104 protein-coding genes (1 of these 104 only partly in view) are annotated in these 114,486 nt (G+C 65.4%); 59 read left to right on the top strand and 45 right to left on the bottom strand.

Translation table 11 applies throughout. The features are described from left to right. The 5 genes from VM621_RS14510 to VM621_RS14490 all read left to right on the top strand — a co-directional run. Nucleotides 1-1,912: the 3' portion of a TonB-dependent receptor gene (locus tag VM621_RS14510; RefSeq protein WP_325469671.1), read on the top strand. Its footprint begins 992 nt before the window's first position; only the last 1,912 of its 2,904 coding nucleotides appear in the window; its start codon lies off the left edge, out of view; it ends in the stop codon at nucleotides 1,910-1,912. Between the two features lie 56 nt (nucleotides 1,913-1,968). Then, a complete protein-coding gene (locus tag VM621_RS14505; RefSeq protein ID WP_325469670.1) occupies nucleotides 1,969-3,783 on the top strand; it encodes a glycoside hydrolase family 35 protein in 1,815 nt (604 codons plus the stop codon). 35 nt (nucleotides 3,784-3,818) lie between these two features. Beyond that, nucleotides 3,819-5,021, top strand: a complete 1,203-nt coding sequence (locus VM621_RS14500) for an alpha-galactosidase (protein ID WP_325469669.1) — start codon at nucleotides 3,819-3,821, stop codon at nucleotides 5,019-5,021. Nucleotides 5,022-5,160: 139 nt separating this feature from the next. Next, on the top strand, nucleotides 5,161-5,997 hold the full coding sequence (gene yidA, locus VM621_RS14495) for a sugar-phosphatase (protein ID WP_325469668.1): 837 nt from the start codon (nucleotides 5,161-5,163) through the stop codon (nucleotides 5,995-5,997). A gap of 100 nt (nucleotides 5,998-6,097) precedes the next feature. Further along, nucleotides 6,098-6,847 carry a DUF72 domain-containing protein gene (locus VM621_RS14490; protein ID WP_325469667.1) on the top strand — a complete coding sequence of 250 codons (750 nt, stop codon included), beginning with the start codon at nucleotides 6,098-6,100 and terminating at the stop codon, nucleotides 6,845-6,847. Here VM621_RS14490 and VM621_RS14485 read toward each other — a convergent pair. Genes VM621_RS14485 through VM621_RS14470 form a run of 4 tightly spaced genes read right to left on the bottom strand, consistent with a single transcriptional unit; the run spans nucleotide 6,844 to nucleotide 10,623 of the window. After that, a complete protein-coding gene (locus tag VM621_RS14485) occupies nucleotides 6,844-7,956 on the bottom strand; it encodes a sulfate/molybdate ABC transporter ATP-binding protein (protein ID WP_325469666.1) in 1,113 nt (370 codons plus the stop codon). The two genes, VM621_RS14490 and VM621_RS14485, sit on opposite strands and share 4 nt — an antisense overlap. Further along, entirely contained in the window at nucleotides 7,953-8,801 is an 849-nt protein-coding gene (cysW, locus tag VM621_RS14480; protein ID WP_325469665.1) for a sulfate ABC transporter permease subunit CysW, read from the bottom strand. Before cysW ends, VM621_RS14485 begins: the two co-directional genes overlap by 4 nt. Continuing rightward, nucleotides 8,798-9,622 carry a sulfate ABC transporter permease subunit CysT gene (gene cysT / locus VM621_RS14475; protein WP_414674541.1) on the bottom strand — a complete coding sequence of 275 codons (825 nt, stop codon included), beginning with the start codon at nucleotides 9,620-9,622 and terminating at the stop codon, nucleotides 8,798-8,800. The genes cysW and cysT overlap by 4 nt, the downstream gene beginning before the upstream one ends. Before the next feature lie 2 nt (nucleotides 9,623-9,624). After that, nucleotides 9,625-10,623, bottom strand: coding sequence for a sulfate ABC transporter substrate-binding protein (locus VM621_RS14470; RefSeq protein WP_325469664.1), 999 nt, complete (start codon nucleotides 10,621-10,623; stop codon nucleotides 9,625-9,627). Nucleotides 10,624-10,728: 105 nt separating this feature from the next. On the opposite strand from VM621_RS14470, the gene VM621_RS14465 reads away from it, so the two are divergent. Beyond that, nucleotides 10,729-11,109 carry a zinc ribbon domain-containing protein YjdM gene (locus VM621_RS14465; RefSeq protein ID WP_325469663.1) on the top strand — a complete coding sequence of 127 codons (381 nt, stop codon included), beginning with the start codon at nucleotides 10,729-10,731 and terminating at the stop codon, nucleotides 11,107-11,109. A gap of 95 nt (nucleotides 11,110-11,204) precedes the next feature. Here the strand turns inward: VM621_RS14465 and VM621_RS14460 are convergent, their stop codons facing one another. Beyond that, complete coding sequence (locus VM621_RS14460) at nucleotides 11,205-14,474, bottom strand: protease pro-enzyme activation domain-containing protein (RefSeq protein WP_325469662.1); 3,270 nt, start codon at nucleotides 14,472-14,474, stop codon at nucleotides 11,205-11,207. 204 nt (nucleotides 14,475-14,678) lie between these two features. On the opposite strand from VM621_RS14460, the gene VM621_RS14455 reads away from it, so the two are divergent. Next, complete coding sequence (locus VM621_RS14455) at nucleotides 14,679-16,136, top strand: sensor histidine kinase (protein ID WP_325469661.1); 1,458 nt, start codon at nucleotides 14,679-14,681, stop codon at nucleotides 16,134-16,136. Here the strand turns inward: VM621_RS14455 and VM621_RS14450 are convergent. Beyond that, nucleotides 16,089-16,811: a response regulator transcription factor gene (locus VM621_RS14450; RefSeq protein ID WP_325469660.1), complete on the bottom strand. Its 723-nt coding sequence runs from the start codon at nucleotides 16,809-16,811 to the stop codon at nucleotides 16,089-16,091. The genes VM621_RS14455 and VM621_RS14450 overlap by 48 nt on opposite strands. A 207-nt stretch (nucleotides 16,812-17,018) precedes the next feature. Here VM621_RS14450 and VM621_RS14445 point away from each other — a divergent pair, with 207 nt between their 5' ends. From VM621_RS14445 to VM621_RS14435, 3 genes are read left to right on the top strand one after another with little or no spacing between them, the layout of a single operon-like run. Next, complete coding sequence (locus VM621_RS14445) at nucleotides 17,019-17,591, top strand: cytochrome b (RefSeq protein ID WP_325469659.1); 573 nt, start codon at nucleotides 17,019-17,021, stop codon at nucleotides 17,589-17,591. Beyond that, a complete protein-coding gene (locus tag VM621_RS14440) occupies nucleotides 17,560-18,165 on the top strand; it encodes a sigma-70 family RNA polymerase sigma factor (RefSeq protein WP_325469658.1) in 606 nt (201 codons plus the stop codon). The genes VM621_RS14445 and VM621_RS14440 overlap by 32 nt, the downstream gene beginning before the upstream one ends. Further along, nucleotides 18,155-18,925, top strand: coding sequence for an anti-sigma factor family protein (locus VM621_RS14435; protein WP_325469657.1), 771 nt, complete (start codon nucleotides 18,155-18,157; stop codon nucleotides 18,923-18,925). The genes VM621_RS14440 and VM621_RS14435 overlap by 11 nt, the downstream gene beginning before the upstream one ends. Before the next feature lie 48 nt (nucleotides 18,926-18,973). Here the strand turns inward: VM621_RS14435 and VM621_RS14430 are convergent, their stop codons facing one another. Together VM621_RS14430 and VM621_RS14425 are read right to left on the bottom strand one after the other, a co-directional pair. Further along, nucleotides 18,974-19,471 carry a cupin domain-containing protein gene (locus tag VM621_RS14430; RefSeq protein WP_325469656.1) on the bottom strand — a complete coding sequence of 166 codons (498 nt, stop codon included), beginning with the start codon at nucleotides 19,469-19,471 and terminating at the stop codon, nucleotides 18,974-18,976. Next, on the bottom strand, nucleotides 19,464-20,480 hold the full coding sequence (locus VM621_RS14425) for an NAD(P)-dependent oxidoreductase (RefSeq protein ID WP_325469655.1): 1,017 nt from the start codon (nucleotides 20,478-20,480) through the stop codon (nucleotides 19,464-19,466). Before VM621_RS14425 ends, VM621_RS14430 begins: the two co-directional genes overlap by 8 nt. A 672-nt stretch (nucleotides 20,481-21,152) precedes the next feature. Between VM621_RS14425 and VM621_RS14420 the strand changes: the two genes are divergently transcribed. The 11 genes from VM621_RS14420 to VM621_RS14370 all read left to right on the top strand — a co-directional run bounded on the left by VM621_RS14420 (nucleotide 21,153) and on the right by VM621_RS14370 (nucleotide 40,810). Further along, complete coding sequence (locus tag VM621_RS14420; protein ID WP_325469654.1) at nucleotides 21,153-23,966, top strand: TonB-dependent receptor; 2,814 nt, start codon at nucleotides 21,153-21,155, stop codon at nucleotides 23,964-23,966. A 2-nt stretch (nucleotides 23,967-23,968) separates the two neighbouring features. Next, on the top strand, nucleotides 23,969-26,125 hold the full coding sequence (locus VM621_RS14415) for a beta-galactosidase (protein ID WP_325469653.1): 2,157 nt from the start codon (nucleotides 23,969-23,971) through the stop codon (nucleotides 26,123-26,125). After that, entirely contained in the window at nucleotides 26,125-27,486 is a 1,362-nt protein-coding gene (locus tag VM621_RS14410; RefSeq protein WP_325469652.1) for an APC family permease, read from the top strand. Before VM621_RS14415 ends, VM621_RS14410 begins: the two co-directional genes overlap by 1 nt. Next, nucleotides 27,465-28,412: a carbohydrate kinase family protein gene (locus VM621_RS14405; protein ID WP_325469651.1), complete on the top strand. Its 948-nt coding sequence runs from the start codon at nucleotides 27,465-27,467 to the stop codon at nucleotides 28,410-28,412. The genes VM621_RS14410 and VM621_RS14405 overlap by 22 nt, the downstream gene beginning before the upstream one ends. Beyond that, nucleotides 28,390-29,805 (top strand): 6-phospho-beta-glucosidase, encoded by a 1,416-nt coding sequence (locus VM621_RS14400; RefSeq protein WP_325469650.1) that lies wholly within the window; start codon nucleotides 28,390-28,392, stop codon nucleotides 29,803-29,805. The genes VM621_RS14405 and VM621_RS14400 overlap by 23 nt, the downstream gene beginning before the upstream one ends. A 118-nt stretch (nucleotides 29,806-29,923) precedes the next feature. Continuing rightward, on the top strand, nucleotides 29,924-30,694 hold the full coding sequence (locus VM621_RS14395) for an EAL domain-containing protein (protein ID WP_325469649.1): 771 nt from the start codon (nucleotides 29,924-29,926) through the stop codon (nucleotides 30,692-30,694). A 218-nt stretch (nucleotides 30,695-30,912) separates the two neighbouring features. Further along, nucleotides 30,913-32,052, top strand: a complete 1,140-nt coding sequence (locus VM621_RS14390; protein WP_325469648.1) for a hypothetical protein — start codon at nucleotides 30,913-30,915, stop codon at nucleotides 32,050-32,052. Further along, a complete protein-coding gene (locus VM621_RS14385; RefSeq protein ID WP_325469647.1) occupies nucleotides 32,052-33,209 on the top strand; it encodes an efflux RND transporter periplasmic adaptor subunit in 1,158 nt (385 codons plus the stop codon). The genes VM621_RS14390 and VM621_RS14385 overlap by 1 nt, the downstream gene beginning before the upstream one ends. Then, on the top strand, nucleotides 33,206-36,319 hold the full coding sequence (locus VM621_RS14380) for an efflux RND transporter permease subunit (protein WP_325469646.1): 3,114 nt from the start codon (nucleotides 33,206-33,208) through the stop codon (nucleotides 36,317-36,319). Before VM621_RS14385 ends, VM621_RS14380 begins: the two co-directional genes overlap by 4 nt. A 10-nt stretch (nucleotides 36,320-36,329) precedes the next feature. After that, nucleotides 36,330-39,443: an efflux RND transporter permease subunit gene (locus tag VM621_RS14375; RefSeq protein ID WP_325469645.1), complete on the top strand. Its 3,114-nt coding sequence runs from the start codon at nucleotides 36,330-36,332 to the stop codon at nucleotides 39,441-39,443. After that, entirely contained in the window at nucleotides 39,440-40,810 is a 1,371-nt protein-coding gene (locus VM621_RS14370; protein WP_325469644.1) for an efflux transporter outer membrane subunit, read from the top strand. Before VM621_RS14375 ends, VM621_RS14370 begins: the two co-directional genes overlap by 4 nt. Here the strand turns inward: VM621_RS14370 and VM621_RS14365 are convergent, their stop codons facing one another. From VM621_RS14365 to VM621_RS14325, 9 genes are all read right to left on the bottom strand, one after another. Next, nucleotides 40,811-41,650, bottom strand: coding sequence for a hypothetical protein (locus tag VM621_RS14365; RefSeq protein ID WP_325469643.1), 840 nt, complete (start codon nucleotides 41,648-41,650; stop codon nucleotides 40,811-40,813). It lies immediately after the preceding gene. After that, the gene (locus VM621_RS14360) at nucleotides 41,647-42,984 is read right to left on the bottom strand and encodes a lipopolysaccharide biosynthesis protein (protein ID WP_325469642.1); all 1,338 of its coding nucleotides are present in this window, start codon (nucleotides 42,982-42,984) and stop codon (nucleotides 41,647-41,649) included. Before VM621_RS14360 ends, VM621_RS14365 begins: the two co-directional genes overlap by 4 nt. After that, nucleotides 42,981-44,165, bottom strand: a complete 1,185-nt coding sequence (gene spt / locus VM621_RS14355) for a serine palmitoyltransferase (RefSeq protein WP_325469641.1) — start codon at nucleotides 44,163-44,165, stop codon at nucleotides 42,981-42,983. The genes VM621_RS14360 and spt overlap by 4 nt, the downstream gene beginning before the upstream one ends. After that, complete coding sequence (locus tag VM621_RS14350; RefSeq protein WP_325469640.1) at nucleotides 44,162-44,413, bottom strand: acyl carrier protein; 252 nt, start codon at nucleotides 44,411-44,413, stop codon at nucleotides 44,162-44,164. Before VM621_RS14350 ends, spt begins: the two co-directional genes overlap by 4 nt. A 13-nt stretch (nucleotides 44,414-44,426) precedes the next feature. Beyond that, on the bottom strand, nucleotides 44,427-45,392 hold the full coding sequence (locus VM621_RS14345; protein ID WP_325469639.1) for an NAD-dependent epimerase/dehydratase family protein: 966 nt from the start codon (nucleotides 45,390-45,392) through the stop codon (nucleotides 44,427-44,429). Next, entirely contained in the window at nucleotides 45,389-47,155 is a 1,767-nt protein-coding gene (locus tag VM621_RS14340; RefSeq protein ID WP_325469638.1) for a fatty acyl-AMP ligase, read from the bottom strand. The genes VM621_RS14345 and VM621_RS14340 overlap by 4 nt, the downstream gene beginning before the upstream one ends. Nucleotides 47,156-47,401: 246 nt before the next feature. Further along, on the bottom strand, nucleotides 47,402-48,178 hold the full coding sequence (locus tag VM621_RS14335) for an aspartyl/asparaginyl beta-hydroxylase domain-containing protein (protein ID WP_325469637.1): 777 nt from the start codon (nucleotides 48,176-48,178) through the stop codon (nucleotides 47,402-47,404). A 54-nt stretch (nucleotides 48,179-48,232) separates the two neighbouring features. After that, nucleotides 48,233-48,979 carry a dTMP kinase gene (locus VM621_RS14330; protein WP_325469636.1) on the bottom strand — a complete coding sequence of 249 codons (747 nt, stop codon included), beginning with the start codon at nucleotides 48,977-48,979 and terminating at the stop codon, nucleotides 48,233-48,235. Then, nucleotides 48,976-49,716 (bottom strand): hypothetical protein, encoded by a 741-nt coding sequence (locus VM621_RS14325; RefSeq protein WP_325469635.1) that lies wholly within the window; start codon nucleotides 49,714-49,716, stop codon nucleotides 48,976-48,978. The genes VM621_RS14330 and VM621_RS14325 overlap by 4 nt, the downstream gene beginning before the upstream one ends. A 195-nt stretch (nucleotides 49,717-49,911) precedes the next feature. Between VM621_RS14325 and VM621_RS14320 the strand changes: the two genes are divergently transcribed. Next, nucleotides 49,912-50,613: a hypothetical protein gene (locus VM621_RS14320; protein WP_325469634.1), complete on the top strand. Its 702-nt coding sequence runs from the start codon at nucleotides 49,912-49,914 to the stop codon at nucleotides 50,611-50,613. A 5-nt stretch (nucleotides 50,614-50,618) separates the two neighbouring features. Here the strand turns inward: VM621_RS14320 and VM621_RS14315 are convergent, their stop codons facing one another. After that, nucleotides 50,619-50,951, bottom strand: coding sequence for a hypothetical protein (locus VM621_RS14315; protein WP_325469633.1), 333 nt, complete (start codon nucleotides 50,949-50,951; stop codon nucleotides 50,619-50,621). 202 nt (nucleotides 50,952-51,153) lie between these two features. Here VM621_RS14315 and VM621_RS14310 point away from each other — a divergent pair, with 202 nt between their 5' ends. Continuing rightward, nucleotides 51,154-52,050 carry an SDR family oxidoreductase gene (locus VM621_RS14310; RefSeq protein WP_325469632.1) on the top strand — a complete coding sequence of 299 codons (897 nt, stop codon included), beginning with the start codon at nucleotides 51,154-51,156 and terminating at the stop codon, nucleotides 52,048-52,050. A gap of 85 nt (nucleotides 52,051-52,135) precedes the next feature. Beyond that, nucleotides 52,136-52,903 (top strand): TIGR00266 family protein, encoded by a 768-nt coding sequence (locus VM621_RS14305; protein ID WP_325469631.1) that lies wholly within the window; start codon nucleotides 52,136-52,138, stop codon nucleotides 52,901-52,903. A gap of 3 nt (nucleotides 52,904-52,906) precedes the next feature. Here VM621_RS14305 and VM621_RS14300 read toward each other — a convergent pair whose 3' ends face one another. Further along, entirely contained in the window at nucleotides 52,907-53,212 is a 306-nt protein-coding gene (locus VM621_RS14300) for a hypothetical protein (protein ID WP_325469630.1), read from the bottom strand. Between the two features lie 480 nt (nucleotides 53,213-53,692). Between VM621_RS14300 and VM621_RS14295 the strand changes: the two genes are divergently transcribed. The 8 genes from VM621_RS14295 to VM621_RS14260 all read left to right on the top strand — a co-directional run bounded on the left by VM621_RS14295 (nucleotide 53,693) and on the right by VM621_RS14260 (nucleotide 65,185). Continuing rightward, nucleotides 53,693-57,082, top strand: coding sequence for a response regulator (locus VM621_RS14295; protein WP_325469629.1), 3,390 nt, complete (start codon nucleotides 53,693-53,695; stop codon nucleotides 57,080-57,082). Further along, nucleotides 57,079-57,924 (top strand): CheR family methyltransferase, encoded by an 846-nt coding sequence (locus tag VM621_RS14290; protein WP_325469628.1) that lies wholly within the window; start codon nucleotides 57,079-57,081, stop codon nucleotides 57,922-57,924. The genes VM621_RS14295 and VM621_RS14290 overlap by 4 nt, the downstream gene beginning before the upstream one ends. A gap of 1 nt (nucleotide 57,925) precedes the next feature. Continuing rightward, entirely contained in the window at nucleotides 57,926-59,527 is a 1,602-nt protein-coding gene (locus VM621_RS14285) for a response regulator (protein ID WP_325469627.1), read from the top strand. Nucleotides 59,528-59,730: 203 nt separating this feature from the next. Then, the gene (locus tag VM621_RS14280) at nucleotides 59,731-60,456 is read left to right on the top strand and encodes a hypothetical protein (RefSeq protein ID WP_325469626.1); all 726 of its coding nucleotides are present in this window, start codon (nucleotides 59,731-59,733) and stop codon (nucleotides 60,454-60,456) included. 184 nt (nucleotides 60,457-60,640) lie between these two features. Continuing rightward, nucleotides 60,641-61,732 carry a sensor histidine kinase gene (locus VM621_RS14275; RefSeq protein WP_325469625.1) on the top strand — a complete coding sequence of 364 codons (1,092 nt, stop codon included), beginning with the start codon at nucleotides 60,641-60,643 and terminating at the stop codon, nucleotides 61,730-61,732. Beyond that, nucleotides 61,729-62,469 carry a LytR/AlgR family response regulator transcription factor gene (locus VM621_RS14270; protein ID WP_325469624.1) on the top strand — a complete coding sequence of 247 codons (741 nt, stop codon included), beginning with the start codon at nucleotides 61,729-61,731 and terminating at the stop codon, nucleotides 62,467-62,469. Before VM621_RS14275 ends, VM621_RS14270 begins: the two co-directional genes overlap by 4 nt. Nucleotides 62,470-62,595: 126 nt before the next feature. Beyond that, on the top strand, nucleotides 62,596-63,573 hold the full coding sequence (locus VM621_RS14265; protein ID WP_325469623.1) for a hypothetical protein: 978 nt from the start codon (nucleotides 62,596-62,598) through the stop codon (nucleotides 63,571-63,573). Between the two features lie 103 nt (nucleotides 63,574-63,676). Beyond that, nucleotides 63,677-65,185, top strand: coding sequence for a mechanosensitive ion channel family protein (locus VM621_RS14260; RefSeq protein ID WP_325469622.1), 1,509 nt, complete (start codon nucleotides 63,677-63,679; stop codon nucleotides 65,183-65,185). Nucleotides 65,186-65,236: 51 nt separating this feature from the next. Here the strand turns inward: VM621_RS14260 and VM621_RS14255 are convergent, their stop codons facing one another. Continuing rightward, nucleotides 65,237-66,358, bottom strand: a complete 1,122-nt coding sequence (locus tag VM621_RS14255) for an acyl-CoA desaturase (protein WP_325469621.1) — start codon at nucleotides 66,356-66,358, stop codon at nucleotides 65,237-65,239. An 8-nt stretch (nucleotides 66,359-66,366) separates the two neighbouring features. Beyond that, a complete protein-coding gene (locus VM621_RS14250; protein WP_325469620.1) occupies nucleotides 66,367-67,437 on the bottom strand; it encodes a ferredoxin reductase in 1,071 nt (356 codons plus the stop codon). A 94-nt stretch (nucleotides 67,438-67,531) separates the two neighbouring features. On the opposite strand from VM621_RS14250, the gene fabR reads away from it, so the two are divergent. Together fabR and VM621_RS14240 are read left to right on the top strand one after the other, a co-directional pair. Then, a complete protein-coding gene (fabR, locus tag VM621_RS14245) occupies nucleotides 67,532-68,182 on the top strand; it encodes an HTH-type transcriptional repressor FabR (protein ID WP_325469619.1) in 651 nt (216 codons plus the stop codon). 103 nt (nucleotides 68,183-68,285) lie between these two features. Further along, nucleotides 68,286-68,498: a hypothetical protein gene (locus VM621_RS14240; protein ID WP_325469618.1), complete on the top strand. Its 213-nt coding sequence runs from the start codon at nucleotides 68,286-68,288 to the stop codon at nucleotides 68,496-68,498. Here the strand turns inward: VM621_RS14240 and VM621_RS14235 are convergent. Further along, nucleotides 68,495-69,181 (bottom strand): YoaK family protein, encoded by a 687-nt coding sequence (locus tag VM621_RS14235; protein WP_325469617.1) that lies wholly within the window; start codon nucleotides 69,179-69,181, stop codon nucleotides 68,495-68,497. The two genes, VM621_RS14240 and VM621_RS14235, sit on opposite strands and share 4 nt — an antisense overlap. Nucleotides 69,182-69,186: 5 nt before the next feature. After that, nucleotides 69,187-69,891 carry a pirin family protein gene (locus tag VM621_RS14230; protein WP_325469616.1) on the bottom strand — a complete coding sequence of 235 codons (705 nt, stop codon included), beginning with the start codon at nucleotides 69,889-69,891 and terminating at the stop codon, nucleotides 69,187-69,189. Between the two features lie 150 nt (nucleotides 69,892-70,041). On the opposite strand from VM621_RS14230, the gene VM621_RS14225 reads away from it, so the two are divergent. After that, complete coding sequence (locus VM621_RS14225; protein ID WP_325469615.1) at nucleotides 70,042-71,169, top strand: hypothetical protein; 1,128 nt, start codon at nucleotides 70,042-70,044, stop codon at nucleotides 71,167-71,169. A gap of 30 nt (nucleotides 71,170-71,199) precedes the next feature. Here VM621_RS14225 and VM621_RS14220 read toward each other — a convergent pair whose 3' ends face one another. Beyond that, on the bottom strand, nucleotides 71,200-71,562 hold the full coding sequence (locus tag VM621_RS14220; protein ID WP_325469614.1) for a hypothetical protein: 363 nt from the start codon (nucleotides 71,560-71,562) through the stop codon (nucleotides 71,200-71,202). Nucleotides 71,563-71,736: 174 nt separating this feature from the next. On the opposite strand from VM621_RS14220, the gene VM621_RS14215 reads away from it, so the two are divergent. The 3 genes from VM621_RS14215 to VM621_RS14205 all read left to right on the top strand — a co-directional run bounded on the left by VM621_RS14215 (nucleotide 71,737) and on the right by VM621_RS14205 (nucleotide 74,907). Beyond that, the gene (locus VM621_RS14215) at nucleotides 71,737-72,858 is read left to right on the top strand and encodes a sensor histidine kinase (protein ID WP_325469613.1); all 1,122 of its coding nucleotides are present in this window, start codon (nucleotides 71,737-71,739) and stop codon (nucleotides 72,856-72,858) included. Next, nucleotides 72,855-73,640 carry a LytR/AlgR family response regulator transcription factor gene (locus tag VM621_RS14210; protein WP_325469612.1) on the top strand — a complete coding sequence of 262 codons (786 nt, stop codon included), beginning with the start codon at nucleotides 72,855-72,857 and terminating at the stop codon, nucleotides 73,638-73,640. Before VM621_RS14215 ends, VM621_RS14210 begins: the two co-directional genes overlap by 4 nt. A 73-nt stretch (nucleotides 73,641-73,713) precedes the next feature. Continuing rightward, nucleotides 73,714-74,907, top strand: a complete 1,194-nt coding sequence (locus VM621_RS14205) for a DUF2252 family protein (RefSeq protein WP_325469611.1) — start codon at nucleotides 73,714-73,716, stop codon at nucleotides 74,905-74,907. On the opposite strand, the gene VM621_RS14200 is transcribed toward VM621_RS14205, so the two are convergent. Continuing rightward, complete coding sequence (locus tag VM621_RS14200; RefSeq protein ID WP_325469610.1) at nucleotides 74,904-75,320, bottom strand: DUF3224 domain-containing protein; 417 nt, start codon at nucleotides 75,318-75,320, stop codon at nucleotides 74,904-74,906. The two genes, VM621_RS14205 and VM621_RS14200, sit on opposite strands and share 4 nt — an antisense overlap. A gap of 117 nt (nucleotides 75,321-75,437) precedes the next feature. On the opposite strand from VM621_RS14200, the gene VM621_RS14195 reads away from it, so the two are divergent. From VM621_RS14195 to VM621_RS14185, 3 genes are all read left to right on the top strand, one after another. After that, nucleotides 75,438-76,391: a quinone oxidoreductase gene (locus tag VM621_RS14195; protein ID WP_325469609.1), complete on the top strand. Its 954-nt coding sequence runs from the start codon at nucleotides 75,438-75,440 to the stop codon at nucleotides 76,389-76,391. A 23-nt stretch (nucleotides 76,392-76,414) separates the two neighbouring features. Then, on the top strand, nucleotides 76,415-77,845 hold the full coding sequence (locus tag VM621_RS14190; protein WP_325469608.1) for a GGDEF domain-containing protein: 1,431 nt from the start codon (nucleotides 76,415-76,417) through the stop codon (nucleotides 77,843-77,845). Nucleotides 77,846-77,924: 79 nt separating this feature from the next. Further along, complete coding sequence (locus tag VM621_RS14185; RefSeq protein WP_325469607.1) at nucleotides 77,925-80,006, top strand: catalase; 2,082 nt, start codon at nucleotides 77,925-77,927, stop codon at nucleotides 80,004-80,006. A 38-nt stretch (nucleotides 80,007-80,044) separates the two neighbouring features. Here the strand turns inward: VM621_RS14185 and VM621_RS14180 are convergent, their stop codons facing one another. From VM621_RS14180 to VM621_RS14170, 3 genes are all read right to left on the bottom strand, one after another. Next, nucleotides 80,045-80,293, bottom strand: coding sequence for a hypothetical protein (locus VM621_RS14180; protein WP_325469606.1), 249 nt, complete (start codon nucleotides 80,291-80,293; stop codon nucleotides 80,045-80,047). 240 nt (nucleotides 80,294-80,533) lie between these two features. Next, nucleotides 80,534-81,541, bottom strand: coding sequence for a cytochrome d ubiquinol oxidase subunit II (cydB, locus tag VM621_RS14175; RefSeq protein WP_325469605.1), 1,008 nt, complete (start codon nucleotides 81,539-81,541; stop codon nucleotides 80,534-80,536). A 7-nt stretch (nucleotides 81,542-81,548) separates the two neighbouring features. Next, nucleotides 81,549-82,973 (bottom strand): cytochrome ubiquinol oxidase subunit I, encoded by a 1,425-nt coding sequence (locus VM621_RS14170; RefSeq protein ID WP_325469604.1) that lies wholly within the window; start codon nucleotides 82,971-82,973, stop codon nucleotides 81,549-81,551. Between the two features lie 167 nt (nucleotides 82,974-83,140). On the opposite strand from VM621_RS14170, the gene VM621_RS14165 reads away from it, so the two are divergent. The 3 genes from VM621_RS14165 to VM621_RS14155 all read left to right on the top strand — a co-directional run bounded on the left by VM621_RS14165 (nucleotide 83,141) and on the right by VM621_RS14155 (nucleotide 85,688). Next, nucleotides 83,141-83,488, top strand: coding sequence for a hypothetical protein (locus VM621_RS14165; RefSeq protein WP_325469603.1), 348 nt, complete (start codon nucleotides 83,141-83,143; stop codon nucleotides 83,486-83,488). A 76-nt stretch (nucleotides 83,489-83,564) separates the two neighbouring features. After that, the gene (locus VM621_RS14160) at nucleotides 83,565-84,761 is read left to right on the top strand and encodes an MFS transporter (protein WP_325469602.1); all 1,197 of its coding nucleotides are present in this window, start codon (nucleotides 83,565-83,567) and stop codon (nucleotides 84,759-84,761) included. A 45-nt stretch (nucleotides 84,762-84,806) separates the two neighbouring features. Then, nucleotides 84,807-85,688, top strand: a complete 882-nt coding sequence (locus VM621_RS14155; protein WP_325469601.1) for a glyoxalase — start codon at nucleotides 84,807-84,809, stop codon at nucleotides 85,686-85,688. Nucleotides 85,689-85,712: 24 nt separating this feature from the next. Here the strand turns inward: VM621_RS14155 and VM621_RS14150 are convergent, their stop codons facing one another. Next, nucleotides 85,713-87,923, bottom strand: a complete 2,211-nt coding sequence (locus tag VM621_RS14150; RefSeq protein ID WP_325469600.1) for a TonB-dependent siderophore receptor — start codon at nucleotides 87,921-87,923, stop codon at nucleotides 85,713-85,715. Nucleotides 87,924-88,089: 166 nt separating this feature from the next. Beyond that, on the bottom strand, nucleotides 88,090-89,394 hold the full coding sequence (locus VM621_RS14145) for a carbohydrate-binding protein (RefSeq protein WP_325469599.1): 1,305 nt from the start codon (nucleotides 89,392-89,394) through the stop codon (nucleotides 88,090-88,092). A gap of 366 nt (nucleotides 89,395-89,760) precedes the next feature. Between VM621_RS14145 and VM621_RS14140 the strand changes: the two genes are divergently transcribed. Further along, complete coding sequence (locus VM621_RS14140; RefSeq protein WP_325469598.1) at nucleotides 89,761-90,276, top strand: hypothetical protein; 516 nt, start codon at nucleotides 89,761-89,763, stop codon at nucleotides 90,274-90,276. Between the two features lie 4 nt (nucleotides 90,277-90,280). On the opposite strand, the gene VM621_RS14135 is transcribed toward VM621_RS14140, so the two are convergent. Then, nucleotides 90,281-90,607, bottom strand: a complete 327-nt coding sequence (locus VM621_RS14135; protein WP_325469597.1) for a hypothetical protein — start codon at nucleotides 90,605-90,607, stop codon at nucleotides 90,281-90,283. Nucleotides 90,608-90,635: 28 nt separating this feature from the next. Next, nucleotides 90,636-91,448, bottom strand: coding sequence for a CHAD domain-containing protein (locus VM621_RS14130; protein ID WP_325469596.1), 813 nt, complete (start codon nucleotides 91,446-91,448; stop codon nucleotides 90,636-90,638). A gap of 109 nt (nucleotides 91,449-91,557) precedes the next feature. On the opposite strand from VM621_RS14130, the gene VM621_RS14125 reads away from it, so the two are divergent. Next, complete coding sequence (locus tag VM621_RS14125; RefSeq protein ID WP_325469595.1) at nucleotides 91,558-93,144, top strand: inorganic phosphate transporter; 1,587 nt, start codon at nucleotides 91,558-91,560, stop codon at nucleotides 93,142-93,144. On the opposite strand, the gene VM621_RS14120 is transcribed toward VM621_RS14125, so the two are convergent. After that, nucleotides 93,141-94,025, bottom strand: coding sequence for a bestrophin family protein (locus VM621_RS14120; protein WP_325469594.1), 885 nt, complete (start codon nucleotides 94,023-94,025; stop codon nucleotides 93,141-93,143). The two genes, VM621_RS14125 and VM621_RS14120, sit on opposite strands and share 4 nt — an antisense overlap. Nucleotides 94,026-94,036: 11 nt before the next feature. Beyond that, entirely contained in the window at nucleotides 94,037-94,393 is a 357-nt protein-coding gene (locus tag VM621_RS14115; RefSeq protein WP_325469593.1) for a 2-hydroxyacyl-CoA dehydratase, read from the bottom strand. A 353-nt stretch (nucleotides 94,394-94,746) separates the two neighbouring features. Between VM621_RS14115 and VM621_RS14105 the strand changes: the two genes are divergently transcribed. Further along, on the top strand, nucleotides 94,747-95,841 hold the full coding sequence (locus VM621_RS14105; RefSeq protein ID WP_325469592.1) for an alpha/beta hydrolase family protein: 1,095 nt from the start codon (nucleotides 94,747-94,749) through the stop codon (nucleotides 95,839-95,841). Between the two features lie 327 nt (nucleotides 95,842-96,168). Here the strand turns inward: VM621_RS14105 and VM621_RS14100 are convergent, their stop codons facing one another. The 4 genes from VM621_RS14100 to VM621_RS14085 all read right to left on the bottom strand — a co-directional run bounded on the left by VM621_RS14100 (nucleotide 96,169) and on the right by VM621_RS14085 (nucleotide 99,677). Then, entirely contained in the window at nucleotides 96,169-96,690 is a 522-nt protein-coding gene (locus tag VM621_RS14100; RefSeq protein ID WP_325469591.1) for a hypothetical protein, read from the bottom strand. A 15-nt stretch (nucleotides 96,691-96,705) separates the two neighbouring features. Further along, nucleotides 96,706-97,074, bottom strand: coding sequence for a BON domain-containing protein (locus tag VM621_RS14095; RefSeq protein ID WP_325469590.1), 369 nt, complete (start codon nucleotides 97,072-97,074; stop codon nucleotides 96,706-96,708). Between the two features lie 73 nt (nucleotides 97,075-97,147). Beyond that, complete coding sequence (locus VM621_RS14090; RefSeq protein ID WP_325469589.1) at nucleotides 97,148-97,879, bottom strand: 2OG-Fe dioxygenase family protein; 732 nt, start codon at nucleotides 97,877-97,879, stop codon at nucleotides 97,148-97,150. A 52-nt stretch (nucleotides 97,880-97,931) separates the two neighbouring features. After that, entirely contained in the window at nucleotides 97,932-99,677 is a 1,746-nt protein-coding gene (locus VM621_RS14085; RefSeq protein ID WP_325469588.1) for a L,D-transpeptidase family protein, read from the bottom strand. A gap of 133 nt (nucleotides 99,678-99,810) precedes the next feature. Between VM621_RS14085 and VM621_RS14080 the strand changes: the two genes are divergently transcribed. Together VM621_RS14080 and VM621_RS14075 are read left to right on the top strand one after the other, a co-directional pair. Continuing rightward, nucleotides 99,811-100,533: a murein L,D-transpeptidase catalytic domain family protein gene (locus tag VM621_RS14080; protein ID WP_325469587.1), complete on the top strand. Its 723-nt coding sequence runs from the start codon at nucleotides 99,811-99,813 to the stop codon at nucleotides 100,531-100,533. A gap of 52 nt (nucleotides 100,534-100,585) precedes the next feature. Continuing rightward, nucleotides 100,586-101,002 (top strand): hypothetical protein, encoded by a 417-nt coding sequence (locus VM621_RS14075; RefSeq protein ID WP_325469586.1) that lies wholly within the window; start codon nucleotides 100,586-100,588, stop codon nucleotides 101,000-101,002. Nucleotides 101,003-101,074: 72 nt separating this feature from the next. On the opposite strand, the gene VM621_RS14070 is transcribed toward VM621_RS14075, so the two are convergent. Next, nucleotides 101,075-101,464: a hypothetical protein gene (locus VM621_RS14070; RefSeq protein WP_325469585.1), complete on the bottom strand. Its 390-nt coding sequence runs from the start codon at nucleotides 101,462-101,464 to the stop codon at nucleotides 101,075-101,077. A gap of 37 nt (nucleotides 101,465-101,501) precedes the next feature. Next, entirely contained in the window at nucleotides 101,502-101,906 is a 405-nt protein-coding gene (locus tag VM621_RS14065; protein ID WP_325469584.1) for a hypothetical protein, read from the bottom strand. A 155-nt stretch (nucleotides 101,907-102,061) separates the two neighbouring features. On the opposite strand from VM621_RS14065, the gene VM621_RS14060 reads away from it, so the two are divergent. The 6 genes from VM621_RS14060 (at nucleotide 102,062) to VM621_RS14035 (ending at nucleotide 106,949) form a co-directional block, all read left to right on the top strand. After that, entirely contained in the window at nucleotides 102,062-102,466 is a 405-nt protein-coding gene (locus VM621_RS14060; protein WP_325469583.1) for a hypothetical protein, read from the top strand. Nucleotides 102,467-102,538: 72 nt separating this feature from the next. Further along, entirely contained in the window at nucleotides 102,539-102,778 is a 240-nt protein-coding gene (locus tag VM621_RS14055; protein ID WP_325469582.1) for a hypothetical protein, read from the top strand. A 101-nt stretch (nucleotides 102,779-102,879) separates the two neighbouring features. Next, entirely contained in the window at nucleotides 102,880-103,104 is a 225-nt protein-coding gene (locus VM621_RS14050) for a hypothetical protein (protein WP_325469581.1), read from the top strand. Between the two features lie 95 nt (nucleotides 103,105-103,199). Next, nucleotides 103,200-105,617 (top strand): DEAD/DEAH box helicase, encoded by a 2,418-nt coding sequence (locus VM621_RS14045; protein ID WP_325469580.1) that lies wholly within the window; start codon nucleotides 103,200-103,202, stop codon nucleotides 105,615-105,617. Further along, nucleotides 105,614-106,567: a ribonuclease H-like domain-containing protein gene (locus VM621_RS14040; RefSeq protein WP_325469579.1), complete on the top strand. Its 954-nt coding sequence runs from the start codon at nucleotides 105,614-105,616 to the stop codon at nucleotides 106,565-106,567. Before VM621_RS14045 ends, VM621_RS14040 begins: the two co-directional genes overlap by 4 nt. 235 nt (nucleotides 106,568-106,802) lie before the next feature. After that, entirely contained in the window at nucleotides 106,803-106,949 is a 147-nt protein-coding gene (locus VM621_RS14035) for a hypothetical protein (protein ID WP_325469578.1), read from the top strand. Between the two features lie 89 nt (nucleotides 106,950-107,038). Here VM621_RS14035 and VM621_RS14030 read toward each other — a convergent pair whose 3' ends face one another. Continuing rightward, nucleotides 107,039-107,623, bottom strand: a complete 585-nt coding sequence (locus VM621_RS14030; protein WP_325469577.1) for an FMN-dependent NADH-azoreductase — start codon at nucleotides 107,621-107,623, stop codon at nucleotides 107,039-107,041. Nucleotides 107,624-107,746: 123 nt separating this feature from the next. On the opposite strand from VM621_RS14030, the gene VM621_RS14025 reads away from it, so the two are divergent. Genes VM621_RS14025 through VM621_RS14015 form a run of 3 tightly spaced genes read left to right on the top strand, consistent with a single transcriptional unit; the run spans nucleotide 107,747 to nucleotide 110,721 of the window. After that, nucleotides 107,747-108,775: a LysR substrate-binding domain-containing protein gene (locus tag VM621_RS14025; protein ID WP_325469576.1), complete on the top strand. Its 1,029-nt coding sequence runs from the start codon at nucleotides 107,747-107,749 to the stop codon at nucleotides 108,773-108,775. Nucleotides 108,776-108,784: 9 nt separating this feature from the next. After that, on the top strand, nucleotides 108,785-109,930 hold the full coding sequence (locus tag VM621_RS14020; RefSeq protein WP_325469575.1) for a pyridoxal phosphate-dependent aminotransferase: 1,146 nt from the start codon (nucleotides 108,785-108,787) through the stop codon (nucleotides 109,928-109,930). After that, the gene (locus tag VM621_RS14015) at nucleotides 109,918-110,721 is read left to right on the top strand and encodes an amidohydrolase (RefSeq protein ID WP_325469574.1); all 804 of its coding nucleotides are present in this window, start codon (nucleotides 109,918-109,920) and stop codon (nucleotides 110,719-110,721) included. Before VM621_RS14020 ends, VM621_RS14015 begins: the two co-directional genes overlap by 13 nt. A 13-nt stretch (nucleotides 110,722-110,734) precedes the next feature. Here the strand turns inward: VM621_RS14015 and VM621_RS14010 are convergent, their stop codons facing one another. The 4 genes from VM621_RS14010 to VM621_RS13995 form a co-directional block, all read right to left on the bottom strand. Then, nucleotides 110,735-111,781, bottom strand: coding sequence for a C13 family peptidase (locus tag VM621_RS14010; RefSeq protein WP_325469573.1), 1,047 nt, complete (start codon nucleotides 111,779-111,781; stop codon nucleotides 110,735-110,737). Further along, nucleotides 111,765-112,448: an acireductone synthase gene (mtnC, locus tag VM621_RS14005; protein WP_325469572.1), complete on the bottom strand. Its 684-nt coding sequence runs from the start codon at nucleotides 112,446-112,448 to the stop codon at nucleotides 111,765-111,767. Before mtnC ends, VM621_RS14010 begins: the two co-directional genes overlap by 17 nt. A gap of 103 nt (nucleotides 112,449-112,551) precedes the next feature. Continuing rightward, nucleotides 112,552-113,127, bottom strand: coding sequence for an acireductone dioxygenase (locus tag VM621_RS14000; RefSeq protein WP_325469571.1), 576 nt, complete (start codon nucleotides 113,125-113,127; stop codon nucleotides 112,552-112,554). Beyond that, a complete protein-coding gene (locus VM621_RS13995; protein WP_325469570.1) occupies nucleotides 113,124-113,768 on the bottom strand; it encodes a methylthioribulose 1-phosphate dehydratase in 645 nt (214 codons plus the stop codon). The genes VM621_RS14000 and VM621_RS13995 overlap by 4 nt, the downstream gene beginning before the upstream one ends. A gap of 156 nt (nucleotides 113,769-113,924) precedes the next feature. On the opposite strand from VM621_RS13995, the gene VM621_RS13990 reads away from it, so the two are divergent. Continuing rightward, complete coding sequence (locus VM621_RS13990) at nucleotides 113,925-114,257, top strand: high-potential iron-sulfur protein (RefSeq protein ID WP_325469569.1); 333 nt, start codon at nucleotides 113,925-113,927, stop codon at nucleotides 114,255-114,257. The last annotated feature ends 229 nt before the right edge of the window (nucleotides 114,258-114,486 follow it).

Below are 114,486 nucleotides of genomic sequence, written 5' to 3'. Positions count from 1 at the left end.
GAGCTACAAGGTCGATCCGATCGAACACGAGTTCGGCCAGTACGGCAACACGGCCGATATCCAGTCGCTGACGACCGACGCCAACAACACCGCGCTGGGTTTCGTGCGCAACAGCCAGGGTCCGAACGTCATGGCGAACGATTACGTCACGTCGTATACGCCCAGCTACGAGAAGAGCTACCAGAACGGGCTGAATCTCGGCTTCGACCTCGACGAAACGACCAAGCTCAGCCTGGATGTGTCCAGCTCCAAGGCCTGGAACAAGCAGAGCCCCAACGGTTACTTCCTCGTGGTCGGCGCGAAGAACTTCGGCACCCATCCGACCTGGACCAACAACGGCAACAGCGAGCCGCCGAGCTATTCGAACATCCTCTCGCCCACCAACATGGACAACCTCGCGGCGCACTGCTGTAACGCGGGCTCCGGCAACAACGTGACCAACAAGGTCGACAACTACCAGTTCAAGCTGGACAAGGCCTTCAACGACGGCGTGCTGACGCGGCTCGAGGCGGGCGTCCAGTACACCAACGAATGGGTGAAGTCGGTGAGCTGGGGCACGCCGAATGGCATCCTCTGCAACGCCTATTGCGGCTATTCCATTCCCGTGCCGCCGGACGCCATCGGCGCGTACGTTTTCAACGCGCCACCGAAGATCCACGGCGTGTCGTCGCCGGGCCTGCCGTCGCAGTGGATTCAGTACGATCCGCGGGCCTATCTGGACTGGCTGGCCTCGCCGGCAGCGTACAACCAGCTTCCCGACGACAAGCGTGCTGCGCTGCTCGCCGGCCTGGCGGCCAACGGTGGCACTCTCGCCGCCGCGCCCAATCCGGGCAGCTACAACGACGTGAGCGAGAAGGAGAAGTCGTTCTTCACCAAGGCGGTCTTCGAAGGCACGATGTGGAACATGCCCTGGGCGGTCGACCTCGGCGTGCGCTATCTGAACATCGTTTCGACCTCCACAGCGGTCAACCAGCCTCCGATCGCGTACTACGTCGATCCCAACGACACCAGCAACGGCCAGGTGACCTATGGCCCGCTGGCCGCGCAGTCGGCCAAGGGCGGTTATCACAAGTGGCTGCCGTCGATGAACTTCAAGTGGAACCTGCTCGACAACCTGGTCTATCGCTTCTCGCTGTCGAAGACGTTGACGCCGCCCGAGCTGAGCAACCTGTACTACAACAAGAGCTTCGGTACGCGCCCGAACTCGCTGACCATCTCGCAGGGCAACCCCCAGCTCCAGCCGTACAGCTCGCGCAACTACGACATGGGCCTGGAGTGGTACATCGACGATGCCAGCTACATCGCCCTCGAAGGCTTCTACAAGAAGGTCAGCAACTTCAGCACGCTGGTGAGCACGCCGGTCCCGTTCCTGACCAACGCGAACACCGGACAGCCGTTCATCTGGTCGCTCACCCAGCCGATCAACCTGAATTCGTCGAACATCTACGGCGAGGAAGTGACCTTCAACTACCAGTTCACGCATCTGTTGCCCGATCCATTCAATGGCCTGGGCGTGGCCCTCAACTACACGCACGTGAAGAGCAGCACCGCCCTGAGTCCGGGCGTCATCGCGGCATCGGGCAAGTTCGCCGTGCCCGGTATCGGTGACTCCGCCAACGCGAGCGCTTACTACGAGAAGGGCCCGGTGCAGGTGCGCCTTGCCTACAACTGGCGCGGTAAGTACCTGGAGAGCCTTGCCTATGGCTCGGGGGCCCAGCCGGCCACGCGCAGCGCCTATGGCCAGGTCGACCTGAGCGCGAGCTATGCGGTGAGCAAGCACCTGTCGGTGTTCGCATCGGGTACCAACCTGACGCACGAGCACCTGTACGACTACTCGGTGTATCGCAACCGCTTCCTGTACGCCGAAGCCGACGGCACCGTTTATACGGTGGGCGTGCGCGGAACGTTCTGATGTCCCCCTTGAAGCGAGGTGTCATGGTGAGTCGATCCAGGAATGTCGCAGCGTCCGTGTTACTGGCCGCCCTTTCTTGCGGCGTGGCGCCCGCCGCACCCGCCGCGGCCGGTGCGCCGATGACGATCGAGAAGGGCCACTTCGTTCTCGACGGCAAACCGTTCCGCATCGTTTCCGGCGAGATGCACTACGCGCGGGTGCCTCGCGAGTACTGGCGGGACCGTCTGAAGATGGCCAAGGCGATGGGCCTGAACACCATCACGACGTACGTGTTCTGGAACGCCCACGAATCCACCCCGGGGCATTACGACTTCAGCGGGCAGAACGATGTCGCCGAGTTCATCCGGGAAGCGAAGGAGGAGGGCCTGTACGTGATCCTGCGTCCAGGCCCCTACGTGTGTTCCGAGTGGGAGTTCGGTGGCTTGCCTGCGTGGCTGCTCAAGGATCCCGGGGTCAAGGTACGCAGTGTCGACCCGACGTTCATGCAGCCGGCCCAGCGCTGGTTGCATCGACTGGGCGAGGAGCTGGCGTCGCTGCAGCTCGGTCGTGGCGGCAACATCATCGCCGTACAGGTCGAGAACGAGTACGGCAGCTTCGGCACGGATACCGCGTACATGGAACAGATCCGTCGCGGCATCGTCGACGGCGGCTTCAATGCCTCGCTGCTGACGACCTCCGATAGCGCGGAACAGCCCGGCTCGCTGCCTGGCGTCCTGCAGGTGATCAACTTCGGCGTGGGCCATGCACCGCGGAAGTTCGAGAAACTGCGCAGCTGGCAGCCTGGCGGCCCGTACATGGTCGGCGAGTACTGGATCGGATGGTTCGACCATTGGGGGGCACCGCACCACGTCGCCCCGGCGAAGAAGGTCGCCGACGAACTGTCGTGGATGCTGAAGCAAGGCTATTCCGTGAACTTCTACATGTTCCACGGTGGTACCTCGTTCGGCTGGATGAATGGCGCCAACTGGGACGACGACAACTACCAGCCCGACGTGACCAGCTACGACTACGACAGTCCCCTCGATGAGAGCGGGCGTCCCACCCCGAAATACCTGGCCGCGCGCGAGGTGATCGCCAGGGAAACCGGTGTCTCCCCGCCACCCGTGCCCGCCACGCCGCCGACGCAGGCGATCGCCGGTATTCGGCTGGCCGAATCGGTGTCGCTGTGGGACAGCTTGCCAGCACCGGTGGAATCGGCCGAGCCGAGGTCCATGGAGTCGTTGGATCAGGCGTATGGCGATATCCTCTATCGCAAGCGCATCGACGCCGACGCGTCCGGCGAGTTACGCATCGAGACCCTGCACGACTACGCGCAGATCTACGTCAACGGCAAGCGGATCGGCACGCTCGATCGCCGGCTGAAGCAGGATCGCCTGACCGTCGCCGTACACAAAGGCGACACCTTGGACCTGCTGGTGCAGAACGACGGGCGCATCAACTTCGGCGAGAAAATGCTGAACGAGCGCAAGGGTATTCTTGGTGCCGTCACCCTCAACGGCCAGCCGCTTCGCGACTGGCAGAACTACTCGCTGCCGTTCACCGACAGCGCTTCGCTGCACTACGCGGCAGGGGGATGCAAGCATGCGCCCTGCTTCTATCGCACCACGTTCGACGCGCCCGTCGCCGGCAGCGCCGCTGCGGATACCTTCCTGGATACGGCCGGGCTAGGCAAGGGTTTTGTCTGGCTCAATGGCCATCCGCTGGGACGTACCTGGAGCATCGGCCCGCAACGGACGCTCTACGTACCCGGCGTCTGGCTCAAGCCGCGCGGTAACCAGATCGTGGTCCTTGACCTGCTGGTGGAAGGCACTCCCGTGCTCGGTACGCGCAAGCAACCCATCCTCGGCACGTCCACGGTGGGCATGCCATGACACAACACCCATTCCTACCGACACGAGGGGTATCCATGAGCGATTCCATGACAAGCATCCTGCGAGGCGCCGCATTTTCGGCGCTCATGTGCGCGACGGCCATCGCCAGCACACCGGTGAAGGCGGATGACGCCGCTGCCGGTTTGCCGCAGATGGGCTTCAACAACTGGAACTCCACCCACTGCCGGGCCGAGTTCGACGAAGCGATGATCCGCGGCATCGCCGACAAGTTCATCAGCCTCGGGCTGCGCGACGCCGGCTACCGTTATGTCAACGTGGACGACTGCTGGGCCAACTGGCAGCGCGACAAGGATGGCCACCTGCAGCCCAATCCGAAGCGTTTCCCGAGCGGTATCGCGGCGCTTGCCGACTACATCCACCAGCGCGACCTGAAGTTCGGCCTGTATTCCAGCGCGGGTACCTCCACCTGCGAGCCGCTGGAAGAGAACCGCGGTTTCCCGGGAGGTCTGGGCCATGAGAAGGACGACGCAAAGACCTTCGCCTCCTGGCACGTGGATTACCTCAAGTACGACAACTGCAACAACCAGAAGGTGGATGCGAGGAAGCGCTATACGGACATGGCCGAAGCGCTGCGTGGCAGCGGCCGGCAGATCTTCTTCAGCATGTGCGAATGGGGCGAGAACAAGCCCTGGCTCTGGGCGGGAAAGGCCCCGGTCGGTGCCGGTTCCTGGCGCACGACGGGCGACATCAGCGACAACTACGCCTCGATGCTGAAGATCTTCAAGGAGAACGTGGTTCTCGACCGCTACGCTCACCTGGGCCACTGGAACGACCCGGACATGCTCGAAGTGGGTAACGGCGGCATGACCGATGTCGAGTACCGTAGTCATTTCAGTCTGTGGTCGATCATGGCCTCGCCGTTGCTGATCGGTACCGATCTGCGCACCGTGAAGCCCGAGGCGCTGCAGATCCTGCTCAACAAGGACGTGATCGCGATCGACCAGGATCCGCTGGGCGTGCAGGGTAAGCAGGTGCGCGACGCCGGCGGTATCCACGTTATCGTCAAGCCGCTGAAGGACGGCGGTCGCGCGGTCGCGGTGTTCAACGAGGCCGATACCGCGAAGGACGTCACTGTGGCTGCTACCGAGATCGGCCTGAAGAGCGGCGGGAGCTACACCATGCGCGACCTTTGGGCGCATAAGGACGCGAAGGGCGACGGCTCGATCAAGACGACGCTGGAGCCGCATGCCACGGTGATGTACCGGATCAGTCAGTAACACGGCGCCCGGCGTTCGACCAGCCCGGCGCCCGCATGTCGACCCTGTGCGGGCGCCGGATGATCCGGTTCGTCGGGATGTGAGGTGGGGCGTTGCTGCGATGCAGTAATATGGCGCGTCCCCCTAGCGAACACAGCCCATGATCGACCTGATCGCCATCGACATGGACGGCACGCTGCTCGACGCCGCCCACACCATTTCGCCCCGGGTGAAGCAGGCCGTTACCGCCGCTCGCGCCCGCGGCATCCGCATTGTCCTGGCCACGGGACGGCCGTTCTCGGGCGTCGAGGAATACCTCGAAGAACTCGGCATCGCCGGCGACGACGACTACTGCATCACCTTCAACGGCGCCGTGATCCAGAATGCGTCGGGCACCAGGACGGTGGCGGAAGCCAGCCTCGGTTACGACGATTTTCTCTATTGCGAGAAGGTCGCCCGGGATCTCGGCGTGCATTTCCACATGCTTTACGAGCGGAGCATGATGACGCCGAACGCGGATATCAGCTCACACACGGTGCGCGATGCGTATATCTCACGCACACCGCTGCTTTACCGTTCGGTCGAACAGGTGAACCCAGCGTGGCGCTTTCGCAAGTTCATGATGGTGGATGACGAAGCCGTCCTCGACAGGGCGATCGCCAACCTTCCATCCGAACTCATGCAGCGCTATACCGTAGTCAAGAGCGCTGCCGACTTCCTCGAAATCCTCCATCCAGACGCCGGCAAGGGCAGGGCGCTGAAAACCCTGGCCGCGCATCTCGGCGTTCCTTCAGAGCGGATCATGGCGATCGGCGATCAGGAGAACGACCTGGTGATGCTGCAGTTCGCCGGCGTCTCGGTGGCGATGGGTAACGCGATCGACGCCGTCAAGGCCATTGCCGATCATGTGACCACAAGCAACAACGAAGATGGCGTCGCCGTTGCGATCGAACGTTACGTATTGAAGCGACCCGCGGGCTTCACTCCAGCACTCTAATACCCTGCCGTAGGTCGCACTGCGGACGTAAGCATGACGGCGGCTCGACAATCTCCCGGTGACACTACCCTGCAAGGTCGTCGGGACGTGGAGCATCGATGTGAACGAGCGGAATCGTCGTCCGGCGTCGCGCCTGTGGGTGGGATGCGCGGGGTGGTCGCTCGCCTCGAAGGACGCTCCATCCTTTCCCGGCGAGGGCAGCCACCTGGAACGCTACGCGCGGATGTTCCCGTGCGTCGAGATCAATTCCTCGTTCTATCGTCCCCACCAGGAGAAAACCTATCTCCGTTGGGCAGCGAGCGTTCCTGAATCGTTTCGCTTCAGCGTGAAGATGCCGCGCACGATCACGCACGATTTGCGTCTGCAAAGGAGTGAGGTTCCTCTGCTGGCGTTTCTGCATGAAGTGGCCGCACTGGGAGAAAAACTGGGCTGCATCCTGATCCAGTTGCCGCCCAGCCTGGCACTCGATGTGAGGACCGCCAGGAGCTTCTTCTCCCTCCTTCGAAAGCACACACAGGTGCCGGTCGCCTGCGAGCCGCGTCATGCCACGTGGTTCACACCGAAAGGAGCGGCCGTCCTGAGCCAAGCGCATGTTTCGTGCGTCTGGGCGCACCCCTTGCCGGTGACCGGAGTGGAACCTCACGTCGATTCGGCGATGCTGTATATCCGCCTTCACGGTGCTCCACGGGTCTACTACTCGGCCTATGACGACGACTTCATCCGCGCCGTTGCCTTGCAGATGTGCCGGGCGCACGAAGAGGGCAAGGCCGCCTGGTGCATCTTCGACAATACGGCACGGGGCGAGGCGATTCCCAACGCGCTGGCGTTGATGCGCCAGCTGGGTGCCTAACCTCGATCCTGCATCACCCAGCGTTCGCCGACGACAGGTAAGCCGGCCGGGCTATCGTCGAGCGGAAACGCCACCAGTCGGGTCGGCGCAACACGTAGGGCGGTACCGGGGGTAAGCGCCAGGCGTCCCAGATCCTCGCTCGCCACGTCCACTTCAAGGGTCTGGTCGATCTCGGCGATGTGGATATCCAGATGCGCGATGCTGCCCGCGAGGTAGACATGGCGCAGGCGTGCACCCCACGCCGGCTTGCCCTCGGGCACCGACAGCGACAGATGCTCGGGGCGAATGTAGGCCACCGCCGATCGAAAGCGACCACCCGAGCTGCCTGCGGTAACCGACCATCCGCCCGCGGCCCAGGTATCTCCACGACGCTCCATCACGATCCGGTTCGTACGTCCGATGAACTCGCAGACGAAAGGCGTGGCGGGATCCTGGTAGATCACGTGCGGCGGGCCGACCTGCTCGATGCGCCCCTTGTTCATGACCACGAGGCGATCGGCGAGCTCGAGCGCTTCTTCCTGGTCGTGCGTGACGAATACCGTGGTCAGGCCGAGTTCCTCGTGGAGTTCACGCAGCCAGCGGCGCAAGGCCGTGCGGACCTGTGCGTCGAGTGCACCGAAGGGCTCGTCGAGTAACAGCACGTCCGGCTCCACAGCCAGCGCACGCGCGAGGGCGACACGCTGACGCTGACCACCGGAGAGCTGGCTCGGATAGCGGCTGCCCAGGTCCGCGAGCTGCACGCGCTTCAGCAGGCCATCCACTCGCGCACGGATCTGGTCGCGCGATGGCCGGCGACGGCGCGGCCGCACGCGCAGGCCGAAGGCCACGTTCTCACGCACGGTGAGGTGGCGGAACAAGGCGTAATGCTGGAACACGAGACCCACGTTGCGCTCGCGGGCACTGGCGGCGAGGAAGTCCTGGCCATTCCGGGTAACGCTGCCTTCGTCGGGATAGTCGAGGCCGGCGAGAATACGCAGCAGGGTGGTCTTGCCCGAGCCGGAGGGCCCGACCAGGGCCAGGAATTCGCCATCGGCGATGTCGAGGCTTACGTCGTCGAGCGCGGCGAGGGCCGAAAAGTGGCGGGTGAGCCTTTTCAGGGCGAGCGTCATCGTGAATTCTCGGCGGCCTGATAGCGCCATTCCAGTGCGGACTTCACCACCAGCGTCAACAGCGCCAGCAGGGCGAGCAACGACGCGATGGCGAAGGCGCCGACGTAGTTGTACTCGTTGTAGCGCATCTCCACTTCCAGCGGCATCGTCGTGGTGAGTCCGCGGATGTGTCCGGAGACCACGGATACCGCGCCGAACTCGCCCATGGCGCGGGCGTTGCAAAGCAGGACACCATAGAGCAGCGCCCAACGGATATTGGGCAGCGTGACGCGGAAGAATGTCTGCAGGCCGCTCGCGCCGAGCACGCGCGCGACTTCTTCCTCTTCGCTGCCCTGGGCCTGCATCAGCGGTATCAGCTCGCGCGCGACGAACGGCAGCGTGATGAAGATGGTCGCCAGGACGAGGCCCGGGACGGCGAAGATGATCTTGATGCCGTGCGCGGCCAGCCACGGACCGAACCAGCCCTGCGCGCCGAACATCAACACGTACAGGAGGCCGGAGACCACCGGCGAAACGGACAACGGCAGGTCGATCAGCGCACCGAGCAGGGCCTTGCCGCGGAAGGCGAAGCGGGTCATGGCCCAGGCCGCGGCCAGGCCGAAGACGACGTTGAGCGGCACCGTGACGGCCGCGACCAGCAAGGTCAGCCGGATGGCGGCCAGCGCCTCGGGCTGGTCGATGCTCTCGACAAAGGCCTGGTAGCCCATGCGGAACGCCTCGACGAACACGGAAGCCAGCGGCACCAGCAAGAACAGACCCAGCGCGAGGACGGAGGCGACGACGATGGACGCGCGGCCGAGACGCCGCGCGACGCTCACGCCACGCCCTGGGCGAGGCGCCGTCATGCAGGCTGCTCCGCCCATCGCCGGGTCCCGCGTTGGAGCGCGGAAACCAGCATCAGCAGGACCAGCGAAAACACCAGCATGACGACGCCCAGTGCCGCCGCGCCGCCGTAATCGAATTCATCGAGCCGCTGGACGATGAGCAGCGGCGCGATTTCCGAGCGCAGCGGGATATTGCCGGCAATGAAGATGACCGAGCCGTACTCGCCCACGGCCCGGGCCAGCGCCAGGGCGAAACCGGTCAGCAGGGTCGGCACGAGCGTGGGCAGCACCACCCGCAGAAAGGTCTGCGGGCCCGTCGCCCCCAGGCTCTCGGCGGCGTCTTCCACGTCCTGCTCCAGCGATTGCAGCACGGGCTGGAGCGTGCGCACGACGAAGGGAAACCCCACGAAGACCATGGCCAGCAGCACGCCTAGCGGCGTGTAGGCCACCTGGATACCCAAGGGCACCAGCAAGCGGCCGAACCAGCCGTTGGGCGCATAGATGGCCGTCAGCGCGATACCGGCCACGGCGGTCGGCAGGGCGAAGGGCAGGTCGATCAGGGCATCCAGTATCCGCCGGCCAGGGAAACGGTAGCGGACGAGCGCCCACGTCACCATCAAGCCGGCTACCACGTTGATGCCGGCGGCCAGCAGTGCGCCACCGAAACTCAGCTTGAGTGCCGCCAAGGTGCGGGGCGACGCGAACAGTTTCAGGATACCGGCGAAGCCGATGTCCGTCGCTTTCCAGGCCAGGGCCGCGAGCGGCAACAACACGATGAGGCCAAGATAGGCGACCGTAAAGCCGAGGCTCAATCCGAAGCCGGGCAGGACCCGTCGACGCATGCTCAGTTACCCGGTCCGATCTGGTCGAAGAGGGCGCCGTCGGCAAAGAACTTTGCCTGGGCCTTGCGCCAGTCGCCGAACACCTCCGCCAGCGTGAACGTCTTCACCGGCGGGAACTGTGTGGCGTACCTGGCGGCGACCTGGGGCGAGCGGGGACGATAGAAGTTGCGCGCTTCGATGTCCTGGGCCTGGGCCGAATAGAGGAACGTCAGGTAGGCGTCCGCAACCTCGCGCGTGCCGTGGTCCGCGGCGTTCTTGTCGACCACCGCCACTGGCGGCTCGGCAAGAATGGTGATCGACGGGATGACGATGTCGAAACGGTCGCCGCCAGCCTCTTTCTTCGCCAGAAGCGCTTCGTTCTCCCAGGCCACGAGAACGTCGCCGATGCCGCGCTGGGTGAACGTGGTCGTCGCACCGCGCGCACCCGTGTCGAGCACCGGAACGTGCTGGAAAACCGTCTTGACGAAGGCCTTGGCCTTGTCGTCGTTGCCACCGGGCAGCTTGAGCGCGTAGCCCCAGGCGGCGAGGAAATTCCAGCGCGCACCGCCGGAGGTCTTGGGATTGGGCGTTACCACCTGAACCCCGTCCTTGACCAGGTCGCCCCAGTCGCGAATGTTCTTCGGGTTGCCCTTGCGGACCAGGAAGACGATCGTCGAGGTATAGGGCGATGCGTTGTCCGGCAGTCGCGTCTGCCAGTTCTTGGCCAGCAGGCCACGGTCGGCCACCGCGTCGATATCGTAGGCCAGCGCAAGCGTTACGACATCGGCGGGCAATCCGTCCACGACCGCACGCGCCTGCTTGCCCGAGCCACCGTGCGACATCTGGATAGTCACGGTGTCGCCGTGGCTGGCCTTCCAGTCGGCGGCGAAGGCGGTGTTCAGCGCCTTGTAGAGTTCGCGCGTGGGGTCGTAGGACACGTTGAGCAAGGTGACGTCCCTGGCGAACACAGGCAGCACCATGGCGGTGGCCGCCAGGGCCAGGAGGGTGGGACGAAGCTTCATCGTCATGCTCCTTTGGGTAGCCGGATCACGCGCGCGAGAGGAAGCGTCGATGTAGCGGGTCCGGGTGTCAGTGCGGCGTGAAAAGGGTTCCCTCGGTCGATTATCATGGGCCGCCTGGATAAACGAGCGAGATTCCCTTTGGAAACGTCTGAGACCCCGCCTTGCCCGATCTGCGGCATGGAAAACACCTATCCGGACGGCGATGCGTTCATCTGTCCGGATTGTGCGCACGAATGGCCGCAGCAGGCGGCCCATGCGGAGGAAGGCGCCGCCACGGTGCGCGATGTGCACGGCAACGTGCTCAACCACGGCGATTCGGTGGTGGTGATCAAGGACCTGAAGGTCAAGGGTTCGTCCATCCCGCTGAAACAGGGGACGATCATCCGCAATATCCACCTGGTGGACGGCGACGTCGAGCACATCGAAGGCAGCTCGGACAAGATCAAGGGTCTGGTGTTGAAGGTCTGCTTCCTGAAGAAGGCTTGACGTCTTCATCGCCACGCGTGAATGCGGCGAATCGCCGATGAAAAAAAGCGGCCGGTTCATGGCCGGCCGCTTCTTCCACGTGCTTGTAACCGCGGTCAGTGCGTTGCAGCGACCGCCACCTGTGCGCCGGCCGTCGACGATGCGGCATTCACCACACCCTGCACGCGATTCATCTGCACGGCATAGCCAGCCGGCACCACGTACGGCGTGCCTTCGCCGTCGGCGACCTGCTGGGACACGAAGGCGTCACCGACACCCTGCCACAGGATCGCCTTGCCCTTGGCGTTCGTCCACAGCAGGTCGGCCAGGCCGTCGCCGTCGAAGTCTTCGATCGTCGCGACGGTGTAACCCGACGGGGCGGCCTCGGTCTTCTGGCTCGACACGGTCGTGCCGTCCATTTCCCACCAGCGCAGCTTGCCTGTGCCGGCGTTGAACCAGATCAGGTCGGTCTTGCCGCTACCGGCGATTTCACCGGCACCGATCAAGGCGAAGCCAGCCGGCGCGGCGGTGCTACCGTCGGTCTTGGTGAAGCTGCCCTGGCCGTCGTTGATCCAGTACTTGATGGCGTTCTTCGGACCGGTCCAGACGATGTCCAGGATGCCGTCGCCATTGAGGTCGGCCAGGTAAGGCGTGAAGCCTGCCGGTGCGGCCACCGTGTTGGCCACACTCTGGTCGCAGCTCATGGTGTCGAAGCGGCCGAACTTGAGCGTGCCGCTGCAAGCGATCGTCCAGAACGACACCTTACCGGTCGCGGCGTTGAACCAGACCTGCTTCGACTTGGCCGTCGCGTCGACCAGGCCGGCACCGACGAGACTCCAGCCCGCCGGATACGGGAAGCGGAAGTTCTCCCAGCCGTAGCTGTAGACCGCCAGGTTCATCGTGTTGGTGGTCGGGTTATCGCTTTCCATCACGGTCTGGTTGATGAGCTGACCGTCGAAGATATCGAACGGAATCGCCTTCACCTGGTCACCCGGCTGGAAGCCGTCGGCCACCTGGCTCCCCTGGGTGACGGGAACCCACGTGTCCGTGCCGAGCACGGTGCTTCCGTTCATGCGCACGAGCGTGGCGTTACCGGACTTGGGGCCGACCAGAAGCAAGGTGCTCTTGCCGTCGAGGACGGAGTTCAGGCCCACGCCCGGATTACCGCTGTCGGTGGCACCGGCGAGGTCCCAGGTGCGCGAAATGATTTCTCCGCGGGTCTGCCTGGCGGCGATGGCATGGGTCAGGTTGGTCACGTCGACCGAGCCCAGACCGGTGGCATAGTCGTAGCCTTTCGCCGCCTTCCATGCCGTTACCAGGGACGCGCGGCCGCCGTCGCTGACCACGCCGTACTGCTGTCCTTTCTTGACGAAGCAATCGCCGGTGCCGGCGAAGCACGGCACGTCGATGTCGCCGGTAGCCACATCGTGGAACACGCACGTGGTGTCCTTGGCCTTGCAGCCAGCCGCCGGTGTGGCGACGGTACCGTATTGCGCGCGGGCCAGACCGTAAAGTGTCGGGCCGACATTGCCCAGGCGGTTGGCACTGGCCTGGTCGACCAGGGCCTGTACGCCGGCCATGGCCGGTGCGGCGAACGAGGTGCCGCCGGCGCTGTTGAACAGCGAGTCCGTCGGGTCCAGGTAGTTGCAGGGTACGCCGCCCTGATCCGCATCGGACATGCAGAAGATCAGCGCATGGCCATAGAGGCCGTTGGCGGCGAACAGCGAGACATCCGGCAACGCCCGTGTGACGTTCTGGTCCATGCCGGCAATACCCTGCTGCCAGGTTGGCTGTGACCAGACGTAGCTCGGGCCGCCGCTGCCGCCGGCGGTGTTGAGGAAGTTTTCACCGGCCGCCGAGTTGCAGGCGTTGTTCGGGTTGGCGATACCCAGGACCTTGTCGAGCTGCGCGCTGGCGCAGGAATCGTTCCAGGTCTGCTCGGGAATATAGCCGATCGCACTGGCACCGAGCTCACCGTTGCCGGGCAACCAGTACTTCTGCGTTTTCTTGAAGTCGTCGAAGTCGGTGCCACCGACGGCGACGTTGTAGGGCGTGCTGCCCAGTCCGTTGACGGCGATGCCGAAGCTGGCGGCGACCTGGTTCTGATCGCAGCCTGCGGAGCCGGCATCACCGGTGGAGACGAAGACCGTCACGCCTTCGGCGGCGGCGGTCGACCACAGCGACGCGGCTTCTGCGAGATCACCTACTGCCGCGCTGACGGACTCGCATTCGCCGTAGCTCAAACTCATGATCGGCGGCGGGGCGTCCTGCTCGAGCAGGTTCTGTGCGGCCAGGAAGGCACCGAAGTCCGCACCGCTGTCGGCACACGAGGCCAGGGTCACGTTGGCATCGGGCGCCGCGGCACCGGCCCACTCGGCGTCGAGCGCGGCTTCGCCTTCGTCGGCGTTGGTACCTGGGTCGGCGCAGCTGGTATCGCCGGCGAAGCCGGCCGGGTGTATCTGCGTGACGACACCCTTGGCATCGGCTGGCAGGAAGGTTTTCCGGAAGGTGGCGATGTCGGCGTCGAGGACATTCGTGCGCTCGAGCACGGCGACGGTCTGTCCGGCGCCGCGCACGGGAGTCGACTGGTTCCACAGCGGGTCGACGTTGTAGATGGTGCCGAAATCCGCAGGCACCACGTCATACTGGACAGCGCCCTGGTAGACGAAATTGAAGTCCGACGACGGTGCGCCAGCGGTAACCCATTCCCCGTTCTTGTTGCGCTTGACCGGTTGGGCATCCTTCTTCTGCGGTTTCGGGAAGAAGTCGGTCAGCGAGGCCACGCCGCGAACGACGGGCACGAGCGCCGTCGGCAGTTTCTGCTCGGCGGCATTGGCGAAGTGCCTCTTGCCGTCGGCGCCGGTGAAGTGGTGCATGGAGGTACCGAACGCCTGTTGCACGGACCCCACGGATCCGGTGAAGCGGATGAGCATGCCATCGGCGGAAACGTTCTTCACGGCCAGGCCCTGGCTGCCGAGCCATTTCTTCACCGCGGCGATGTCCTGCCGGTTCGGGCCGAACCGTTCACCGACCTGGCGCGCGGTCAGCCACTTGTGGAAGTTGGGCGAGGAAGGATTGTCGAGCGATGCAAGGTAAGCATCGAAGTTCTTCTGCTGATCGTCGCTGCGCTTGAGCACCAGGGTCATCGAGGAAATCACCTCGGTCGTTCCCATGGGCCCGGCGTCGGCGCTGCTGCGGACCCTTGCCGGCACGCTGCCGGACAAGGTGGTCAGCTGCTTGGCGTCGACCGATCGTGTGATCAACGGCGTGGTGGTGGTGCTGCCTGCCGTGAAGGTAGCAGCGGCAGCGTGCGCATCGCATGCGCTGCCGGCGACGACGAGCAGCGCCGCCCCCGCCAGCCAAGGCCTTGAAATGATTACAGACATAGTACCCCCGAAGGAAAGAGCCCGTAGTGCGTCGTAAGTTCTTGTGCCCAGCCCGTAAAAGGCTGCCCCTTCGGCACGGCGTCCGCACGATGCAGGATCGTGCGGACGCTCGACGATAGCTTTACATCCGGCGCAAAGTCACACACGCTCGACTGGCCCGGTTCTCACCGAATTCTCACCGCCGGGCCACGGGGGAAACGCACGATGATGGCCCGCATCCGTCGTTGGCTAGCGAGCACGCCGATCGACGACCCCGTCGACCGGCGCAATGCGAGCTTCATGCAGTTGCTCCTGGCTTTCGAGGGCTTGCGCATTCCAGCGACCAAGCTCTATCTGTTCGCGTTGCATGGGGCGTACCTGCAGGAGCATTTCTACGCGAAGGCGCGTATCGGTGCACCGGCAGCGTTCTGCATCGACGTCGGCACCGACCTTGCGATGACCCTCTCGGCTTGGTTGGGCTTCTACCTGATCCGCAAAGGGCGATTTCCCCTGGCCGTGGCGCAGTTCGTGGCCACCATGCTCGCCTCCGGTGCGGTGGCCTATGCCGCCTTCGGGTACCGCGCGACCGACGGCAATCTCACCTTGATGCTGATCCTGGCGCTGAGCGGGTTGATGCTCGGTCGCAAGGCGTTGTGGATCACGTATGCGGTCGAGGCGTTGATCCTCGTGATGAGTGTGGATCCGCTCACGTCGTCCGGGGTCGGCGACGCCAAGGGCGTGCTGCTGGCCATCTACGACCTCTTGCCGGTGCGTGCGTTGACGAGCTACCTGCTGATCGCCCTGATCGTCGACCGAAGCATCTACGCCTTGCGCGAGAGCCTGCTCGAGTCGGATCGTCGTCGGCGGCAACTGGCGCTCGAGATCGCCGAGCGGGAGCGCACGCAGGAGCAGCTGCTACACGCGCAGAAGATGGACGCGGTAGGCAAGCTCGCCAGCGGCATCGCGCATGACGTCAACAATGTTTTCGACATCATCCTTGGCTTCTCGACCGAGCGCGACCGACTGCCTGCGGAGGACGAGCCGCAGGACGAGAATACGCGCGCCGTGGCCGATGCGATGGAAGGTATCGAGCTGGCCGCGCGACGTGGTACGGCCGTGTGTCGCAAGCTGCTCAACTTCAGTCGGAACGACCTCACCCTGACCGAGAACTTCGATGCGGTAGCGGCGTTGCACGAGCTGCGGCCGCTCGCACGGCAGTCCTTGCCCGCGCGTTGCCAGCTGCGTATCGAGCTTCCGCCGGGGCCACGCTTCATCCGCTTCGACCGCAGCCAGTTCGAACTGGCCATCATCAACCTGATAACGAATGCACGCGATGCCATGCCTGACGGCGGCCTCTGCACGATCGCATTGGACGAGTGCGACGGTAGCTTGTCGGTGTCCGTGCGGGACACCGGCGTGGGTATGGACGAAGCGGTCCGCACGCAGGTGTTCGAGCCGTTCTTCACCACCAAGTCCGCCGACCGTGGCACCGGGCTGGGGCTGAGCGTCGTCAATGACCTGGTGCTTCAGGCCGGTGGGCGGACCATGGTCGAGAGCGCGCCAGGGCAGGGAACGACGGTGCGCTTGATGCTGCCCCTGATCGGGCAGCATGCCGATCCGCCAGGGGTGCGGCCGTCAGCCTTCCAGCACGTAGCCCGTGCCGTGGGCGGCATTCAAGGGTAGGGGCTCGCCGAGCGCCGCCAGGACCTTGCGCCGCAAGCGATGCACCATGGAGTCGAGGCGATGGGGGTCGAACGCATCGACATCGTCCGTAAGAACGGAGATGAGGGCCTCGCGCGGGACGACTTCATTCACATGCGTGAGCATGGTGTTGAGCAGGCGTCGCTCGCTCTTGCTCAGCATCACGCGGGCGCCCGAGGGAGATAGAAGAAACCATTCGTCCGGGCTGAGCGCCCAGTGGCCGTGTGGGGCGGTCGTCGACCCCGGCTCGAGCCGGCGAGCCACGCTGTAGAGCGTGGCCACGAGCACGTCGATCTCCACGGGCTTCGTGAGGTAGGCATCGGCACCTTCGAACAGCCCGCGCACGCGGTCGACATTGTCGGCGCGGCCGCTGAGCATGATGATGCCGGCATGGGGCAGGGTGTTGCGTAGCGATCGCGCGACCTGGAATCCGTCGCCGTCGGGCAGTCCGATATCGAGCAGGAAGATATCCGGCACGCCCTTCCGGATCACCGCGTGCAGCTCGGCGGCGCTGCCGGTCGCGGTCACTTCGAAACCGAACTGCCTCAGTTTGGGGGCCAGGATGCGATCGCGCAGCATGGCGTCGTCGTCGAGCAGCGCCAATCGCAAGGGGCGCGCTGGACCGACCTGTTCCAGATGCAAGTTCGTCGCGCTCATGGCCCTGATCCGCCGTGCCGCAGAGGCGGCAGCCAGCAAGAGATTGCCTCGCCGGAGTGGCGAAATCCAGCAACTTCGTCACGCAAGATGGCCTATCGTAAGAAGCTACGGCCTAGCTCCCATGGCCTAGCGGGAATAAACCCCGGGCCAGGACGATCTCATCTGTCGTGGGCACGCTTCCCGTGCCGCCACCCAGAGGGTTCCGTCATGTCCGTGCCTGTCCAGGCCTCCTATGCCGTATCGGCCGTGCAACCGACGTCGTACACGAAAGTGGCTGTCGCGATGCATTGGCTTATCGCGCTGCTGGTCTTTCTGAATGTCGGTCTCGGGCTTTTCATGGAGACCTTTCCGAAGAGTGCGCCAGGGCACGATACGGTCCTGTTCTACCATGCCTCGGTCGGTAGCCTGATCTTCATGGCTGCGGTGTTCCGCCTGTTCTGGCGAAGCACGCACAAGCCACCGGCGCTGCCGGCCCACCTGCCGTCGTGGCAGCAAAGGGCGGCCCACACCCTCCATTGGGTGCTGTATTCGTTGATGTTGCTCGTGCCGTTCACCGGCTACCTGCATCGGATGGCGGGCGGCCACCCAGTCAGTTTCTTCGGCATCGGCTTCCTCCCCGTGCTGATCGGCAAGGACGAACCGCTCCGTTTGCTCACCGATACGCTCCACGTGTGCCTTGTCTGGGTCCTGTGTATTCTTGTGCTGGGTCATATAGGCGCCGCCCTGAAACACCGCCTTATCGACCGCGATGGCGTTATCCAGCGCATGTTGCGCACATGATTGGCAGGACGCAGTCTTGACGATATCGACGAGTAGCCGTGCTTTTGTCGATGACCTGGCGTCAAGCCATCTTGACGCTGCGTACAATCTCGGCCGCTGGTTGCTCGGCAGCGAGCAGGACGCGGCGGACGCCGTCCATGATGCCTATCTGCGTGCGGCGCGCGCTTCGGAAACCTACGCCGGCGGCAACGCGCGCGCCTGGTGGCTTGCGATCGTCCGTAACTGTTGCCTCGCCCGACTGGCGGTTCGCAACAAGGAGAGAAGGAACGTCGCGATCGACGACGATCCTGTCGCCGCCGAGCGCTGGATGCCGCGTGTCGAAGCGGATGATGTCGAGGAGTGCCTGGACAGCGCCAGGCGCAGGCAACGGATCACCCGCCACCTGCTAAGCCTGCCGGACACGTTTCGCGAAGTGCTTATCCTGCGCGAGATCGAGGAATTGTCTTATCGGGAGATCGCCGACGTGTTGCAAACGCCCATCGGTACGGTGATGTCCCGGCTGGCACGAGGGCGTGCATTGCTGCAGAAGGCCTTGACCGATAATGACAACGTGGAGACGCCGCATGGACTGTAAAGCTGCCAACGACATGTTGCCCCTCTACTTCGACGGCGAGCTGGACCGCGCCACCGGCCGTGAGTTCGAAGCTCACCTGGACGAATGCGCCGATTGCCGCGCCGCGTTGATCGAGCTCGATGCGCTGCGCGGCTCGTTGCGCAACGATGCGCCGAGGTATCGCGCGCCCGATGCGCTGCGTGCCCGGATTCAGAAGGAGATGGCCGTGCCGGTCGCGCGTCGGCCGTCGCGCATGCGCGTGCCCGGACTCGCGCTGGCCGCATCGTGGATGCTCGCGTTCGTCGCCGGTGGACTCACGCTGACCGCGTGGAACCATGCCTCGCGGCCCGCAGACGACCGGTCCCAGTTGACCCGCGATCTGTTTGCCAGCCACTGGCGCGCCCTGGCCGCCACATCGCCCATCGATGTCGTATCGACGGACCAACACACGGTCAAACCCTGGTTTGCCGGAAAGATCGCCACGGCGCCCGTCGTGCAGGACTATTCCACGCAGGGCTATGCCCTCATAGGAGGGCGCATCGACTATGTCGGTACCGAGCGCGTTCCCGTGCTGGTGTATCGGCATGGAAAGCATCTCATCGATGTGTTCGTGCTGCCGCCGACCGCCGTGCGCGGGAGCATCGAGCCTGCCCGGATACAGGGCTACGTGTTGGAAGGCGCAACGCTCGGCGGCCAGCCCGCCGCGATCGTTTCGGACATGGACGAGGCCGAGCTGGACCGATTCAGGGTTCTGGTGGGTGCGTCGAACCACGCCGACTAGGTGTTGCCGCAGCAGACACAGCCATCGTCGCGTCGTGGACGTGTGGCGTTATCCGCGGCAGAATCTGTCCGCCAACTCCCGCGCGTGCGGAAAGTGGCTCAGGAACTCGCTTCGCGACGCGAGCGTGCAGTCCTCGTACTCGAAACCCGGCGTCACCGACTCGCTCAGCAGGCCGTAAGCACTGCCCGGACGAAGCTCCGAACACTTCCAGGTGCCTGCCGGCACCATGAGTTGCAGCGTCTCCCCCGCAGCGATGTCCGGCCCGAGTACATGGCGTTCCACGTGCCCGTTCTTGTCGGTCAGCCAGTACGTCATCGGCGCCCCGGCATGGAAGAAGTGGACGATAGGCGAGAGGTTGCGGTTCATGTGGCCCTTCGGCTCATCATCCGTCAACATGTAATAGATGCACGTGCCGATGCTCCTGATGCCTTGTTTATCAGGACGATCGGTCTCGATGGTCAGCTCGTTCCTGAAGGTTTCGGCGAAGTAACCGCCTTCGCGATGGAGACGCATGGACAGCGCACGAAGGTAGTCGTTCTTAGTCATTTTTTTTGGCTCCGGCACGAACCAGGTTTTCGACGGGGTATGGCGGGTCGAGAAATCGCTCGGCGTGGTATCCCTTGATGCCTATCGTTCGAGCGAGAGGGCTGCGGTAGTCCAGCGAGCGGGAAAGCCGCTCGATGACGTATCTGAAGTCATACTTTGGCGTCCAGCCAAGTTCCGACCTTGCGAGTGCGTTGATGTAAACCCGGTCGATGCCGGGGAGCATCGTCCAGCCGCGTCGGGCGTACTCACGTTCGTACGCGGGAACGTGCCTGCGTACGGCGTCGCGGGCGTGCTTTCGCAAGTCGAAACGATCCCCCTCCGAGAAAGCCGTCGTCGCGCTGACGATGTACCGGCCCAGGCCGATGTCGGCTGCCTTCTCCAAGGCAAGGACGTGCGCCGACACGACGTCTTCCATGTCGACCCGGCGATACAGGTATTCGGTGACCTTCAGGTTGTCCTGGTCATAGCGCTTCTGCATCTCCCTGTCGTCGTCGGCCTCCTGGAAGAACCTCGATGTCCTGAGTACGATGCACGGGAGGCCATATCGGCGATGCTGCGCCTCACATAGATGTTCCGCGGCGAGCTTCGTGACACCGTAGATGTTCCTCGGAATCGGCACGACGTCCTCGGTTATCCATGCGGCCGGCTCGTCCGGTGAAGGCGTCAGTGCATGGCCGAACACGCTGGTGGTGCTTGTGAACACGAAGGAACGCACCCCTGCTCTCGTGCATTCTTCGAGTAGACAAAGCGTCCCGGCGATGTTCGTGGCGACGAAGTCGGCGGAGGGATGCGTCGCCATGTGTGGCTTGTGCAGTGCTGCCGTATGCACGACCCCATCGACGCCGGACAGGGCTCTTGCCACCAGCGGCCGGTCCACAATCGATCCGACGAGGCTTGTATGGGGCGAGGCCTTCAGATCCAACCCGATGGCCTCGTGTCCAGCTGTCCCTAATGTGAGCATCAGCGCTTCGCCCAGATGCCCGGCACTTCCTGTGACGAGGACTCGCATACGTATTCTCGGTAACCAGAGTCTGGACATTGCCGCTCATGTCGAGCATGGGGCAATAGAACTTCCGTTGTAGGCGCGATACAGACGCACCGGGCGCATGCGGCTCGAGGCATCTCCCCCGGTAGGAACGGCGCTGGCCTGCTGCGACGCAACATCCCGTCACCTATGCATTTTTGGCAGTTGACGCGAATTTTACGGTGCGCTATATCTTGCAACACGCGCGGCGACTCGATTGGACGTCCGTTCGCGTAACCCTTCCGGCATGCATACCGCATGCCGATATGCAGCTTGCGATGAATGACGGACAGACCGCTACGATGCGTCGGCCCAATTCAAATGAAAACGCCAGCTGCGCCATCGCAGGTCGTCCGTTTGCGCGTGTCATGGCCGACGGTCTGCCGATCCTCGCCCGTGCCAAGCTGAGTGCCCTGCGCTCCCGCGGCAAGTGCGTCGCCGGCTACTCCCCGCCGCAAACCTCCCCCTGATCGTCCGACCGTCCTGATCGGCACGTTCAACCGTCCGTCGTGATGTCGACGCACGCCCGCTGGCGCTGGCGTGGACGTCTGCTCTTGTCCGGACCGCGCGACGAACCCGCTGGTCAGCTGAACTGCGCATCGCGTGGCGTCGTGTCACGCGCATGCTTCCAAAAGCATCTCGGGGTGGGGGTAAGTCGTGGGTATCGAAAGGGGTTTCAACAAGAAGTGTCTCGTCGCGGCCTTATGTGCCGTTCTCGGTGGATCGGCGTTTGCGCAGGACGCAGCGCCGGCGACATCCGCCACAACGGCCACGCCGCCGGCCAAGCCGGCGGCGGACAGCGAGGCGGCGCCGCCCAAGCCCGACAAGGCCGTACAGATGAAGGCCTTGAGCGTCGTGGCCAATCGCTACGACGCGACGAACATGCGGATGGACTCGATCAATACGGTCGATGTGCTGTCCGCGGCGGACCTGCAGCACACCGCCGTGCACAACGTCGCCGAGGCGCTGGGGCTCATGTCCGGCGTGAACGTGACAACGACGGGCTCGGGTTACTTCGGCGGCATCGATGGCGCGGCGCGAGGGGAGGGCATGTTCACCTCGGTGCGCGGCCTGCCGTCCGAGTACAACGTCAACCTGGTCAACGGCAGCAATGTGGCCCAGGGTATGCCGTACAGCCGCAGCGTGCAGCTCAGCCTGCTACCGCCGTCGGGTCTGCAGACCATCGTGCTCAACAAGACCTCGACCGCCGACATGGACGGCGACGCCATCGGTGGCACGATCGACTTCCGCACGCCCAGCGCGTTCGACTTCAAGAAGGATTTCAGCGGCAGCGTGACGGCCAGTGGACGGGTGGAAAGTCGCGCCCGCGATTATGGCGGCAGCGGACTCGGCAGCGGTCTTGCCGGCGAGCTGCAAGGCAAGTTCGGCGCCGAGAAGCAGTTTGGCGTCTACGTGAGTGGTTACTACGACTACCGGAACATCGCCAACAGCGAGATTGGTGCCGCGGAGAGCGCGTCGAACGATGGTTCGTGGGCCTTCCTGCATGCCACGGCCGATGGCAAGAACGCGGCGGGCTACGATCCCGCGCACAACCTGACCAGCCTTGGCACGAACGTCGGTGTCGCCTCCGGCTTCGAGCGTCGCTATGGCGGCAACATCTCGCTCGACTGGAACGTGGATCCCACGCTGAAAGCCTACGCGCGCATGACCTACGCGTATGCGCTGACCGAGCAGAACACCACCTACAACCAGCTCCTGCCGCAGGACGTGACCTACGTGCCCACGGCAACCCCGGGCGTCTACGCGCCGAACATCGGGCGTATCGCCAACCGCTTCTGGTACGAGACCAACCCGGAGCGCGCCGATCTGGCCACGATCCAGCTCGGTGCGGACAAGACGGCCGGTGGATGGACGATCTCGCCGAACGTGTTCTGGAGCATCGGCCGCAACGATCGCCCGAACCATGTCGAGATCGACGGCCGCGAGGACAAGTACTCGCAGGACAACTTCGCCTACAACCGGAGTTCGTTGCTGAGCTACGGCGGCCATGGCTTCCCTTATCCGGTGCTGACGCCGGGCCTGCTGAACTCGGTCAACAACCTGCAGAACATGTACGCGAACGACTATGGCGAGGTCACCGACATTCGCTCGGGGCAGAAACGCGGCGGCGCCAAGCTGGACCTTCGTTATGACTTCGAAGGCGGTGCCCTGCAGTCGATCAAGTTCGGCGTGAAGTACAGCGACAGCTCGCGCGAGTTCACCAACCGCGACTATTCGACGGCAGGCATCAACGACGGCACGACCACCCTTAACGACCTCGGGATCATCAAGGGCTATTACAGCCAGATATTCCCGGGTAAGTTCGACTGGACGACGCCGCAGATCAGTCGTTCGGCGGTCGCGGCGCTCATCGCCAGCCACTTGCAGCCGGGGGATCTGGATACCTGCGGCCAGCTCGACTACAACAACTTCAACTGCGACACGATGCGCGGCACGGAGGCCGTGACCGCGGCGTATGCCATGGCCACGTTCCAGAGCGGTCCGTGGGAAATCATCCCCGGCGTGCGCTTCGAACACACGTCCATTCGCAACACGTTCTGGACCACGCCGACCGACGCCGATGGCAATGAGGCGCCGGGGTACTTCTCCAATAACCACACGGTGTACAACGAGCCCCTGGGCAGCCTGTTCATCAATTACCGGCCGGACGGCAATATCGTCTACCGCGGCGCGATCTGGCAGAGCTATACGCGCCCGGCGTTCGTGCAACTCGGCGGCGGTTCGCAGATCAGCGTGTCCGACGGCGTGACCACGATCACCAGCGGCAATCCCAACCTCAGTCCGATCAAGGCGACCAACGTCGACCTGGGCGCGGAGTGGACGACCCAGAGCGGTGGCTACGTGTCGCTGGCCAGCTACTACAAGAAGCTGCGCAACTACATCTATGACAGCGGCGGTGGCCAGGCCAATCCGAATACATCGGGTGTCGGCACGGTCCTGACCAAGACCCCGACCAATGGCGGCGACGGTCGCGTGGTCGGTCTGGAGGCGACCTATCGGCAGAAGTTCCAGAACCTGCCGACGCCGCTGGATGGCCTGGGTTTCAGCGTCAATGCCACGCGGCAGAATTCGAAGGTCGACCTGGGGCGCGAGGGCTTCGGCAACGAGCGGCTGCAGTCCGCGCCGCAGCGCATGGCCAACGCCGAGCTGTTCTACGAGAAGTACGGTTTCTCGGCAAACCTCAGTTACCACTACACCGGTTCCTACCTGTCGACCTACGACTTCCTCAACCAGAACAGTCCGTGGGACGACCTGTGGATTCGTCCGATTCGCCGGGTCGACCTGCACCTGGGCTATGCGATGGATAACGGCCTGCAGTTCGACTTGCAGGTGAGCAACCTGACCAAGCAGTACTCGTACTGGTCGCACATCGGCAAGAACAGCCTGGCCAATTCGGATATCGTCGATGCGGGAAGGACCACCCTGCTGACCGTGAAGTACAACTTCTGAGCATGCATCGACGTAGCTTCCTCGCCCTGTCGCTGCTCACCCCGCTGGCATTTGCCGGCCGCGGGTGGGCGGCCTCGCCGGACACCGTGCGCTCGCCGGCGATGCCGAACGGCCGTCCCCGGGCGTTTGGCTTCGGCAAGCGTGAGTTCCTGCTCGACGGCAAGGCCTTCCGCATCCACAGCGGCGAGATGCATCCGTCGCGGATCGCGAAGGAGCACTGGCGGCATCGGATTCGCATGGCCCGCGCCATGGGACTCAATACCGTCGCGATCTACGTGATGTGGAATCATCACGAGCGCGAGCCGGGAGTGTTCGACTTCGAGAGCGGGAACCGGGACGTGTTCGGCTTCATCCGCCTGTGTGCCGAGGAGGGCATGTGGGTGTACCTGCGGCCGGGCCCGTACATCTGTGGCGAATGGACCAACGGCGGATTGCCTGCCTACCTGCTGCGCGATCCCGACACGCGACTGCGTACGCGTGACGATCCCCGTTACATGGCGGCGGTACGACGTTATATCGCGGCGCTGGCGCCACGGGTTTCCCCGCTCATGGCGAAGGCGGGCGGTCCGGTGTTGATGCTGCAGATCGAGAACGAGTATTCGATGTTCGCCGACGATATCGGCTATCTCGATGCCGTGCGTCGGCTCTGGCGTGAGCACGGCATCGACGGCCCGTTCTCGGTGTCCGATGGGTTCAAGGATCTGGAACGTCGCCGGGCTTACCCGCAGGGCACCGCGTTGGGTCTGGACGGGGCCGACGTGGCGGTTCTGGTGAAGGGCAGGGGATACGCCGGCGAATCGCCCGTATGGGTGGGCGAAGGCTACCCCGGCTGGCTGACGCATTGGGGCGAGCCCACGTTTGCGAGCAAGGATTATGAGAGCACCCTGCGGCAGATCATGCGTGCGGGGTATTCGTTCAACCTGTATGTCGTGCACGGCGGCACGAATTTCGGTCTGACCGCCGGATCCAATGCGGAAGACGACGGTTCGCAGTTCCAGCCGGTGATCACCAGCTACGATTATGGCGCGCCCGTCGACGAGCGCGGGCGGGCGACGGACCAGTTCACGCGACTGCGTCGCGTCATCGCGCACAGCACCGGAATGACGCCGCCATCGCTGCCGGCGCCGCCGCCGTCGACGTCCTTCGCGCCGGTGACGCCGCAGCCGTTCGCTTCGCTGTGGGACAACCTGCCGGGCACCGCATCGACCTTGCCCTCGCCGGGGCCGAACGAGATTCTCTTCGGCCAGGACCAGGGGCTTGTCGTTTATCGCAAGCGCATCGCGAAGGGTGGGATGCTGCGGCTTGAGAATGTGCGTGACTACGCCGTGGTTTATGTCGATGGGCACGAGGTCGGGGCGGTGTCGCGGGTAGAGCATCCGTCGGTGAATTCGACACCCGACATCGTTCTCCCCGAAGCGGGTACCGACGCAGGGTCCGCGCAGCGTACGATCGAGATCCTCATCGACACGTTCGGCCACATCAACTTCGGCCCGCGCATCGGCGACCACAAGGGCTTGATCGGCCCGGCGTCGATCGACGGTACGCCGCTGCACGATGTCCAGGCGTGGCCGATTCCGCTCGACGAGGCGTGGGTTCGCAACCTGCGTCCTATCGCCGCTGAAGCGGCTCCCACAGGGGCTGTCGCCGCGGAGGCGGCTTCTACAGGAGCTATCGCCGCTGAAGCGGCTCCCACAGGGGTTGTCGCCGCGGAGGCGGTTCCTGCAGGAGCTATCGCCGCTGAAGCGGCTCCCACAGGGGCTGTCGCCGCGGAGGCGGTTCCTGCGGGAGCTATCGCCGCTGAAGCGGCTCCCACAGGGGTTGTCGCCGAAGTATCGGCGGCGATGGCGCGGCCCTCTGTGGGAGCCGCTTCAGCGGCGAAGACCCGACCGCCACGTGGCGGCATGTTCTACAAAGCCACTCTCGAGATCGACGCCCCAGGCGACGTCTACATCGACCTCGGGGCCTGGTCCAAAGGCTACCTATGGATCAACGGCAAGCTGCTTGGACGCTACTGGAACATCGGCCCGCAGCAGCGTCTGTTCTGTCCGGGACCGTGGTTGCGCGAGGGCGATAACGAGCTGCTCGTACTCGACCTGCATCGCCATACTCCGGCGGTCGTCACCGCCGCCGACAGTCTGCAAGCGTCGAGGAGTGCCTGATGCGTGCCATCGTAAGCGAACCCGGCGCACCCACCTCGCCACCGCGCGCTATCGGCTTCTGGGGCGGACTGTCGGCCAATGTGTTGAACATGATCGGCATCGGGCCGTTCGTCACGATTCCCATCGCGCTCTCGGCGCTCGCCGGCCCCTCGGTACTGCTCGGCTGGGTCGCCGGCGCACTGTTGTGCCTGTGCGACGGACTGGTCTGGGCGGAACTCGGCTCGACCATTCCCGAGTCGGGTGGCCCGTACCATTACCTGCGCGAGGCGTACGGTCGCGAGAAAGCGGGCCGCCTGTTCGGCTTCCTCTACCTGTGGCAAACGCTGCTCACCGCGCCCTTGTCGATCGGCTCGGCGGCCGTAGGCTTCGCCCAGTACGCCGGCTACCTGATACCTTCGCTCGACGATACGGGAAGGGCGCTCCTGGCGGCGGGCCTTTGCCTGTTCAACACCGCCGTTCTCTATCGGCGCATCGGCCAGATCCAGCGGCTCTCCGTATTCGTCAGCGCGATCGTCGTCGTCGCCTGCGCCTGGATCGTCTTCAGCGGCATCACGCACTTCGACACGGCGGTAGCCAGCCACTTCTTCCAGGCACACGTCGACTCGTCGCATGGCTTCTGGCTCGGCCTGGGCGCGGTCGCCCTGATCGCCGTCTACGACTACGGCGGCTACAACAACGTGTGCATGCTCGGCGGTGAGGTGAAGCGGCCCCGACGCACGATTCCGCTGGCGGTGCTGATCTCGATTCCGCTCGTGGCGGTGCTTTACCTCGGGCTCAACCTCAGCATCCTAGGCGTGCTGCCCTGGGAGCAGGCGGCGCACTCCAAGGCGGTCGTGGCGGATTTCATGCAGGCCATCCACGGTCGTTCCGGTGGCACGCTGGCTGTGCTGTTGATCCTCCTGGCGAGTTGGGGCTCGGCGCTGGTGATCCTGCTGGGTTATTCGCGCGTGCCGTATGCGGCGGCGGCCGACGGGCAATTCTTCCCTGTATTCGCCCGGCTGCATCCGCGCGGGGGCTTCCCCACGGTGTCGTTGCTGTTTGTCGGCGCGACCTCGGCGGCGGCGTGCTTTCTTTCGCTGGAGCACCTGATCGCCACCTTGATGGTCACGCAAATCCTGTTCCAGTACATCGCGCAGTGCTTCGCTGTCGTTGCCCTGCGCAAGCGGCGTGCCGATGCGGATGTGTTTCGCATGCCGCTCTACCCGCTGCCGATCGTCGTCAGCGTGATTGGCTGGCTCTATCTCGTCGCCACGGCCGGGACCTCGTCGATCGTGACGGCGGTTGGCGCGGTGCTGGTTGGCACCGTTCTTTTCCTGTGGCAAGCAAGGAGGTCCCGCACATGGCCATTCCCGCAACCCTGAAGTCGTGGGACGTTGCCGTGGTCGGCGAGATCTACGCCGACCACGTGTTCAGCGGGTTTCCCTCATGGCCCGGACCGGGCGAAGAGGTGATTGCCGAGAACTACCTGCGCGAACTCGGCGGTGGCACGATCAATACCGCGTGCGCGTTGTCCCGCCTGGGCCGTCGTGTGCGTCTGGTCGGCCTGATCGGCGAAGCCGACCTGGACTGGTTCGAGGCCCGCCTGGGCGAGTTCGGCGTCAGCATGGACGGCATTCGCCTGGGCAGCGACGGCACCGGTATCACGGTGAGCGTCTCCACGGTGGAGGATCGCTCGTTCTTCACCTATCCCGGCGTGAACCATGCGCTGCCCGAATTGCTCGCCTCGCCGGAAATCGTCGCCGACCTCGCCGCCGCCCGTCACGTGCACTTCGCGATGCCGTTGCCGCGCGACCTGGCCACGATCCTGCTGCCCTTGTTACGCCAGGCCGGCTGTACGACGTCGCTGGATGTCGGCTACAGCCCGGCCTGGCTGGGCGATCCCGGCAACCGGCTCACCTGCCGCGACGTCGATCTGTTTCTTCCGAACGCCAAGGAAGCCGCGCTTCTGTGTGGCGACGAGGCGCCGTCCTCGTACGAGGCCTGGTCCACCGCGGCCGGCATCGACCGCGCGGTCATGAAACAGGGCGCCAGTGGCGCATGGATCGCCGACATGCGCGGCTTGCGCCGCGTACCGGCGCCGCGTATCGACGCGGTCGACTCCACCGGTGCCGGCGACGCGTTCGACGCGGGCGTCATCGATGGGTTGCTCGACGGCGAGTCCATCGACGGTTGCGTCGAGCGCGGCTGCGTCTGCGGTGCGCTGTGTACGACGGCGGCCGGTGCCCTTCAATCGCTTCCCCATTCTCCCCAATTGAGGACCCTTCGTGAGCAAACGTACGGATCGTAAGATCGCATTGATCGGCGGCGGCGGTGTCCGTTCGCCCCTGGTGGTATTCGGTGTGAACGAGGCTGCCGAGGCACTCGGCGCGGCCGAAATGGTGTTGTACGACCCGGATCCCGCGCGACTGCGGATCATGGTCGACCTGGGCAAGGCCGTGGTCCGGCGCTTCGGCGGCGATCTGCGCCTGCGCGGCGCCACTTCACTGGAAGACACGATCGAGGGCGCGGATTTCGTGCTCAACAGCGTGCGTATCGGTGGTATCGCCGGTCGGGCAGCCGACGAACGCGTAGCCATCGCGCAGGGGTATCCCGGCCAGGAGACGACCGGGCCCGCCGGCGTGGCGATGGCTTTGCGCACCATTCCCGTGGCCATCGAGCAGGCGCGGTTGGTCGAGCGCCTGAGTCCGCAAGCCTGGCTGGTCAACTTCACCAATCCCGCCGGCTTGATCACCCAGGCAGTGAGTGACCACAGCAAGGCGCGCATTGTCGGCATCTGCGATACGCCCACGGAGCTGTTCCACAATATCGCCCATGCACTGGGCGAGCCGGCCGACGATGTCGAATGCGATTACGTGGGCTTGAACCACCTGGGTTGGGTGCGCGGCGTGCGCGTGCGCGGCGAGGACGTGATCGACCGCCTGCTCGACAGCGACGAATTGCTACGTAAGCTCTACCTGGCGCCACTCTTCGACTTCGACATGATCCGCACGCTGCGGCTCATCCCCACCGAGTACCTGTTCTTCTACTACGAGCGGCAGCGTGCACTGGACAACCAACGCAAGCAGGGCGGCAGTCGCGGTGGCGAGATTCAGCAACTCAACGACGAACTGCTTGCCGGCCTGACCGCACGCCTGGATGCCGGTGACGGCGATGCCGCCGTGGATATCTACGCCGCTTACCTCAACCAACGTTCCGGCTCTTACATGAAGCTGGAAGCCGAGGGCGGCTCGGCCTTCGACCAGGGTGTGAGCCTGCAGGGCGACCCGTTCCGCGTGGCGACCGGCTACCACCGGATCGCGATCGACGTGATGAGTGGCCTGACCGGCGCCAAGCCTGCGCGCATCGTGGTGAATACGCGTAACCGCGGCGCGCTGCCCGACCTGCCCGACGACGATATCGTCGAGATCGCTTCGGATATCTCGCTGGACTCCATCGTGCCGCGACCCATCGCGCCCTTGCCCGATGCCGTGAACGGGCTGGTGCGCTCGGTCAAGGCATACGAGCGGGCGGCGATCGCGTCGGTGTTGAACGACCGTCGTCTCGAGGCTCGCAAGGCGATGCTGATTCATCCGGCGATCGGTCAATGGACGCCGTCGGGCGAACTTCTCGACGCCTTGCTCGGTCATGCGAACGAGGATGGCGAATGCCTGTGCCAGGGACCCGTGCATAGGCACGCCTGACGGTTTGCACACGGGCCAGGACGAGGACCCAAGGGGCCTTCACCTTGCGTCGCCACTGGCCCTGTAACCTCGACCTCACGTCGGTAGCTCGACGCCGAATGGGGGCGGGGGAGGTTCAATGGGTACGCAGCAGTCTTGCGGTGCATGCCGTAACGGAGAAGGGTTTCAGCAGGCGATCACGATGGCGTTCCAGCCCATCGTGGATGTGTCGACGCGAACCGTGTTCGCTCATGAGGCACTGGTGCGCGGCGTCGACGGAACGTCCGCCCAGGACGTGCTCGCCGCGGTCGGCCCGGAAAACCAGTACGCGTTCGATCAGTCGTGTCGTGTGCGCGCGCTCGAGTGCGCGGTCGAGTCACGGCTCCCGGCCCTGGTGTCGATCAACTTCCTGCCCAACGCGGTCTACAACCCCGAGCATTGCCTGCGTGCAACGCTTACGGCCGCCGAGCGCGTCGGCTGGCCACTGTCGAAGATCATTTTCGAAGTCACCGAGCACGAGGAGATAGCGGATCACCAGCATCTCCTTGGCATTCTGCGGACGTACCGTGCCCGCGGCTTCCAGACGGCCATCGACGATTTCGGTGCGGGCTATGCAGGGCTCAACCTGCTTGCGGACTTTCAGCCCGACCTGCTCAAACTCGACATCGGGCTCGTCCGCGACATCGACAGGGACAGGGTTCGCCAGCGCATCGTCTCCCACATGGTGGGCCTTTGCGCGGCGCTTGGCGTGCGTGTCATCGGCGAGGGTGTCGAAACCCCGGGTGAGCACTCGGCGCTGTTCGATACCGGCGTCTTCCTGCAGCAGGGATACCTGTTTGCCAGGCCGAGTACCGGGCCGGTGCGCGAACCGACGTTTCCCGCCGGTTCCAATTCAGTACCGCCGCCGTAGTGCCAGGTCAGTAACGGCCCAGGGTGTATCAAATTGGTCCTCCTAAGTTTAAAATAAGGATTCGCGGGCCGCGATAGTGCCGGAGCGTTTCTCGACGCTTGTACTGGATCAGGGCCGGTTCCGACCCCACGTGGTGGAACGCGCTGTTATCGCTGCGGCAAAGGATTCGCATCGCCCGGCGCGGACATTATTTTCGCCTGATCACGGGAAGTTCCATTTTGAGCACTACGGATTCGCTGCGTGTCGTCCCCCTTGATGGCAAGGCGGACCTGGACCGCTTCATCAAGCTGCCTGGCTCTTTCCTGGGCTCCGACCCTGCCTGGATCCCGCCGCTGACGCTCGAACGGCGCCTGCACCTTGGCGCCAAGACCAATCCCTGGTTCGAACACGCCCGCTGGAAGGGCTGGCTCGCCTACCGCGGCGACACGCCGGTCGGCCGTATCAGCGCCCAGATCGACTCGCTCCATCTGGAGATCCACGCGGACGACGCGGGTTTCTTCGGCATGCTCGATGCCGAGGACAATCAGGAGACTTTCGACGCTCTGATCGGTGCGGCGGAAGCCTGGCTGCGTAGCGAGGGCATGAAACGCGTGCGCGGCCCGCTGAGCCTCTCGATCAACGACGAGGTCGGCTTGCTGGTGGACGGCTTCGACACCTCGCCGTATTTCATGATGGGCCACACCAGGCCCTATTACGGCGGGCGTATCGAGCAGGCCGGTTACCACAAGGCCAAGGACATGCTGGCCTACGTGGTGGAGCCCGATTTCCCGGCACCGAAAGTCATGAAGCGTCTGCTGGGCAAGTCCAAGCAGAGCATCCGGGTGCGTCCGCTGGACCGCAAGCGCTTCGACGAGGAGCTTGCCGTACTGCGCGACATCTTCAATGACGCCTGGTCGGACAACTGGGGTTTCGTGCCCTTCACCGAGGCGGAGTTCAAGGATCTCGGCCATACGCTCAAGGTGCTGATCGCTTCGGAGCTGATCCAGATCGCCGAGGTGGATGGCGTGCCGGCGGCCTTCATCGTCGCACTGCCGAATGTCAACGAAGTGATCAAGGACTTCGGCGGCTCGCTGCTGCCGCTCAACTGGGCGAAGCTGCTATGGGGGCTGAAGGTGAAGTTCCCGACGTCGTCTCGCGTGCCGCTGATGGGCGTGCGCAAGAGCTTCCACAACACCCCGCTCGGCCCCGGACTGGCCTTCCTGGTCATCGACGCCGTGCGTCACCATCTCATTGCCCGCGGCGTGAAAGAGGTCGAATTGTCGTGGATTCTCGAGGACAACGACGGTATGCGGAACATCATCGAAGCGATCGGCGGTCGCGATTACAAGCGTTACCGCGTCTACGAGAAGGCACTCTGATGGCCAGCTCATTCTCCCGGTTAGGGCCGGTGATCATTGGCGTCGTCGCGATGGCCGGTGTGGCCTGTTCGAAGAAGAGCGCGCCGGATGCCGACCAGAGCGTGCCGGTAGTGGTCGCCACGGCCCGTGAGGGTGGTTTCGTCGTCTACCGCTCGCAGCCGGGTACGGTCACGCCTTCCAATAGCGTGCTGGTCCGCAGCCAGGTGGATGGGGTGCTCAAGCGCATCGCTTTCAGCGGCGGCCAGATGGTCAAGCAGGGCGACGTGCTCGCCGAAATCGACCCGCGCGCATCCCAGGCGCAACTCCAGCTCGCCACCGGCGATCTGGCAGCCAGCCAGGCCAAGCTGGCCAACGCCCAGGAGACCCTCAAGCACTTCGAGGTACTGGCCACGCAGGATTCCATCTCGGCCCAGCGTCTGGCCGACCAGAAATCGCTGGTCGCGCAATACACCGCTGAAGTGAAGTCCGAGCAGGGCCGTATCGGCACGGCCAACCTGCAGGTTTCCAACGCCCGCATCACCTCGCCGATCGACGGTATGGTCGGCCTGCGCCGCGTCGATCCGGGCAACCTGGTCGGCCCCTCCGATGCCCGCGGTATCGTGGTGGTCACCCAGTCCCAGCCCAGCAAGGTGGTCTTCTCGGTACCGGTGAACGTGGTGCCGCACGTGCTCAAGCGCCTCAATGGCGGCGCCTGCATTCCGGTCGACGCGCTGGGCGACGGTCCTGACGATGTGCTCGCCACCGGCCGTCTTAAGGCCGCCAACAACCAGGTGGATCCCGCGACCGGAACGGTGAAGTTCGAGGCCGAGTTCGCCAACGCCGATAACGCACTGCTGCCTAACCAGTTCGTCACCGCGAAGCTGCCCGTCGACGTGCTGCCGCAGGCGATTCTCGTCCCTGCCGCGGCGATTCAGCAGGGTGCGCAGGGCCCGTTCGTGTATGTGATCAAGGACGACAAGACCGCCGCCGTCGTGCCGGTCAAGCTCGGTCCGGGCGACACGAGCACGGCCGTCATCGCATCGGGCGTGTCGCCGGGGGCGACGGTAGTGGTTGAGGGTGCGGACCGGCTCCGCGCCGGCACGATGGTCAACGCCACGAAGAGTGCCGAGCCTGCGCCGACGTCCGCCGCAACGGCTCCGCAATGTCATAAGCCGTGAATCCGTCCCGCCTGTTCATCCTGAAGCCGGTCGCGACCTCACTGCTGGCCATCGCCATCCTGCTGGTCGGCCTGTTCGCTTACCGGTTCCTGCCGCTTTCGGCGCTGCCGGAAGTCGACTTCCCGACGATCGAAGTCGTCACGGCGTATCCGGGTGCGGGACCGCAGGTGATGGCCTCGACCGTCACCGCGCCGCTGGAGCGTCAGCTCGGACAGATGCCCGGCCTGAGCCAGATGTCGTCGACGAGTTCGGCCGGCGCATCGACGGTCACGTTACGCTTCAACCTCGAACTGCCGCTGGACGTGGCCGAACAGGAAGTGCAGGCCGCGATCAACGCCGCCGCGCCGCTGTTGCCGACCGACATTTCGCAGCCGCCGATCTACCGCAAGGTGAACCCGGCGGATGCGCCGGTGATGACGCTCGCGCTGACCTCGCCGACGCTGTCGCTGCGGGTCTTGCGCGAGCTGGCCGATACCCGTCTCGTGCCGAAGCTCTCGCAGGTGACGGGCGTCGGCCTGGTCAGTCTCGAGGGCGGCCAGCAGCCGGCGATCGTGGTGCAGGCCGATCCGGCCAGGCTCCACGCGCAGGGCATGACGCTTGACGACCTGCGCACCGCGTTACGCGATGCGAACGCCAACCAGGCCAAGGGCAGCCTGGAGGGACCCGTACGCTCGTCCAACATCGCGATCGGCAAACCCATCGATACCGCGAGCGACTTCCAGCGCCTGACCGTCGCGCATCGCGACGGTGCCGTCGTGCGCCTGGGCGACGTGGCGAAGGTCGCCGACGGTGCCGAGAATTCACGCCTTGCCGCGTGGTCGGGCGCGGAGCCGGCGATCGTCCTGCAGATCCGCCGCCAGCCCGGCGCCAACGTGGTGGAGGTGGTCGATCGTATCCGCGACCTGCTGCCGCAGCTGAAGACCGCGCTGCCGGCCGCGGTCGACGTCGCGACCCTGACCGACCGTACCGAGACCGTGCGCGCCGCCGTGCACGACACCCAGCTCGAACTGGTCTTCGCGGTCGTCCTCGTGGTGTTGGTGATCTTCCTGTTCCTGGGCAGTGGCACGGCCACGGTGATTCCCGGCGTGGTGGTACCGCTCTCGCTGATCGGCACGTTCGCGGTCATGTACCTGGCCGGCTTCTCGGTCAACAACCTCACGCTGATGGCACTGATCGTGGCGACCGGTTTCATGGTCGACGACGCGATCGTGATGATCGAGAACATCGCCCGTTATGTCGAAGCGGGCGAAGATCCGTTCTCGGCCGCGCTGAAGGGCTCGCGGCAGATCGCCTTCACCGTCGTCTCGCTGACCCTGTCACTGCTGGCGGTGCTGATCCCGCTGCTGTTCATGGGCGGCCTGGTCGGACGCCTGTTCCGCGAATTCGCGATCACCCTCGCGGTGGCGATCCTGATTTCCTGCGTGGTATCGCTGACGCTGACACCGATGATGTGCGCCCGCATGCTTCGGCGCACGCCCGAGGTATCCCGGCAGAGCCGTCTCGTGCGCAAGGGCAGGCAATGGCACGACACGGTGTTGGCGAAGTACGCACGCGGCCTCGACTGGGTCCTGGCGCGCCAGACGGCGACGTTGATCACGGTGGCCGCCATGGCCGCACTGGCCGTCGTTCTATACGCCGTGATCCCTCGCGGCCTCTTTCCTGTGCAGGATTCCGGCGATATACAGGGTATTTCCGTCGCCTCGCCGACCGTATCGTTCGAGGCCATGGCCAAACGCCAGCAGGCACTGGCCGCGGAGATCCGTAAAGATCCCGCCGTCGAGAACGTGGCGTCCTTCATCGGCGTCGGTGACGGCGCGCTGTCGCTCAACAGCGGTCGCCTGCTGATTCATCTCAAGCCCTTGAGCCACCGCGATCGCGTCGGCAAGGTCGTCGAGCGGCTCGCCGAGGCCGCCAACAAGGTCGATGGCATCGCGCTGTACCTGCAGCCGGTGCCCGATCTCACGATCGACGATCGCGTGAGTCCGGGTCAGTACCGGTTCTCGGTCGAGAATGCGGACCCGGCGCTGCTGGCACAGTGGATGCCGCGGATCATCGGTCCGCTGCAAGGTATCCGGAAGCTTTCCGGTGTGACCAGCGACCAGCAGAACAACGGCCTGGAAGCGTATGTCGAGGTCGACCACGACCTGGCGAGCCGCTATGGGATCACCTCGGCCGCCGTGGGCGATGCGCTGTACAACGCTTTCGGCCAGCGTCAGGTGGGCACGCTGCTCACCCTGGCCAGCCAGCGTCGCGTGATCCTGCAGACCGCACCGAACGCCGACGGCACCGCCGGTGCCATGGGCGGCATCTATCTCGCCCCGCAGGCGGGCGCCGGCGATACCGGCGGTGACGCGAGCGATCCCTCGTCCAGGCTGATTCCGCTGTCGTCGATCGCCAGGGTGAGCGAACGCACGGGACCGCTGGTGGTCACCCGGATCGACCAGCTGCCCGCGGCGACGGTGTCGTTCAATGTTGCCTCCGGCGTCTCGCTCGATGGCGCGATCGCGGCCGTGGATGCGGCATGGCGCGATCTGAAGCGGCCCAACGGCATGCAGCTTCGCTGGCAGGGTTCATCGCAGGCCTTCCAGGCATCGCGCGATGGCCAACCCTGGTTGATCCTGGCTACGCTGATTACCGTCTACATCGTGCTCGGCGTGTTGTACGAGAGCTATATCCATCCGCTGACGATCCTGTCGACGCTCCCGTCGGCGGGCATCGGTGCGCTGCTGGCCCTGATGATCGGTGGGTTCGAACTCGACGTGATCTCGCTCATCGGCGTGATCCTGTTGATCGGTATCGTGCAGAAGAACGCGATCATGCTGATCGACTTCGCGATCGATGCGCAACGTCAGCAGGGCCTGGCGCCACGCGATGCCATCGTGCGGGCGTGCATGTTGCGTTTCCGTCCCATCATCATGACCACGCTCGCCGCGATGCTCGGCGCACTGCCCCTGATGCTGGGCGGCGGCATGGGCTCGGAGCTTCGCCACCCGCTTGGCGTGGGCATTTTCTGGGGCCTGCTGGTCAGCCAGCTGCTGACGCTGTTCACCACACCGGTGATCTACCTCGCCTTCGAGCGCGTGCTGCAGCGTCGAGGGCAGCGCGCGTGAGTCGCCGGGCATGAACGTCTCCAGGCTCTTCATCGACCGGCCGGTGGCGACCTCGCTGCTGTGCATCGGACTGGTGATCGCCGGGCTGCTCGCGTGGCGGCTGCTGCCGATCGCGTCGCTGCCCGAGGTAAACGTGCCGACGATCAAGGTCTCGGCCGAGCTGCCGGGCGCGAGTCCGGCGACGATGGTCTCGGCGGTGGCGACCCCGCTCGAGCGTGCGCTGGGGCGTATCGCCGGTGTCACCGAGATGACGTCCGTCAGCACGGTCGGCGGTACGGACATCCGCATGACCTTCGATTTCTCGCGCAACGTGGTCGGCGCCACGCGAGACGTGCAGGCGGCGATCAATGCCGCGCGCGGCGACCTGCCTGCCGACATGCCGGCCAGCCCGACGTACCGTGCGGTCAGTTCCGCCGACGCGCCCGTGCTGGTGCTCGGCCTGACCTCGCGGGACGCCAGTCCGGCACGGATGTACGCCGTCGCCTCGACCACCTTCAGCCAGATGCTGGCGCAGGTGGACGGCGTTGGCGCGGTGGAACTCGTCGGCAGTTCCGTGCCGGCCGTACGCATCGACCTGGATCCCACGGCGATGAACCAGCGCGGCGTGGGCTTCGAACAGCTGCGCCACGCGGTGGCCGCAGCCGTTTCGAACCAGGCCGGCGGCGCGCTGGACATAGGCGAACGCTATTTGCAGGTCACCACGAACGGGCAGCTCGCGACGGCCGAAGCGTTCCGCTCGCTGGTGGTGGCCGGCCGCGACGGCGCCGCCGTACCGCTCGGCGATATCGCCAGGGTGGTCGATACCGTGCGGGATCCCGCCAACGCGGCACTCGCCAATGGCGAGCCGGCGGTGCTGGCGCTGGTCCGTCACAAGGCGGGCGCCAACATCATCGACGTGATCGACGGTGTCGACCGCCGCCTTCCGGCGTTGCAGGCGTCGCTGCCGGGCGACATGAAGGTGAGCGTCATCGTCGATCGCGCGACCTCGGTGCGCGGCTCGCTCAGCGGTGCCGAGCACACGCTGGCGCTGGCCGTGGTGCTGGTTGTCGTGGTGATGCTGCTGTTCCTGCGCGATGTCCGCGCGGCCCTGATCGCCAGCGCCGTGGCACCCATCTCGCTGCTGGGCGCCATGGCGGTGATGTACCTGCTCGGCTACAGCCTCGACATCCTTTCGCTGATGGCGCTGACGATCGCCGTGGGCTTCACGGTGGACGATGCCGTGGTCGTGGTGGAGAACATCGCGCGGCACATCGAAGAGGGTATGTCGCCGCACGATGCCGCGCGCCTCGGCGCGGGCGAGGTCGGCCTGACCGTCGTATCCATGAGTGCGGTGCTGGTCGCCGTCTTCATACCCTTGCTGTTGATGGGCGGTTACGTCGGCTTGTTCGTGCGCGAATTCGCCGTCACGCTCGCGGTAGTGATCGCGATCTCGCTGATCGTGTCGCTGACGGTCGTGCCCATGCTGTGCGCGTCGTGGCTGAAGCCGGAAGGCGCGCGCCGCGCCCGGGGCCGTATCTTCGCGTGGAGCGAACGTGGCTTCGCCAGGCTGCAGAAGGCCTACGACGAGAGCCTCGTCTGGGCACTGCGCCGCGCTCCGCTGACCATGCTCTCCCTGCTTGCGGTGTTGTGTCTCAGCGTGGTGCTTTACATCGTGGTGCCCAAGGGCTTCTTCCCCCGCCAGGACACCGGCGAGCTGACCGGCGACTTCGACACCGATGGCAGTGCTTCGTTCGCCGTGGCCAGCGACAAATTGGGCCGCTTCCTCGAGATGGTGCGTGCCGATCCTGCCGTCCAAAGCGCGGCCGGTTATGTGGAGCGCAACACGGGCTCGCTGTTCGCCACACTGAAACCGTTGTCCACACGCGATGCCAGTGCGGACGAGGTGGCGGCACGGCTGAACGTGAAGCTGGCGAAGCTCTCGGGCGGCACGTTCACGGTGACCTCGGTGCAGAACATTCGCGTCGGCGGACGCCGCAGCCGCGCCTCCAACGAATACACGATCCAGGCCGACTCACCGGAACTCCTGCGCACGTGGGCCCCGCGGATAGCCCAGGCCATGACCACGATTCCGCAGATCGGCAACGTGCACAGCGACAATGGCGGCACGGCACTGGCGACGTCGCTGGACGTGGATCGCGACACCGCGGCGCAGTACGGCATCAGTTATGCCCGTATCGATGGCGTACTGCGCAATGCCTTCGCCGGGCGGCGCGTGGCGACCATCTTCACCCCGTCCGACCAGGTGCCCGTGTTGATGGGCGTCGCTCCCGAGCATGCGCAATCGCCGGAAGCCTTCCATGCGATCCAGGTGCCGGGTGACGGCGGCGGCGTACCTCTGCTGGGACTGGGCCACGTGCGCCAGTTCAATACGCCGCTGGGGATGGCCCACTTCGGCCAGTCCCCGGCGGCGACGATCTCGTTCGACAGGGCCGAGGGCGTGTCGCTGTCGCAGGCGACACAGGCGATCCAGCGCGCGGTGGACAAGATGGCCATGCCGACGTCCGTGCGCAGCACATTCGCCGGTTCGGCGGGTGCGTTCCGGCAGGTGGCCTCGAGCGAGCCGGCGCTGATCCTCGGCGCCTTCCTGACGCTGTACATCGTGCTGGGCATTCTTTACGAAAGCTGTTTCCATCCGCTGACGATCCTGTCGACGTTGCCATCGGCAGCGGTCGGCGCCGTGTTCGCGCTGATCGTCTTCCGGACCGACTTCGATGTGATCGCCTTCATCGGCATCTTCGCCCTCATCGGTATCGTCATGAAGAACGCGATCATGATGGTGGACTTCGCCCTTGCCGCGCAGCGCGGCGAGGGGCTCACGCCGGCCGAGGCGATCCAGAAGGCATGCCGCCTGCGTTTCCGCCCGATCCTGATGACCTCGCTGGCGGTCATGGTGGCGGCGGTGCCGCTGGCCGTGTCGCGCGGCGATGGTGCCGAAATGCACGCGCCACTGGGCATCGCGATGGGTGGTGGGCTGGTGGTCAGCCAGTTGTTGACGCTTTACACGACCCCGGTTGTGTACCTTTATCTCGACAGATTCAGCAGGTGGGCAAGCAGATGGATGCAGAGTTTCGGGGCCCGGCGCGATGCGGGATGGTCAAGCGCGCGCGAGGAGCCGCTGCCGTGAGCCCGCGCATGCACGCGCAAGGCCTCCGGGCCATGCTTGTCGCCAGCGCCGTGGTGCTCATCGTGGCGTGTTCCGAGGTCGGGCCAAACTACGTGCGTTCGTCCGCGCCTGTGCCCGCGGCTTACAAGGAAGCCGGCGCGCACGCTGCCCCGCACACCGAAACGGCGATCGCCGGAACGTGGTGGGAAATCTATGGCGATCCGACGCTGGACGCGCTGGTCGCGCAGGTGGCGGTGAGCAACCAGTCGCTGGCCGCCGCCGCGGCCCGTGTCGGCCAGGCCCAGGCACTCATCCAGGTAGCGAGTGGCGCCTCGATACCGTCGGTCACCGCCGGCTCGTTGAAGTCCGGGCGCAGGAACGAGAACGATATCGGTATCGGGGTCAGTTGGGAGCTCGACCTCTGGGGTCGGATCCGCCGCGACGTCGAATCCCACCGCGCGATCGCGGAGGCAAGCAAGGACGACCTCGCCGCCGCCACGCTGTCGATTCAGGCGCAACTGGTGCAGAGCTATTTCGCCCTGCGTCAGGACGACGCCGTGATCGATCTCCTGGAGCGCTCCGCGGACGCGACCGGGCAGTGGCAGCGGATGGTGGGCAATCAGTACGCGCAGGGCCAGGCATCCAGCGCAAACGTGGCCGATGCGACGATGAAGGCCAGCGCGGCGCAGCTCCAGCTGGCGGATACGAAGGCCGCGCGCGCGCAGCTCGAACACGCGATCGCCGTCATGCTCGGCAAGGCGCCGGCGGATTTTTCCATCGCGCCGGCGCCGTTCATCGCCAACGTGCCCGAGGTGCCCACGGGGGTGCCGGCCAGCCTGCTGGAGCGCCGTCCGGACGTCGCCGCCAGCGAGCGCCGGATGGCCGCGGCGAGCGCCCGCATCGGCGTCGCCAAGGCCGAGACCTTGCCCTCGATCAACCTGGCTGCCGGCATCGGCGTGCTGAGGGGCCCGACGGGAACGGCCGATATCCGCGCGCCACTGTTCACCGGCGGCCGGCTGACCGGGCAGCTCGCCAACGCCGACGAAGCCTATAACGAGGCGGTCGCGAATTACCGGCAGACCGTACTCGACGCCTTCCGTGAAGTGGAAGACGGCCTCGTGGTCACCCATACACTGGCGGCCAACGCCGAACTCCAGGCCAAAGCGGCCAAGGCGGCAACGGAGGCCGATCGCGTCACGCGCAACCAGTACAAGGAAGGCGCCGCCGACTATCCCGCTGTCGTTGAAGCCGCCAATGCGGCGCTCGACGGCGTCCGCGGCGACATGCAACTGCGCCTGCGTCGCCTGGACGCCAGCGTGAACCTCATCATGGCCTTGGGCGGCGGCTGGCAACCCGAGTCCGTCCGCGACCCGCGGTCACCGCGCTGACTAAAGCGGATACCGGGCGACGAGGGTGTCCAGGCGCGACCGGGTTTCGGTCGCCAGCGGCGCCGGCGTGTCGTAATGGCGACGGCCCGACAAGGCCTCGGCGACCATCTCGTCGTGGCGCGAGCCCATCAGGCCGTTGATGGCGGCGAGGAAGCGCGACATCCTGAAGGCGTGATCGTTGGGCTCGAGCGTTCGCAACGTGTCGTAGAACGACACCTGCATGCTGACGATCTTGCGCACCGTGTGGAACTGGCGGCCGGCGAAGTGGGTGCGCGCCATGGCCTTCTTCAGGCTGCGCATTTCCGCTTTCTGGAAGGCGATCAGTCCCGCCTCGTCGTCGATGCGCGTGCTTTCCATCGCGCGCCGGACCAGCGACCAGATCGGCCTGGACAGCAGGAGTTTCAGCAGGAGACCGTAGCGGACGATGCCACCGCGCCGGCCACTGCGGAACGCGTCCTGCAGCTTGCCCATCACGCGCGTGGTGAGGTCGAAGAGAGGGTTCGACGCGTGATCCCGGCTGTACAGGCGTTGCGCGAAGCGCAGGTGCTTGTAGCGCGCGCGGATGTGCTTGAACTCGAGGCGCTCGTCGGCGCTGAGGCCTTCGTGGCGAAGGAGTTTCTCGACCAGCCGCCCTGCGTCCTCGCGCGTGAAGCCGTCTTTCCAGAACTGCAGGCACAGGGCGTAACACTGCCGGATCGACTCGTCCGGGCATCCCAGCACGATGGGGTCGGGCAGGGCGACATGAGCGTCGACGATATCGTCCACGTCTACCGCGTCGAACAATCGCCGCAAGGTCTCGGCTGGGAATGTCTGCCACTGGGGCCCACGTCGGAGGGTCATTGCTGCGCTTCCTCGGGCTTGTAGAACGAAAGCGTGTGTCGCTTGCGATAGGCCGATACGGTCGGAATCAGCGAGAAGAAGGCCTCCAGGCACTGGCCGCCGAAGTAGGCGATCGCCGCGCCCATGATGCCGATGAAATGCGTCAAGCCGATGAGCAGCCCCGCGTAAAGCAGCGCGGCGAGGAACTGCGCCACCAGGGCCGCTCGCTGGCGACCGGCGATGTAGAGCAGCGATTCCAGCGGGAAGGCCGCCATGGATACCACCAGCGCCGCCGACATCACCTGAAGGAGGCCGTAGGCCTCCAGATATTGCTGCCCGAAGATGCCGCCGATGAGCGGCTTGCCGACGACGATGACCAGCAGGGCGACGAGCGCGCCCAGGCCGCCGGCGAGGGCAGCCGAGCGCAGGCCCAGCTTCCACGGTCGCGTGCTGGCTGGATCGAGGCGCATGATTTCGGGATAAAAGCTCTTCTGCATGAGCGAGGCCGGCGTGCCGGCTGCGTCGAAGAAGGTCAGGGCGACCTTGAACAGGCCGGCCGCGGTCGGCCCGAGCATGATGCCGACCAGCACGTTGCTGCCGGCGTTACGCGCGGACCAGATCGAATGAGCGAAGTTGGTGGTCCAGACGAAGTCCCAGGCGCCCTTGATCCGACGCGCAGGGCCGAACAGGCCGGGGCGTAGCGCGTGTTCGATGTTCTGCCGGCGCAGTTCGCGCACGGCGAACAGCCACAGCGCGGCATCGCCGACCAGGCTCGAGACGTACCATGTCGCCAGGAAGCCGGGAAATCCCAGGTGGGCGAAGTACGCGATGACGCTGCCGACGGCGCGCAGGAACGGCGTGACGGCCTGCTGCACGGCGATCAGGTCGAAGCGGTCGATCGAACGGAGGATGCCCGTGGGTGTCGCCGCGGTCATGGTCGGAATCAGTGTGCAGTAGGCGAGTGCCCACCAGAAATCCTCTACCGAGATGCCCACCGAGTGACTCAGCAGCGGCAATAGGATCATGCCGCCGACGGCTGCGACGGCGCCGCTCGCCAGGTCCAGGCCAAACGAGAATCCGGTGACGTCACGGAAACGGTCGATGTCCTTGTGGGTGAGGGCAGGGGTGCCGAACTGGACGACGAACTGCCAGGTCTGGAACTTCGCGAAGTCGCTCACGCTCTTCGCGTAAGCCTGCACGACCACCAGGGTGCCGAACAGCGCAGGCGTCATGCCACGCCCCGCGCAGCCCAGTGCCAGCAAGCTCAGCAGGGCGCTGACGAGGTTGCTCGATCCGAGGATGGACGCGTTGCGCACGATGGCGCGGAACGCGCCATCGGAGAACCAGTGCTTCATGCCCTTGCGCCGGCCCAGCTCCCGAACGCGGCGCAGATGGCGTCGATCTGCTCCGGCGTGTGGGCGGCGCTGACACTGCAGCGGAGCAGCGATTCGTTGCCTGGCGTGGCCGGCGGCACCATGAGGTTCACGTACACGCCGTTCTTGAGCAGGTGGTCCCAGAACCGCAAGGCTTCCAGCTTTTCGCCGACGAGCACGGCGACGACGGCGTTGGCCGGTGCGCCCAGACGGAAGCCCAGCGCGGAAAGACCGGCGTGCAATCGTTCCGCATTGGCTTGCAGTTGCTGCCTGAGCGCAGTGGCGGCTTCCAGCTTGCGCAGCGCCGTCCGCGTTGCGGCGATCGTCGCCGGCGCGAGCGAAGCGGTGAAAACGTAGGGACGGCTGGCGTAACGGAGCACGTCCATGTCCGCCGAGTCGCCGACGCAGAACCCGCCGGTATTACCCAGGCTCTTGCTGAAGGTGCCGACGACGTAGTCGACATCCGCAAGCACACCGTCCTCTTCCGCCAGGCCCTGGCCCTTCTTGCCGAGCACGCCCATGGAGTGGGCTTCGTCGACCAGCAGCGTCGCGTCGAATTCCTGTTTCACGCGGACGAACTCGCGCAGCGGCGCGCGGTCGCCCAGCATACTGTAGACGCCCTCGACGACGATCAGCGCATCGGCGGCACCGTCACCGAGGCGACGCATGCGCTTGGCAAGGTCGTCGGCATCGTTGTGGCGGAAGCGGATGGTGTTCGCACCAGCCAGCGTGCAACCGTCGTAGATGCTGGCATGGCTGTCGGCGTCGATCATCACGGTATCGCCCGGGCCGGCAAGTGCGGAGATCATGCCCAGGTTCGCCTGGTAACCGGTGGAGAACACGATGGCGTCGCGCTTGCCGTAGAAGCGGGCAAGGTCCCGTTCGAGTTCGCGATGCGAGGCATAGCTGCCATTGGCCATGCGCGAGCCGGTGGTGCCGGTGCCCGAGCTCTCCAGGGCGTCGCGCGCGGAGGCGACGCTATCCGGATCGAAGGTCATGCCCAAGTAGTTGTTGGTCCCCGCGAGAATGGTCTTGCGGCCATCGATCAGACCTTCGGTCGGCGACAGGATCCGGTCGATCTGCACGCCGAAGGGGTCGATGCCGACCGCCGCCAGTTCCTGCCGGACAGCGCGAACCGCCTTCAGCCTGATGTTCTCTTTCATGCGGCATCACCCGTGGATTTCTGGATCAACGAGGCGAAGTCGCCCATGGTGCGGACTTCGGCCAGCGCATTGATCGGCACGGAGATATCGAAGCGATCTTCGACGGCGACGACGAGGTCCATGACCCTGAGCGAGTCCAGCCCCAGCTCACTGGTGAGCCCGGTGCTTTCGTCGATCACCGCCACACGCCCCTCGGCGATCGGGGTAACGAGTTCGACAAGTTGTGCAACAACATCGTGGTGGTTCATCGGGGCACTCCGTTCAGTGCGCAGAGGGTTTGCCGAGCGTGTCGGCCAGACCGCGCTCGAAGCCAAAGGCGGGGCGCCATCCGGTAGCGAGTTCAAAGGCGCGGCTATCGCTCACCCAGTCGGCGTGCGTCACCTCGCGCACCTTGCCGAGGGTCAGCATGGGCGCGTAGCCGAAGACGCGTGCCGCGGCGAGATTCACGCCACCGACGATCCGCAACAGCGATGTGGGAATCGCCAGCCGACGAATCGGTGCATTGCCGCGCAGCACGCGGGACGCGATGGCGAGCACGGTGTCCCAGTCGTAGCCGTTTTCGTGGCCGTCATCCAGTTCGTACGTCTTTCCGGAATCCCCCTCGGATGCCAGCCAGGCGAGCACGGCGCTTGCCAGGTCGGTCACATGGATGAGCGAGAACCGCCCACGGCCGTCGCCGGGGATCGGCGCCAGTCCGCGCCGCATACCCTGAAACAGCGGAAGCATCTCGCGGTCGCCCGGACCGTAAACGGCCGGAGGTCGCAGGGCAGCCCAGGCCAGCTGACCCGCGTTGTTTTCCAGCGCGCGTTCGCCGCGCCACTTGCTGCCGGCGTAGTCGGACAGCTGCGGCTCTCGCGCGGCCAGCGACGAGATCAGCAGATAGCGACGACAATCGGGCGCTGCATCAGCAGCCCGGACGGTGTCGATGACGCCTTGCTCGTTGATCCGGTCGAAGTCGGCACGGCGGGCGCCACGCACGCTGCCCGCGCAATGCACGAACGCATCGGCACCCTTCACCAGGGTGGCCAGGGCGGCACGATCGGCCAGATCGCCGGCGATCCATGCGAGGTTCCCGGTGTCTTCAAGAACACGTCCGGGACGCGGCCGGTACAAGGCGCGTACGCGATATCCCGCAGCGAGCAGTCGTTCCCGCAACGCGGTGCCGATGAAGCCCGTGGCACCCGTCAGTGCGACGACGGGCTGCCTTGCGGCAGCGACGCCGTTCATCGCGCGGCAACGGCCGGAGACGCCTGCTCCCGCTGTGCCTGGCGCTCGAGGTAGCCGCTACGCGTCGCCGAGCGCGACAGCTTGCCCGACGAGGTGCGCGGCAGCGTGTGACGCGGCACCAGCTCGATGAGGCAGGCGATACCCAGCTCTTCGAGCACATCGCCACGAATGCGCTGGACCAGTGACTCACGCACGTCGACATCGTCGGTATTGCACTGGACGACGACCGCGGCGACTTCCGCGCCACCCGGTCCCGGTACGCCGAAGGCGGATGCATCCTGCGAACGCAGTTCCGGCTGGCGCTCGACGATGCGCTCGATATCCTGCGGCCAGATGTTACGGCCGTTGACGATGATCATGTCCTTATGGCGGCCGGTGACCACGACTTCGCCATGGACGACGTAACCGATGTCGCCGGTGTCGAGCCAACCGTCGGCGGCCAGCACCTCGGCGGTCTTTTCCGGCTGCTGGAAGTACCCCGACATGACGCTCGGACCGCGGACCATGATGCGTCCCACGTGGAGGTCGGCCAGCTGCGTACCGTTCGCGTCCCAGATCTCCAGTTCATGGCCCGGAAGCGGACCACCGCAGCGGACGAAGCCGGTGCCCATGCCTGCGGCGACCGGGGTGGCGAGAAGATTTTCCGCCAGGTCGGATGGGTCGATCCATTCGACGACGATGCCGGCCCGCAGCGGCGAGAAGCTGATGGCGAGCGACGCTTCGGCCATGCCATAGGACGGCACGAATGCACGCGCGTCGAATCCCGCCGGCGCCAGCAGTTCGGCGAAATGCTCGGGTACTTCGGGCAGGATCGGCTCGGCGCCGATACCGGCGATGCGCCAGTTCGACAGCTCGTACGAGGCGATATCCGACGGCTTGACGCGCCGTGCGCACATCTCGTAACCGAAAGGCGGGCTATAGGCGATCGTGGCCTTAGACGAGCTCATCAGGTCCAGCCAGCGACGCGGACGCATCGCGAACTCGCGCGTGTCCAGGTAGTCGATCGAGCGTTGGCCAGCCATGACGGTGAGCAGGCAGCCGACCAGGCCCATGTCGTGATAGAACGGCAGCCATGACACGAAACGGTCGTCGTCGCGCAAGGCCAGGCCGTGATTGATCGAGCCCTGCAAGTTGGCCATCAGGGCCTGCTCGGTGATCATCGCGGCCTTCGGCGTACCGGTGCTGCCCGAGGTGAACTGCAGATAGGCCACTTCGGTCGGACCGAGCGGCTGCAGTTCGACATTCCGGACGGGGAGCTCGGCAAAGGCGGCGGGAGCGCCCCACATCGCGATGTCCAGGCCCGCGACGGCTTCGGCCAGGAACCCGAGGAAAGCTTCGGAGGCGACGGCCACGGACGCGCCGGCCGCCAGCAGCATGCCATTGAGCTTCTTCACGTATGCGTCATGGCCACCGAGATTCACTGTGGACGGCAGAGCGACCGGAACGAGGCCGACGTACTGGCAGGCGAAGAAGAAACGCAGGAAGTCGGCGTTGGTTTCCGCCACGATCGCCAGACGCGAACCGCGGGCGAGCCCGAGGGTCGCAAGTTTCTGCGCCAGCTCGAGCGCTTCCTTGCGAAGCGTTCTGTAGGGTAGTGCGAGCGTGAGTCTTCCGCCCGCATAAAAATTGGCGCCCGTGACGCCACTTGCTGCGTAGTCCAGCACGTCGGCAAGGCTCGCAAAATCCCCGCGGCGCAACGGCACCGTGTTCATCGTGGGCGTGGCAAGGCCCACCTGCATCGCAACGTTTCCGTCTGCACTCATGGTCTTATCGCGTTCTCAACCGTGCTCCGCAACAACGTGGGGACATCCCACTTTGTTTCCAGGAGGTTACTGTACCTGATAGTACCATAATTGGCCGTTTTGTTAAGATTTTCCTCAATCTTTCGTTAAAGAATACGAAGATTGCTTCAGTAACGCGACAGATTTGGTACACCGAGCCTTTCGTGGGGCTTACCGGAGCCTTTCGCAAGGCTTACGTGAAACTTTTGCAAGCCTTACCCAGGGCTTTCACGAGCCTTTCCCGGAAGCCTCGCGTCGATGCTCCTTGTTCCACCTGGCCAGGTTCTTCAGCGGCTGCCTGACATAGGGGCTGGCCTGGATCAGCGCGAAGATCGCGCGATTGAATAACGTGCCGATCCGGTCCATGGGGCGGTCGATGTCGATGAAGAGCACGGCACGGAGCTCGTCGGTATCGTTGTGGACCTCGTGCTCGTAGGTGTCGTCGAACAGGACCACCTTGCCTTCCTGCCAGTGCAGGATCTGGTCGTCGACCCGAATCCAGACGTTCTGCACGTCCTGGGGCACCTTGACGCCGAGGTGAGCGCGGATGACCGCACGTGTCGGACCCTTGTGGGCGGCGATGCGGTACTGCGGCTTCAGGATCGAGAACATCGCGGTGCGCATGCCCGGCAAGCCATCCAGGGCCGCGGCGGTGCGTGGGCAAACGGCGCAGTTTTCGTCCACGCGTTTGCCGTAGATGTAGAAGCCGAACGTCTTCCAGTTGTCGCCCTTGGAGATGCGCTTCTGATCCGGCGACAACTGGTGAAATGCCGGGATATCCTCCGGGTGCTCGAGCAAGTGATCGAGCTCCTCGCGGATATCGGGCCACGCGGCTTCAAGAGCGGGAATCCAGGCGAATTCCTTGTTGTCGATCACCGGCGTCGAAGGCACCAATGAGTGCCTGGCCTGGAAGCGACCGCTCCAGCGCAGGAAGTGTTTGCCGCCCCGGATGAGCAGGCGGCGCCAAAGCGGTGCTTGCGACGCAGTCGGAAGAGAAGTGTTCACGTCTGTCGAATCTTTGCGGTTGCGGTTGCGGCGGAGCTTGTCGCGAGGGAGGGGTCAAGCGGCGTTCTGGGCGAACGACGGGTGTGTCGCGGCGGCGGTAACGGCGCGCAGCGCCTTCTCGAACACATCGGCGTAGGGCGCCCGGGTGTCCAGATCGAAAATGGGGGCGCCGTTGAACCGGAGCTGCCTCATCACTGCGATCTTGTCGGTGAGTTCGGCCGTGCCATGGTCGGGTTTGCGACCCTGCGCCGTGGCAAGGTCGATATCGAGCTTGATCACCAGCGCCGGGCGGATCGTCGCCATGCGCTCATACAACCGTTGCTCGCGTGCGGCGAGTTTGCTTACCAGCCACTTCTGGCTGCGCGCCATGCCCAGCCCCGGACCGTCGTAACGGAACCCGGCGATCTCGGCCTGCGGATAGCGATCGGTGATGACCAGTACGCCGCGCTCTGCGAGGCGAACCACTCGCTGCAGGTGCGCCGCGCGCCACACCGACAAACCGTACATCACTAAGGCGCCCCAGGCATTGGGGAGCTTGTTCTTCATGTCCTGGGCGTGCGCGGCCTTCGCCGCCAGGCGCCGCTCGAGACGGGGACCGATCAGCGGCAGTCGCTTGATCTTGTCGCCGGTCTCGCCCGAAACCAGGCCAAGGTAACGACGGACGGCGGGGCCCCCGTCGTTCAGCCGTTTCACCAGGTCGTGGGTGAGCGTGGACTTGCCGGTGCCGTCGCAACCGACGACAGCGATGAGCCCCGCGACCGGGAGGCTCGAACCCTTGGACGACACCGTGCCGTCCATCACGCCGGTGACGCCTGTACGGGTGAGGTCCGCAGCGCGGCGTAAATCGCGTGCAACGACGAACGCAGCACCGTGCCGGCTTCATCCCGCGCGTCGAGATCGACGATCCGCGCGCCGTTGAAGGTCAGGTGCGGCCAGCCGGCGATCTTCTCGCGCAGCGACGAGAGCTTATGATCGGGCTTGCGGGCGTGTGCCGTTTCGGCATCCACGTTGAGCCGGATCACCAGCATGGGAACGCTGGCGGCCATCCACACATAGAGCCGACGTTCGCTGGCCCGGAGGCGACGAACCCACCAGTTGCCGCCGTCGGTCTTCGCCAGTTGCGGGCCGTCGAAATTGAAGCCGGCCTTCTCGGCCTGCGGGTAACGGTCGGTCACCACGAGCACGCCGCGGCGGGCCATGGCCAGCATGCGACGGAACTTGTGGGCGCGCCAACGCGACAGCAGATAGATCGCCAGCGCAGTGACATTTCCCGGCGGCGTGGACGGCTGGTCGTGGACCTTGTCGGACTTGCCGACCAGGTAGCGATTCATCGCCCGTCCGATCAACGGCAAGCCGGCGATCCACTCGCCGATGCGGCCCGACGACTGACCCAGATAGAGCGCTTCGGCCGGCCCGTGCTCGCGTAGTCGAGCGACCAGATCCGCTTGGAGCGTCGACTTGCCGGACCCGTCGCAACCTGTGAGGGCGACAACCGACAACGAGTGAGAGGAGTCCCAGGGTTGGGAAAAGCTGCGCACGCCAGATATCCCCCGGTTGGTGCTGAATGAGAACAATTTTATTACATTGTTCATATTGGGTCCATCAAATTTCACAAAGCCTTCACGTATCCGGCGTTTCAGCTTACGAATTTTCTGGACTTGGCGACGCGCTGGTATGATTTCAATGACACATTTGTTAATTCGGACATGAGCATGCGGGCAGAAGCGAGGCCGATGGCGCCACTCATTGCCATCATCGGCAGCGATGGCTCCGGCAAATCCACGGTCGGCGACCACATCCTCCAGTGGATCGGACGCTACGGGCCGGCGGGCAGGGCCCACCTCGGCAAGCAGTCCGGAAACGTCGGTCGTGCCATGGGACAGTGGCCGCTCATAGGGCCGATGCTGGAGCGCGCGATCCATCGCAAGGTCGACGATGTGAATCGTCGGCAGAAGGAGGACAAGCAGCCGAGTCTGTTACCGGCCCTGGTCATCAGTGCTTTCACGATCCGGCGGAAGCGTCGCTTCAAGCGGATGCTCGCCATGCGCAAGCAGGGTCTGATCGTCGTGACCGACCGGTATCCCCAGGTTGCGGTACCGGGTGCCTATGACGGCCCCGGTTTTCCGGATACGCGAGGGGGATCCGGCCTCGTGCTCGCTCTGGCGCGGCGCGAACGCGCCATCTTCGAGTGGATGGCGAGCCACCGACCCGACCTGGTCTTGCGGCTCAATGTCGATGTCGACACGGCCTTCGCCCGTAAGCCCGATCACAACCGTGACGCGCTGGCCCGCAAGATCGCGGTCACGCCGACGCTGACCTACAACGGCGCGCCTATCGTCGATATCGACGCCAACCAGCCGCTCGCGCAGGTTTTCAAGGACGCCGAAGCGGCGGTGGCGAAGATCATGGCCGAGCGCGGTTATACCGCGACATAAGCGATTTACGGAGCGAGGCGCGGGCTGACGGCGCCGTACGGCAGGATCGCCACCGCTTCGGTCGTCACGTCGTGGGTGATCGCGCCATAGGGCAGAACGGACGCCGAGGTGTTCACCGCACCGTGGCTCATGGCCCCGTAGGGAAGAATCGAAGCCGGTGCGGCCGTCGGCGCCGGCGCGACCGCGCCATAGGGGGCGATCGTGGCGATGGCGCGGGAGGACGCGGTTTCGACCGTGGCACGGGTGGCGTCCTGGGCAGCCCAGGCGCCCATGGCGGTGACCAGCAGGGCCAGCGGAAGCAGACGAAGCGGCGAGCGGATAAACGCGAGAGTATTCATGGCGGTCTGGGGTGAGGTTGACCGTGCCATGTTGCGCTGCAACAGATAAGTTATCCAATTGTTAATTGCTATGAGCGCGATAGCGACGGTGAATGTCCTTGCCCGGCGATCCTGTTAGTCGCCATACCCTGATAGAGCCCCTACTTTTACGTGGGGTCCCATCGCGAGATAAAGCGCTCCGGACAAACACGGAGATGGCTTCATGCACGTATTCCTTACAGGTGCCACGGGTTTTATCGGCTCCCGCATCGTTCCCGAACTGCTTGCCGCAGGCCATCGGGTGACCGGTATGACCCGATCGGATGCGGGCGAGCGGTCGCTGGCGAATGCGGGTGCCGACGTGCATCGCGGAACGCTGGAGGATCTCGACAGCATCCGGGCGGGAGCGGCCAAGGCGGACGCCGTCATCCACACCGCCTTCGATCACGATTTCTCCAACTTCGTCGCCAACTGCGACAAGGACAGGCGCGTCATCGAGGCCCTGGGCTCGGTGCTGAAGGGTTCCCGGCGCCCGCTGCTCATCACTTCGGGCACCGGCATGGGGGCGATCGATCACCGCGGCATGGCCACGGAAGATGTCTTCAACGCGAACAATCCCAACCCTCGTGCCGCTTCCGAGTTGGCAGGCAACGTTCTGCTCGATGCGGGCGTCAACGTTTCAGTCGTGCGACTTCCGCAGGTACACGATCCGGTGAGGCAGGGACTCATATCGCCGTACATCGACATCGCGCGAGCGAAGGGCAAGGTGGCCTACCTCGGTGAAGGCAGGAACCGCTGGCCGGCGGCGCATGTGCTCGATGTAGCGAAGCTCTACCAGCTCGCGCTCGACAAGGGCGAAGCAGGTGCCCGTTATCACGCGGTGGCCGAAGAGGGCATCGCGGTGCGTGACATCGCGGAGGTCGTGGGTGCCGGACTCGGGTTACCCATCGTGTCGTTGTCGCAGGACGAGGCCGCGGCGCACTTCGGCTGGATGGGCATGTTCGTCGGCATGGATCTGCCGGCGTCGAGCACGTGGACGCGGGAACACCTCGGCTGGACCCCTGCGGGGCCGGGGCTGATCGACGACCTCAAGCGGATGGATTATTCGGCGGCGGTTTAAGCGTCGGTCGATCCGCGCATTCACTTGTACTGCCGGGCGCGCTGCGCAAGACTCTCCGCGGGGACTTCCGCGGAGAGAACACGATATGCAGACTCGCATCCAGGGCACCGTCATGCCCGTGTTGGAAGTACAGCTGGATCCGGGCGACAGCGTTTTCGCCGAGAGTGGCGAGCTTTCATGGATGACCGCCTCGATCCAGATGACCACCCACACCCAGATGGGCGGCGGCGGTGGACTGCTTGGCACGTTCAAGCGCGTCGTCGGCGGCGGAACCCTGTTCATGACCGAATACCGCGCCCTGCGGACATCGGGGGAAGTCGCGTTCGCGACCAAAGTGCCGGGTCACATCGTGCCGGTGACGCTGAGCCCGCGTAACGAATACTTCGTGCATCGGCATGGGTTCCTCTGCGCAACGCCGCAGGTGACGATCGGTGTCGGTTTCCAGCAGTCGCTTGGCGCTGGCATCTTCGGCGGCAGCGGCTTCATGCTGCAAAGGATCGGTGGCACCGGTACCGCGTGGCTGGAGCTTACCGGCGAGCTCATTCGCAAGGACCTCGCGCCCGGTGAAACCCTGCGCGTTCATCCGGGGCATGTAGGCGCCTTCGAGGCGTCGGTCAATTTTCAGATCACCACCGTTCCGGGTATCCGCAACGCGCTTTTCGGTGGCGATGGCATTTTCCTCGCGGCACTCACGGGACCCGGCACGGTCTGGCTGCAGACCCTTCCTATCTCGCGTCTGGCGCACCAGATTGCCGAATACATGCCCGGCGAGAGCGGTCGCGGTCGGGCGGGAGTGGGTGGTGCGCTGCTCGGCGGCATCGTGGGTTCGCTGCTGAGCCGCGACGACAATTGACGCCTAAGCGGAGCGCCTGCCCGAACCCGCGGCGTCGTGGTCTTCCCACGCACCGAAGGCATGGATCTCACGTTCCGATTCGGTAAGCAGCCGGTCGATCGCCTCGGCCAGCCCGGCAGGGGGCGTGTCCTTCGTCGCAAGCAACTCCACGATGCGTGCCTGTTTGGCGATAACGCATGCGCCGCTGCCCTGCGCCAGTTTCTCGACGCGCCGTGCCAGACGCTGCACTTCGGCGTTGTCCCCGGCCAGTGCCGCGTCGGCGAGAAGGAGCAGATCGATGATCACGGACGATGACGGGCTTAGACTCATGGGAGCGCCTGGAAACGGGTTAGCAGGCACAGAGTGTTACGGTCCCCGCGTCGCGCCGACCGAGGCGTTAGGTGACGGCTCCTTCATCGATGTGATGCAGGCGGATGCATTCCGCTAAGCGCATGTTCTTGCCCGGTGGCTCGGTCTCCACGGAAGCCTCCACGCGCGCGGCCACGAGCGGTCTGGTCAAAACTATTCGGTAGCCAACCTCTCCGGCCGCAGTGTCGGATCAACCGCGAGCCTGGACAAGGCGCTGCTGCTGCAAATGGTGCACTCGGCGACGGCGTTTGATCGATTGCCCGAAGGGCCGTGAAACGAAGGTGAATTTTCGTCGTTAATTAGCGGATTTCGTGGGGTTTCCGGAGGCGGGAGGAGAGCGTCTTGATAACGGTTCCTTGATGATATATTTACCCGTTACGACAGCTGACCAGCCCCGCCACCATGAGTTCAAAAGCACCCCGTGCGTCACGTTCGCGCGCGATGGATCGGCGCACGTCGATTGCGCTGATCGCCGTTATTGTCTTCTTCGTGGTCAGCGGCGCACTCGCCTATGTGAACATCCGGACCATTCGGGACGACAACCAGAACGTGATCCAGTCCCAGGAGACCGTGACTGCGCTGAGCGAGATTCTTTCCGCCGCACAGGATGCGGAGACCGGTCAGCGCGGCTTTCTGCTGACCGGGAACGAACGCTATCTCGAGCCGTATCGCGCGGCATTGGCGAGCATTCCGGCGCGACTGGAATCCATCCGGGCGACCACGCAGGAAAACGCCAGCCAACAGGCGCGCCTGAAGGAGCTCACGGTTCGCCTCGACGACAAGCTTGCCGAACTGAAGGATACGATCGAGCTGCGTCGGACGCGTGGACTGGATGCCGCCCTCGTCGTGGTCAATAGCGACCGCGGCAAGGCAGCCATGGATGCCGTACGTAGCCAATTGGCAAGCATGGAGACCGAGGAGCGACTCCTGCGCGACAAGCGCGTCGCGGAGATGACCGCGGCCTACGGCAACGCCTTGACGAGTGGTCTGCTCAGCGGCCTGCTCGGCGTGGCGCTGACCGTCTTCGTCGCCGTGATGATTCGCAACGCGTCGCGCGCCCGCATCCGGGCCGCGTGGTTGCAGGCGGGGCAGCTCGAACTGGCGGCGGTCATGGCGGGCGAACAGGAAACCGAGGCGCTCGGCGCGAACATCCTTGCCTTCCTCGGGCGCTTCGTCGATGCCCAGGCCGGGGCGCTCTTCGTCAATGCGGCCAGCTTCTACGAACGGATCGGCGTGTATGGTCTCGCGCCCGGCCACGCTGTCGTGGAACGTTTCCTGCCGACCGAGGGATTGCTCGGCCAGGCCGCCGCGGAGCGTCGGACCTTCGTGATCGACGATGTGCCGGACAGCTATCTGTCCATCGGCTCGGCGCTGGGCCGGGACAAGCCCCGTCACCTCGTCCTCCTGCCCACGGTCGTCGATGGCGAGGTCAATGGCGTGCTGGAGCTCGGCTTCTTCAGCGCGGTGGACGAGGACGTCGTCACGCTCCTGGAGCAGGCGTCGGCGGCCATCGGGGTCGCGCTGCGTTCGGCGACCTATCGGGCCGACCTCAGCCGGTTGCTCGAGGAAACACGCCGGCAGTCCGATTCCCTGCAGCAGCAGGGCGAGGAGCTTCGCGTATCCAACGAGGAGCTCGAGGAGCAGAGTCGCGCGCTCAAGCAGTCGCAGCACGAGCTCGAGCAGCAGCAAGCCGAGCTGGAGCAGACCAACGCCCACCTCGAGGAGCAGGCCAACCAGCTGGAATCGCAGCGCGACGATCTCGCCCGTGCCAACGAAGTCATCGAAAACAAGGCCAAGGAAGTGTTGCGCGCGAGTCGGTACAAGTCGGACTTCCTCGCCAACATGTCCCACGAGTTGCGTACGCCGCTGAACTCGGCGCTGATCCTCTCCAAGCTGCTGGCGGACAATCCGCGCGGTAACCTCACCGAAGAGCAGGTCAAGTTCGCCAGGACCATTCATTCGTCCGGCAACGACCTGCTCACGCTGATCAACGACATCCTCGACCTGTCCAAGATCGAGGCCGGGCACATCGAGATCCACGCCGAGTCCTTGTCGGTCGACCGCATGATCAAGGGGCTCCTCCCGCTGTTCCAGCCGATCGCCGAACAGAAGGGCCTGATCTTCGACGTATCGACATCGCCGGATTGTCCGCCGATCGTCGAGACCGATCGGCAGCGCCTGGAGCAGGTCCTGAAGAACCTGCTCTCCAACGCTTTCAAGTTCACGGAGCAGGGCAGCGTGCAGCTGCATGTGTCGTGCGACGCGCAGGGCGATTTCGTGTTCGCCGTGAGCGATACCGGCATCGGTATCTCGGCGGAGCAGCAGACGCGGATCTTCGAAGCGTTCCAGCAGGCGGATGGCACGATCAGCCGCAAGTACGGTGGCACGGGACTGGGCCTGTCGATTTCGCTCGAGCTGTCGCGCCTGCTTGGAGGAAGCATTGCGGTCGATAGCCAGGTGGGGCGAGGCAGCACCTTCAGCCTGACGATCCCGCCGTTGCTTGGCACCGTGCGTGCCACGGGCCTCGCGGCGCCGGTGCTGAAGGCTGGCAAGACGACAACGACATCGCGCGCGGATGTCGCGCCGCCAAACCCCGTTTCCGCGCCGAAGATCCCCGACGATCGCTTCGAACCGGCCGACCAGCGCAGGGCGATCCTGGTCGTCGAGGACGACGAGCGCTTCGCCCAGATCCTGCTCGAACTCGCGCGCGAGATGGACTTCCGTTGCCTGATCGCCACGAGCGGACAGGAGGCCCTCGCCCTGGCGAGGCATCACCTGCCACAGGCGATCGTGCTGGACGTGGGTCTGCCGGACCAGTCGGGTCTTTCCGTGCTCGATATCCTCAAACGCGACGTGCGGACACGGCACATTCCCATTCATGTCGTTTCCGCGACCGATCACTCGCACGCGGCCCTCTCCATGGGCGCGGTCGGCTATCTGCTGAAACCCGTCAAGCGTGCGCAACTGGCCGACGTACTGAGCAAGCTCGACGCCAGGCTTTCGCAGGCGGTACGACGCGTGCTCGTGGTCGAGGACGACGATGTCCAACGCGACGCCATCCGTCAGCTGCTGGCGTCGGCGGATGTCGAGACCGTGGCCGCGGCCACGGCGGCGGAGTGCCTGGAGCATTTGAAGGTCCAGACGTTCGACTGCATGGTGCTGGACTTGTCGCTGCCCGATGCGTCGGGCTTCACGCTGCTCGAAACGCTGAGCGAGGAGGGCATTCACGCCTTCCCGCCGGTCATCGTCTACACCGGCCGCGACCTGACGTCCGACGAAGAGGCGCGCCTGCGCGTCTACTCGCGCTCCATCATCATCAAGGGCGCGAAGTCGCCCGAGCGGCTGCTCGACGAGGTGTCGCTCTTCCTGCACCAGGTGGTCACCGAGCTACCGGCGGAACACCAGAAAATGATCCAGGAGGCGCAGCACCGCGACAGCCTGCTGGAAGGGCGGCGGATTCTCGTCGTCGAGGACGACGTGCGCAACGTCTACGCCCTGATCAACATCCTCGAGCCACGCGGCTGTGTGCTCACCGTGGCGCGTAATGGCCAGGAGGCCCTCGACGCCCTCGACAAAGCCAGCGACGGTTCGGGCAACGACATCGACCTGGTGCTGATGGACGTGATGATGCCGGTGATGGACGGTCTGACGGCCACTCGCCAGATACGCACCGACCCACGCTGGAAGAAGCTGCCCATCATCACGCTGACGGCCAAGGCCATGCCGGACGACCAGGAGACGTGCCTGCAGGCCGGCGCGAGCGACTACATGGCCAAACCACTAGACGTGGACAAACTGCTTTCCCTCGTTCGCGTCTGGCTGGCGCAATGAACACGACGGAGACCGGCACGGCAGATCGGCTCGAGACGATCGAGGTGGAGCTGATCCTGGAAGCGCTCTTCAAGCGCTTCCATTACGACTTCCGTGGTTACTCGAAGGCCTCGGTGACACGGCGCCTCAGACAGCTGCGCGAAAAGCTCGGTTACCGCACGCTTTCGTCGCTGCTCGAGGCGCTCCTGCACGATCCGTCGGTTGGACCCCAGGTGGTGAGCTACCTGACCGTGCAGGTCAGCGAGATGTTTCGCGATCCTTCCTATTTCCGCGCCTTGCGTGAGCACGTCGTGCCGCACTTGCGTACGTATCCCTCGCTGAAGGTATGGGTGGCCGGCTGCAGCAGCGGCGAAGAACTCTACTCACTGGCGATCCTGTTCCGTGAAGAAGGGCTGGAGCAGCGCACCATGTTCTATGCCACGGACATCAACGCCGGGGCACTGGAGGCAGCGGCGGCAGGGGTGTACAACCTCGATCGCATCCGGGGGTTCACGGAGAACCACCAGCAGTCCGGTGGCCGATCCTCGTTGTCGGACTACTACACGGCCGCCTATGGAAAGGCTTCGTTCGATCGTTCGCTGCGGGAAAGGGTGGTGTTCGCCGACCATAGCCTGGTAACCGATGCGGTGTTCGGGGAGATGCACCTGATCTCCTGCAGGAACGTACTGATCTATTTCGACAGCACCCTGCAGGACCGCACCATCGGGCTTTTCGGCGATTCACTCATACGCAAGGGGTTCCTGGGTCTCGGCTCGAAGGAAAGCCTGCGGTTCTCCCGTCACGCCGATGCCTTCCAGGATTTCGTCCTGGAGGAACGCATCTACCAGAAGCAGGATCATTGACGTGGTCTCTCCCATCCTCGGTAAGGACACGGCCGCCATGAGCCCGGTTCATTTTCTTCTCGTCGACGACCTCGAGGACAACCTCGTCGCGCTCGAGGCGCTCCTGCGCCGCGACGACCTGGTGCTGCTCAAGGCACGCTCGGGGGAAGAGGCACTCGAACTACTGCTCGTGCACGATGTCGCCCTGGGCCTGCTCGATGTGCAGATGCCGGGCATGGACGGCTTCGAGCTGGCCGAGCTCATGCGTGGCAACGACCGCACGCGCCACGTACCGATCATCTTCCTCACCGCAAGCAACACCGACAGCCAGAGGAAGTTCCGCGGGTACGAGGCGGGGGCGGTCGACTTCATCCAGAAACCCGTCGAGTGGGACATCCTGCGCAGCAAGACGAAGGTGTTCTTCGATCTGCATCGTCAGAAGCAGCAGCTTGCCGCGCAACGCGACGAGCTGGAAGCCTATGCCGAGACGCTGACCCGTTCCGACCGCTACAAGGATCAGTTCCTGGCGATCCTCGCCCACGAGTTGCGCAATCCGCTCACGCCGTTGCGGATGGGACTCGACGTGCTCCGGGGTCAGCCGACACCCGAGCGGACCAGGCAGATTCATGGCGTCATGGACCGTCAGCTGGTCCACCTCGTACGCCTCGTGGACGATCTGCTCGACGTGTCGCGCGTCAGCCAGGGCAAGATCGTTCTGAAGCGAGAGAAGACCGAGGTCGCCGAGATCGTCCAGGCCGCGCTGGAAGCCAGTCAGCCCTTCGTCGAGGGCGGCAACCATACGTTGCGCGTCGACGCCGGCCCGCGGCCGCTCTGGGTCAATGGCGACAAGACACGCCTGACCCAGGTGATCGGCAACCTTATCAACAATGCGGCCAAGTACACGCCTTCCGGCGGCACGCTGACGCTGAATGCCTACCGGGACGCGCAGGACGTCGTCATCGCCGTGTCGGACAACGGCATGGGCATCCCGCTGTCCATGCAGTCGAACATCTTCGAGCTGTTCACTCAGGTCGGCGAACACCTGACCCGCTCGCAAGGCGGGCTCGGCATCGGCCTGGCGCTGGTCAAGCAACTCGTATCGATGCATGAGGGGTCGATCACCGTCAGTAGCGATGGCGAGAACATGGGCAGCACCTTTACGGTCCGCTTGCCGTTACTGCTCGCGAACGAAAGCGAAGGCAACGAGCGCGTGTCCGCGAATGCGGGTTCGGTCGGCAGGGCGCTGAGGATTCTCGTGATCGACGACAACGCCGATATCGCCGAGACCTTCGGCTGGCTGCTGAGTGACATGGGTCACGACTACAGGGTGGTGCTCGACGGAACGACAGCCCTCGAGGCGGCTCGCGACTTCGGGCCGGACGTGGTGCTGCTGGATATCGGTATGCCCTCGATCGACGGTTTTGCGGTTTGCCGTGCGTTCCGCGACGATCCCGCCCTCCGATATTTGCCGATCATCGCGCAGACCGGTTGGGGCCAGGAGGCCGACAAGGCCGCCACTGCCCGTGCCGGCTTCGACTACCACCTGGTCAAGCCGGTGGGCTACGGAGAGCTCCAGCGGGCCTTGTCCTTCGTGCTGCAACCCGAAAGGGCCCAGGCGGTCTGAGGGATGGGCCGGGGCGCCGCCGACCGGCGCACGGCGTAAGCACGATCTGCCGACCGCCGTCCTTCTTCTCGTCGGACATCGTATACCCCGGCGTACCGCGGCTACGCCTTGCGACATACGCCGACATATCGGACTTTTGGGTGCTACCGCAGCCGTGGCATCGTCGCTAGGCTCCTCCGAGGCAGGTTCCTTGGGGATGACGAATGAGCAGTATCGATATCGGCCGGACCTCGTCGAGGGTCGTGCGGCCACCGTTCTATCTGGTCATGTCGCTGGCGATGGCTGCCGTGATCGTCGCTGGCTTCTCGCGGACGGTGCCGGACGACATCACCGCCGGATCGCACTTTCCGATGCTGCTGGTCGTCCACGGAATCGTCTTCGCCCTGTGGATCGTGCTCTTCGTCGCGCAACCGGCGATCGTCGCGCGCGGATCGATCAAGCTCCATCGTCGTATCGGCTGGATCGGCGCGGGCCTGGCCGGCGCCATGTTCGTGATGGCCCTGGCGGCGACCCTGTATTCGATCCACTCCAACAATGTGCCCTCCTTTTTTCCGGCACCCCTGTTCCTGGTCATGAACACGATCGGCATCCTGGTGTTCGGCGGCCTGGTCACCGCAGGCGTGATGCTGCGCAAGAAGGCCGAGTGGCATAAGCGACTGATGCTGTGCGCGACGATTTCCATCCTCGGCCCGGGCCTCGGGCGCCTGTTGCCGATGGAGTCCTTCGGTCGCGCCGCGCCCCTGGTGATGTTCGCCGCGATCCTGGCCTTCGGCCTGGCAGGGCCGATCTACGACGTCATCGTTCGGCGTCGCGTGCACCCGGCCTACCTGTGGGGTGTATCGACGATCATGCTCAGCATGGCGATCACCGGACCGATCGCTTTCTCGCCGCCCGCCAAGGCTCTGGTGGCCTTTATTCGCTCGGTCTGAGTTCGATACCCCGACCGTTCGTCACGCGTTTCAGGCCGCTTGTCACAGACGCCGCGCCGGCCGTCCGTTGGCGGATGACACGCGTGTCGATCACGTATAGCGTTCGGGCATGCAAGCGACCGATGGCACTGTTCTCGACGTGGAGCGCCTCGCATACTTGGCTCGGTCCGCCGGGGAAATTGCAGTGACCGATCCCATGACATGGCCAGCCTGGAAGAAGGGGAGCCTGGTGCTGGCCCTGTGGACGGTGCTGGCCATCTCGTACGCGGCAAGCGCGGTCATCTCGGCCCGCGCCGAGGGTCATCCGGCCGGGTGGACGAGGCCGCTGGTCTGGACCTTCGTCGACTTCTATTTGTGGATGCTCCTGACGCCGGCGGTCGCCTGGCTCGGCCGGGCGACCGCGAAGGCAGGCTGGGGACGGTTCTTCGCCGTACACCTGCCTGCCGGCGTGGCCCTGGCGACGGCACAGGTGCTGCTCACGCTGTCCCTTTACTGGTCGATCTGCGGGCCTTCGGCGTCCATGAAGGACATGACCTTCGGCAGCTTCGTGCTCATGCAGTTCGTCTACAACGCACACCTGAGCTTTATCACGTATTGGGTGTTGCTGGTTTTGCTTCGTGCGATCGACTCGCAGCGGCGCCTGCGCGACGAGCGCCTGCGCAACTCGCATCTGGAGACGCAGCTCGTGCAGTCCCAGCTGCAAACGCTTCGCGTGCAACTGCAGCCGCATTTTCTCTTCAATACCCTTAACGCGATATCGGCACTCGCGCTGGCCGATCCGATGCAGGCCCGTCTGATGATCTCGCGCCTGAGTGATTTCCTCCGGCTCACCCTCGAAGAGCGACACGCGCAGCAAGTGCCGCTGTCGCGCGAGCTCGAGTTTCTGGAGTGCTACCTGGGCATCCAGCAGGTACGCTTCCAGGATCGCCTGGTGACGCATATGGATGTGGCTGGCGATACGGTGCGCGCGCTCGTGCCGAACATGATCCTGCAGCCCCTGGTGGAGAACGCCTTGCGCCATGGTCTGTTGGACAAGCCCGAGCGCGGCACCCTGCACATCGTGACGAGGCGCCATGGCGAAGACCTGCACGTACAGGTCGATGACGATGGCCTGGGGTTGCCGCCTGGCGGTGCCCGGGACGGCATCGGCCTGGGCAACACGCGAACGCGACTGGAGATGTTGTTCGGCGGCTCGGCCACACTGGCGTTGTCGCGCAGGGCCGACGGCGGCACGCGCGTCGAGATGCGCTTTCCGTATCGGGAGCAGGTGGCATGAGCGCACCGGCGATCCGCGCCCTGCTGGTGGACGACGAGATGCTGGCCCGGCTTGCGCTTCGCCAGGCGCTGTCGGCCCACCCGGATATCAGCGTCGTGGGCGAATGCGGCAATGCGGCGGAGGCGATGCAGGCCATCGCGGCGCTCGAGCCGGAGCTCATGTTTCTGGACATCCGCATGCCCGGCATGGACGGATTCCGTCTCCTGCACGGGATGCAGCGAGGCGCTCTTCCCATGGTCGTCTTTGCTACGGCGTACGGACAGCATGCCTTGCGTGCCTTCGACGCGAACGCTATCGATTATCTGCTGAAACCCATCGATCAGGTCCGTTTCGACCAGGCCATGTGCCGTGTACGGCAGCACTGGCAGGGGCTTAACGTGGTCTCGGCCAGCCCTTCGGCGCCGTATCTGCAGCGAATCAGCGTGCCCAGCGGTGAGCATATCCGTGTGATCGCCACCGCGGACATCGACTGGATCCGTGCCGATGGCAACTACGTTCGTATCCACGCCGCCGGCACATCGCATCTGCACCGCGAGCCGTTGACGGGTCTGCTGGCGACGCTGGATCCCGCGCGATTCCTCCGTATCCACCGAGGCATCGTGGTGAACGTGGACCGGATCGCCGAGGTGCATCCGCTCTTCCAGGGCAGTGCCGAAGTCGTGCTGCACGATGGCACGCGGCTGAACCTGAGCCGTCGCTTCCGTGCCGGTGCGCGCCAGGCGCTCGGCATGAGCTGACCGCTGGCAACACGCCACGCGCCGCTCGTCCCGGCAGCCACGCCGTCGATCACATGTCGCATGCGGGGCCGCTCGGGAAGGTTCATCTTTCGTGGGGTCGAACACACCCTATGACGAGGATCAGTCATGCGATCGAGCACGTACATTCTGGCAATCACGCTCTCTCTCGGCCTTGTCGGCGCCACCGCGATGGCAGGCGAACTTCTCGCCCCCGGCGTCGTTTCCACGGGGCTTCAGGAGACATCCGCCGCCGTGACGCCCGACGGAAAGACCGTGTACTTCATGCGTTCGGACTTCGCCGAGAAGGACGACACGATCCTGGTGTCGCACCGCGATGGCAAGCAATGGTCCGTGCCGGAGGTCGCACCGTTCTCCGGTCGGTGGCACGATTCCGAGCCGGCCATCTCGCCGGACGGCAAACGCCTCTACTTCGTGTCGAACCGGCCGGTGCAGGACGGCGGTTCCGCCCTCGTGACGGAGCTGGGCGGGAAGCAGTTCCCCGGCACCAACCTGTGGTATGTGGAATGGCAACCCAGCGGGAAGTGGGGGGAGCCGGTCCACGTGGACGGCGCCATCAACGACGGTGCGCAGATCTATAACCCGTCGATCGCCGCCAACGGCAACATCTACTTCTCCGCGCATCGGCCCGACTCGGGCAAGCTGTACCAGATCTATGTCGCAAGGCACACGCCGTCGGGCTACGCGGCGCCCGAGCGGATCGAACTGGGCGATGTGGCGCAGAACCGGATGGATCCGGGCATCGACCCCGAGGAACGCTACATCCTCTATGCCGGCAACGAAGGGGACTCGCTAGGCAGCGCGGATATCTACATCAGCTTCCACGGCTCGGATGGGAAGTGGTCCAAGCCCGAACGGCTGCCGGGCGATATCAACAGCGCGGCGCTCGAGATCGCGCCGGCGCCCGGTCGCCTCTTCGGCGAGGTCTACATATCCAGCAATCGCTCGGACACACCCCGTTTTCCGAAGGAGCGCGACGACCTGCGATCGTTGCAGCGGCGCCTGGCCTCGCCGGAGAACGGCTCGCGCAACATCTGGCGCTTCGATATCTCGTTGACGCTGAAGGATCACGGGTTGGACCATTGACGATCGCAGGCGTCGATCCTGGGCGCGAAACGGTGAAATAAAGCCTAGCCGGCTTGTCGCTATGCACGATTCCGTGAAAGGATGACTCCGGTAGTCTGATGGCATGGACGCCACCATCCAAGCCCCGGCGGGAGCACACGTGACCTTCCTCGATAGCGCGATGTTGTTCGGCGTCGGCGTCCTTGCCCTGGACTTCCTGTCCTGGCGATTCCTTCGCTTTGGCGGCAGGAAAGGGCACACCTTCGTTCGCATACCGCTCTTTCTCCTGCTCTCCTACGTTCTCTGGAACCACGGCATGATGCCGTTCGACGAGGCGCCCTGGAAGGGCGATCCCTTCCGTCACTTCATCGCCCAGGTGCTGGAACTGACGTGGTGGCTGCAGTGCGCCCAGATATTGACCGCCCTCATGAGTGCCTACGTGCTGCCCCAGGGTCAGCGCGAGAAGCTCTTTCGCGACGTGGTGCGCGCGCTCACCTTCATGGGCGCGCTGGTGGCCGGTCTGGGCTTCGTCATCAACATGCCGATAGGTGGCCTGCTGGCTACCTCGGGCGCCGTGGCCATCGTGATCGGCCTGGCGGTACAGAGCACGCTCGCCGATGTGTTCTCGGGCGTCGTCCTCAGCGCCACCGAGCCCTTCGGCATCGGCGATTCGGTGTCGATCGGGGATACCCAGGGCGAGGTGATCGAGAGCAACTGGCGCGCCACCACCTTGCTCAACGGCGACGGCAACACGGTCATCGTGCCGAACAGTTCCGCCGCCAAGGCCAACATCATCAACCAGAGCCGGCCGGAGAAGACGCACGGTGTGGACGTACCGGTACAAGTGACGACGCACGCGCGTCCCGCCACGGTCATCGCCGCGCTGACCGACGCGGTGACCAGCACCCGCGGCATCCTCGCCAATCCCGCGCCGACCGTCGGCGCCATCGGCCTGCATGGACGGCATATCGACTATCGCGTCGTCGTCTACGTCGATGCGATGAGCGCGAAGCTGAAGGTGCGTAATCAACTCGTCGACCAGATCCACCGGCATTTCCTCGCCAACGGCATTCCGCTCTCGTCCGGCCAGCCGGTGCGCGACCTGTCCAGGGATGCCGTGAGCCTGCTGCGCGAGATAGAGATGTTCCGCTCGCTCAGCGAAGCGGAGCTGGGCCAGCTCGCCCAGGCAATGGAGCGGAAGCAGTTCGAGCCGGGCCAGATGATCTACGAGGTGGGTGCGACATGCCCGGATGAGCGACGTGCGCTGTATATCGTGACCTCGGGCGTGGCCTGCCTGCTGGCGGAACACGCCGGGCGATACGTCGAGATCGCGCGTCTTTCGCCGGGCGATGCCGTCGGCAGGGCGGGGATACTCACCGGCGAGAGCGTGCCGATCAAGCTGTGCGCCATCGGTCATGTGTCGGTGGCATGGATACCGAAGGCGGCCTTGACTCCGATCCTCCAGGCCAACCCAACGGCCGGACAGGACATGCTGGACGGACTCGTCGCGTTCCAGGCGATCGCCTCCGAAGCGTTCAAGGACCTGCCGGTGCAGACGACGGCGCACGCGGATATCTTCCACCGGCTGCTCGCAGGCATGCGTCGCCTGCATGGCCTGTCGCCGAGGCATTGAACGCGACTTACGTCAGACCCGGGGCCCGACCGGCGACCCGAGCGCGGCCGGTCAGCCGGCCTGGAGTGCCGGTTCGGCGGTGCGCACCTGGACCGGACGGCTCGGTAGCGCGTGGCGCCAGATGCGCCAGATCACCTGGCCAAACTGACGTGGCAGGGAGCCGGTGTTGTAGTGCTGGCCGTAGCGCGCACAGATCTCTTTCACCTCGACCGCGATGCCGGCGTAGCGATTGGCCGGCAGGTCCGGATAGAAGTGATGCTCGATCTGATGGCTGAGGTTGCCCGACAGCACGTTCAGCAGTTTGCCGCCGGAGATGTTGGACGAACCGCGCAACTGGCGCATGTACCAGTGACCACGCGATTCGTTGCGGATCGAGTCCTTCGGGAACACCTCGGCATCGGCGGTGAAGTGGCCGCAGAAAATGATGACGAAGGTCCAGATGCTGCGCAGCACATTGGCCAGCATGTTACCCAGCAGCACCGGCAGGAAGAACGGGCCGGCCAGCAGCGGAAAGACGACGTAGTCCTTGAGCAGCTGGCGGGCCATCTTGCGGCGTACCGGGCGGAAATCCTCGCGCATCTGCGCGGTGGACTTCTTGCCGGCGAACCAGCGTCCGACACGTAGCTCCTGGATCGCCACACCCCACTGGAACAACACCATGAAGACCATGGCGATCGCCGGCTGCATCAGGTAGAACGGGCGCCAGCGCTGCTCGGGAAAGATGCGCAGCAGGCCGTAGCCGATGTCGTCGTCCATGCCGCGGACGTTGGTATAGGTGTGATGCTGGAAGTTATGCGTCTTGCGCCAGTTGTCGCCGGTCGCGACGATGTCCCACTCATAGGTGTGACCATTGAGCTTGGGATCGTTCATCCAGTCGTACTGGCCGTGCATGACGTTATGCCCCAGCTCCATGTTCTCGAGGATCTTCGACAGGGCCAGCAACACGACACCCGCGATCCACGCCGGGATCAGCGCGGCGTGCACGAAGGCGCCGAGGAAGAGCAGGCCGCGTCCGGCCACGCCGCACCAGCGTACGGAAGCCACGATGCGCCGGATGTACGTCGCGTCACGCGGACCGATGTCGGCGGTGACTCGCGCACGGATGGCGTCGAGTTCGTCGCCGAAGGCCTGCAGGTCGGCGGGCGAGAGAGTGCGGTTGCGGACACGGCTCATAGAAGTACTCAGAGGTCCAGGATCAGGTCGGTGCTCGGTGCACTGATGCACAACCGAACTTGCGAGGAAGGTTCGCTGCTGAGCGCACCGGTAAGGAGTTGGCGTGTGGTGCCGGACTGGCGGCCGCAGGCGCACGTGTTGCAGATACCCATGCGGCAGCCGTGCGACGGGCGCACGCCCTGCGCTTCGAGGCTTTCGAGCAGGGACTGGCCGCGTGGCAGTTGCAGCGTGCGGCCGCTGCGCGCGAGGCGAACCGCGACGCTGCCTTCTTCGCCGTCGGTACGTGCAGGGATGCTGAAGGCTTCGGCGGCGAAGTGTGCCACGTGGCCTTCCAGACGGCTGCGGGCGGCCTGCACGAAACCACCGGGGCCGCAGGCCAGGACGCGACGCTCGGCGAGCGAGGCGATCGCTTCGAGCGGCGCGACGTCGACGCGTGGAGCCGGGGAGGCATCGTCGCGGGTGATCAGGTAATGCACGCGCAGGCGCGGATGCGCGGCAGCCATCGCATCGAGCTCGTCGACGAAGCAAAGCTCGTCGCGGCGGCGCGCCCAGTACATGAGATCGACGTTTGCCGGCATGCCGCGGGCGGCCAGCGAGCGAAGCAGCGCGCGCATCGGCGTGATGCCGCTGCCGGCGGCGAGGAGGAGCAGGTCGGCGGTGCTCGCCGGCAGGACCATGTCGCCGAAGGCGGCGTCCAGTGCCATGACATCGCCGATGCGGGCGTCGTTCGCCAGGTGACGACTGACCAGGCCACCGGTGATCGCCTTCACCGTGATCGCCAGGTTACCGTCTTCCAGTGGCGTCGGGCTGTAGCTCCGCACCAGTCGCCGTCCGTCGATCTCGACGCCGAGATTGAGGTGCTGTCCGGCATGCATGCCCTGCCAGTGGCGGTTGGGCCGCAGCACGAGGGTCACCGCGTCACGACTGGCCTTTCCCCGGGATACCAGCCTGGCCAGCGGTTGTTCGAGGGTCCACAGCGGATTGAGCCGGGTGGACCAGAAGTCGAACAGGGCCGGTGAGACCACGCGCCGGGCCAGGCGGAGGGGCCACAGGGGCCGAGGGGCGAGGAGGGCGTTCATGCGTTCACTATACGCATGCAAACACACCTGTGTATACAGTTGTGCATTCTCTGGGAAGGGTTATGATTCAGGCCACGCCAACCATTGCCGCCCAATGACCTCGATCACGCTGACTCCGACTTCCGACCTTCCATCGCCACGGAAGCCGGCCATTGCGCGCGAGGATCTGATCGTGGCGGCGCTGAAACTGATCGGGCCGCACCGTAGCCTCTCCACGGTGAGCCTGCGCGAGGTGACGCGCGAGGCCGGTATTTCGCCAAACAGCTTCTACCGCCAGTTCCGCGACATGGACGAACTGGCCATCGCCCTGATCGATCTGGCCGGGCGCTCGCTGCGCACGATCATCGGCCAGGCCCGCGAGCGCGCGACCTCCACCGAGCGCAGCGTGGTCCGGGTATCGGTCGAGACGTTCATGGAACAGCTGCGCGCGGACGATAAGCTCCTGCACGTGCTCTTGCGCGAAGGCGCGGTCGGTTCGGATGCCTTCAAGCAGGCGGTGGAGCGCGAACTCAGCTACTTCGAGGACGAGCTACGCGTCGACCTGATCCGGCTGGCCGCCGCCGAAGGCGCCAGGTTGCATGCGCCCGCGCTGGTATCCAAGGCGATCACCCGGCTCGTGTTCGCCATGGGTGCCGTGGCGATGGACCAGCCGCCGGAACGCGATCCCGAGTTCGTCGAAGAGATATCGCAGATGCTGCGCATGATCATCACGGGCGCGCGCGTGCTGGATACGTCGCTTTCCTGAGAATGTTGCCGTAGTAAGGCGCAAAAACGGCAGGTTCCTGTCCGCCCCGGTGACGCCGCTGCCGGCCGACGCCATCATGGCCGAGGGACAAGGGGGGGAACCTATGCAAGGGCAATATCGATCGTCTCATCCGCTCCTGAGCGACGATGAGCTGGCCACGCTACGGCAGCTCGACGACACGAGCTTCCTCGCCGTCGGTCATTTCGACTGCACGGCATGCCATCGCCTGGCGGGACTTGGGTTGGTCCAGCGCGAAGCGGACGATTACTGGAAGATCACGCCGGAGGGGCGGAACGTCGCGCAAAGCCGCGGCTAAGCGCCGCCGCGCTGTTCGTCTTTGGCGAGGAACCATGTAAAGGCGAGCACCGCGGCGCCGGCAAGGGCCAGGGGTGGGGCAAGGCCCCAGCGCAGCACCATGAAAGCGCCCACGGCGGCGCCGACGAACAAGGACAGGATGGCGCGCAGCCGCCGGCCGAGGTTTTGTCCGGGACCGCCGGCGAGCCGCGAGTCGGCGGCAAGGCCGGTGATGGTGCGGGTGACGACCGTCGTGGTCAGGTCGGGCACGTTCAACTGGCGCACGGTGGCATTGCGGGCCCCCATGGCGATGGCGACCAAGGCGACGAGCGTCAGGCGAAGGCCCGGGCCGATATCCCCAGGTGCGACGAACGCGCAGACAGCCGCTATCCAGAACAGGCTGGCTTCGATCGACGCGGAGACGACGAGCCATCGGCGCCGGCTGCGATCGACGAAGAACCGGCCGAGGCGACCGGATCCGATCGCCCCTATCCCGAATGCCGCCAGTGCGAGCACGTAGAGCTGCCACTGGAATCCATGCGCACCCGCGGCGGCGAAGCCAAGGAAGACGACGTTGCCGGTCATGTTCGCCGTGAACACCTTGCCCAGACCGAGCACGCTGGTGGCATCGACGAGCCCGGTGGTCAGCGAAAGCAGGGTGAGCAGGACGACCAGGGGATCCCGGTCGGTCATCGGTGCGGGCATAGGACTCAGTCCAGCGGGGCCATGTCGAACACCAGCACTTCGCCGTCGACGCCATCGCTCAGCACGACACGATCCTCGGCGGTGATCTTCGCGGCGTCGCCCGCCGACAACGGATGGCCGTTGACGTGCACGGTGCCGCGAACGACGTGCACATAGACCAGGCGCTCGTAGTCGATCGTGTGGTGCGCGGTTTCGTCAGGTCCGAACAGGCCGGCATAGATGCGAACGTCCTGATGCACGGTGACCGAGCCGTGTTCGCCGCGCTGGCTGGCGACCAGGCGCAATTTGCCCCGCTTCTCGGCATCGGGGAACGTCTTCTGCTCGTAGCCGGGTTTCAGGTGAAGCTCGTTGGGAATGATCCAGATCTGCAGGAAATGGGTGAGTGTGTCGGCGTGGTTCTCTTCCGAGTGGGTCACGCCGCTGCCGGCGGACATGATCTGCACCTCGCCAGGGCGGATGATCACCTTGTTGCCCATGGAGTCGCTATGGGCCAGCTCGCCCTCGAGCACGTAGCTGATGATTTCCATGTCGCGATGCGAATGCGTGCCGAAGCCGGCACCGGCGGCGACGCGATCTTCGTTGATGACACGCAGCGGACCGAAGTGCACGTGGTCCTCGTCGCGATAGTCGGCGAAGGAGAAGCTATGGTGCGAATCGAGCCAGCCGTGGTTGGCGTGGCCGCGGTCGGCAGCGTGGCGAATGACGAACATGGCGAACTCCGGAGCAGGGAAGGGGACGGCCGGGTTGGATGCCCAGCATAGCCGCACAGGCTAGCGGGGCGAAGGCGCGAGCTCTTGCATAAAGCGAGTGTCACGAACCGGGTCTACACTCGCAGGCGTCCTTAGCTCAAGGTTGCCCCGGTGACATCCCATGATCCGATCGTCTCTTCCGGTGAACTGACCGCACTGCGCTTGATCGACATCGCCTATACGATCGACCTCGTGCAGGCGCAGACGCTCTGGGCCGCGCGGGCCAGCAGCGCATTCAGCCGCTCGTACCTGACCAGCACGCCGCCCAAGGCGGTGGCCTTCGGCGTGGCGCCCTTGTGGTTGGCCCTGGGTCAGACCGAATTGCTGCTGGGCTCGGGCCCGGTCGTGCTCGACATTTCCGTGCGTCTGTACGACTTCGGCGTGGCGGCGCTGGCCGCACGGATCAAGGTGAAGGATCAGCCGTGGAGTCGGTTCGTCGCGGACTTCGACGGACTCGACCGGCTGCTCGGCGCCGCCGCGCCGGCCGATTTCTGGACCGAACTGCTCACGCGCGTTCGCGAGATCATCTCGCCGGCGCTCGACCGCCCGGCCATCGATGCCTCCCTGGAGGAGGACTACTTGATCTGTACCGTGCACGCTTTCGACGAGCCCATGGACGCCGTCGCCTTGAAGGAGCGCGTCGACCTGACCAGTCTTCTTTCCGGCGAAAAGCGGCGGCTCTCGCCTGCCGCGCGGAAGGAACTGATGTCGCGGAGCTTCTCCTACTACGCGGACGACCTGGTGGTGCTCACCTGGGACCGGGCCTTCATCTATGAACCCCGTCGCGACTCCGACGTGGCCGACGTGATCGAAGTGGCCAACGCCCAGCTCGTCGAGTTCCGCTACTACGACACCTTGCTCGACGACGAGCTGCCGCGCATGTACGACCGTGTGGAGAACGCGCGAAGCGCGGCCTCGGTCTTCGCCTCGCGGCGCTTCGCCAACCTGGCGCGCCGGCTGTATACCCTTGTCGCCGAGGTGACCGAGCTGACGGAGCGCGTGGACAATGCGTTGCAGGTCACCGAGGACGTCTACCTCGCGCGGGTCTACAGCACGGCCCTGGGTCTGTTCCGCGTGCCCACGCTCGGTGCTTCCGTCGACCGCAAGCTCGCGATCATCCGCGACACGTATGCGGCGCTCTACGAAGAGGCATCCAGCCGCCGCGCCGAGCTGCTGGAGATATCCATCGTGGTGCTGATCATGCTCGAGATCACCATCACGCTGGTGCGCGGCTGGTAGCCGGACGCCCTCCGGCCTGTGGGAGCGGCTTCAGCGCGACAGTCGCAGCCCGCTGGCCTTGCACACATCGACATCACGGATAACCTCGCTGCGCCCATCGCGAAACGTCACCCGCACGTCGCGGTGGCAGGCGCCCTCGGGCAAGCGCACCGTCGTGGATGCCAGTCCTCCCTGGAGTGGCTCGCCCAAGGCGACGACCGCATAACCGCCCGTCGGGTTCGACGTATCGGCGACCTCCATCGCCGTCACGCTGTCGAAGCTGGCATTGACGACGCGAAAGAGGCGACCGGGACTGGCCTGGGGCTGGAAGTCGGCGGCACTGGCGCTCCCTGCCACGGCAAGGAGAGTCAGCAACGGGACGAGGACGACGAGACGGAACGGAACGTTGCGCATGGGGCTCTCCCTGGTTGATGGCGGCTTCAGGGAAGCGATTCCGGCGTCGGCCGGAAAGCGATTCGTGACGAATCGTCGTGGCGCGCGGACGAATCGTAGTGGGTCATACGTCACGCTTCCCGGCGCCGCGAACGGGGCCTACCATGGGCGCTATCCCAGCTCGGACACATCGGCATGAAGGTTCGACTCGGTACGGCGCAGATCGGGCTGGCACGCTACATCGGCCTGTGGACGATCGTTGCCGTGGTCTTTGCGGAACAGCGCTTCCTCCACGACGACCTCCTCGGCCATACCTGGAGCATGTTCGACTACCTGCGCTGGTCCCTGATCCAGTGGTACACCTGGGCGGCACTGGCACCGCAGGTGTTTCGCCTGGCTGCCAGGTATCCGATCCGGCCGCCCGTGCGGCTCCGCGGCCTCGGGATGCAGCTGCCGCTGAGCATCGGCGTGACCATGGCGGCGCAGGTGATCGGTGCCTTCATCTCGATCTTCACCGAAGCCAGTTCCCTCCGCGAACAGATGAACCAGTTCGTCGGCCAGCACTTTGCCACGGGCTTGCTCACGTACTGGGGCCTCTTCGCCATACAGCAGGCCATGCAGTACCACGACGAGAAGACGCGGCGCGAAGTCGAAGCAGGCCGACTGGCGACGGAACTCGCCCAGTCGCGGCTGCAGGCGCTGAAATCGCAGCTGCAACCGCACTTCCTGTTCAACACACTGCATGCCATCGCCACCCTGCTCAAGGAGGACGCACTGTCCGCCGAAGACATGCTGCTGCGCCTGAGCGATCTGCTGCGGGCCTTCCTCGAGGACTACGACGGGCAGGAGATCACCCTGCGGCGCGAACTGGTGCTGCTGGACCTTTACCTGGGCATCCAGCAGATGCGGTTCAAGGATCGTCTGAGCACCCGGATCTATGTCGCGCCCGACACGCTCGACTGCGCGGTGCCGAGCCTGATCCTCCAGCCCATCGTCGAAAATGCCATTCGCCACGGCATCGGCGACCGGCTCGGTGTCGACTGCATCGAGATCGAAAGTCGGCGCGACGGCGACACGCTGCGGATCGAAGTGCGCAACCGCAACAGCACGCTGGAGAAGGATGGGGCGGCCGTCGGCAAGCGTGCCGGGCACGGCATCGGCCTTGCCAACACGGCACTGAGGCTGCGCGAACTCTACGGCGACGCGGCCCATGTGCGCCTGGACATGATGTGGCCGGAGGGCGTGGCTTGCCGTATCCAGCTTCCGTTCCGGGTGATCGAGGAGTTCGACGACGCCCCCGAGATCGTCACCGCATGACGATCACCGCACTCGTCGTCGACGACGAACCCCTGGCGCGCAGCGCCATCGTGCGCTTGCTTCGCGACGATCCGGAGATCGAACTGCTGGGCGAATGCGGCGATGGCGTCGCCGCCGTACAGGCCATCCGCGAGCAGTCGCCGGACCTCGTCTTTCTGGATATCCAGATGCCCGGCATCCAGGGCATGGACGTGGTGGCGACGATCGGCGCGGCACGCATGCCGGCGACGGTTTTCGTTACCGCCTTCGAGCACTACGCGGTCAAGGCTTTCGAAGCCAATGCCGTGGACTATCTGGTCAAGCCATTCAGTCGACAGCGCTTCGCCGAAACCTTGCAACGGGCCAAGTCGAGGTTATCCGCTGCCGCGGTAAACGCGGCAGGCGGGTCGGGTATACAGCAGGTGCTGGACGCGCTACGCCAGCGCGACAACTATCTGGAGCGTATTCCCGTGCGTACCGACGAACACGTCGTCTTTGTCGACGTCGGCGACGTTGTCTGGATCAAGGCCAGCGGCAACACCGTTCGGATCCACCTGGCCGACCGTCAGTATGAGTTGCGAGAGACCATGGCCGGCCTCGCCGAGCGGCTCAATCCCAATCAGTTCGCACGCATCCACCGCTCGGCGATCATCAACGTGCGGCGGGTCCAGGCCATCCATCCCTGGTTCAATGGGCACCACGTCGTCACGATGGATACCGGGCAGAAGCTGCGCATGAGCCGCTACCAGCACGAAGCGTTTCTCCGCCTGGTATCGACGCGGTTCCCCACGGCGTCGCAGTGACTTCACGGCACTCACGCGACGCTTCCTCGTCAATCGCGTCCACTACCGAGGCGCAAGAACTTACGAGGTGGCAATGGCAGTCAAGGGAACGGTTCCACCGGAGGATCGCGCGTCACGTCTGACGGCACTACGCAACCTCAAGATGGCGCGCTCGGCACACGCCTTCGTCCGCGGCAACACCGTGCAGTTCTATGACTGGCTGGAGCACGCGGGACGGACGTTGCCGAAGGGCCCGGATATCTGGATCTGTGGCGATTGCCACGTCAGCAACATCGGTCCCGTCGCGGACAACGACGGCGGCATCGATATCCAGATCCGCGACCTCGACCAGGCGGTGGTAGGCAATCCCGCGCACGACATCGTCCGTCTGGCGGTATCGCTGGCCACCGCTGCGCGCGGTTCCGATCTTCCCGGTGTCATCACGGCGCGCATGATCGAACAGCTCATCGACGGCTACGAGCGCGCCATGGGCAGTGGGCGTAAGGCGTACCGACTTGTCGAGCGTCCATCGTGTATCCGGCTGGTGATGAAGGCGGCGACCAAGCGACGCTGGAAACATCTGGCCGACGAGCGTATCGAGGGTTCGAAACCGACCATTCCGCTCGGCCGTCGTTTCTGGGAGGTCACCGATGAGGAGCGCGACGAACTGAAAGCCTTGTCCGCGGGCGCGGATATGCAGAAGCTGGTCACGCAGCTGGTTCATCGCAAGGACGACGCCACCGTCGAGCTCGTCGATGCCAAGTACTGGGTGAAGGGGTGCAGCTCGCTCGGACGCCTGCGTTACGCCTTGTTGATGCGGGTGAGCGGCGAAAAGGAGCTATGCCTTGTCGACGTCAAGGAAGCCCTGCGCGCCGCCGCCCCCCGGAGTGCGAAGGCGGAGATGCCGCGCGACAACGCCCTGCGCGTCAAGGAAGGCGCCCTGCATCTGGCGCCCAACCTTGGCCAGCGCATGATGGCGGCGCGCGTGCGGGGCAAGACGGTCTTCGTCCGCGAACTGCGCCCGCAGGATCTGAAGATCGACCTCGAACGCATGGAGGCCACCGATGCGATGGACGTCGCCCGTTATCTCGGCAACGTGGTCGGCAGGGCGCACGCGGCGCAGTTGAACCGCGACCAGCGCCGCAGTTGGCTGGCCGAGCTTGCGCGCAACCGTCCGCAGAACATCGAGGCGCCTTCGTGGTTGTGGCGAAGCGTGGTCGAGCTGGTGCAGGCCCACGAGGGCGGCTACCTGGAGCACTGTCGCAAGTACGCCGCAGCGCTCGTCTAGGGCAAGAGCGAATAGGCGAACGCGTAGGTGTGCTTGCCGTCGGCCACGGCGATCGTCATCGAGCCGCTGAGACTCTTCAGTTCGTCCGTGCCCGATTCCGGCACGACCTCGATCGTCCAATCCCGGGGAGCGCCACCGACCATCAGGGCCCGGTGGATCAGCACGAAGCTGCCCTTTCGGCCGCCGAGGGTGCCGGAGAACTTCTCCAGCGCTACGTAGCCACCCGAGGTCTTGCCGTCGCCGGCACCCAGCATCTCGCCCTGACCGGTGCCCTCGAGGTCTCCATGGAAGCGCTTTTGTAGCGACAGACGTGCAAGCCCCGCCCCCTCGGCGGCCGGGTTATCGGGCGTCTGCGGTTTCACCTCGACGTCGAAACGTCCCTCGGCATGCTGCAAAGACGACCTGCTGTTCATGGCACCCCCGGGCGTGTCGGTTGGAACTGCTTCACGGTTTATACGCTGGCCGGGCGTAACAGGCGATATCTGCCCTACCATACGGACCACGTCCCGACACAAGGCCACAGGTCCGCCATGCACGCCCTCCTGTTCGACCGCTTCGGCAGTACCGACGTCCTGCGCTGGGACACCATCGCCGACCCGGTGCCCGGTCCTGGCCAGGTGCTGGTCCGCACCCAGGCCGTCGGCCTGAACTTTGCGGACGTCTATCGGCGTAACGGCACGTACCATCTCTCCGGCTCGGCGCCGTGGATCCTCGGCTACGAAGGCGCCGGCACGATCGTTTCGCCGGGAAGCCCGTACCCGCAGGGTTCCCGCGTCGGCTTCGCGGATATGCCGTTCGCCAATGCGGAGCTGGTCGCCGTCGACGTGGACAAACTGATCCCGTTGCCCGACGACATCGCTTCGGAAACCGCCGCGGCGGTGCTGCTGCAAGGCCTCACCGCGCAGTATCTGGTGACCGACAGCTCGAACCCGCAGCCGGGGCAGGTGGCCCTCGTCCATGCGGCGGCCGGTGGCGTCGGCCTGCTTCTCGTGCAGATGCTCCGTGCAAAGGGCGTCCTGGTGATCGGCGTCGCCTCGTCCGATGCGAAACGCGACGCGGCGCGGCGCGCAGGCGCCGACATGGTCATGGGCTACGACGATCTGGTCGAACGGGTGCAGGATGCCACCGAAGGGGCGGGCGTCCACGTGACCTACGACTCCGTCGGTCGCACGCTGGGCGACAGCCTCGCCGCGACGCGGATCGGCGGCACCGTGGTCTTCTACGGCATGGCGGCCGGGGACCCGGACCCCGTCGATCCCCGGCTGTTGATGGATCGCTCGCTCACGCTCACCGGTGGCGACCTGTGGAACGTGTTGGTGAATGCGGAGGTCCGCCGGCAGCGCGCGGCCGAGCTGTTCGCGCTCATTCGCAAAGGCGCGCTCGTGCCGACCATCGCGGGCAGCTTCCCGCTTCGCGACGGTGGGAAGGCCCATGCTTTCCTGGAAAGCCGCAGCGCGATCGGTAAAGTGGTGATGCTCACTTGATAGTGCAACGGTGGACGCCTCGTTTGTCTGCGCTGCTCCTGGGAGCACATGCGGCCATCGCGCTGTTCGTCACGGTCGCTACGCTGAGCTGGAGTTACGGTGCGGTCCTTCTCGTCGCCGCGCTGACGGTGTGGCTTTGCTGGCGTCGTATCACGCTGGCCGTGGAGCACAACAAGCCCCTGTGGTGCATCCTGCTCGGCGCCATCCTGGCGAAGACGGTGGCGCTGGCCCTGCTGTTTGTCGATTCGCTGCAGCACGCCGAAGGCACGCTGGTCGCGGTCGATCCCAGCTTCTGGTTCTGCGTGGCCAGCCTGCTCATGATCGCGGCCGCCACGTATAACCCCGCCGGGCCGATGTTCCGATGGACGACAGCCGCCGATACGTTGCTGGCGATCGCCCTGGCGGTGATGTTCTACCTGATCCTGCATCGTGCCGTCGACCCGGCCGCGGCCAACGACTCGGCCCCATTTCTTATCCTTCTGTTCGACGCCCTGGATGCGTTCGTCGCCCTGTTCGCAACCATTCGCCTGCTCGGCACGCGCCGCAAGGACGAGCGCCGGTTCTTTTTCGTGCTGGCGAGCTTCGCCTGGGCGGACGGCATCTGCGCGGCCGCGCACAACCGCCTGCTGTCGCTGACGGATTCTTATCTTCCCGAACTGCTGCTGTCGATCCCGCTGGCCATCCTCGGCGTGCTCGTGAGTCGTCGGAGCATCGGCTGGCTGCGTGGCTACCGCCCGTCGCGCACGGTCATCTATGTCTCGGGCAGCGTCAGTCCCTTCGTGCTGTGCCTGGCCCTGTGCGCGTTGGCGTTCTTCCTGTTGAAGCCGGAGCCGGTACTGGCCATGGCGATGCTGGGCGTGGCCTTGACGGTCTATGCCGCGCGCAACGCGGTCGTCATCGGCTACCACCTCGCGGTGGAAGACGAGTTGCGCCTGCTCCGGCGGGGTCTTCAATACAAGGCCAACCACGACGAGCTGACCGGCCTGCAGAATCGTCGCGGGCTTTTTCTTGCGCTGCGGCGTGCGCTGGCGCGCGTCGACGACGAGCAACCCTGCATCAGCGTGGCGATGCTCGACGTCGATCGCTTCAAAGGGTTCAACGACGCCTACGGCCACCTGGCCGGCGACGCCTGCCTCGCCCGCGTCGCGCATGCCTTGCGGGCAGCGCTGGCGGGCATTCCGGACTCGATTGTCGCGCGGTACGGTGGCGAAGAGTTCGTCGCCGTCCTGCCCGGCATCGATGCCGCCGCGGCAATGGTCATCGTCGAGGCGGTACGGCGTGACGTCTACGGCCTGGGCATACCGAACCGTCACGGCATCGACGGCCTGGTGACGATAAGCGCCGGCATCGCCACCCATTGCGCGCCGGACGAAGCGGACGCGGAGCGCCTGCTGAACCTCGCCGACGAGGCCGTGTACCGCGCAAAGGCGGGCGGACGCAATCGAACAGTGTGAGGCCGGGTTACCTGAAGGCTGGACGCGGCTTTGACGGGGCGTGGGTCATGTTGGGCCTCCGATCAAGCCGAGGTGTGCCATGGCCAAGAAGAACGAAGACATCGCGACAACCGCCAAAGACCGGCGCGGGCAGGGCGATGAGCTCCACCAGACGGCCGGCGGCACCCATGCCCCGTTGACGACCAACCAGGGCCTGGTGGTCGGCGACAACCAGAATTCGTTGAAGGCCAACGCGCGCGGTCCGACCCTGCTCGAGGATTTCATCCTCCGCGAGAAGATCACCCACTTCGACCATGAGCGGATTCCCGAGCGCATCGTGCACGCCCGAGGCTCGGCGGCCCACGGCTATTTCGAACTGACGGCGTCGCTGGCCGAGTACACCACGGCCCGGGTGTTGACCGAGGTCGGTGAGCGCACGCCGCTGTTCACGCGATTCTCCACCGTCGCCGGAGGCTCCGGCTCGGTGGACACCCCGCGTGACGTCCGTGGCTTCGCCGTGAAGTTGTATACGAAAGAAGGCAACTGGGACCTGGTGGGCAACAACATACCGGTCTTCTTCATCCAGGACGCGATCAAGTTTCCGGATCTCATCCATGCGGTGAAGATGGAGCCCGATCGCGGCTTTCCGCAGGCGGCCAGCGCGCACGATACGTTCTGGGACTTCATCTCGCTCACGCCCGAGTCGATGCACATGATCCAGTGGGCGATGTCCGACCGGACGATTCCCCGCTCGCTGCGCATGATGGAAGGCTTCGGCATCCATTCGTTTCGCCTGCTTAACGCCAAAGGCAAGTCGACCTTCGTGAAGTTCCACTGGCGGCCGAAGCTGGGCTTGCAGTCCACCGTGTGGGACGAAGCGGTCAAACTTGCCGGTGCCGATCCGGACTTCCACCGGCGCGACCTGTACGAGGCGATTCAGAGCGGCAACTTCCCCGAATGGGAACTCGGCGTGCAGCTCTTCACCGAAGCGCAGGCGGCGAAGTTTCCGTTCGATCACCTGGATGCGACCAAGCTCATTCCCGAGGAACTCGTGCCGCTGAAGATCATCGGCCGCATGGTGCTCGACCGCTGGCCGGACAACTTCTTCGCCGAGACCGAGCAGGTGGCGTTCTGCCCTTCACACCTGGTCCCCGGGATCGACTTCAGCAACGACCCGCTGCTCCAGGGACGCCTGTTCTCTTACCTGGATACCCAGCTCTCGCGACTGGGCTCGCCGAACTTCCACCAATTGCCGATCAACGCGCCGAAGTGCCCGTTCGCCAACCAGCAGCGCGACGGCCACATGCAGACCCAGGTGCCGAAGGGCCGTGTCGCGTACGAGCCGAGTTCGCTCCAGGCCGATTCGCCGCGCGAAGAGCCGGGCCGCGGATTCCGTAGCGCCGCCATGCAGGAAGACGGCACGCGCGAACGTGTTCGGGCCGAAACCTTTGCCGATCACTACAGCCAGGCTCGCCTCTTCTTCACCAGCCAGACGGCCTTCGAACAGGCGCACATCGCCTCGGCCTTCGTCTTCGAACTGTCGAAAGTGGAGACGGTCCATGTGCGCGAGGCGATCGTAGGCCACCTGCGCCACGTGGACGAGGGTCTGGCCCAGCGCGTCGCCGCCGGCCTGGCGATGTCGCCCTTGCCGAAGGCGCCCAAGGCCGCCGCGCCCGTGGTCCCTATGAAGCCTTCACCCGCGTTGCAGATCATCGCCAAGATGAAGGCGACGCTGCAGGGACGCGTCGTGGGCATCCTGGTCGCCGACGGTTCCGATGCCGCCGCCATAGCGAAGCTGCGCAAGGCCGTCGAAGGCGCCGGCGCTACCGTGAAGATCGTCGCACCGAAGGTGGGCGGGGCGAAGCTTGCCGATGGCAAGCTGCTCGTCGCCGACGGTCAGCTGGCCGGAACACCGTCGATCGTCTTCGATGCCGTGGCCGTGCTGCTCTCGGCCGACGGCGCCGCCGCGATGACAAAAGAAGCGGCCGCCGTCGATTTCGTGCGGGACGCCTTCGGTCACCTCAAGGCGATCGCGCTGGACGATGGCGGCCGGGCGCTGTTCGCCAAGACGGGACTGGAAGCGGATGCGGGTGTCGTCGCAGCGACCGATGCCGCCGCCTTCGTCAAGCTCGCCACGACCCGGCAATTCGCGCGTGAGGCGACGGTGCGTATGTTGGCTTGACCGAAGACCTGCCAGGCGCGCCGAGCGCCGCCAAGCGCTCAGGCGTCGCCGAAGGCCAGGTCGATCTCGTTCGAGATGGCCACCATGGCCGCGCCATAGCCCGCTTTCGGCTCACTGCCGGGCGGGCCGAGCAGTCGGCTGAGCTGGGAGGCGGCTTCGGCGATGCCGTCGAAGCCTTCCGGTGCGGCAAGGGAGGCGATGCGACGCGCGCGGAAACGGCTCTCGTCGAGGTCGCCGGCGACCGCGGCTTCGTTCATCGCCACGGCGTCGAAAATGATCTCACCCATGGTGAGGCTATCGGTTTCCTGGCGGTGCACGGCGTAAGTCCCTGAATCGACCCGGGAGAAGGATACAGGGGAGCGGTCGTCACGGGCGTCACGAAAATGTGAATTGACCGGCCTTTTGGCCGATCCGTCAGCGTGGCACCAGCCAGCGGAACAACCCGGCGACACAGGCGACGGCCACGACGCCGCCAAGATAGAGCGCGACGAACCACGCCGCCTGGCGGAGCCGCGGATGCGTGGCCATCAGTGATAGCCCTCGTCGCCCGGCTTTACCTTGCCGCGAAACACCCAGTACGCCAGGCTCGTGTAGGTCAGGATGATCGGGATGATGATCGCCGCGCCGACCAGCGTGAACAGCTGGCTCGACCGCGGTGCGGACGCCGCCCAGATGTCCAGCGAAGGCGGGATGATGTTGGGGAAGATGCTGATCAGCAGTCCGCTATAGCCCAGGAAGACGATGCCCAGCGTCAGCAGGAAGGGCGCACGGTCGTTGCCGCGGCGTACGCTGACCAGGATGCCGATCACGCACGCGAGCACGAGCACGGGCACGGGCAGGAAGAAGAGCAGGTTGGGCAGGCTCAGCCAGCGCGCGGCCACGCCGGGCTGCCCGAGCAGGGTCCAGATGCTGACGATGCCCACGGCGACGGCGAGGCACAGGGTGAGCGGGCGCATGAGCACGGCCATGCGCCGCTGCAATTCGCCTTCGGTTTTCATCAACAGCCAGCCGCAACCGAGCGTCGCGTAGGTCAGCAGCAGCCCGATGCCGCTGAACAGGTTGAACGGCGAGAACCAGTCGAAGGGGCCGCCGACAAACTTGCCGTCGCGCACATCGATGCCTTGCAGAAGGCTGCCGAGGATCACGCCCTGGGCGAAGGTCGCCACGCCCGAGCCGGCGATGAAGGCGAGGTCCCAGAGGTGTTGGGTGCGCCTTGCCTTCGCGCGGATTTCGAACGCCACGCCGCGAAAAATGAGGCCGCAGAGCATGGCGATGATGGGCAGGTAGGTTGCCGGCAGGAGCACGGAGTAGGCGACGGGGAACACCGCATACAGGCAGGCGCCACCCAGCACCATCCACGTTTCGTTGCCGTCCCACACGGGCGCTACGGTATTGAGCATCACCTCGCGTTCGCCGTCGCGGTCGAAGAACGGGAAGATCAGGCCGATGCCGAGATCGAACCCGTCCAGCATGACGTAGAGGAAGACGCCGAAGCCGATGATGGCCGCCCAGATCACAGGCAAGTCGATATGCATGGCGTGGTCACTCGTCGATGGGGTCGGTGGGGCGGGAGAGCGGACGATGATCGAAGCGATCCCGGCCCAGGCCGGTGTCGCCGCCGGAGGACCCTTCCGCTTCGTCTCGCGGCAGGTCCGGACCTTTCGCCATCAGTTTGAGCATGTAGTAGATACCGGTGCCGAAGACGAGGAAGTACACCATGATGAAAATCATCAGCGAGGTGCCCACCTGATCGACGGTGAGCGAGGTCGACACGGCGTCGCGAGTGCGCAACACGCCATAGACGACCCACGGCTGGCGACCGGCTTCCGTGGTGATCCAACCGGCCAGGAGCGCGATCAGTCCGCTCGGTCCCATGACAAGGGCGAAGCGCTGGAACCATCGCGCTTCATAAAGGCGGCCGTGACGCCGAAGCAGCAGGCCGAGCAGGGCAAGCAGGAGCATCAGCAGCCCCATGCCGACCATGATCCGGAAGCTCCAGAAGACGATCGTGGAGTTGGGCCGGTCTTCTCGTGGGAAGGATTTCAGGCCCTGGATTTCGCCGTTCCAGCTGTGCGTGAGGATGAGGCTGCCGAGGTGCGGTACCTTCACGGCGAAATGCGTGGTCTCGTTCTCCATGTCCGGCCAGCCGACCAGGTTGAGCGACGTGCCGCCGTGCTCGGTTTCCCACAGGCCTTCGATCGCCGCGATCTTGGCCGGCTGGTGTTCGCGGGTGTTGAGGCCATGCGCATCGCCCGCGGCGATCTGGATGGGCACCACGACAAGGATCATCCACAGCGCCATCGAGAAGGATTTGCGGATGCCGGCATCGCGGCGGCCGCGTAGCAGGTGCCAGGCCGCGCATGCGCCGACCAGCATCGCCGCCACGATGAAGGCGGCCAGCGCCATGTGCACGAGGCGATAAGGGAAGGAGGGGTTGAAGACGATCTTCAGCCAGTCGACGGGGACGATCCTGCCGTCCAGCACCTCGTAGCCCTGCGGGGTCTGCATCCAGCTATTGGACGAAAGGATCCAGAAGGTGGAGATGAGGGTGCCGGTCGCCACCATCAGGGTGGCGAAGAAATGCGCCTTCGGACCGACCCGGGTCCAGCCGAACAGCATGATGCCGAGGAAGCCCGCTTCGAGGAAGAATGCGGTCATGACTTCGAAGGCGAGCAGGGGGCCGGTCACCGCCCCGGCGAACGCCGAGAAGCCGGCCCAGTTGGTGCCGAACTCGTAGCTCATCACCACGCCAGAGACCACGCCCATGCCGAAGCCGACGGCGAAGATCTTCGACCAGAAGAAGAACAATTCCTTGTAAACCACCTTGCCTGTCTTCAGCCACAGGCCTTCCAGCACCGCCAGGAAGCTGGCCAGCCCGATGCTGATGGCCGGGAACATGATGTGGAAGGACACCGTGAAGGCGAACTGCCAGCGGGCAAGCAGGAGGGCCGTGTCGGGTACGTTCACTCGATAGTCCTGCAGCGATAACCGGCCTCGAGTGTCGCTACTTGTCCGGGCGAAGGATTGTGTAAATCGGTCACGGCGAACGCGCGATCGACAGGCCGATTCGGCAGGCTCACTCAAGTTTGAGGTCGGCAGGCCGATGATCCTGCGACCTTGTACAAGGAATGCCTGTGAAGCTTCGCGCCCTGCCGCTCGTTTCCGTCCTCGCGCTGCTCCTCGCGGGCTGTGCCGGCGACGACTTCCATCTTGCGGGCAAGTCCGCCGACGGTGCCGATATCGTCCTCGATGGCCCGCGCGGCACGGTGAGCTGGCACTGGGGACCCAAGGCCTATTCGCAGCCTTTCACGCTCGAGAAGAAGAATGTGTCGCACTCGCCGGCAGGCTGGCGCGGCACGATGGACCTCAAGCTGAGCGGTGGCCGCCATCTGGCACTGACCGGGGAGCACGGCACGTTCGTCTGCGAAAAGGGGTGCGACGACCTGCACCTGCCGCTGCTGTGGACTGTCGCGGACAAGTGATCCGCGCAAGGTGCGTATGCTTCAAGCCATGCGTCGCCGCGTGCGGCACAGTGGGCGAAACCGCGGAGCCTTGACGATGGACAACCCCACCCCGGCGCGAGTGCTTACTCGCGGCACCCTGTATGCGATGGCACTGGCCGCCGGCCTGGCCGTCGCAAACATTTACTACAACCAGCCGATGCTCGGCATCATGGGGCGCGATCTCCACGACGGCGCCGTGGAGCGCTGGATCCCGATGCTCACCCAGCTCGGCTACGCCGCTGGCCTGCTCTTCCTCGTGCCCCTGGGCGATGCGCTCGAGCGCCGCCGGCTGATCGTCGTGCAGTTCGTGGTCCTTGCCGTCGCCCTGGTGGCGGCCGCGCTCGCTCCCGGTCTGGCGACGCTTGCCATCGCCTCGGTGCTGGTCGGCGCGATGGCCACCGCCGCGCAGCAGATCGTCCCCTTCGCCACCCTGCTCGCCGAGCCGGCGAAGCGCGGCGCGGCCGTCGGCACCGTGATGAGCGGCCTGCTCACCGGCATCCTGCTCAGCCGCACCATCGCCGGCTTCGTCTCGAGCGCCGCCGGCTGGCGCGCCATGTTCTGGCTGGCGGTGCCGGTCGCCCTGGCCGGTGCCATCCTCATGCGCCTGCGTCTGCCCGAGCATCGGCCGACACGGCGCGTGGGCTACGGCGAGCTGATGACGTCGCTCGTTGGACTGTGGCGGCGCGAGCCCCTGCTTCGGCGCGCGTCGCTGACCCAGGCGGTGATCTTCGCCTCGTTCTCCGCGTTCTGGACGGTGCTGGCCCTGCGCCTCGAGCAGCCGCCGTTGAACCTTGGCGCGGCGTCGGCGGGTCTGTTCGGTGTGGTCGGTGCCGTGGGCGTGGCCATGGCTCCGCTGGCGGGCAGGGTGGCGGACCGTCGTGGCCCCTGGCCGGTGATCGCCGCCGGCGCCTTGGCGACCGTCGTGGCCTGGGCCGTGTTCGCCCTGTGGCCGTCGCTGGTCGGACTGATCGTCGGCGTCATCCTGCTCGACTTCGGTGTGCAGATAGCGCTGGTATCGCATCAGCATCTTGTCTACGGCCTGCATCCGGAGTTCAAGAGCCGGCTCAATACCTTGTTCATGACCACCATGTTCCTCGGCGGTGCGGCGGGATCGTTCGCCGCCGCCGAAGCCTGGCGGCGTGCCGGCTGGATCGGCGTGTGCATCCTCGGCGGCGGACTCGCAGCGATCGCGCTGGTGTCGCGCCTGTTGCACCGCGTCCCACGCCATACCGAAACCCCCACGCAGGCGTGACCCCGTAGGAGTCGTTCGCACTTATCAACCTCGCAGGAATCGTCCATGCGCCTTCGCACCCTGTTCCTCAGCATCACGCTCGCCGTCGCTCCGACTTTCGCCTTTGCCGCCACCACCCCCGACTTCTCGGTCGGCCCGCAATACGACACCACCCACGTCTACGTCGCGCCCCAGGACGTCGACGCCTTCGTGCGCAGCTTCGCCGCCACATTCGAAGGTCAGTCGACGAAGCAGGGCATCGCCACGGTGACGCCCACGCCATCGAGCACCTCGACCCAGCTGGTGCAGACGCCTTCGGGAGCCGTGTCGGTCTTCGGGTTCCGCACCCCGGTACCGTATCCGTTCGGTCTGGAGCGCACCGGCTATCTCGTCACCGATCTCGACGCCGCGATCGAGGCCGCGGAGCAGGCGGGCGCCGCGACGGTGGTGACGGCATTCGACGATCCCATCGGTCGCGATGCGATCGTCAGCTGGCCGGGCGGGGTGAACATGCAGCTCTACTGGCATACCAGGAAGCCGAGCTACCAGGCGCTGCGCCACGTCCCGGAAAACCGGATCTACCTGCCGGCGGCAAGCGCGGCGGCGTTCGTCCAGGCGTTCACGCGTTTCGCACACGGCAAGGTCGTGTCCGACGACGCGCGGGCACCCGCGACCGACATCGGCGGCACGAAGGGCACGTATCGCCGCATCCGCCTCGAATCCGGCTACGGCAAGGCGACGGTCCTGGTGACCGATGGCCACCTCGCCTGGCCGTATGGCAGCGAGGTCACCGGCTACGAGGTGGACGACCTCGACGCCGCGCTTGCGCGTGCGACGCAATCGGGCGCGAAGCTGGTCGTGCCCGCCCACGACGAAGGCGACCGTCATGCCGCGATGCTGCAGTTTCCCGGCGGCTATGTGGCCGAGATCCACGCCGCCGCGCGATAAATCGGCGGCGGCAGGAAGGGACGATCAGAAATCGAACGACGCCGAGACAAGGAACGTCCGCGGCGTGCCCTGGGTGAGGTAACCCCCCGTGGCCGACGCCCAGTAGCCCTTGTTGGCGATGTTCTGCACGGTGAGGCGGAAGGTCACCGGTACACCCTCCAGCGTGCTCGAGGCACGGGCGCCGATGTCATAGGTGGTCCACGCCGGGATATCCAGCGTGTTGGTTACGTTGACGTACTGCTTGCCCGTGCGAACGGCGCGGGCGCTGAGCGTTACGTCCGGTGTGTTCGGAATATCCCATTCCGCACCGAGGTTGGCCTGGAAGCGCGGCACGCCGATAGCGTCGTTGCCGTTGTCGAGGCCACCCTCGGTCCTGGTCAGCTCCGGCTGGATGTAGTTGGCGCCGCCGAGAACCCGCACGCCCCGGGTCGGCTCACCGAAGAAACTCCACTCGGCGCCGCGGTTACGCTGCTCGCCGGCGATCGTGTACGTGTTGGTCTTGGCGTCCACGTAACCGCTGGGCTGCTTGATCTGGAACAGTCCGAACGTACTGCCGAAGGTCCCTGCATCCCACTTCACGCCTATTTCGTTCTGCTTCGACTTATACGGCGCGAAGACCGTGCCCGCGTTGGTCACCGGCGCACCGTTGAAGAGGGCCGGTGCGGTATCGCCCTGGGTCAGTGCCTCGATGTGGTTGGCGTAGATCGAGAATTGCTCGCCGATCCGATAGTCGATGCCGAGGATCGGGCTGTTCGTATAGCGCTCGTATTCCGAGGTCTTCGCCCCGTTCACGCCGTCGACGGCGTAGGCATAACCCAGCGAATGAAGTTTCTGGCGACGCACACCGACAGTGACCTGCAGCGTGTCGCCGAAGAAGCCCAGCGTGTCGGACAACGCAAGGCTGCGCAGCTGCGTCCTTCCGGTGTAGCCGGGGTCGCTGATCGGACCGACGTTGTAGATGTAGTCCGGGCGTGCGACTTGCACGGGATGGTAGATGTTCGTGTCGAAGGTCGACGAGCCGGCATAGGCGGCCTTCTTGTTGGTGTCCAGCGCGGAAAACCCGAGAGTGACCCGGTGGCTCACTTCGCCGGTATCGAAGTGGGCATGGAAGCCCGCTTCGCCGGTGCCGGTGTTGGCGATGTACGGCACGGTGAAGCGCGATTCGGTGGCGTCGCCCGACGTATTGCGGACGGTCGGGCTGACGTAGTCGCCGAACTCGTTGCCGTGGTGCGCGCCGACGGCCGCATACGCGGTCAGCCAGTCGTCGAGGTCGTATTCCGCACGGACGACGCCGAAGGTGTCTTCCAGTGACGAGCCCGACCAGGATTGCGTGTAGTTCTTCCGTGCACCCGGCGCCTTGGGTACGACGTCGCCGACGAAGACCACCGAGCGCCCGCCATCGATCGTCTGTTTCTGGTAGCCGAGGTCGGTCGTGATACGCAGATGCTCGCCGGTGTAGTCGAAGCCGATCCCAAGGGCATGGACCCGGCGGTTCTCGCCGTCGACCGCGGTGCTGCCGTCGCGCGAGACGGCGTTCACACGGATGCCGAACGCGTTGTTGGCGCCGAAACGCCGGCCGATGTCCACGCTGCCACCGATCTGGCCATCGCTGCCGCCATCCACGCCCACGCGGGTGATCGGATCGACCGTCGCCCGCTTGGGCGCGACGTTGATGCTGCCGCCGACGCCCGAGCCACCCGGCGAAATGCCATTGAGAAAAGCGCTGGCCCCCTTGAACACTTCAACGCGGCTGACCAGCTCGGGAGCCAGTAACTGCCGTGGCAGGAGGCCATAGAGGCCGTCGAAACCGATGTCGTCCGAATTGAGCTGGAAGCCGCGGATCACGAAGGTCTGCGAATAGTTGCCGTAACCGAAGCCGGTGCGCACGGCCGGGTCGTTGGCGACGACATCGCCCAGGGTGTGGGCCTGCTGGTCGCGGATGAGCTTGTCCGTGTAGCTGGTCATCGCGAACGGAACAGTCATCATGTCCTGGTTGCCGAGGATGCCGAAGCGGCCGCCCTGGGCCACCTGGCCGCCCGCGTAGGCGGCGGTGGGTGCCGCGATATCGGCCTGTACCTGCACGCCGGACAACGTGGTGGCGTTGTCCTGGGGCTTGCGCTGGACCTGGTCGCCATTGTCGGCAGCGTAAACGGCGCCCGTGGCGAGCAGGCTACCGAGCATGGCGGCGCGGATGGACAGGGCGAGACGGCGACGAACCGGAGACGGGGTAGGCATGGGGGTCCTGGGGAGGGAGACTTCGATCAAAAGCGAATAGAAATGAGAATCGCTCGCATTATGATCGAGATTGCCACATCCGCCTAGACCCGAAAAAAAGATACCCCCGGATCCACTGGGGATCCGGGGGCAGGGGTGCCAGCCATGAGGGTGGGCTGGCGGCGTCTCAGCGTCCCAGATCGCTCAGGAAACGCTTGGTGTACTGCAGGGTCGTCGAACTCGGCACGGAATTGCAGGTGGGCGAAGCCGAACCTCCTGCGCACGGCGTGTCGCGATCCAGCGACCAGAAGTGCACGCCGGCGAGCTTGTTGGTCGCGGCGTAAGCGGCGATCTTGTCGACGTCGGCGATGCTGACCACTTCGCTCGAGGCATCGTTCACCCCGATCATCGGCGTGATCTCGATCTTGCTCAGCGGAATGCCGTAGGTGTGCTGCAGGTTGACGACCGACTGGATGGCGGACTGGCCCATGTCGCAGCTACCATTGCCGACCACACAGATGCCCGGGCTGGCGCCTGAGCCATAGTCCATCGCCATCAGGTTGATCGTGTAGTTCGTCAAGGCGGACGCCTTGACCGCGCGGACCACCATGTCGCCCGTCGTGTTCACGCCGCCGTAGCTGCCGTCCGATGCGGCGAGCGTGGCCAGGGTGAACGAGAAGCGCAGGTTGGGGTACTGGCTTTGCGCGGCCACGGCGCCGGCAATCAGCGAGTTGATCTGCGCCGGTGTCTGCCCGGCTTCGATATCGAAATCGACGCCGACCATGTGTGGGCTCATATAGGTCGAGATGAACTTGGCCATGCCCGCGTTGCTGCCGCAGGTGAAGGTGCCGGCCTGGCCGCCGGTGGAAACGACATAGTTGATGCCGGCGCTGTTCAGGCGAGCGATGTTGGCGCTGGCGAACGACGCTGCGGGCAGGCCGCCCCAATTTTCGCTACCGCATTCGCCGGTGGCGAAAGCCAGGGTGATCGCACCGAGATTCGGTACCTGGGTGGAGACCAGACTGCCGCTGCCGACCACGGGAATCCGCGTGCCGGTGATCAGCGTCGACATGATGTTGGTGTTCCAGTCGAGGTTGATCGTGATGTCCTTGTACGGACTGAACAGCAGGTCGCCCGCTGCCGGCGGCGGATTGTTCGGCGGGGGCGGGTCGACCGGTGGCGGTGTGCTGCCGCCGCCTGTACAGGAGCCCTGCGAGGTCCACGGCTGTCCCGAGCCGCTCGCGCCGCTATGCGTGGCGGGGTCGTCGCCCTGGGTCCACCAGTTGGCGCCGTAGTTCACGCCATTCTCGCTGGCCGTGCTGCCGCCGGTGTAGACCGCACCCGCGTTCCAGGCCGCTGCGCACGCACCGGCGGCATGCGCCGTCTGCATGGGAACGACGGAGGAAAGGGCCAGCGCGATCGCTAGCCCCAAGCTGGCGGAACAGCCGCCGAGCAACGCATGGGATCGAACGCTTGTCGTCTTCGTAAACATCGAACGCCTCCTGCCTGGGTTGGTGGCGTCTGATGTAATCCTCGATGACAACGTTGTCTATTTGCCATGTGACGAAATGTGACGGCGCGCGTGAAGGACGTTTTAACACCGTATGCGGCGCTGCAATGGGGTTGGCTGGGGCCTTGCGCTCTGCGCGCCGTCAATGTCGTGAATGTGACTTGATGCATCGCGACAGGCTCGGAAAAATGTCTTGTCTCGTTGCGTTGTCCGAAATGACAACGACGGTCACCGTTTTCGGCCAGCGGGTAGGCGTGATGCGCCGGATATGTCACCGTGGGTCGATGCCGGCAGTTCATCCGGCCGTGTCACGGCATGCCTCCGTGAACCTGAGTGGAGCAATGTCGGATGCCGTCACGTTTGAACATGATCGCCGCGGGCCTGATCGCGACCTTCGCCATCGGCCCGGCAGGAGCCCAGGCCGCACCGCCGGGGACCGGCGGCGCCGCCACACCTGCGGCGAGCGACCCGCCGTTCGAGGCGGCGAAGAATTTCATCTCGTTCTACACGTTCAACCGCCTGGCCTATAAGCAGGTGTGCGACAAGCAGGCCGTCGACGTCAGCGCGTTCGTGAATACCTTCGTCAACGAAAACGCCGGCATCTATGCCAAGGCCATGTCGGTGCTCCAGGCACACGGCCTGTCGGAGGCCAAGGTGATGGCGAAGCTGCAGCCGACGATCGCATCGTCCGAAGCGGACGTGCGTCAGGCGTTACAGGACGCCGCGGCACGCGAGAACGCCGGCTCGACCCCACTGGACGGCTGCAAGTTCCTGGCGACGCACGGTGAGAAACTCGCCGGCGATCTCGATCTGAAGAAGTCGCATCCTGAAGTGATCCAGGCCCTCGACGGCGCCAAGCCGTGAACGCTCAGCCGGCGGGATGGGCCGCCAGCCACGCGGTCACATAGGCCTCGAGCGACTGGCGCGGTGGGACCTTCAGTGACGCTTCGCGAACGAAGACCGTGGACGCCTTGAGAAACGCCTGTTTCGCATGATTGCTGGCCTGGCGCACTCTTGCCTGGCTCTGGCGAACCTGGACCAGGTGAGGCGAGGGTTGGCCGGGCTTGGCGAACTTCTGGTAGCGACGCAGCTCGTCGGCCACCGTCGCGGTGTCGGTGGCTGCCTGTTTCATGGCCTGGGCGGCCTTGCGTACGTCGATCAGGGCCGTCGATGCGGCCGGGGAGAGGTTGGTCATCCGGCGATCTTAGGGCATCGCGTCGCCATCAGCCGATCTTTCTTCGTGCCTTGAGCTCGTGCGCAACGCGCTGGAGCAGCGGATCCAGCGCGAGCGGCGCCTTGAGCGAGCGCAAGCTGGCGCGCAGGGCACGCAGGTCCTGTTTCGCCCCCAAGGCATCGGAGAGCTTGGACATGGCGTGCACCGCGGCCTTGTCCTGTGGGCTGCGCTTATGGGCCGCCTTGCCGGTGGCCTTCAACACCTTGCGCCAGCCCTCGAGCTGCATGCGCAGGCGCCGCGCCCGCCGCCGCCAGCGGTGAAGGCTGGCGACCGAACCGTTCTTGCGCGCCCGTTTCTCGGCCCCGGCCACGCGTCGTTCCGAGCGGGCGATCGCCTGCTCGATGCTGCGCCGGGTGACCGTTTTCCAGGGCAGGACCTCGATAGCGTCGCCCAGATCGCGAATCTCGTGACGCCGCTTGAGGAAGCGCGGGTCCTTGGCCAGCGCGGCGGCAAGCCGGCCATCGCGGCGGTTCGCCAGGGCGTCGATGGCTGGCTGCCACTCGGTCGAGACGCCCGGACCCGCCAGGCTCCCGGCCGTATGCACGGCGACATGCGCGTCGCGTAGCGGTGACAGCCCGGTGGCGAGTTTGCCGATCCTGGCATTGAGCGACGGCAGATGGTCGGTGAAGGGTTCCGCCCCGAGCGCGAGGAGGCTCTTGAGTCGTCGAAGGCATTTGCGGGCTTCGTGGATGCCGCGATGTCGGTCCTTGACGTCGGCCAGGGCGCGCGCGGCGCCCCGACATTCGCGCCCTGCCAGCGCGGCGAGGGCTGCTTGGATGCTGGGCGCGGGCGTCTGTGGCATCGAGACTAAATAGCACGGGACGGCGCGTTTCGGCAGCAGATTCGGCACGTTGACACCAGATGGTCACATCGGCTTGTTACCTCTGGTCCGTCCTTACCGGAGGCGCAGCATGAACAGTACGGTCCTGAGCGAGCCGACAGCCGGCTCTCCGCTTACCCGCTACCTGAGCCTGGGCGTGTTCGCCGCCGTCCTGCTCGCCGCGGCGATCTACGTCGGATCGCAGTTGGGCCACGACCTCACCATCGCGCCCACCAGCCCGACCTTCGAATACGTCTTGCTCGGCATCGCCTTGCTGATCGCCCTGGGCTTCGAGTTCGTCAACGGCTTCCACGATACGGCCAACGCCGTGGCGACCGTCATCTACACACGATCGCTGCCAGCCACGTTCGCGGTGGTCTGGTCGGGTGGCTGGAACTTCGTCGGTGTGTTGATCTCCAGCGGCGCGGTGGCCTATGCGGTGCTGCAACTGTTGCCCATCGCCCTGGTCCTCAACGTCGGCTCCTCGGTCGGCTTCGCCATGGTGTTCGCCTTGCTGCTGGCCGCCATCATCTGGAATCTCGGCACCTGGTACCTCGGCCTGCCATCGTCGAGCTCGCACACGCTGATCGGCTCGATCATCGGCGTGGGCCTGATGAACCAGATGTTGAACGCCGGCAACGCCAATGCGGCAGTCGACTGGAGCCAGGCGCTGAGCGTCGGTAAATCGCTGCTGTTTTCGCCGTTGATCGGCTTCGGTCTCGCGTTCGCCTTGCTGATGATCCTCAAGCGCTTCGTCAAGGCGCCGGAGCTCTACGCGGAACCTCACGGCGACAAGCCGCCGCCGTTCTGGATCCGCAGCCTGCTTATCCTCACCTGCACGGGCGTGTCGTTTGCCCACGGGTCGAACGACGGGCAGAAGGGCATGGGCCTGATCATGCTGATCCTGATCGGCACGGTGCCCAGCGCGTATGCACTGAACAAGGCCGTCACGCCTGGCGAAACGCAGACCTTCGTTTCCGTGGCGCATCACGCCAGCGAGACGCTCGCGAAGTACGCCACGGGCGCGCCGGCCGTCGCCTCGCCACGCAATGAAATCGAGACGTATATCCAGACCAAGCAGGCCACGCCGGCAACGTTCGCCGCGCTGGTGGCACTCACCGACCGCATCGGCGATCAGGTCGCCCAGCGTCCGTCGCTCGCCGACGTGCCGCAGGGTGAGGTCAACAACGTCCGCAACAACATGTACCTCAGTTCGGAGGCGCTACGGCTGATGGCGAAGGCCAAGCAGCCGCAGTTCGCCGCGGAGGACCAGGCGGTGCTGGAGAACTACCACGGCCTGCTCGACAAATCGACGAAGTTCATCCCGACCTGGGTGAAGGTGGCCGTGGCGATCGCGCTGGGCCTGGGCACCATGGTCGGCTGGCGCCGTATCGTGCGCACCGTGGGCGAACGCATCGGCAAGCAGCACCTCACCTACGCGCAGGGCGCCTCGGCGGAAGTCGTCGCCATGCTGACGATCGGGGCCGCGGATCGCTTCGGCCTGCCGGTGAGTACCACGCATGTCCTTTCCTCCGGCGTGGCGGGCGCGATGGTGGCGAACGGCTCGGGCCTCCAGTGGGCCACCGTGCGCAGCATGCTGCTGGCCTGGGTGTTGACCCTACCGATGTCGATCGCGCTGGCGGCGGGGCTGTTCTGGATGCTGCTGAAGATTTTCTAGCGGCGGTCGGTATCGAGCAACGCTTGCAGCTCGTTCTTCACCGTCAGGCAGTAGGTGTCCAGCGGCAGGTCGTTCGGCAGGATGTCGAACGGGTCTTCGATCTGGTCGCCCAGGGCGTCCAGCCCGAAAAAGGTATAGGCGAGCACGCCCACGAGCAGGGGCGTGAACCAGCCGACCAGGCCGACCAGGCAGAACGGCAGCAGGAAGCAGTAGATGTGCACCGTGCGGTGCAACAGCAGCAGGTAGGCGTAGGGCAGGGGCGTGCCCTGGATCCTTTCGCAGCCTCCCAGCACATGCGACAGCGCGCCCAGTTCCTTGTCGATGGACGCCAGCAGGATCGGGCTGGCGCCTTGCTCGCGCGCGGCCGTGGCAAAGGCGACGCCCATGTGGTTGAGGAGGGCGCCTGGCCGGTTGGGCGAGGCCATGACGGCGGCAAGGACGGGCGGCGGCAGCAACGGTGCCAGATCGGCCGAGGGATCCTTCGCCCGCAGGTGGTGCCGCATCGCATAGGCGAAGGCGATCAGCGACTGCACCAGTTCGCGCCGTGTGGCCGGGCTCGCTTCGGGCAGGAAGGCCAGTGTCTGCCGGGCGATGTCGCGGCTGGCGATAATCAGTTCGCCCCACATCGTGCGGGCATCCCACCAGCGTTGGTAGGCGACCGTGTTGCGGAAACCGAGGAAGATCGCCAGGGTCAGGCCCATCAGGGTGAGCGGCGCCGCGTTCAGTCCGACCTTCATCGTGAACAGGTGGACGTCCGCCCAGACCACGATGAACGAAAGCACGATCGTGTACAGCACGCGCCGCCAGATGACCGGGACGATCGAGCCGTTGAGCGTGAAAAGGATCGAGCGGATGGTCGGCGTGCGTGAGTGGACAGTCATGCCGTGGCCGCCTATTCGGTGTCGGGCGAGGGCTTGGTGCGGCGCTTGCGCGGCTTCGGCTCGGCGCTGGCAATCAGGGACTGCAGATACGCGATGCCTTCCTCCGGCGGAAACCAGGCGACGACGTCGGCCACGCTGAGCCCGTAACCGACGCGCAGTGCGTCGAAGGCGGCCCGGGCTTCGGCAAGCGGATCGACCTTGGGTGGACGGCCGCGACGCGGTTTCTCGACGGCCTTCTCGACGACTTTCTCAGCCGGCTTCTCGGGCGCGGGAGCGGGCGCGGGCGGCTTGTTCGAGGCGTTCAGGCGGTCCAGGGCGGCGAGTTCGTCCTGGAACTGCTTGAAGTCATATTTACCGGACGAGTTCATGGCACTGCTTCGGTCAAGATGACGCCATTGTCGCACGGTGGCCGTGCCGATTCGTGCCCGCGAGCGCCGCAATCGCGATCAAGTGCGACGACTGACGCGGCGTTAGGATTGCCCCTACTTCGACGGGGAATGCCACGATGGCGGCTGCGCAAAAAGCGCTCTGGTACTTAGCACGCCGGAACGGGTCCGTCTGCCTGGTTCGCTGGAAGGCCCGGGACTTGTGGCAGCCGACGCTCCCGATTTCGAACGCTACGATGCTGCCTTCGACCCCCTGACGGGCATGGGTGGCGTCGAGATATGGGTGCCGTTGGCGCTCTGAGGCAATCATCCAGTCACCAAGAGAGGGAACCACCATGCCGATCGTTTCGCGCTTCTTTCTGGCGTTCGCACTGACCTCGCTCCTGGGCGTCGCTTCGGCGACCACCGTGGGCGAGACGCACCGCTCCGCCACGACGCCGACGTCGGCGCTGCGCGACGCGTCGCACTCCGACACGTTGGCGATCACCGTGTGGTATCCGGCCGTCGATGGGGCGAAGGAAGAGCCGTTGGACATGGGCTCGCCTGGACACCCGCTGTTTCGCGCCGGGCACGCCGCGCAGGAGGCCGCGTTCGCGCCGGGACGCCATCCCGTGATCTTGCTATCGCACGGATTCGGCGGCACGGCACGGATGATGAGCTGGTTCGGTACCGAGCTGGCGCGCGACGGCTATGTCGTGGTCGGGGTGAATCATCCGGGCAACAATGGCATGGGTCCGATGACCGCGGCGGGCGCTGCGCTATGGTGGGAACGCGCGGAGGATCTCAAGGCGGCGTTCGCCGCGGTGCGCAAGGACAAGGACATCGCGGCGCATATCGATCCGGCGCGGCTGGGTGTGGCCGGATTCTCGGCAGGCGGTTTCACCGCCTTCCTGCTTGCCGGGGCACGTGTCGACATCGAGCGCCTGAAGGCATTCTGCGCAAGCCATCCCGACGACGGCGTGTGCAAGCCGCAGAAGGAAGCACCTGAGATCAGCGGTCCCAAGATGTTTCATCAGGTCTACGACGACCCGCAGATCAAGGCTCAACTCGTCCATGCGGGCGAAGATCATTCGCTGCCCGGGGTGAAGGCGGTATTCACCCTGGCACCGGCGCTCGTGCAGGCCATCCAACCGGACAGCTTCGCGACGATCCACGTGCCGACCGCGATCGTGGTCGGCCTGGACGACAAGGTGGCCGAACCGGCGACGAATGCCGATGTCGCGGCAAAGGCGATTCCCGGCGCGACGATCACGCGTTTACCCGGCGTCGGGCATTACGATTTCCTGAGTACGTGCACGGACGCGGCGAAGGCGAGCGTGCCAATCTGCGCGGATGTGAAAGTGCCGCAGGATGCGACGCATGCCGAGGCGTTGGCGAAGGCCGAAGCTCTGTTTGGCGAGGCGCTTCAGGGCTCGGGTTATCGCCGCTGAAGCGGCTCCCACACAAGCGGCTCCTGCATGAGCGGCTCCCGCAAGATCATCGCCGCTGAAGCGGCTCCCACACAGGGCTCGGGTTATCGCCGGTGAGGTGGCTGCCACACAGGGCGCGGGTTATCGCCGCTGAAGCGGCTCCCACAAGGGCGGCTCTTGCGAGAGTGGTTGCTGCACGGAGCGCGCCCCCGCTTCATGTGGGAGCCGCTTCAGCGGCGACAGGCTTCTCCATGCACACGAGGCTTCTCCATGCACACGCCCATCGTGGCGACCCGCTCTATGTGGGAGCCGATTCATCGGCGATCACCGGTTACGACGACGCCCCGATCAGGACGGAACGCTCGCTTCCGAGCCGCTGGAGATGTCGTCGGCGTTGTTACGCTTGAACACATCCTTGGCCACGTCGCGCTGGTGACCGCTTTCGGTATGCACGGAAATCAGGATGCTGCCCTCGCGTACCTTGGCATCGTAGCGCTTGGCTTCGAATTCCGGAATGCCCATGCCGACCAGTGCGCCGATGATGCCGCCGGTCGCCGTGCCGACGGCCGCGCCACCGAGTGCGGCCATGATCGGGCCGGCGGCGATGAAGGGACCGACGCCTGGAATCGCCAGTGCGCCAATGCCGGCCAGCCAACCCAGACCAGCGCCCAGGCCCAGTCCGACCACGCCGCCCGTGGTCGCGCCTTCGGGGGCCTTGGTGTGATGTTCGTGGGCGAAGTCGCGCGTGCCGCGACGGTCGGGTAACAGCGCCGAGATATCGTCGCTGGTAAAACCGGCCTGCTTCAGTTCGAGGACGATGTGTTCGGCCTGTTCCACGGTGCGGGTCGTGCAGTAGACGGATGCTTTCATGACATTCCTCGCTGGTCAGTGTTTGGTGTCGAGCTGGTTCTGGACGTTCGCCACGCCGGGCACGCCCTTCACGATCGACTCGACGCGTGCCTTTTCGGCGTCGTCCTTCACCGGGCCGCGCAGGATCACGGTGCCGTCGGAGGCGATGAACTTGACGTTGTGGGCGGACATGGAGAGCGAGCTGTCGCCGACGATGGCCTTGCGCACGGCCGCCGCCACCTTGATGTCTTCGGCGTCGTTCGGCTGGTCGAACGCGGTGGTCTGCCCGCCGTGCCGGTCGCGCTCGTTGATCTTGGTGTTGTCGACCCTGGATGCGTCCTGGGCGAACGCGGACGTGACCGCCAGGGCGGTGGCGAGGAACAGTGCTGCTGAACGTAGGATCACGGCGAGACTCCGTAGTGCGGTCCACGCAGTACGCCTCAGCGATCGTGAAACGCCGGTGCAGCCGGCGCGATGGTCAGACCGCGCGGAAGGTCACGACCAGCACATCCCGATGGGAGGCCTTGCTCTGGTCCAGCGCGGTCACCGGCGTCACGCCGTGAAACACACGGGGATCGTGGATCAGGGCCGCGTCGAACGCATGGGCGAGGGTGAACTCGCCGAGGGGGCGTCCGTCGGGCGCGTGGATCGTCGTCCTGCCGCTAGCGATGTTCTCGCGATCGATCAGCAGCACGAGCACGTAGTCGACGCCGTCACGGTGGCTGCCTTCGGGCGTGGGTTCGCCTGCGGCCCCCGCGGTGGCCTCGATGCGGAACTGGTGGACCTCCACGTGCCACTGGGGTACCTCGGGGGAAAGCCCACCGAAGAAGTCGCGACAGAAGTCCAGGATCGCGTGCATCGTCGCGCCCTGGGCGATCTCCGGCAGCACCGGTTCGAACCAGCGTTCGATGTCGCCCTGCAACGCGTTGTACGACAGCGCTTGGAAGTGTGCCTGGTGCGGCCGGGCCTCCACGTGGCCGAAGCGCGACGCGGCGAACACCGCGTGGCGGCGACGGCGGAACCGTCCGGTGGCGGCGAGGTAGGTGTCGGGTTCGAGCGCGTTCCAGCTTGCGGCGAATGCTTCCCAATCGACCAGCGGCGCGATGTGTTCGACCATCCGGCGCATGTCGCCGCCGTGAACGAAGGCGAAGCCCTCGTCCCGCACCTGGTCGTGGAGGGTGGTTTCGTTCGCTTCGAGGGGGACGTTCATCCAGGCAGTATACGACTCCGGTGGTCCGGCCAAGTGCGGCAATCGGCCCCGCTCACGGTGTCCGCAGCGGCTGGGGCTTGTCCAGGGCGATAAGGAGGGCGCCGTCGCGCTGGTAGACGTCGGGCTTGTAGGCAAGCTTGCCGTCGTCGCCGATGTCCACCGTCCAGTACGCCAGCAGCACCGGCACCGATGTCGGCAGCGTCACGTTCTGGGTCTTCTTCGTGGCGATGCGATCGTCGATCGCCTGGCGATTCCATTTCTCGTCGTCGTTGAAAAGCAGTTGCACCAGCTCCAGGGGATTCTCGACGCGAATGCATCCGGAGCTCGTATCGCGTTTGGCCTTGGAAAAGAGGTCGCGGTGCGGTGTGTCGTGCAGGTAGACGGAGAAGGAGTTGGGAAAGCGGATCACCACCTGACCGAGCGAGTTGCCCGGGCCGGCGTCCTGGCGCAGGGTGATGCCACGCGGGTTGGACCAGTTCACGCTCGCGGGGGAAAGGGTATTGCCGTTGCTGTCCAGGACGCGGATATGGTTGTTGGCCAGGTAAGCGCCATTGGCGCGGACCTTTGGCAGGATGTCGTTCTTGAGGATCGTCGGCGGCACGGTCCACGTGGGATTGAAGGTGATGTAGGTGATCTGCGAGCGAAAGATCGGCGTGCTCCGATACGGCTTGCCGACCTGCACGCGTGACTTCCACACCGGCTTGCCGTCCCGGTAGAAACTGATCTTGTAGCCGGCAACGTCGACGACGACGAAGGTGCCCTCCAGCGCGTGAAGCAACCAGCGCGCGCGCTCCAGGTTCACCCGCACCTGACCGATGCGGGTTTCGATCGGCACATTGAGCGCGGTCAGCGTGTCGGCACCGACGCTGCCGTCGGCATCGAGGTATTGGTCGTTCTGGAAGCGTTTTACCGCGTCGGCGAGCGGCGAGTCGTAGTGGTCCCCATGGGCGAGCGACGGGGCGAGATAGCCGCCGGCAACGAGCCGGGCCCGGAGTGCGGCCACGCGGGGATCCTTCATCCCCGGCTTCAACGCCGGGCCATCGGGGACGCTGGGCCAACCGCCCTGGGCGGCTGTCGCCCGCAGCTGGGCCAGGGCGTCGCGCAGCTGGGCGTACAGCGGATTCTGTGGCCGGGCCATGGCGAAGGCCTGGTCGACGCTGGCTTCCTCGATCGAGGTCTGCAGCATGGACATGCCTTGCTGTGCGTCGATCGCGGCGGGGTCGAAGTTCCAGACCGGATCCAGGCGCATCGGATCGACCTTGCCATGCGCGAGCTGGACCAGCGCGGTGATATAGGCCCCGGTGGCCGCCACGTCGAAGTCGGCGCGCCGTTGTGGCGAGGCGGTGGGCCAATCCGGTGCTTCCACGGTGGCTTTCAGGGCAGGGAGGTCGTAGTCGTCCGGAAGCAGGCCATCGCCCTCGACCGAAGCCAGACCTGCCAGCAGTTGCTGCACGTTGGCCGGGTTGGCCCAGGCCGCGGTGAAGTGCCGCTGGGCATAGAAGTCGCTCACCGCTTTGCCCAAGGCCGCGTCGGGACGGCTCAAGGGGCCAACCTGCAACGGGGTCATCTGCTGGAGGCGCCCGTAGATGGCCGTGGCTACCGGATCGTCCGCGGGTGGGGGCGTGGGTGCGGCGACGGTGGCGGCGGCGGGGATCTGCGCGACGATCGGGGGCGGCGAAGCCGCGGAAGCGGCCGACGCGGCGGTTGTCGGTGGCTTCTGTGCCGCGGCCGAAAGAGGCAGGAAGGCGGCGATCAGCGATATGGCAAGCCGACCGTGCACGCGTTTTTCCATAGTCATTATCAATCGATTCCAGATTCGTTGGCGTTGCTGCACGCTTTCACATACTTCAAGGGCAGAGATGTGACGGCGTTGTGGTCAATAAATGATCAGCGCGTTAGGATGCCCCGTCGCAACACACCCGGCTCACCGCATGATTCGATCGCTCCGTACGCTTCTGGCGTCCGCGCCGCTCCTCAGCGCCGTTTTCTTCCTTCCCGCCACCGCCCACGCCGCCGACACCCTTGGCGATGCACTGGCCCGGTTGGCCCCTTCTGCCGATCCCAAGGTGATCGGACTCGCCGTCCAGGCCTCCGAGTGCGCGCAGACCCAGGGGGGCGCACCGTCCGACAGGCTGGCCGTGATCGACTATTCGAAGCCGTCTTCCGAGCCGCGACTGTGGGTGTTCGATACCGTGAAGCGCAAGCTGCTGTTCCAGGAGCTGGTCGCCCACGGCAAGAACAGTGGCGACGCAAACGCCACACGATTCTCCAACGCGCCCGAAAGCCTTGCCTCCAGCATCGGCCTCTTCCGCACGTCGGATACTTACATGGGCAAGAATGGGTATTCACTGAGGCTCACCGGCCTCGAGCCCGGCGTCAACGACCAGGCTCTCGCCCGCGCCATCGTCATTCATGGGGCTGCCTACGTGAACGAGGCGATGGCCAAGGTCGCCGGTCGCATCGGTCGCAGTTGGGGTTGTCCCGCCGTCCGCACGGCTATCGCTCACCAGCTGATCGACGCCTTGAAGGGTGGCCAGATGGTCTTCTCGTACTATCCGGACAAGCGTTGGCTCGCCTCGTCCGGCTACCTCAAGTGCACGAACGGACAGTTGGCGCATGTCGAAGCCAACGCCATCGCTCGCGCCGGTGGCTGATGGCGAACGCGCGAACCCGCTAGAATCCCGGGACCTAACCGTGGAATCCAGCATGAAACACGTTCTTGCGATCGCCGCCGCCGTCCTCCTCGCTGGTTGCGCCACCAGCGGCATGAAGGACACCTTGCCCAAGCTCAGCAGCAAGTCGGACAAGACCGTGACGGCCTATGTGCAGTGCGTGCTGCCCAAGTGGCAGGCGCTGTCGCCGAACGCGAACGGGGATGCCAAGGACGACAAGGGCACGGTCACCGCCAGCAAGGACGGCGCTCATGAGCGCCTGGAAATCACCGCCAACGGCTCCGGCTCGCAGGTCGTGATGTACGAGCTGCAGAAGACGAAGGGCGACTACAACGGCAGCTATCGCGAAGAAGCGATCGCCTGCCTCTCGTCGGCAGCGCCTGCGCCGTCCGTCGTGCCCGCCGCGTCGCCGGCGGCCTCTTCCTCGTCGGCGGTTCCTCCGGCCCAGTGAGCTCGTAGCGTTCGATGGGCCCGACCAGGCTCGGGCCCATCGCTCTTTGGCGAGCCGACCCGTTTCGTCCCGTCAGGCGACCGGTCGGGAGAGGCGCGCCCGTTCCACGGCCTCGAGCAACTGCTCGCGGTCGAAGGGCTTGACCAGGAACACGGCCGAAGTCGGTGCCGGTTCGAGGTCTTCCGGCAGCCGGCTGGAGACGATCACGATGGCGGTGTCCGGCCGGTCGCGAAGGGCGGCATTGAGCAGCTCCCTGCCGCGTCGTTCGCCCGGCGTATCGGCGTGGACGACCATCAGCACGAGTTGCTCCATTTCCTGGAAGGCACGGCGCGCATCCCGGTAGGTCATCGTCGCCCGGGTGTTGTACCCGGCGTCTTCGAGGACCATGGCCACGGTTTCGGCAACCATGCTCGCCCGGTCGAAGACCAGGGCGGAAGGACCGGTTGAGGGCGTGGAGTTCATGGGAGGATTCTATCCCTCCCAGCCGTTCCGTGGGGTGTCAGTGAGTGGGTTCCTGGGGCGGCCATGCCGCGTTGATGGTCTTCACGCGGGACATCAGCTCGTGGACTTCCTGGTTGCGATCGGCGATGCGCTGTTCCTCGGCGGCCCGCTGGGCGGCGAAGTCCTGGTTGGTGCCTTGGACCGCCTCATGCACCAGGCGGCAGGTTTCCTCGACGTTGCTGGCCCGCGTGTGGAAGCCCAGCCGGTCGGCGAGGATTTCCATCTTCAGTCCTGGGTGGGTCTGCTCCAGCGAGCGGGCGCGGACGATGAAGAACTGCTGCCAGTCCCGCTCCGGCGCGCCGCTGAGCACGGCCTCCACGCGCGGGATATCGGGCCGGTCGAATTGTTCGCTGTCGTCGATCGCTTCGAACGACTCGATGTCGATCCAGTCTCGGCTGGCCATGGGTACGTCCTTGGATGCGTTTGGGGATGTGTATGGCGCGGAATTGTTGGGGCGGGCGTGTCTACGCGGCGTGGGGGCGGGGCACTCGCAGTCGTTTCACAGATCGTGCACAGTCGGAAACCAATCCTCTTCACATTCCCTGCGGAGCCTTCCCCATGCGTTATCTCGCCCTTGCCGGTGTCGTGCTGCTCGCCGGCTGCGCTACCCAGAACCAGCGCCATGTCGGTATCCACGACGTGCTTTCGAGCACCACGTTCTCCAACCAGGACACCGCCGATGGCGATGCCACGCTCAATATCGTGCGTGAGCAGGGTCTATGGGGCGCGGGCTGTTCCAGCGCCGTCTACCTCGACGACAAAGTCGTCGCGGATATGGAAATTGGGCAACAACTGGTCCTTCACGTTCCGTCGGGCACGCGCAAGCTGAGTGTCCTCGCGCACGGCGCATGCAGTGGCGAAAGGCTCGACGCCGACGCTTCGGTGGGTCAGGGTGAGACGAAAACCTTCTCGATCCCGGCCAGCGGCGAAGGTCTGGCGGCACAGGCGCCGCCCAAAGCCTGACTCGGCTTGTCATCCCGACTGTGACGGCGTAAGAATCGAGACGGGCACACCGTCCCAGGTGGGAGTTGCATCGTGCATCGTCGGACCGTTGGCAAGTATTCGGTTGAAGTACGCACGCTACGGGCACCCTCCGGCGTATGGAAGGCCGCCTATATCGTCGAGCCCGCCTTGTATGCGGGCCCGCGCGACTTCGTGATGATCACCCTGCTGGAAGAGTTCGAGGACGAGCGCCTGGCCGTGGACGCGGCCATGCAGCGTGGCATCAGTCACGCCGACTGGCTCGATGCGGCACGCAGCACCTATACCGGTTGACGTGACCGGGGCGGCGACCTCGTCGTAACGCCTCCGCGACGACGAGCCACCTAGCTTCGCCGCATGAGGGCCACCGGCCTTCGCCCGGCGGAGTGTCATCCTTGCAGCACACGATCCTCTACGTTCCTTTCAACGCCTCGGCGCACGGTCAGTGGACCCTGCGACGCAACGCCGAACTGGTCGGCCAGTTCCCGACCCGCGACGATGCCATGCGCCATGCGCTTGCCCTTATCGCGTCGATCCGGAACCTGCCGGGTCAGGAGGCGTCGATCAAGGTGGAAGACGAAGACGGCGCATGGCGCCTTGCCGATGGTGTGACACCCTGACGGTGCCAGCCCCTCGGTGAGCCATTCCGGCAGCTGTCGCAGCATTTGAGATCGGTTGGCGGGATAAGAGGCACCCCTGTCTCCCGGATGCCGCCATGGCCGCGTACCTCAAAGCCCGCCTCACCGACGAGGCGGATTCGGCCCTGGCGGTCAGCCATGACGGAAGCACGCTGGCGCGGCGCCTGAGCGACAAGTACAGCGATCGCGTCGCCACGGCCTTTACGGTGTTCGGCCGCGAAGGGCAGTTCGTCCCGCTCCCCGACGACCTGCCCGGCGGCCTTTCGAAGGCGTTGACGGCACGCGGTATCGAGCGCCTCTACAGCCATCAGCAGGAAGCCTGGGAGGCCGCGCGCTCGGGTCGCCACGTGCTCGTCTCCACGCCCACGGCATCGGGCAAGACCCTCTGTTACACGCTGCCGGTGATTTCCTCCGTGCTCGAGGCCGGTGCCAAGGCCCTGTACCTGTTCCCGACCAAGGCGCTCGCCCAGGACCAGGTCGCCGAGTTGCTCGAACTCAACCGCGCGGGCGATCTCGGCGTCAAGGCCTTCACCTTCGACGGCGATACGCCGGGCGACGCACGGCAGGCGATCCGGCTGCATGGCGACGTGGTGGTCAGCAATCCCGACATGCTGCACCAGGCCATTCTTCCGCATCACACCAAGTGGGCGCAGTTCTTCGAGAACCTTCGCTACGTGGTGATCGACGAGATCCACACCTACCGCGGGGTGTTCGGCTCGCACCTCGCCAACGTGCTTCGGCGCCTGAAGCGCATCTGCGCGTTCTACGGGGTGCGACCACAGTTCATTCTCTGCTCGGCGACCATCGGCAACGCGACCGAGCATGCGCAGGCACTGATCGAGGACGAGGTCGCCACCATCACGCGCAGCGGTGCGCCCAGCGGCGACAAGCACATCCTGTTGTGGAATCCGCCGGTGATCAATCCGGATCTCGGCCTGCGCGCCTCGGCACGGTCGCAGACCAATCTGATCGCACGCGTGGCGATCAAGGCGAAAATGAAGACCCTGGTATTCGCGCAATCGCGGTTGATGGTCGAGGTCCTGACCAAGTACCTGAAAGACGTGTTCGATCACGATACGCGGCTTCCGGCCCGGATCCGTGCCTATCGCGGCGGCTACCTGCCGACGGAGCGGCGCGAGGTGGAGCGCGCCATGCGCGCGGGCGACGTCGACGGCATCGTTTCGACATCGGCGCTGGAGCTGGGCGTCGACATCGGCAGCCTCGACGCCGTGGTGCTCAACGGGTATCCCGGGTCGATCGCCGCGACCTGGCAGCGTTTCGGCCGCGCAGGCCGGCGGCAGCAGCCTTCGCTCGGTGTGCTGGTCGCCACCAGCGCGCCGCTCGATCAATACCTGATGCGGCATCCGGCCTTCCTGACCGAGGCGACGCCGGAACAGGCGCGCATCCAGCCCGACCAGCCGTTGATCCTTCTCGACCACATCCGTTGCGCCGCCTTCGAGCTGCCCTTCATTGCCGGCGACGGCTTCGGTCCGGACGATGCCGAGCCCTTTCTCCAGGTGCTCTCCGAAGCCGAAGTGCTGCATCGCGAAGGCGATCGCTGGGAGTGGATCGCGGACAGTTATCCGGCCAACGCGGTGAGCCTGCGCTCGGTCGCCGATGGCAACTTCGTCGTCGTCGACAGGACGGAAGGGCGGCAGACGATCATCGCCGAGGTGGACTACTCGGCGGCGGCGCTGACCCTCTACGAAGGGGCGATCCACATGATCCAGTCGGTGCCCTACCAGGTCGAGAAACTCGACTGGGAGGGGCGCAAGGCGTATTGCACGCGCACCCGCGTGGATTACTACACCGACGCCATCGACTACACCAAGCTCAAGGAGCTGGAATGTTTCGACGGCAGCAAGGCGGGCGAGGGCAGTGCTCGGCATGGCGAGGTGCACGTGGTGCGGCGCGTCTCCGGTTACAAGAAGATCCGCTACTACACGCACGAGAACATCGGCTACGGGCCGGTGAACCTGCCGGACCAGGAACTGCATTCGACAGCGGTGTGGTGGCAGCTGCCGCAGAGCGTGCTCGACGAAGCCTTCCGCTCGCGCCAGCATGCGCTCGACGGCTTCCTCGGCGCTGCGTACGCCTTGCATACCGCGGCGGTTGTCGCCGTGATGGCCGAGCCACGCGACCTGCAGAAGGCGGTGGGGTCGGGTGATGGCGGTTGGTCGGCGCAGGTGGACGCCGCGGGGCGTGGACAGATTCGCGCTCCCGATGGAGGGCTTGCCCTGCCGGATGCGCTCGAGCGCTTCCTGCCGACGGTGTATCTCTACGACAACTTCCCCGGAGGCGTCGGCCTCAGTGAACCCTTGTTCCGACGCGCACCCGAGCTCGTCACGCATGCGCTGGCCACCATCGAAGGCTGTGAATGCAAGGCCGGTTGCCCCGCCTGTGTCGGCCCGGTGCTGGCGGCGGACGAGCATCGCGAGACGACGCCACGCGCACTCGCCGCCCGCGTACTCCGCCTGCTCGGAGCCGCCGCATGAGCGATCTGGCCAGCAGGCTGGCAGCCCTGCGCCGCCAGGCCGGCGGTCAGTCTTCCAGACATACCGTGGGAGCCGCATCGGCGGCGATGGGTGCTAGCGGTAACCTGGCGGCCGTTTCCGTGCCTGTCGCCGATGGACCGGCGCCTGCCAGGCCAACGGAAAACCGCCTCGCGGTCGACCTCGCCGCCCTCCGCCGCATGGCCGGTGTCCGCGAGCGACTCGGCCAGCCGCGCCTGCCGCCACGAACCTTCAGCCGCGATGTCCCCGGCGACGAAGTAGCCCCCGGCCTGCGCTATCTCGAACAGCGCTTCGCCTGGCCGGATGCGCCGCCCGAACTCGATCTCACGTTCGCCCGCCTTACCAGCGCGCGTCGCGAGCACCTGCTGCACTTCGATACCGAAACGACGGGTCTTGCCGGGGGTACGGGCACGCGTGCCTTCATGATCGGTGCCGCCGACTGGCATGAAGGCGGCTTGCGCGTGCGCCAGCTCTACATCACCACCATGGCGGCGGAAAGCGCCATGTTGCGGACGTTTTCCGAATGGATCGACGCCGACACGGTGCTCGTCAGTTACAACGGCAAGTCCTACGACGCGCCGTTACTGGCGACGCGCTATCGCCTCGCACGCATGAGCAACCCGCTTGCCGGGTTGACGCATGTCGACCTTCTTCATCCCATGCGGCGGCGTTATCGCCGGGTATGGGAGAACTGCAAGATGCAGACGGCGGAACGGCGACTGCTGCACATCGTGCGTGAGGACGACCTCCCAGGATCGGAAGCGCCGCGCGCATGGCTCACCTATCTCCGCGGCGGTTCCTCCGGCGACCTCGTACGCGTGGCCGCGCACAATCTCCAGGACGTACGCAGCCTGAGTGGTCTGCTCGTCGAAGCACATCGCTGGGCCGCGCTGGATACGCGCGAGGGTTCGCCGCACGGTAACGAAAAATAGACGCCCATCCGCGCACGCTCACCCGACTTCTCTTGAAGCGGTACGGAGGCGGAGGCATGAACGAGGCGACCAAACCCTGCGATCACGACGGGTGCAATTGCCGGATCCCGGTGTCGAGAGACTTCTGTAGCGAGAGCTGCCGCATGGCGGCCGAGAGCCAGAACGTGGGGGGTGCCTGTGAGTGTGGCCACGCGGCCTGCCAGCAAAGGCACTGACGATACGCGAGGAGGACAACATGACTGACGACAAAAAACAGCCGACATCCGGCTACAAGGAAGAAAATCTCAAGCCATCGCAGGGCAAGCCGAAGGTGCCCGGCGAGGGGCACCCCAAGGAATCACAGAACAATCCCCAACAGAAGCCGGGCAAACAGGGCTCCTGAGTGAGCGGGCCTCGACCCGGCCTGACCGACGCTCGCTACCGACTCCCGGCCAGCGAGCGTCGGTAGCGAGCGTCGGTCAGTTCGATGTGTCAGGCCGCCTTGCGCAGCAGGCCACCGATCGACGCGATCGCACCGCCGACCGCCTTGGCCTTGTGGTCGTCGCTCATCGCCACGCCCTCGGCGCGGACGAACTCGATGTCGGTCACACCCAGGAAGCCGAGCACCGCACGCAGGTAAGGCTCCTGGAAGTCCATCGGGGCTGCCGGGGCGCCCTGGCTGTACACGCCGCCACGCGACGAGGCGATGATCACGCGCTTGCCGCCTGCCAGGCCCTGCGGGCCATTGGCGGTGTACTGGAACGTCTTGCCGGCCACGGCGATGCGGTCGATCCAGGCCTTGAGCGAGCTGGTGATGCCGAAGTTGTACATGGGTGCGCCGATGACGACGACGTCGGCGGCCAGGAACTCCTCGAGCACCGCGGCGCTTTCGGCGGCAGCCGGGTCGTTCTCGCCGGCCGGAAGGGCCCAATGGCCGAGCGGGGCGGCATGGAGGTCACGGTAGGTGACTTCGACCCCCGGGTGGTTCTGGACGAACTCCGCCACGATCGCCGCCGTCAGGCCGCGGGATACGGAATAGGCGCCAAGCGCACTGGCATCCAGATGCAGGAGTTTCATAGGGTTTCCTCAGTCGTAGACCGCAGGTTGCGGGACAGGGCTGACGATACGCCGGCGACAATCGCCTGATTAGCCCACCTGGGGTAGACTCATTGTTTCGAATCAGAAACGACGGACGTCCCGATGGAAGGCGCGCTGCAGGACCTTAACGATCTGTATTTCTTCGCCTCCGTGGTCGAGCACGGCGGATTCTCGGCGGCGGGGCGTGCCCTTGGCATTCCGAAGTCCCGTCTGAGCAAGCGTATTGCCCAGCTCGAGGACCGTCTGGGCGTCCGTCTGCTCCAGCGCACCACCCGGCGCTTCGTGGTCACCGAGATCGGCGAACGCTTTTACGCCCATTGCCGCGCCGTACTGGAAGAAGCCCGCGCCGCGCAGGATGCCGTCGATGAACTGCGCACCGAGCCGCGCGGTGTCGTGCGAGTGAGCTGCCCCGTTTCGCTCGCCCAGAACGTGCTCGGTCCGATGCTGCCGGCTTTCCTGCTCGAGCACCCGAAGGTGCAGGTGCGGGTCACCGCGACCAATCGCCGGGTCGATGTCATCGGCGAGGCCTTCGACGTGGCCATCCGCGTACGCGAGAAGCTCGACACGGATGCCACCCTGGTCCTGCGCAGCATCGGCTTCGCGCGCAACCTGCTGGTCGCCAGCCCCAAGTTTCTCGACAGCAACGGCCGCCCGAAGACACTGGATGAACTGGCCTTGCTGCCGGCCCTGTCCATGTACGAACACGAAGGGGCCCAGGTGTGGGAACTGGTCGACTCCAGCGGAAAGAAGGCGGCGGTCGAGGTCAAGCCGCGCCTGGTCAGCGGGGATTTCACGGTGCTTATCGCGGCCGCGGTGCAGTGCTGTGGCGTCGCCCTGCTGCCGGAGGACTACTGTGGCCCGTTGATCTCCAGCGGTCAGCTGGAATGGGTCCTGCCCGAATACACCACGGCCCAGGGCACGCTGCACTTCGTCTACCCCAGTCGCCGCGGCCTGCTGCCGGCCATCCGCAGCTTCGTCGACTTCCTGGCCGATCGCCTGCCCAAGGCGCAGGCGGAGTTCCACAAGGACTGCGACAAGGTGGCGGCCGATCCCAGCCGGGCAGCGGCGATCAACATGGCGCGCATGTTAGGATCGAGCCCTTCGGCCGCGTTTGGCCGTCCAAACGAGTAAGGATGTTCGATGCAGCTGGAAACCAAGCTTCCCAAGGTCGGCACGACCATCTTCAGCGTCATGAGCCAGCTCGCGCTGGAACACAAGGCGGTCAACCTGGGCCAGGGCTTTCCTGATTTCGAGCCGCCGGCGCCCCTGCGCGAAGCGCTCACGCGGGCGATGGCCGAGGGCAAGAACCAGTACGCCCCGGGCGTCGGCATTCCGAAGCTACGCGAACAGATCGCCGCGAAAACCGAGCGGTTGTACGGTCATCGGGTCAGCCCGGATACCGAAGTCACGGTGACCTCGGGCGCCACCGAAGCGCTGTTCTCCGCCATCGCCGCCGTGGTGAGGGCGGGCGAGGAAGTCATCGTCTTCGACCCCTGCTACGACAGCTACGAACCGGCCATCGAGCTGCAGGGCGCGACGGCGGTGCACATCCCGCTGACCTTGCCCACGTTCGCGATCGACTGGCAGCGCGTGCGCGACGCGGTCAGCGCGAAAACCCGCATGATCCTGATCAACTCGCCGCACAATCCTTCGGGTGCCGTGCTCTCGCGCGCGGATCTGGACGAACTGGCCGCCATCGTGCGCGACACGAACATCGTGGTGTTGTCGGACGAGGTCTACGAGCACATCGTTTTCGACGGCGCGGAACACCAGAGCGTGCTGCGTCACGAGGAACTGGCCACACGCAGCATCGTGGTGTCATCGTTCGGCAAGACCTACCACTGCACGGGCTGGAAGGTCGGTTACGCCATCGCACCCAAGGCGCTGACCGCCGAGTTCCGCAAGGTGCACCAGTACCTCACGTTCTGCACCTTCAATCCGGCGCAGTGGGCGTTCGCCGAATTCCTCGAATCGACGCCGGAGCACTATCTCGAACTGCCCGCGTTCTACCAGGCCAAGCGCGATCGCTTCCGCGAACTCATCGCGCCGTCGCGACTGAAACTGCTCGACGTGCCGGGCGGCTATTTCCAGCTCGTCGATTACAGCGCCATCCGCGATCTCGACGATATCAACTTCAGCGAATGGCTCGTGCGCGAAGGTGGCGTGGCCGCGATTCCGCTGAGCCCGTTCTACGAAAGCTCCCCGGACACGCGGCTGGTCCGGTTGTGCTTCGCCAAGAACGACGCCACCATGGAAGCCGCTGCGGAGCTGCTGTGCAAACTCTGACCGTTTCCCTCATCCAGGGCGCGACTCGCTGGCACGATGCCGCCGGCAACCGCGAGTACTACGGCAAGCTGGTGCGCGACGCCGCGCCCAGCGACCTGGTCGTGCTGCCCGAGACCTTCCTCTCGGGCTTCACCAACGACACCCTCGGCAATGCGGAAACGATGGACGGCATCAGCGTGGCCTGGATGCGCTCGCTCGCCTCCGAGGTGAATACCACGCTCACCGGCAGCCTGGTGATCCGCGAGGGCGACACGGTGTTCAACCGGCTGATCTGGGCGTCACCCGACGGCTCGCTGGCCTATTACGACAAACGCCATCTGTTCCGAATGGCGGGCGAGCACACGCGCTACGGCGGAGGTAACGAACGCCTGATCGTGGAATTGAAGGGTTGGCGCATCCTGCCGCAGGTCTGCTACGACCTGCGCTTCCCGGTCTGGCTGCGCAATGGCCGTCGCGAGGAAGCCGCCGGTGGCATGGACTACGACCTGGCGCTGTTCGTCGCCAACTGGCCGGCACCGCGTCGGCAACCGTGGCGCACCCTGCTGCGTGCCCGCGCGATCGAAAACCTCGCGTACGTGATCGGCGTCAACCGCGTTGGCGTCGACGGCAACGACCTGCCTTATGCGGGCGACAGCGGCGTCATCGACCCCGTCGGTGAGGCGCTGGTCGAGCTGGGCATGCAGGAGCAGGTGGTCACCGTGGTGCTGGATCCGGCACCGCTGAAGGCGCACCGCGAGCGGTTCCCGGCGTGGATGGATGCGGATCGGTTTGCCCTGGATACCTCGGCCTGATCGATCGCTGCGGTTACTTCGCCGGTTCGAACGGAACCACCGGTCCGGCCTTCAGGCCCTTCCGCCAGGCGGCCAGCTTCTCCTGGATGCCGTCGCCGATGGCGATCTGCGGCTCGGACGCCAGCAATGAGTCCTTCTTCTCCCACGCCGAGATTTCCGACTTCGCCTTGCCGAACGCGTCGACGAAGTCCGTCGTGCCGTTCAGTCCGTCGACGAGCCACGCGCGGCCGAAGTAGGTGATATCCGAGTCGGCACCGCAGCCGAACGAGGTGCGGTCATTGCGTGCCGAGGTCATCACCAGGGTGCCCGGCGCGCTGAGCTTCGGGACGAAACCGCCCGAATAGCAGGCGTTGACCACCACGACCTTCCAGCGGAAGGCGTGCCGCGACAGGATCGCAGCCAGGCCTTCCGGGTCGAGCTGGTCGAGCGGAATCGGGTCCATGTCGACCAGCAGCGAATGGTCGCTGCCGCCGTGCGTGGCGAGATAGACGACGAGGATATCCTCGCGCGGATCCATGACTTTCGCGAGCCCGTCGATGGCGCCCTCGAGGTTGGTCCAGCTCGCCAGTGGCCGGGTGACCAGCGTGGCCGGGTTGTTCTCGAGCACCAGGGTGTGGCCCGGACTGGCAAAACGCTTGCTCACCAGGGCATCCACGTACTCGGCTTCGTTACGGAACACGTCCTGCGAGCCGTCGCCGCCGAATGCCACCGCGTAGACGTTGGTCTTGCCGGAGGTGCGCGGTGCCAGGGCGGCGATGGCCTTGCGCAGGGTCTCCGGCTGGGCGGTGAACACCTGCTCCGGGGTCGGGGCATCGTCCGGCCAGTCGCCGGGATCGACGTCGGCCGATGCGTCTTCGCCCGCCACGCTGCTGGCGGCGACAGGCTGGGGCGTGGATGTCGTGCCGGATCCTGCCGGTGCGACGGCGACGATAGGCTCGCGGCGCGCCGTTATCGGTTGCGGGCCGAAGCGCAGCACGCCCACGGTAAGCAAGGCGCCGGCAAGGAACGCGCCCAGCACATAGATCGGCGTCCGCCGGTGTGGATCAAGGTGTGATGGCATTGAAGTCCGCCACGGCCGTATGGCCCGCCTCGGTCGGCACCTGTGGCGGCCGGACCAGTTGGGTGGTTTGCATGCCCGCGTCGCGCGCGGCATCGAGTTCTTCGCGGATATCCGACAGGAACAGGACCTGGTGGGACGGCAAGCCGATGGCGTCGGCGATCTTCCGGTACGACTCGGTCTCGCGCTTATGCCCCGTCTGGGTGTCGAAATAGCCGGAGAACAGCGGGGTCAGGTCGCCGTCCTCGGTGAAGCCGAACAGTAGCTTCTGTGCGGCGACGGAGCCGGAGGAATACACATAGAGCTTGAGGCCCTGGTCGTGCCATGCGTGCAACCGGGCGGCCACCTCGGGATACATGTGCGAGGTGAAAACGCCGGACTCGTAGCCTTCGCGCCAGATCAGCCCCTGCAAGGCCTTCAGTGCCGTGGACTTGCGGTCCTCGTCGATCCAGCGGATCAGCAGATCGATGATTTCGCCGCGTGAGGCTTCGACGATGCCAGCTTCTTTCGCCGTCTCGGAGAGCCAATGCTGCACCTCGGCTTCGTCAGTGTGCGTCTCGACATAGGCCGGCAAGTGCTGACGGGCATACGGAAACAGCACGTCCTTGACGAAGTCGATCGAGCTGGTCGTGCCCTCGATGTCGGTGAGGACGGCGCGGATATCGGACATGAGGGCATCACCTGCGGAGCGGGGAGACCCGGCAGGATAAACGAGGAAGCGTGCAGGGGAAACGATCGGCTTCGGGGCAAGCTTCGCGTCGTGATCGCTTACGTCAAGGCGTAACGGTTTCCCTGGCGGACGGATGCGGGTTCATGCGGGGGAAGCGCTCGGCGATGTCCTCGCCGGTGAAGCTCGCCACCCAGCCTTCCGTATTGGTGAAAAGGCGGATGGCGACGAAGTAGGGCGATTCGCTCATGTCGAACCAGTGTGGCGTACCGTCGGGAACACCGATGAGATCGCCCTTCTCGCAGAGCACCTCGTAGACGCGGCCATCGATGTGCAGGGTGAACTGGCCGGCACCGGCGACGAAGAAGCGCACTTCGTCCTCGCTGTGCGTGTGCTCGTTCAGGAATTTCTGACGAAAGGTCGCCCGATCCGGGTTGTCGGGCTTGAGGCTGATGACGTCCACCGAGCGGTAGCCGTTCTCGGCCATCAGGCGGTCGATGTCCGCACGATAGGCGGCGATGACTTCATCCTGCGTGGCGCCCGGGGCGATCGGCTGCTTCGCCTCCCACTGTTCGAAGCGCACGCCGACCGCGTTGAGCGCGGTAGCGATGGCGCCGTGGTCCGTGTGGACCGCCAGCGGGGTTTCGTGCTGGTTGTCGTCGTAGATACGCAGACGGCTCATGGGGAAAGCCTCCTCAGGTCGAGTTCGCAGCCCAGCAGGAATTCCAGTGCCTCAAGATGACGGCGGGTTTCCGCCATGTCGCGACCCCAGGTGTAGATGCCGTGGCCATTGATCAGGTAGGCGTACAGCGGCTTGCCGCCGTCGATCCAGGCGTCCACCTGGGCCTCCAGCTCGGGCATGTGCTGCGTATTGGGAAAGACGGGGATGTCGAGCACGCTTTCGTGCGTGGTGTATCCGGAGATCGCCTTCTGCAGCTCCCAGCCCTCCAGGTGCACGCGTCCCTCGGCGGCGAAGAGCCGCGACGCGACGCTCTGCGTACGCGAATGGGTGTGCAGCACGGCATTGGCCTGCGGGAAGCGGCGGTAGATCTGGGTATGCAGCCCGGTTTCGGCGGAAGGTCGGTTGTCCGAGCCGACGGCCTTGCCGTCCATGTCCACGACCATGATGTCGTCGCGGCCGAGGCGGCCCTTGTCGCGGCCGGAGATGGTGATGGCCGCGAGTTCGTCGTCGATCCGCATCGAGAAGTTGCTGCTCGTCGCCGGCGTCCAGCCAAAGGCCGCCAGCTCGCGGGCGGCGTCGGCGATGGCATCGGCGCGCTCGGCCAGCAGGGCGGGGTCGACGTGGGAGAGGGTCTTCGGCATGGGGTTTTGGACGTCCAAACAGGGGGCGAATATACCACGGCGTGAAAAGCGGCCCCAGCGATAATGGGAACCATTCCTTTTTCCGTGAACAGGTACGATTTCCGATAGCACCGGCGAAGCGACCAGCCGGACCACCATCGACGGAGGTTTCTAGCCATGTCCGAACACGATACGAAGAATGAGGGGCGTCGCCGTTTCCTCAAGGTCGCCGCCGGCGGCGTGGCCGTCGCCAGCGTGCTCGGCACCCTGCCGCGTCTGGCCCGGGCCCAGGACCTCCCGCATCTCTCGCCCTCGGACCCTACCGCTTCGGCCCTGAAGTACACCGAGGACGGCAGCAAGGCCGTCGGCAAGAAGACCGCCAGCGACGCTTGCATGAACTGCAACTTCTACCAGGGCAAGGCCGGTGCGGCCTGGGGTCCCTGCCAGCTGTTCCCGGGCAAGGCCGTCGCCAGCAAGGGCTGGTGCGTCTCGCACGCTGTGATGATCTGAGGGCGCCCGCCTTCGGCGCAGCACGTCGGCGGCTTGGCGGAGGACACAAGAAGGTTCGACGCAAGATGCCGGGGGCGCCGAAGGCATACCGCGGCGGGCTCGGACGTGGCGGCGCAGAGCCTTCGGTGCCCACCCTCGCTGCTCAGACAGGTCCTCCGCGTTCGGTGCGGAAGGCCGCTTCGCGGCGTGTCTTATATGGCCTACGGCCGCTCACTTGTGCGGAACTCGC

The sequence above is a fragment of the Luteibacter sp. genome (assembly GCF_035539195.1).
Lineage (GTDB): Bacteria > Pseudomonadota > Gammaproteobacteria > Xanthomonadales > Rhodanobacteraceae > Luteibacter.
Note: the sequence above shows the minus strand (reverse complement) of the source record. Positions and strands in the feature narration are given on the sequence as shown.

Bases quoted from the DNA above. Each gene is read 5' to 3' on its own strand.
- VM621_RS14485 (WP_325469666.1), bottom strand. From the start codon at position 7,956: ATGACGCTCGCCCTGAAAAGGCTCACCCGCCACTTTTCGGCCCTCGCC.
- VM621_RS14405 (WP_325469651.1), top strand. From the start codon at position 27,465: ATGGCCATTCCCGCAACCCTGAAGTCGTGGGACGTTGCCGTGGTCGGC.
- VM621_RS14430 (WP_325469656.1), bottom strand. From the start codon at position 19,471: ATGACTAAGAACGACTACCTTCGTGCGCTGTCCATGCGTCTCCATCGC.
- VM621_RS14080 (WP_325469587.1), top strand. From the start codon at position 99,811: ATGATTCGATCGCTCCGTACGCTTCTGGCGTCCGCGCCGCTCCTCAGC.
- VM621_RS14305 (WP_325469631.1), top strand. From the start codon at position 52,136: ATGCAGACTCGCATCCAGGGCACCGTCATGCCCGTGTTGGAAGTACAG.
- VM621_RS14280 (WP_325469626.1), top strand. From the start codon at position 59,731: ATGAGCAGTATCGATATCGGCCGGACCTCGTCGAGGGTCGTGCGGCCA.
- VM621_RS14445 (WP_325469659.1), top strand. From the start codon at position 17,019: ATGTCCGTGCCTGTCCAGGCCTCCTATGCCGTATCGGCCGTGCAACCG.
- VM621_RS14500 (WP_325469669.1), top strand. From the start codon at position 3,819: ATGAGCGATTCCATGACAAGCATCCTGCGAGGCGCCGCATTTTCGGCG.
- VM621_RS14205 (WP_325469611.1), top strand. From the start codon at position 73,714: ATGGCAGTCAAGGGAACGGTTCCACCGGAGGATCGCGCGTCACGTCTG.
- VM621_RS14350 (WP_325469640.1), bottom strand. From the start codon at position 44,413: ATGAACCACCACGATGTTGTTGCACAACTTGTCGAACTCGTTACCCCG.
- VM621_RS14340 (WP_325469638.1), bottom strand. From the start codon at position 47,155: ATGAGTGCAGACGGAAACGTTGCGATGCAGGTGGGCCTTGCCACGCCC.
- yidA (WP_325469668.1), top strand. From the start codon at position 5,161: ATGATCGACCTGATCGCCATCGACATGGACGGCACGCTGCTCGACGCC.
- VM621_RS14315 (WP_325469633.1), bottom strand. From the start codon at position 50,951: ATGAATACTCTCGCGTTTATCCGCTCGCCGCTTCGTCTGCTTCCGCTG.
- VM621_RS14375 (WP_325469645.1), top strand. From the start codon at position 36,330: ATGAACGTCTCCAGGCTCTTCATCGACCGGCCGGTGGCGACCTCGCTG.
- VM621_RS13990 (WP_325469569.1), top strand. From the start codon at position 113,925: ATGTCCGAACACGATACGAAGAATGAGGGGCGTCGCCGTTTCCTCAAG.
- VM621_RS14255 (WP_325469621.1), bottom strand. From the start codon at position 66,358: ATGAGCCGTGTCCGCAACCGCACTCTCTCGCCCGCCGACCTGCAGGCC.
- VM621_RS14025 (WP_325469576.1), top strand. From the start codon at position 107,747: ATGGAAGGCGCGCTGCAGGACCTTAACGATCTGTATTTCTTCGCCTCC.
- VM621_RS14155 (WP_325469601.1), top strand. From the start codon at position 84,807: ATGCGCCTTCGCACCCTGTTCCTCAGCATCACGCTCGCCGTCGCTCCG.
- fabR (WP_325469619.1), top strand. From the start codon at position 67,532: ATGACCTCGATCACGCTGACTCCGACTTCCGACCTTCCATCGCCACGG.
- VM621_RS14265 (WP_325469623.1), top strand. From the start codon at position 62,596: ATGCGATCGAGCACGTACATTCTGGCAATCACGCTCTCTCTCGGCCTT.
- VM621_RS14085 (WP_325469588.1), bottom strand. From the start codon at position 99,677: ATGACTATGGAAAAACGCGTGCACGGTCGGCTTGCCATATCGCTGATC.
- VM621_RS14075 (WP_325469586.1), top strand. From the start codon at position 100,586: ATGAAACACGTTCTTGCGATCGCCGCCGCCGTCCTCCTCGCTGGTTGC.
- VM621_RS14365 (WP_325469643.1), bottom strand. From the start codon at position 41,650: ATGACCCTCCGACGTGGGCCCCAGTGGCAGACATTCCCAGCCGAGACC.
- VM621_RS14180 (WP_325469606.1), bottom strand. From the start codon at position 80,293: ATGGGTGAGATCATTTTCGACGCCGTGGCGATGAACGAAGCCGCGGTC.
- VM621_RS14385 (WP_325469647.1), top strand. From the start codon at position 32,052: ATGGCCAGCTCATTCTCCCGGTTAGGGCCGGTGATCATTGGCGTCGTC.
- cysT (WP_414674541.1), bottom strand. From the start codon at position 9,622: ATGCGTCGACGGGTCCTGCCCGGCTTCGGATTGAGCCTCGGCTTTACG.
- VM621_RS14455 (WP_325469661.1), top strand. From the start codon at position 14,679: ATGATGGCCCGCATCCGTCGTTGGCTAGCGAGCACGCCGATCGACGAC.
- VM621_RS14290 (WP_325469628.1), top strand. From the start codon at position 57,079: ATGAACACGACGGAGACCGGCACGGCAGATCGGCTCGAGACGATCGAG.
- VM621_RS14320 (WP_325469634.1), top strand. From the start codon at position 49,912: ATGGCGCCACTCATTGCCATCATCGGCAGCGATGGCTCCGGCAAATCC.
- VM621_RS13995 (WP_325469570.1), bottom strand. From the start codon at position 113,768: ATGCCGAAGACCCTCTCCCACGTCGACCCCGCCCTGCTGGCCGAGCGC.
- VM621_RS14260 (WP_325469622.1), top strand. From the start codon at position 63,677: ATGGACGCCACCATCCAAGCCCCGGCGGGAGCACACGTGACCTTCCTC.
- VM621_RS14045 (WP_325469580.1), top strand. From the start codon at position 103,200: ATGGCCGCGTACCTCAAAGCCCGCCTCACCGACGAGGCGGATTCGGCC.
- VM621_RS14440 (WP_325469658.1), top strand. From the start codon at position 17,560: ATGGCGTTATCCAGCGCATGTTGCGCACATGATTGGCAGGACGCAGTC.
- VM621_RS14065 (WP_325469584.1), bottom strand. From the start codon at position 101,906: ATGGCCAGCCGAGACTGGATCGACATCGAGTCGTTCGAAGCGATCGAC.
- VM621_RS14460 (WP_325469662.1), bottom strand. From the start codon at position 14,474: ATGTCTGTAATCATTTCAAGGCCTTGGCTGGCGGGGGCGGCGCTGCTC.
- VM621_RS14435 (WP_325469657.1), top strand. From the start codon at position 18,155: ATGGACTGTAAAGCTGCCAACGACATGTTGCCCCTCTACTTCGACGGC.
- VM621_RS14230 (WP_325469616.1), bottom strand. From the start codon at position 69,891: ATGTTCGTCATTCGCCACGCTGCCGACCGCGGCCACGCCAACCACGGC.
- VM621_RS14130 (WP_325469596.1), bottom strand. From the start codon at position 91,448: ATGCCACAGACGCCCGCGCCCAGCATCCAAGCAGCCCTCGCCGCGCTG.
- cysW (WP_325469665.1), bottom strand. From the start codon at position 8,801: ATGACGGCGCCTCGCCCAGGGCGTGGCGTGAGCGTCGCGCGGCGTCTC.
- VM621_RS14195 (WP_325469609.1), top strand. From the start codon at position 75,438: ATGCACGCCCTCCTGTTCGACCGCTTCGGCAGTACCGACGTCCTGCGC.
- VM621_RS14105 (WP_325469592.1), top strand. From the start codon at position 94,747: ATGCCGATCGTTTCGCGCTTCTTTCTGGCGTTCGCACTGACCTCGCTC.
- VM621_RS14415 (WP_325469653.1), top strand. From the start codon at position 23,969: ATGCATCGACGTAGCTTCCTCGCCCTGTCGCTGCTCACCCCGCTGGCA.
- VM621_RS14020 (WP_325469575.1), top strand. From the start codon at position 108,785: ATGCAGCTGGAAACCAAGCTTCCCAAGGTCGGCACGACCATCTTCAGC.
- VM621_RS14090 (WP_325469589.1), bottom strand. From the start codon at position 97,879: ATGAACGTCCCCCTCGAAGCGAACGAAACCACCCTCCACGACCAGGTG.
- VM621_RS14250 (WP_325469620.1), bottom strand. From the start codon at position 67,437: ATGAACGCCCTCCTCGCCCCTCGGCCCCTGTGGCCCCTCCGCCTGGCC.
- VM621_RS14395 (WP_325469649.1), top strand. From the start codon at position 29,924: ATGGGTACGCAGCAGTCTTGCGGTGCATGCCGTAACGGAGAAGGGTTT.
- VM621_RS14235 (WP_325469617.1), bottom strand. From the start codon at position 69,181: ATGCCCGCACCGATGACCGACCGGGATCCCCTGGTCGTCCTGCTCACC.
- VM621_RS14310 (WP_325469632.1), top strand. From the start codon at position 51,154: ATGCACGTATTCCTTACAGGTGCCACGGGTTTTATCGGCTCCCGCATC.
- VM621_RS14000 (WP_325469571.1), bottom strand. From the start codon at position 113,127: ATGAGCCGTCTGCGTATCTACGACGACAACCAGCACGAAACCCCGCTG.
- VM621_RS14040 (WP_325469579.1), top strand. From the start codon at position 105,614: ATGAGCGATCTGGCCAGCAGGCTGGCAGCCCTGCGCCGCCAGGCCGGC.
- VM621_RS14115 (WP_325469593.1), bottom strand. From the start codon at position 94,393: ATGAACTCGTCCGGTAAATATGACTTCAAGCAGTTCCAGGACGAACTC.
- VM621_RS14425 (WP_325469655.1), bottom strand. From the start codon at position 20,480: ATGCGAGTCCTCGTCACAGGAAGTGCCGGGCATCTGGGCGAAGCGCTG.
- VM621_RS14125 (WP_325469595.1), top strand. From the start codon at position 91,558: ATGAACAGTACGGTCCTGAGCGAGCCGACAGCCGGCTCTCCGCTTACC.
- VM621_RS14450 (WP_325469660.1), bottom strand. From the start codon at position 16,811: ATGAGCGCGACGAACTTGCATCTGGAACAGGTCGGTCCAGCGCGCCCC.
- VM621_RS14470 (WP_325469664.1), bottom strand. From the start codon at position 10,623: ATGAAGCTTCGTCCCACCCTCCTGGCCCTGGCGGCCACCGCCATGGTG.
- VM621_RS14010 (WP_325469573.1), bottom strand. From the start codon at position 111,781: ATGCCATCACACCTTGATCCACACCGGCGGACGCCGATCTATGTGCTG.
- VM621_RS14345 (WP_325469639.1), bottom strand. From the start codon at position 45,392: ATGAACGGCGTCGCTGCCGCAAGGCAGCCCGTCGTCGCACTGACGGGT.
- VM621_RS14295 (WP_325469629.1), top strand. From the start codon at position 53,693: ATGGATCGGCGCACGTCGATTGCGCTGATCGCCGTTATTGTCTTCTTC.
- VM621_RS14160 (WP_325469602.1), top strand. From the start codon at position 83,565: ATGGACAACCCCACCCCGGCGCGAGTGCTTACTCGCGGCACCCTGTAT.
- VM621_RS14215 (WP_325469613.1), top strand. From the start codon at position 71,737: ATGAAGGTTCGACTCGGTACGGCGCAGATCGGGCTGGCACGCTACATC.
- spt (WP_325469641.1), bottom strand. From the start codon at position 44,165: ATGAAAGAGAACATCAGGCTGAAGGCGGTTCGCGCTGTCCGGCAGGAA.
- VM621_RS14185 (WP_325469607.1), top strand. From the start codon at position 77,925: ATGGCCAAGAAGAACGAAGACATCGCGACAACCGCCAAAGACCGGCGC.
- VM621_RS14220 (WP_325469614.1), bottom strand. From the start codon at position 71,562: ATGCGCAACGTTCCGTTCCGTCTCGTCGTCCTCGTCCCGTTGCTGACT.
- VM621_RS14270 (WP_325469624.1), top strand. From the start codon at position 61,729: ATGAGCGCACCGGCGATCCGCGCCCTGCTGGTGGACGACGAGATGCTG.
- VM621_RS14410 (WP_325469652.1), top strand. From the start codon at position 26,125: ATGCGTGCCATCGTAAGCGAACCCGGCGCACCCACCTCGCCACCGCGC.
- VM621_RS14240 (WP_325469618.1), top strand. From the start codon at position 68,286: ATGCAAGGGCAATATCGATCGTCTCATCCGCTCCTGAGCGACGATGAG.
- VM621_RS14035 (WP_325469578.1), top strand. From the start codon at position 106,803: ATGACTGACGACAAAAAACAGCCGACATCCGGCTACAAGGAAGAAAAT.
- VM621_RS14100 (WP_325469591.1), bottom strand. From the start codon at position 96,690: ATGAAAGCATCCGTCTACTGCACGACCCGCACCGTGGAACAGGCCGAA.
- VM621_RS14120 (WP_325469594.1), bottom strand. From the start codon at position 94,025: ATGACTGTCCACTCACGCACGCCGACCATCCGCTCGATCCTTTTCACG.
- VM621_RS14145 (WP_325469599.1), bottom strand. From the start codon at position 89,394: ATGTTTACGAAGACGACAAGCGTTCGATCCCATGCGTTGCTCGGCGGC.
- VM621_RS14060 (WP_325469583.1), top strand. From the start codon at position 102,062: ATGCGTTATCTCGCCCTTGCCGGTGTCGTGCTGCTCGCCGGCTGCGCT.
- VM621_RS14360 (WP_325469642.1), bottom strand. From the start codon at position 42,984: ATGAAGCACTGGTTCTCCGATGGCGCGTTCCGCGCCATCGTGCGCAAC.
- VM621_RS14140 (WP_325469598.1), top strand. From the start codon at position 89,761: ATGCCGTCACGTTTGAACATGATCGCCGCGGGCCTGATCGCGACCTTC.
- mtnC (WP_325469572.1), bottom strand. From the start codon at position 112,448: ATGTCCGATATCCGCGCCGTCCTCACCGACATCGAGGGCACGACCAGC.
- VM621_RS14200 (WP_325469610.1), bottom strand. From the start codon at position 75,320: ATGAACAGCAGGTCGTCTTTGCAGCATGCCGAGGGACGTTTCGACGTC.
- VM621_RS14150 (WP_325469600.1), bottom strand. From the start codon at position 87,923: ATGCCTACCCCGTCTCCGGTTCGTCGCCGTCTCGCCCTGTCCATCCGC.
- VM621_RS14135 (WP_325469597.1), bottom strand. From the start codon at position 90,607: ATGACCAACCTCTCCCCGGCCGCATCGACGGCCCTGATCGACGTACGC.
- VM621_RS14210 (WP_325469612.1), top strand. From the start codon at position 72,855: ATGACGATCACCGCACTCGTCGTCGACGACGAACCCCTGGCGCGCAGC.
- VM621_RS14030 (WP_325469577.1), bottom strand. From the start codon at position 107,623: ATGAAACTCCTGCATCTGGATGCCAGTGCGCTTGGCGCCTATTCCGTA.
- VM621_RS14070 (WP_325469585.1), bottom strand. From the start codon at position 101,464: ATGAACTCCACGCCCTCAACCGGTCCTTCCGCCCTGGTCTTCGACCGG.
- cydB (WP_325469605.1), bottom strand. From the start codon at position 81,541: ATGCATATCGACTTGCCTGTGATCTGGGCGGCCATCATCGGCTTCGGC.
- VM621_RS14300 (WP_325469630.1), bottom strand. From the start codon at position 53,212: ATGAGTCTAAGCCCGTCATCGTCCGTGATCATCGATCTGCTCCTTCTC.
- VM621_RS14465 (WP_325469663.1), top strand. From the start codon at position 10,729: ATGGGCCGCCTGGATAAACGAGCGAGATTCCCTTTGGAAACGTCTGAG.